Annotated in this window: 89 protein-coding genes and 6 tRNA genes (1 of these 95 running past the window's edge); 59 read left to right on the top strand and 36 right to left on the bottom strand. The window is 44.9% G+C overall.

Annotated features, from left to right (window positions below; genetic code table 11):
• Positions 1-90 precede the first annotated feature (90 nt).
• A tRNA-Ala gene (locus tag MUY27_RS11510) sits at positions 91-164 on the bottom strand.
• Positions 165-311: 147 nt separating this feature from the next.
• Between MUY27_RS11510 and MUY27_RS11505 the strand changes: the two genes are divergently transcribed.
• From MUY27_RS11505 to MUY27_RS11485, 5 genes are all read left to right on the top strand, one after another.
• Positions 312-803, top strand: coding sequence for a hypothetical protein (locus tag MUY27_RS11505; RefSeq protein ID WP_245130170.1), 492 nt, complete (start codon positions 312-314; stop codon positions 801-803).
• A 291-nt stretch (positions 804-1,094) separates the two neighbouring features.
• The gene (locus MUY27_RS11500) at positions 1,095-2,105 is read left to right on the top strand and encodes a glycosyltransferase family 4 protein (RefSeq protein ID WP_245130169.1); all 1,011 of its coding nucleotides are present in this window, start codon (positions 1,095-1,097) and stop codon (positions 2,103-2,105) included.
• A 40-nt stretch (positions 2,106-2,145) separates the two neighbouring features.
• A complete protein-coding gene (locus tag MUY27_RS11495) occupies positions 2,146-2,868 on the top strand; it encodes an SDR family oxidoreductase (protein WP_245130168.1) in 723 nt (240 codons plus the stop codon).
• Positions 2,869-2,912: 44 nt separating this feature from the next.
• Positions 2,913-4,385 carry a D-glycero-beta-D-manno-heptose 1-phosphate adenylyltransferase gene (rfaE2, locus tag MUY27_RS11490; protein WP_245130167.1) on the top strand — a complete coding sequence of 491 codons (1,473 nt, stop codon included), beginning with the start codon at positions 2,913-2,915 and terminating at the stop codon, positions 4,383-4,385.
• A gap of 27 nt (positions 4,386-4,412) precedes the next feature.
• Positions 4,413-6,284: a glycosyltransferase family 2 protein gene (locus MUY27_RS11485; RefSeq protein ID WP_245130166.1), complete on the top strand. Its 1,872-nt coding sequence runs from the start codon at positions 4,413-4,415 to the stop codon at positions 6,282-6,284.
• A 208-nt stretch (positions 6,285-6,492) separates the two neighbouring features.
• Here the strand turns inward: MUY27_RS11485 and MUY27_RS11480 are convergent, their stop codons facing one another.
• The 6 genes from MUY27_RS11480 to MUY27_RS11455 all read right to left on the bottom strand — a co-directional run bounded on the left by MUY27_RS11480 (position 6,493) and on the right by MUY27_RS11455 (position 13,429).
• A complete protein-coding gene (locus MUY27_RS11480; RefSeq protein ID WP_245130165.1) occupies positions 6,493-7,293 on the bottom strand; it encodes a glycosyltransferase family 2 protein in 801 nt (266 codons plus the stop codon).
• 16 nt (positions 7,294-7,309) lie between these two features.
• Positions 7,310-8,395 carry a glycosyltransferase family 9 protein gene (locus MUY27_RS11475; protein WP_245130164.1) on the bottom strand — a complete coding sequence of 362 codons (1,086 nt, stop codon included), beginning with the start codon at positions 8,393-8,395 and terminating at the stop codon, positions 7,310-7,312.
• 10 nt (positions 8,396-8,405) lie between these two features.
• Positions 8,406-8,858 (bottom strand): YbhB/YbcL family Raf kinase inhibitor-like protein, encoded by a 453-nt coding sequence (locus tag MUY27_RS11470; protein ID WP_245130163.1) that lies wholly within the window; start codon positions 8,856-8,858, stop codon positions 8,406-8,408.
• A 178-nt stretch (positions 8,859-9,036) separates the two neighbouring features.
• Complete coding sequence (locus MUY27_RS11465; RefSeq protein WP_245130162.1) at positions 9,037-11,526, bottom strand: tetratricopeptide repeat protein; 2,490 nt, start codon at positions 11,524-11,526, stop codon at positions 9,037-9,039.
• Between the two features lie 177 nt (positions 11,527-11,703).
• Positions 11,704-12,318, bottom strand: a complete 615-nt coding sequence (locus tag MUY27_RS11460) for a nucleotidyltransferase family protein (RefSeq protein WP_245130161.1) — start codon at positions 12,316-12,318, stop codon at positions 11,704-11,706.
• Positions 12,311-13,429 carry an XdhC family protein gene (locus MUY27_RS11455; RefSeq protein WP_245130160.1) on the bottom strand — a complete coding sequence of 373 codons (1,119 nt, stop codon included), beginning with the start codon at positions 13,427-13,429 and terminating at the stop codon, positions 12,311-12,313. Before MUY27_RS11455 ends, MUY27_RS11460 begins: the two co-directional genes overlap by 8 nt.
• A 181-nt stretch (positions 13,430-13,610) precedes the next feature.
• Here MUY27_RS11455 and MUY27_RS11450 point away from each other — a divergent pair, with 181 nt between their 5' ends.
• From MUY27_RS11450 to MUY27_RS11415, 8 genes are all read left to right on the top strand, one after another.
• Positions 13,611-14,618: an aspartate-semialdehyde dehydrogenase gene (locus MUY27_RS11450; protein WP_245130159.1), complete on the top strand. Its 1,008-nt coding sequence runs from the start codon at positions 13,611-13,613 to the stop codon at positions 14,616-14,618.
• A 419-nt stretch (positions 14,619-15,037) separates the two neighbouring features.
• Positions 15,038-15,937, top strand: a complete 900-nt coding sequence (locus MUY27_RS11445) for a LysR substrate-binding domain-containing protein (RefSeq protein ID WP_245130158.1) — start codon at positions 15,038-15,040, stop codon at positions 15,935-15,937.
• Positions 15,938-16,027: 90 nt separating this feature from the next.
• Complete coding sequence (locus MUY27_RS11440; RefSeq protein WP_245130157.1) at positions 16,028-16,579, top strand: type 1 glutamine amidotransferase domain-containing protein; 552 nt, start codon at positions 16,028-16,030, stop codon at positions 16,577-16,579.
• A 147-nt stretch (positions 16,580-16,726) separates the two neighbouring features.
• The gene (gene gldG / locus MUY27_RS11435) at positions 16,727-19,123 is read left to right on the top strand and encodes a gliding motility-associated ABC transporter substrate-binding protein GldG (RefSeq protein WP_245130156.1); all 2,397 of its coding nucleotides are present in this window, start codon (positions 16,727-16,729) and stop codon (positions 19,121-19,123) included.
• Between the two features lie 34 nt (positions 19,124-19,157).
• On the top strand, positions 19,158-20,282 hold the full coding sequence (gene dnaN, locus MUY27_RS11430; protein WP_245130155.1) for a DNA polymerase III subunit beta: 1,125 nt from the start codon (positions 19,158-19,160) through the stop codon (positions 20,280-20,282).
• Positions 20,283-20,390: 108 nt separating this feature from the next.
• Entirely contained in the window at positions 20,391-21,068 is a 678-nt protein-coding gene (locus MUY27_RS11425) for a DUF4397 domain-containing protein (RefSeq protein ID WP_245130154.1), read from the top strand.
• A gap of 8 nt (positions 21,069-21,076) precedes the next feature.
• Positions 21,077-21,832, top strand: coding sequence for a DUF4397 domain-containing protein (locus tag MUY27_RS11420; protein ID WP_245130153.1), 756 nt, complete (start codon positions 21,077-21,079; stop codon positions 21,830-21,832).
• Between the two features lie 50 nt (positions 21,833-21,882).
• Positions 21,883-22,536, top strand: a complete 654-nt coding sequence (locus tag MUY27_RS11415) for a DedA family protein (protein ID WP_245130152.1) — start codon at positions 21,883-21,885, stop codon at positions 22,534-22,536.
• 148 nt (positions 22,537-22,684) lie between these two features.
• On the opposite strand, the gene MUY27_RS11410 is transcribed toward MUY27_RS11415, so the two are convergent.
• Complete coding sequence (locus MUY27_RS11410; RefSeq protein ID WP_245130151.1) at positions 22,685-23,524, bottom strand: zinc dependent phospholipase C family protein; 840 nt, start codon at positions 23,522-23,524, stop codon at positions 22,685-22,687.
• A gap of 304 nt (positions 23,525-23,828) precedes the next feature.
• On the opposite strand from MUY27_RS11410, the gene MUY27_RS11405 reads away from it, so the two are divergent.
• The 10 genes from MUY27_RS11405 (at position 23,829) to MUY27_RS11360 (ending at position 35,821) form a co-directional block, all read left to right on the top strand.
• Positions 23,829-24,533, top strand: a complete 705-nt coding sequence (locus MUY27_RS11405) for a DUF4397 domain-containing protein (RefSeq protein ID WP_245130150.1) — start codon at positions 23,829-23,831, stop codon at positions 24,531-24,533.
• A 107-nt stretch (positions 24,534-24,640) separates the two neighbouring features.
• On the top strand, positions 24,641-24,895 hold the full coding sequence (gene rpsT, locus MUY27_RS11400; RefSeq protein WP_245130149.1) for a 30S ribosomal protein S20: 255 nt from the start codon (positions 24,641-24,643) through the stop codon (positions 24,893-24,895).
• A gap of 81 nt (positions 24,896-24,976) precedes the next feature.
• Positions 24,977-25,675 (top strand): RadC family protein, encoded by a 699-nt coding sequence (gene radC / locus MUY27_RS11395; RefSeq protein WP_245130148.1) that lies wholly within the window; start codon positions 24,977-24,979, stop codon positions 25,673-25,675.
• 118 nt (positions 25,676-25,793) lie between these two features.
• Positions 25,794-26,138, top strand: a complete 345-nt coding sequence (locus tag MUY27_RS11390; RefSeq protein ID WP_245130147.1) for an LptA/OstA family protein — start codon at positions 25,794-25,796, stop codon at positions 26,136-26,138.
• Positions 26,139-26,693: 555 nt separating this feature from the next.
• Positions 26,694-29,093 (top strand): phenylalanine--tRNA ligase subunit beta, encoded by a 2,400-nt coding sequence (pheT, locus tag MUY27_RS11385; RefSeq protein ID WP_245130146.1) that lies wholly within the window; start codon positions 26,694-26,696, stop codon positions 29,091-29,093.
• Between the two features lie 117 nt (positions 29,094-29,210).
• On the top strand, positions 29,211-29,498 hold the full coding sequence (locus MUY27_RS11380) for a hypothetical protein (RefSeq protein WP_245130145.1): 288 nt from the start codon (positions 29,211-29,213) through the stop codon (positions 29,496-29,498).
• Positions 29,499-29,520: 22 nt separating this feature from the next.
• A complete protein-coding gene (locus MUY27_RS11375; protein ID WP_245130144.1) occupies positions 29,521-29,811 on the top strand; it encodes a cell division protein ZapA in 291 nt (96 codons plus the stop codon).
• A gap of 194 nt (positions 29,812-30,005) precedes the next feature.
• Positions 30,006-31,568 carry a ribonuclease Y gene (gene rny / locus MUY27_RS11370; RefSeq protein WP_245130143.1) on the top strand — a complete coding sequence of 521 codons (1,563 nt, stop codon included), beginning with the start codon at positions 30,006-30,008 and terminating at the stop codon, positions 31,566-31,568.
• 340 nt (positions 31,569-31,908) lie between these two features.
• Complete coding sequence (locus MUY27_RS11365; protein ID WP_245130142.1) at positions 31,909-35,226, top strand: TonB-dependent receptor; 3,318 nt, start codon at positions 31,909-31,911, stop codon at positions 35,224-35,226.
• An 88-nt stretch (positions 35,227-35,314) separates the two neighbouring features.
• The gene (locus MUY27_RS11360; protein ID WP_245130141.1) at positions 35,315-35,821 is read left to right on the top strand and encodes a hypothetical protein; all 507 of its coding nucleotides are present in this window, start codon (positions 35,315-35,317) and stop codon (positions 35,819-35,821) included.
• Positions 35,822-35,892: 71 nt separating this feature from the next.
• On the opposite strand, the gene MUY27_RS11355 is transcribed toward MUY27_RS11360, so the two are convergent.
• Positions 35,893-36,207, bottom strand: coding sequence for a hypothetical protein (locus tag MUY27_RS11355; protein WP_245130140.1), 315 nt, complete (start codon positions 36,205-36,207; stop codon positions 35,893-35,895).
• 147 nt (positions 36,208-36,354) lie between these two features.
• Here MUY27_RS11355 and MUY27_RS11350 point away from each other — a divergent pair, with 147 nt between their 5' ends.
• Positions 36,355-36,768, top strand: a complete 414-nt coding sequence (locus MUY27_RS11350) for a hypothetical protein (protein WP_245130139.1) — start codon at positions 36,355-36,357, stop codon at positions 36,766-36,768.
• Positions 36,769-36,770: 2 nt separating this feature from the next.
• Here MUY27_RS11350 and MUY27_RS11345 read toward each other — a convergent pair whose 3' ends face one another.
• Positions 36,771-38,525: a lysophospholipid acyltransferase family protein gene (locus MUY27_RS11345; RefSeq protein ID WP_245130138.1), complete on the bottom strand. Its 1,755-nt coding sequence runs from the start codon at positions 38,523-38,525 to the stop codon at positions 36,771-36,773.
• Positions 38,526-38,597: 72 nt separating this feature from the next.
• On the opposite strand from MUY27_RS11345, the gene MUY27_RS11340 reads away from it, so the two are divergent.
• The 5 genes from MUY27_RS11340 (at position 38,598) to MUY27_RS11320 (ending at position 44,456) form a co-directional block, all read left to right on the top strand.
• Positions 38,598-39,434 carry a ComEA family DNA-binding protein gene (locus MUY27_RS11340; RefSeq protein WP_245130137.1) on the top strand — a complete coding sequence of 279 codons (837 nt, stop codon included), beginning with the start codon at positions 38,598-38,600 and terminating at the stop codon, positions 39,432-39,434.
• A 35-nt stretch (positions 39,435-39,469) separates the two neighbouring features.
• Positions 39,470-40,489: a toll/interleukin-1 receptor domain-containing protein gene (locus tag MUY27_RS11335; protein ID WP_245130136.1), complete on the top strand. Its 1,020-nt coding sequence runs from the start codon at positions 39,470-39,472 to the stop codon at positions 40,487-40,489.
• Between the two features lie 67 nt (positions 40,490-40,556).
• Positions 40,557-42,086 (top strand): glutamine-hydrolyzing GMP synthase, encoded by a 1,530-nt coding sequence (gene guaA / locus MUY27_RS11330; protein WP_245130135.1) that lies wholly within the window; start codon positions 40,557-40,559, stop codon positions 42,084-42,086.
• Positions 42,043-43,299, top strand: coding sequence for an ABC transporter substrate-binding protein (locus MUY27_RS11325; protein ID WP_245130134.1), 1,257 nt, complete (start codon positions 42,043-42,045; stop codon positions 43,297-43,299). The genes guaA and MUY27_RS11325 overlap by 44 nt, the downstream gene beginning before the upstream one ends.
• Positions 43,296-44,456: an RsmB/NOP family class I SAM-dependent RNA methyltransferase gene (locus MUY27_RS11320; RefSeq protein WP_245130133.1), complete on the top strand. Its 1,161-nt coding sequence runs from the start codon at positions 43,296-43,298 to the stop codon at positions 44,454-44,456. Before MUY27_RS11325 ends, MUY27_RS11320 begins: the two co-directional genes overlap by 4 nt.
• 513 nt (positions 44,457-44,969) lie before the next feature.
• On the opposite strand, the gene MUY27_RS11315 is transcribed toward MUY27_RS11320, so the two are convergent.
• The 6 genes from MUY27_RS11315 to MUY27_RS11290 all read right to left on the bottom strand — a co-directional run bounded on the left by MUY27_RS11315 (position 44,970) and on the right by MUY27_RS11290 (position 51,232).
• Complete coding sequence (locus MUY27_RS11315) at positions 44,970-45,539, bottom strand: MarC family protein (RefSeq protein WP_245130132.1); 570 nt, start codon at positions 45,537-45,539, stop codon at positions 44,970-44,972.
• 4 nt (positions 45,540-45,543) lie between these two features.
• Complete coding sequence (locus MUY27_RS11310; protein WP_245130131.1) at positions 45,544-46,719, bottom strand: MFS transporter; 1,176 nt, start codon at positions 46,717-46,719, stop codon at positions 45,544-45,546.
• 72 nt (positions 46,720-46,791) lie between these two features.
• Entirely contained in the window at positions 46,792-48,324 is a 1,533-nt protein-coding gene (locus MUY27_RS11305; RefSeq protein ID WP_245130130.1) for an amino acid permease, read from the bottom strand.
• 188 nt (positions 48,325-48,512) lie between these two features.
• Positions 48,513-48,716 carry a type II toxin-antitoxin system RelE/ParE family toxin gene (locus tag MUY27_RS11300; protein WP_245130129.1) on the bottom strand — a complete coding sequence of 68 codons (204 nt, stop codon included), beginning with the start codon at positions 48,714-48,716 and terminating at the stop codon, positions 48,513-48,515.
• Positions 48,703-48,924: an addiction module protein gene (locus MUY27_RS11295; protein WP_245130128.1), complete on the bottom strand. Its 222-nt coding sequence runs from the start codon at positions 48,922-48,924 to the stop codon at positions 48,703-48,705. Before MUY27_RS11295 ends, MUY27_RS11300 begins: the two co-directional genes overlap by 14 nt.
• A gap of 67 nt (positions 48,925-48,991) precedes the next feature.
• A complete protein-coding gene (locus MUY27_RS11290; RefSeq protein WP_245130127.1) occupies positions 48,992-51,232 on the bottom strand; it encodes a sodium-translocating pyrophosphatase in 2,241 nt (746 codons plus the stop codon).
• Positions 51,233-51,390: 158 nt separating this feature from the next.
• Between MUY27_RS11290 and MUY27_RS11285 the strand changes: the two genes are divergently transcribed.
• Entirely contained in the window at positions 51,391-52,845 is a 1,455-nt protein-coding gene (locus MUY27_RS11285) for an APC family permease (protein ID WP_245130126.1), read from the top strand.
• Positions 52,829-54,334 carry a D-alanyl-D-alanine carboxypeptidase/D-alanyl-D-alanine endopeptidase gene (gene dacB / locus MUY27_RS11280; protein WP_245130125.1) on the top strand — a complete coding sequence of 502 codons (1,506 nt, stop codon included), beginning with the start codon at positions 52,829-52,831 and terminating at the stop codon, positions 54,332-54,334. The genes MUY27_RS11285 and dacB overlap by 17 nt, the downstream gene beginning before the upstream one ends.
• A 336-nt stretch (positions 54,335-54,670) precedes the next feature.
• Here the strand turns inward: dacB and MUY27_RS11275 are convergent, their stop codons facing one another.
• From MUY27_RS11275 to MUY27_RS11245, 7 genes are all read right to left on the bottom strand, one after another.
• Positions 54,671-55,960 carry a bifunctional folylpolyglutamate synthase/dihydrofolate synthase gene (locus tag MUY27_RS11275; protein WP_245130124.1) on the bottom strand — a complete coding sequence of 430 codons (1,290 nt, stop codon included), beginning with the start codon at positions 55,958-55,960 and terminating at the stop codon, positions 54,671-54,673.
• 459 nt (positions 55,961-56,419) lie between these two features.
• Positions 56,420-57,235, bottom strand: coding sequence for an energy transducer TonB (locus tag MUY27_RS11270; RefSeq protein ID WP_245130123.1), 816 nt, complete (start codon positions 57,233-57,235; stop codon positions 56,420-56,422).
• A gap of 9 nt (positions 57,236-57,244) precedes the next feature.
• On the bottom strand, positions 57,245-57,643 hold the full coding sequence (locus MUY27_RS11265; RefSeq protein ID WP_245130122.1) for an ExbD/TolR family protein: 399 nt from the start codon (positions 57,641-57,643) through the stop codon (positions 57,245-57,247).
• Entirely contained in the window at positions 57,640-58,353 is a 714-nt protein-coding gene (locus MUY27_RS11260) for a MotA/TolQ/ExbB proton channel family protein (RefSeq protein WP_245130121.1), read from the bottom strand. The genes MUY27_RS11265 and MUY27_RS11260 overlap by 4 nt, the downstream gene beginning before the upstream one ends.
• On the bottom strand, positions 58,350-59,717 hold the full coding sequence (locus MUY27_RS11255; protein WP_245130120.1) for an HU domain-containing protein: 1,368 nt from the start codon (positions 59,715-59,717) through the stop codon (positions 58,350-58,352). Before MUY27_RS11255 ends, MUY27_RS11260 begins: the two co-directional genes overlap by 4 nt.
• A 29-nt stretch (positions 59,718-59,746) precedes the next feature.
• Positions 59,747-61,618 carry a TonB-dependent receptor gene (locus tag MUY27_RS11250; protein ID WP_245130119.1) on the bottom strand — a complete coding sequence of 624 codons (1,872 nt, stop codon included), beginning with the start codon at positions 61,616-61,618 and terminating at the stop codon, positions 59,747-59,749.
• Between the two features lie 21 nt (positions 61,619-61,639).
• The gene (locus tag MUY27_RS11245; RefSeq protein ID WP_245130118.1) at positions 61,640-64,738 is read right to left on the bottom strand and encodes a tetratricopeptide repeat protein; all 3,099 of its coding nucleotides are present in this window, start codon (positions 64,736-64,738) and stop codon (positions 61,640-61,642) included.
• Between the two features lie 321 nt (positions 64,739-65,059).
• Here MUY27_RS11245 and MUY27_RS11240 point away from each other — a divergent pair, with 321 nt between their 5' ends.
• Positions 65,060-66,052, top strand: a complete 993-nt coding sequence (locus tag MUY27_RS11240; protein ID WP_245130117.1) for a hypothetical protein — start codon at positions 65,060-65,062, stop codon at positions 66,050-66,052.
• Here the strand turns inward: MUY27_RS11240 and MUY27_RS11235 are convergent.
• A complete protein-coding gene (locus MUY27_RS11235) occupies positions 66,049-66,411 on the bottom strand; it encodes a response regulator transcription factor (protein ID WP_245130116.1) in 363 nt (120 codons plus the stop codon). The genes MUY27_RS11240 and MUY27_RS11235 overlap by 4 nt on opposite strands.
• 144 nt (positions 66,412-66,555) lie before the next feature.
• Between MUY27_RS11235 and MUY27_RS11230 the strand changes: the two genes are divergently transcribed.
• Positions 66,556-67,803, top strand: coding sequence for a glycoside hydrolase family 5 protein (locus MUY27_RS11230; protein ID WP_245130115.1), 1,248 nt, complete (start codon positions 66,556-66,558; stop codon positions 67,801-67,803).
• Here the strand turns inward: MUY27_RS11230 and MUY27_RS11225 are convergent.
• From MUY27_RS11225 to MUY27_RS11200, 6 genes are all read right to left on the bottom strand, one after another.
• Positions 67,790-68,155: a response regulator gene (locus MUY27_RS11225; RefSeq protein WP_245130114.1), complete on the bottom strand. Its 366-nt coding sequence runs from the start codon at positions 68,153-68,155 to the stop codon at positions 67,790-67,792. The genes MUY27_RS11230 and MUY27_RS11225 overlap by 14 nt on opposite strands.
• Positions 68,156-68,676: 521 nt before the next feature.
• Positions 68,677-69,891 (bottom strand): BamA/TamA family outer membrane protein, encoded by a 1,215-nt coding sequence (locus MUY27_RS11220; RefSeq protein ID WP_245130113.1) that lies wholly within the window; start codon positions 69,889-69,891, stop codon positions 68,677-68,679.
• Between the two features lie 194 nt (positions 69,892-70,085).
• A complete protein-coding gene (locus MUY27_RS11215) occupies positions 70,086-70,226 on the bottom strand; it encodes an NUDIX hydrolase (protein WP_245130112.1) in 141 nt (46 codons plus the stop codon).
• Between the two features lie 48 nt (positions 70,227-70,274).
• Positions 70,275-70,559 (bottom strand): NUDIX hydrolase, encoded by a 285-nt coding sequence (locus tag MUY27_RS11210; RefSeq protein ID WP_245130111.1) that lies wholly within the window; start codon positions 70,557-70,559, stop codon positions 70,275-70,277.
• Between the two features lie 64 nt (positions 70,560-70,623).
• Positions 70,624-70,953, bottom strand: a complete 330-nt coding sequence (locus MUY27_RS11205; protein WP_245130110.1) for a YMGG-like glycine zipper-containing protein — start codon at positions 70,951-70,953, stop codon at positions 70,624-70,626.
• Between the two features lie 139 nt (positions 70,954-71,092).
• Entirely contained in the window at positions 71,093-71,896 is an 804-nt protein-coding gene (locus tag MUY27_RS11200) for a TIGR00266 family protein (RefSeq protein ID WP_245130109.1), read from the bottom strand.
• Positions 71,897-72,060: 164 nt separating this feature from the next.
• Here MUY27_RS11200 and MUY27_RS11195 point away from each other — a divergent pair, with 164 nt between their 5' ends.
• A complete protein-coding gene (locus tag MUY27_RS11195; RefSeq protein ID WP_245130108.1) occupies positions 72,061-72,798 on the top strand; it encodes a nucleotidyltransferase in 738 nt (245 codons plus the stop codon).
• Positions 72,799-72,800: 2 nt separating this feature from the next.
• Positions 72,801-73,547 (top strand): metallophosphoesterase family protein, encoded by a 747-nt coding sequence (locus tag MUY27_RS11190; RefSeq protein WP_245130107.1) that lies wholly within the window; start codon positions 72,801-72,803, stop codon positions 73,545-73,547.
• A 275-nt stretch (positions 73,548-73,822) separates the two neighbouring features.
• Here MUY27_RS11190 and MUY27_RS11185 read toward each other — a convergent pair whose 3' ends face one another.
• Both MUY27_RS11185 and MUY27_RS11180 read right to left on the bottom strand, forming a co-directional pair.
• On the bottom strand, positions 73,823-76,231 hold the full coding sequence (locus MUY27_RS11185) for a TonB-dependent receptor (RefSeq protein ID WP_245130106.1): 2,409 nt from the start codon (positions 76,229-76,231) through the stop codon (positions 73,823-73,825).
• Positions 76,232-76,339: 108 nt separating this feature from the next.
• Positions 76,340-76,660, bottom strand: coding sequence for a hypothetical protein (locus MUY27_RS11180; protein ID WP_245130105.1), 321 nt, complete (start codon positions 76,658-76,660; stop codon positions 76,340-76,342).
• Positions 76,661-76,771: 111 nt separating this feature from the next.
• Here MUY27_RS11180 and MUY27_RS11175 point away from each other — a divergent pair, with 111 nt between their 5' ends.
• Complete coding sequence (locus tag MUY27_RS11175) at positions 76,772-77,329, top strand: RNA polymerase sigma factor (protein ID WP_245130104.1); 558 nt, start codon at positions 76,772-76,774, stop codon at positions 77,327-77,329.
• A complete protein-coding gene (locus MUY27_RS11170; RefSeq protein ID WP_245130103.1) occupies positions 77,326-77,733 on the top strand; it encodes a hypothetical protein in 408 nt (135 codons plus the stop codon). The genes MUY27_RS11175 and MUY27_RS11170 overlap by 4 nt, the downstream gene beginning before the upstream one ends.
• 375 nt (positions 77,734-78,108) lie before the next feature.
• Here the strand turns inward: MUY27_RS11170 and MUY27_RS11165 are convergent, their stop codons facing one another.
• The 3 genes from MUY27_RS11165 to MUY27_RS11155 form a co-directional block, all read right to left on the bottom strand.
• Positions 78,109-79,359, bottom strand: a complete 1,251-nt coding sequence (locus MUY27_RS11165; protein ID WP_245130102.1) for a DUF2130 domain-containing protein — start codon at positions 79,357-79,359, stop codon at positions 78,109-78,111.
• 92 nt (positions 79,360-79,451) lie between these two features.
• Positions 79,452-79,838 carry a hypothetical protein gene (locus tag MUY27_RS11160; RefSeq protein WP_245130101.1) on the bottom strand — a complete coding sequence of 129 codons (387 nt, stop codon included), beginning with the start codon at positions 79,836-79,838 and terminating at the stop codon, positions 79,452-79,454.
• 595 nt (positions 79,839-80,433) lie between these two features.
• Complete coding sequence (locus MUY27_RS11155; protein WP_245130100.1) at positions 80,434-80,961, bottom strand: adenine phosphoribosyltransferase; 528 nt, start codon at positions 80,959-80,961, stop codon at positions 80,434-80,436.
• A 130-nt stretch (positions 80,962-81,091) separates the two neighbouring features.
• Between MUY27_RS11155 and MUY27_RS11150 the strand changes: the two genes are divergently transcribed.
• Positions 81,092-82,501, top strand: coding sequence for a sensor histidine kinase (locus tag MUY27_RS11150; protein ID WP_245130099.1), 1,410 nt, complete (start codon positions 81,092-81,094; stop codon positions 82,499-82,501).
• Here MUY27_RS11150 and MUY27_RS11145 read toward each other — a convergent pair.
• On the bottom strand, positions 82,498-83,658 hold the full coding sequence (locus MUY27_RS11145; RefSeq protein ID WP_245130098.1) for a glycoside hydrolase family 26 protein: 1,161 nt from the start codon (positions 83,656-83,658) through the stop codon (positions 82,498-82,500). The two genes, MUY27_RS11150 and MUY27_RS11145, sit on opposite strands and share 4 nt — an antisense overlap.
• A gap of 317 nt (positions 83,659-83,975) precedes the next feature.
• On the opposite strand from MUY27_RS11145, the gene MUY27_RS11140 reads away from it, so the two are divergent.
• From MUY27_RS11140 to rpoB, 21 genes are all read left to right on the top strand, one after another.
• Complete coding sequence (locus tag MUY27_RS11140; protein WP_245130097.1) at positions 83,976-84,785, top strand: MlaE family ABC transporter permease; 810 nt, start codon at positions 83,976-83,978, stop codon at positions 84,783-84,785.
• Position 84,786: 1 nt separating this feature from the next.
• Complete coding sequence (locus MUY27_RS11135; RefSeq protein WP_245130245.1) at positions 84,787-85,560, top strand: ABC transporter ATP-binding protein; 774 nt, start codon at positions 84,787-84,789, stop codon at positions 85,558-85,560.
• Between the two features lies 1 nt (position 85,561).
• Entirely contained in the window at positions 85,562-86,563 is a 1,002-nt protein-coding gene (locus MUY27_RS11130) for an MlaD family protein (protein WP_245130096.1), read from the top strand.
• 8 nt (positions 86,564-86,571) lie between these two features.
• Entirely contained in the window at positions 86,572-87,345 is a 774-nt protein-coding gene (locus MUY27_RS11125) for an MIP/aquaporin family protein (RefSeq protein ID WP_245130095.1), read from the top strand.
• 40 nt (positions 87,346-87,385) lie between these two features.
• Positions 87,386-88,252 (top strand): PfkB family carbohydrate kinase, encoded by an 867-nt coding sequence (locus MUY27_RS11120; RefSeq protein WP_245130094.1) that lies wholly within the window; start codon positions 87,386-87,388, stop codon positions 88,250-88,252.
• A 269-nt stretch (positions 88,253-88,521) separates the two neighbouring features.
• On the top strand, positions 88,522-88,713 hold the full coding sequence (gene rpsU, locus MUY27_RS11115) for a 30S ribosomal protein S21 (RefSeq protein WP_245130093.1): 192 nt from the start codon (positions 88,522-88,524) through the stop codon (positions 88,711-88,713).
• Between the two features lie 80 nt (positions 88,714-88,793).
• Entirely contained in the window at positions 88,794-89,672 is an 879-nt protein-coding gene (locus MUY27_RS11110; RefSeq protein WP_245130092.1) for a tyrosine-type recombinase/integrase, read from the top strand.
• A gap of 13 nt (positions 89,673-89,685) precedes the next feature.
• Positions 89,686-90,039, top strand: coding sequence for a ribosome hibernation-promoting factor, HPF/YfiA family (gene hpf, locus MUY27_RS11105; protein WP_245130091.1), 354 nt, complete (start codon positions 89,686-89,688; stop codon positions 90,037-90,039).
• Between the two features lie 170 nt (positions 90,040-90,209).
• Positions 90,210-90,282, top strand: a tRNA-Thr gene (locus MUY27_RS11100).
• 94 nt (positions 90,283-90,376) lie between these two features.
• A tRNA-Tyr gene (locus tag MUY27_RS11095) sits at positions 90,377-90,459 on the top strand.
• A gap of 82 nt (positions 90,460-90,541) precedes the next feature.
• Positions 90,542-90,614, top strand: a tRNA-Gly gene (locus MUY27_RS11090).
• A 96-nt stretch (positions 90,615-90,710) separates the two neighbouring features.
• Positions 90,711-90,782: transfer RNA gene (locus tag MUY27_RS11085), tRNA-Thr, on the top strand.
• 64 nt (positions 90,783-90,846) lie between these two features.
• Complete coding sequence (gene tuf / locus MUY27_RS11080; RefSeq protein WP_245130090.1) at positions 90,847-92,034, top strand: elongation factor Tu; 1,188 nt, start codon at positions 90,847-90,849, stop codon at positions 92,032-92,034.
• Between the two features lie 124 nt (positions 92,035-92,158).
• Positions 92,159-92,229, top strand: a tRNA-Trp gene (locus MUY27_RS11075).
• Positions 92,230-92,254: 25 nt separating this feature from the next.
• Positions 92,255-92,449 (top strand): preprotein translocase subunit SecE, encoded by a 195-nt coding sequence (gene secE, locus MUY27_RS11070; protein WP_245130089.1) that lies wholly within the window; start codon positions 92,255-92,257, stop codon positions 92,447-92,449.
• A gap of 14 nt (positions 92,450-92,463) precedes the next feature.
• Positions 92,464-93,006 carry a transcription termination/antitermination protein NusG gene (gene nusG / locus MUY27_RS11065; protein WP_245130088.1) on the top strand — a complete coding sequence of 181 codons (543 nt, stop codon included), beginning with the start codon at positions 92,464-92,466 and terminating at the stop codon, positions 93,004-93,006.
• Positions 93,007-93,190: 184 nt separating this feature from the next.
• Positions 93,191-93,634 (top strand): 50S ribosomal protein L11, encoded by a 444-nt coding sequence (gene rplK / locus MUY27_RS11060; RefSeq protein ID WP_245130087.1) that lies wholly within the window; start codon positions 93,191-93,193, stop codon positions 93,632-93,634.
• Positions 93,635-93,659: 25 nt separating this feature from the next.
• Positions 93,660-94,358, top strand: a complete 699-nt coding sequence (rplA, locus tag MUY27_RS11055) for a 50S ribosomal protein L1 (protein WP_245130086.1) — start codon at positions 93,660-93,662, stop codon at positions 94,356-94,358.
• A gap of 2 nt (positions 94,359-94,360) precedes the next feature.
• Positions 94,361-94,882: a 50S ribosomal protein L10 gene (gene rplJ, locus MUY27_RS11050; RefSeq protein ID WP_245130085.1), complete on the top strand. Its 522-nt coding sequence runs from the start codon at positions 94,361-94,363 to the stop codon at positions 94,880-94,882.
• Positions 94,883-94,946: 64 nt separating this feature from the next.
• Complete coding sequence (gene rplL, locus MUY27_RS11045) at positions 94,947-95,327, top strand: 50S ribosomal protein L7/L12 (RefSeq protein WP_245130084.1); 381 nt, start codon at positions 94,947-94,949, stop codon at positions 95,325-95,327.
• A 213-nt stretch (positions 95,328-95,540) separates the two neighbouring features.
• Positions 95,541-99,036 carry the 5' portion of a DNA-directed RNA polymerase subunit beta gene (gene rpoB / locus MUY27_RS11040; RefSeq protein ID WP_245130083.1) on the top strand. 308 nt of this gene lie beyond the right edge of the window, so 3,496 of the gene's 3,804 nt are visible here — the first part of the coding sequence; it begins with the start codon at positions 95,541-95,543; the stop codon falls past the right edge of the window.

Below are 99,036 nucleotides of genomic sequence, written 5' to 3'. Positions count from 1 at the left end.
GATAACGGATTCGAACCGATGACCTCTTTCCCGAAAGCATTCGGGACAAGCAAGCGCTCTACTTTGAGATCAGCCTGCTTAAAATTAGTGTGGAGGATAACGGATTCGAACCGATGACCTCTTGCATGCCATGCAAGCGCTCTAGCCAGCTGAGCTAAACCCCCTTGTGGGTTGCAAATATAGCTGTTGGTAGGGTATTACAAAATGCTTTTTTCGTTTTTTTATTCTTTTCGGCGATAACGTGGTTCGGGCCGGTGCAAACAAAGGTTTCCAGATGCTGGTTAATTCTTAACTTTAAATAATATCTTCTTATGATCTCCAGATTTTTTAGCAGCAGCTCAAAATTAGCGGCAGTTTGTATGCCTGCCTTATTATTCATCGCATGCGAGGGCCATCGGCCAGAATCAAGCACGGGCGACACTACCTCGACAGCAAATTCGGCGAAAGCTGAAGCGCTCAGTGGTAAAATGTGCTTCCAAAAGGTAAGTGGTTTGCAGGGTAACGATACACTGGCGGTCACGTTAAATATTAATGATGGCAAAGTAACCGGTAAAATGGAAAACGTTATTTACGAAAAAGATAGCCGTCGTGGAACTTTAGAGGGAACTTTAAATGGAAACGATATTAATGCTGTGTGGAAGTATATGCAAGAAGGCGCGATAGATACGCTCCATGTTTCTTTTAGGTTAAACGGTGCTGAGTTATGGCAATATCCCATAAAATTCAACTCAAAAACAAATAGAGAGCAGACGGACGTGATGGATACTGCATGGGTAAAACTTCAAAAAGTGGATTGTAAATAAAGAACCAAAGGGTTCTTCATTCGTCAGTCTGATTTTATTCGATAACAGTGAAGCCGCAGCGAATCCGTTGCGGCTTTTTTATGTGTTTATTTGATTTCTTAGAAGTAAAACAAGGTTTCTTAAAACTAAATTTTATTAAAATTGTAGTTATGCTACGGTCGCCTGTAAGTGCTGTCTGTAGTAAACTGCGTGATCATTCAATTCTGATCCTTCTGCAGAACAAGCATTTTTAGAAACGTTGCAACCGGTTTCGTTCAGGCAGCGACATAAAAGGTCAACTAAACTTAAGTAATGATATTCGATACCAATAGTGGCGGTTCTATGTTCGCCAACAGACGTTTGAAAGTATTCACGTGGCATATTCACGGCAGTTACCTGTTCTATCTTTCGCAGGGTAATTATGATTTGTATATCCCTACCAAAGAGGATAAACCGGAAGGGTATTACGGTAAAGGCGAAACCTTTCACTTCGGGCCAAATGTGCATGAGGTACCTGCCGAAGAAGTAAGAAGCCAGGATTTTGATGTGATTCTTTTTCAATCCCGTAAGAATTTCATTACAGATCAGTACGAAATATTATCTGCCGAGCAGCGCGAGTTGCCTAAGATTTACTTGGAGCATGATCCGCCACAAGAGCATCCGACCCTGACCCACCATATCGTCGACGACCCGGATATGCTGCTGGTGCACGTTACAAACTTTAACGAACTGATGTGGGATAATAACCGCACGCCCACTCGTGTGATCGATCACGGGGTTATCGTTCCGCAAAATGTGAGATATACAGGCGAAAAGGAGCGGGGTATTGTGGTGATCAACAATATCCAACGTCGCGGCCGCCGCTTAGGGCTCGACGTGTTTTTAAAAGTGCGTGAGCAGGTTCCGCTAGATCTGGTAGGCATGGGTGCAGAAGAACTTGGCCTGGGCGAAGTAAAACATGGCCAACTGCCCGACTTCATTACCAAGTACCGTTTCTTCTTTAACCCCATCCGTTACACCAGCCTCGGCCTGGCGGTGTGCGAGGCTATGATGATGGGTATGCCTATTGTTGGTTTGGCCACTACAGAAATGGTTACCGCAATAGATAACGGCGTTTCAGGCATTGTACATACTGATATGAATTACCTGATCGACCAAATGCACCGCTTGCTTGCTGACCGCACCGCTGCAGAACAGTTAGGTCGGGAAGCGCAAAAAACAGCGATGGAGCGCTTTAACATTCAGCGTTTTGCCAAGGACTGGGAAGATGCGTTCAACTACATTGTTTTAAAAAGAAAGGCACCTAAAATCATACTCAACTAATACCCGAAGCACAATTCAGTATCAAACCCTACATACATCAATGGAAAACTTGACAAGCAAAGTTATTTTAGTTACAGGTGGCGCCCAGGGCCTGGGTAAGGCAACTTGCCTTGCACTTGCCGAAGCCGGGGCGACCGTTATCGTCGGCGATATACAGGAGGATAAAGCACGCGCCGTAGTAGACCAGATCAACCAAAATGGTAAAGCCGTATTTTATCGCCTCGACCTCACCGATGCCTCTTCGGTAGAACAAACCATTAATACCATCCATAGCGAACAAGGCCGTATAGATGGCCTGGTTAATAACGCAGGTATAGATTTTACCAAGCCAATTACAGAACTGGCGGTTTCTGAATGGGATGCAGCCATGAACGTTAACCTTCGCGGCCCATTCCTTACCTCGAAATTTGTATTGCCTTTAATGGCCGAGCAGAAAGGCGGCCATATTATCAACGTCGTGTCAACCGCTGCTTTACGCGCATGGACAGAGGCTTCCGTATATCACGCTACCAAATGGGGGCTTCGTGGGTTTACCCAGGCTTTATTTACAGAGGCGCGCAAGGTTGGTGTTAAAGTAACCGGCCTGATTGCAGGCGGTATGCGTACTCCATTCCTATTAGACCGTTTCCCTGATATTCCACCACAGAATCTTCAGGACCCCGAAAACGTAGCGGAGAAGATCAGGTACATTCTGGCCGATGAATCGCAAACCATCGTTCCTGAACTGTTGGTGTTGCCACTGATGGAGACTTCATGGCCGTAAATAAATGAGTGAAAGTTAAGTGAGTTTTTAAATCCCTGCATCTTATGAATACAGCATATCATCAAATTATCGACCAATTTAGCCAGGCCAAAGTATTGGTTATCGGCGATGTGATCTTAGACGTTTACCTGAAGGGTGGCAGCACCCGTCTTTCACCTGAAGCGCCTGTACCGGTCGTTAACATTTCCGATCGCAGCTACGTGGTTGGCGGTGCAGCAAACATTGCGGTAAACTTTAAAGCGCTGGAAGCGCAGGTTGCCTTCCTTTCGGCAGTTGGTAATGATGAAGATGCTGCAAAAATATTCAGCATACTGGAAAAGCAAGGGATAGATTCCACGCATATCTTTCAGGAAAATACACGGCAGACCACGGTAAAAACCAGGGTAATGTGCCAATCACAGATATTGGCGAGATATGATTACGGTACCGACCAGGTATTGAACCAGGAAACCGAGCAAAAGATAGTCGATTACCTGGAAGCACATTATGCCGATTTTGATATTATCATGGCAGGGGATTATTACGGAGGGATCCTTACCCCTGCCATTATTAACACCCTTGCCAAGTTGCAGCAGAACTGGCCGAGAATTTTCGCTGTCGACTCTAAAAACCTCACTGCCTTTCGTAAGGTAAAGCCGACGCTGGTGAAACCAAATTATACGGAGGCGGTAAAGTTGCTGGAGTTGAATCATCAGGCTATCGGCAGGGCAGAGCAGATGCACCGCTATGGTGACGAGCTTTATGAAAAAACCGGCGCAAGTATTGTCGCCCTTACGCTTGATGCAGACGGCGCAATGATATTTAATGAAGGGATTTATAAGTACCGATCCTACGCTCACCACTTGCCGGGTGCAAGCGTGGTAGGTGCAGGCGATACTTTCATCAGTACATTAAGCCTCGGGTTATTTTTAGAAGCAGATATCCCTTTGGCTACCGAACTGGCTACCGCAGCGGCTGCTATCGCGGTCAGTAAAGAGGGGACAGTGCCATGTACCTATCCTGAACTGCGCTCGTTCTTCTCGTTACATAACAAGTATGTTTCCCATGTAAACGAATTGAAAAAACTTTGCGAAATCTACGAGGCGCAGGGCAAAAAAATTGTATTCACCAACGGCTGCTTCGACATTTTGCATAGCGGCCACGTCAGCTACCTTAACCGGGCGAAAGAGCTTGGCGATGTCCTGATCGTCGGGATGAATTGCGACGATAGTATCCGCCGTTTAAAAGGGGAGGGCAGGCCGATCAATCCGCTGGAAGACCGCATAGAGGTACTGGCCGGACTAAGTTCTATCGATCATGTTATTTCTTTTGAAGAAGATTCGCCGGTATACCTGATCAGGGCGGCACGGCCGCACATCTACGCCAAAGGCGGCGACTATTCTAAAGAAACTTTACCCGAAGCCAAACTGGTAGAAGACCTGGGTGGGAAAATTGTATTCGTTCCCCTGGTTCCCGATCATTCGACCACGCGTATTATCCGTCGCATTAACAATGGATCAACCTTAAAGATCGCTTAGATCGAACGCTGTTGAATGGTAAAAAATATGACAAAAAGTGCCTTGGTTTCGGTGATCATGCCGGTATACAACCAGGCACATTTTATTAAACGGGCGATAGAGAGCCTGAAGTTGCAACAGTTGCAATCATGGGAATTGATCATTATTAATGATGGATCGAAAGATGATCTGGAAAGGTTTATCCGCCCTTATTTGAACAACCACCGGATCAGGTACTTTTTCAATCAAAGTAATGAAGGCTTAGGTGCTTGCCTAAACAAAGGCTTAGATTTAGCACACGGCCATTTTATAGCCTATCTTCCCGCTGACGACGTTTATTATGCCGGTCACCTGAAAGAGTTGCTGGCCGGTTTTAATGAGCATACCGCCCTTGTTTACTCGGGCGTGAAACACCATTACAATCGCATTGCCGGGGGACAGATAGCCGGTTACAGCCTGCAGTTGGTGCAGGTGATGCACCGCAAAAGCGGGGTGAGATGGATAGAGCGGGACGAATTGGTGACCGATGATCTCGGCCGTATGTATTGGGATAAAATACAGTTTGAAGGTGATTTTGTTAACACCGGAAACATTACCTGCGAATGGGTAGATCATCCGCATCAGCGGCATAAAATTATACGCGAGCCTATCGGTGGCATTAATCCCTACAAGCTTTACTATGGCGTAAAACAACCCCTGCGTTACCATAGCACTATGGGTAATTTCATTGATGAAGTGAGTTATTTCAAGCAGTTTCGGGAAAGGAAAGATACTCCTGCTGCTAAGAGCGGTTTGAAAATCCTACTGGTTGGCGAGCTGGCTTATAACTCTGAAAGGGTGCTGGCGCTGGAAGAACAGGGCCAGCAATTGTACGGGTTATGGATGAAAGACCCGTATTGGTACAATAGTGTTGGTCCGCTGCCGTTCGGGCATGTAGAGGATATTGCCTACGAGGATAGGAAGAAACGTATCGCAGAAATTCAGCCGGATATTATTTACGCGCAGCTAAACTGGCAGGCGGTGCCCTTTGCGCACCAGATACTGATGGAGAACCCAGATGTCCCGTTTGTGTGGCACTTTAAAGAAGGTCCGTTCATTTGCCTGGAAAAGGGCACCTGGAAGGAGCTGCTGGATTTGCATAACCTGTCTGACGGACAGATCTACACCAGCCCGGAAATGCGCGACTGGTTCCTGCAGTTTGTATCTGGTAGTGACGATACCACCCTGATTATGGATGGCGATCTGCCGAAGAAGGAATGGTTTAAAACCGAAAGGCAGTCGCGCATATCCTATACCGATGGCGATATCCATACCGTAGTGCCGGGGCGGCCGATCGGCTTGCACCCCCATACCGTTGCAGAACTGGCCGAGCACAAAATTCACCTGCACTTTTACGGCGATTTTACCCACGGGCAATGGATGGAATGGATCACTAAAACGCAGAAAATGGCGCTGGGATTTTTGCATATCCACGCCAACGTGACGCAGGAGAACTGGGTAAAAGAATTTTCGCAATACGATGCCGGCTGGTTGCATTTTTTCCAAAGCGAGAACAATGGTGAATTAATGCGTGCCAATTGGGACGATCTGAATTATCCCGCCCGTATGGCTACTTTAGGCATAGCCGGTTTGCCCATGTTACAGCGTGATAATACCGGGCATATCGTGGCTACACAAAATCTAATTCAACGACACGATCTCGGAGTTTTTTTTAAAGATATGGCTGATTTAAGCAAGCAGCTACACGATAAAGAACGCATGCAGCAACTGCGGGATAACGTATGGAGCAAACGGATGATGTTCTGCTTTGACGAACAGGTAAAAATGCTGACATCATTCTTCAGGCAGGTGATCAGCCTGAAGGCTTCAGGGAAAAGAAAAGAGGACTTAGTGGAAAGTCACAAGGCCATTGGATATTAGGAAAGGCCAAGGTTGGATTGAAAATTTGATGTTATTTCACCGAACCGTATTTGAAGGAGCATTATCGCGAGGAGAAATCTTCTGGATAACGAGAGTATCTTGCTGATCTGAGAAGATTTCTCTTTCGCGCCGCACATTCCTCACCTTGCTCTTTCGAAATGACATTTTCGGAATGTTGTATTTTTTAAATAAAGTGCCAAAATGCCTGTTAAGAATTGATCAGGTATTCTGGTGCGTTCACCTCGCGGTTAATAATTGTGGTTGGTAATTCTAAATGGTAAGCACCGGAAGGCAATAGGCCGAAGCCGCCGTATTTTTTCATCAGGCGGTGCTGCGCAAAAACATCTTCGCCGCAATGGTTGGGCGGCAGTTCCTCCCAAAAATCAAACCCGCCCGTTTCACGCAGCTTAGCCGTGTTATACAAAATACAGCCGCCCACCCAGGCTACTTTATATTTTTTTTGGTTTTGCGGAGATACACCCAACCGCTGGCCGACATGCAGAATATTAGCGGCGTTGTGTAATGGCCAGCGTTCCCATTCTTCAGAACCGGGCACAACGTTTTCCGGCCCTACGGGGCCGTCCCAGAATTCGATCTGCTGCTGATGCGGGCGAACATCATCCAGGTAGCTTAACCCCACCAGCGCCATGCCGCAAAAGCCAACCGGTTCTTCGTCCAGTGCACGCACCATTCGCTCTATCACGTCAGGCTCCAGTACCACATCATCGTCCATATAAAGCGAATATTCTCCGGAAGCTTCATCCAACAGAAACTGTCGTTGCTGGGCAATGCCTTTTCGCGGCATGTTGTAACGTACTTTTACCGGGTTGCCGTGCAATTCCAATATCCGTACAATGGTTTTAAGCGTTTTATCTTCGCCGATAAACTGGTCGCTCTGGTCAGACACAACAATTTCAAAGTCTTTATACGTTTGGGTGCAAAGCGCTGTTAACGTCGCAACAAGGGCGTTAACCCGGTTGTAAGTCGGTATTAAAACAGAAACTTTCATAAGTGTTATCGGGTTCTCAGGCTGCCGTATCTACTGCTTCTGTTAGCAATAGATCCTGTAAGGCGTTCTTCACTTCGTCTATACTCACTTTTGCCGTAAAAGAGGCTTCGTGCTTGCAATTATCCTTCGGATAATTGGGTTGCACGCAGTCCGTTCCGCATAACGGGCAGTAGGGGTCCCAGGCAATCAGGCTGCGGTTGCGGCTGGTGGTTAGCGCCATGCCGGTAACCGCGTTAATGGTCCAATAGATACCGATTGTCGGTTTTTTTAGCGCGCGGGCCAGGTGTAAAGGTCCGGTATCGTTAGAAACCAGCACGTCTGCCATAGCCAGCAAACCCGTCATGCCGTTAAGGCTAAGGTCAGCGCATAGATTATGGATCTGATCTGGATAGGTAATATGCGTAAACAGGCGTTCGATGTCCGCCCGTTCATATTCGCTGCCTGTGATATACACATGATAACCTTGATCTACCAGGTAGTTAGCAATGGCTGCAAAGTTTTCTGCGGGCCAGCGGCGGCGCATGTCTGAAGCACCGGGGTGAATTACGGCATACCGCTCACCTGCATTATGACGGAAAGCATTTTTAGCTTCTTGCAGATCTTTATTGATGACTTTTACGCTTGGTTCGGGGTCGGCAGTGGATGCACCCAGGTAACGTACCACTTCAATATATCTCAGAATTTCACTGGTGGCGATAATATAAGGTACGTTAATATCCAGTTGTATGGCGTTCGGTGTTTTCAAACCTACGCTTACTTTAGCGCCGAGCCTTTTGGTGAAGGGATTGGAGTAGAATCCGCCGCCGTGCATTTGTATGGCAATATCAAATTGTTCGGCCTGCATTTCTGTGAAAAAAGGCTTCAAGATGTTTTCGTCATTTTCGAAGTTTTCGGCTTCGCCTACACCGCCATAGGGTGGCACCACAGCTACCCGGCTAATGGGCGAGGGCCTATTTTCGAGAAAGGTTTGATGCCAGGCTTTTCCCAGGTATACAATTTCTGCATCCGGGTAGGTATCGCGCAACGCCTGCAGCGCAGGCAATACGAAAATGAAGTCGCCAAGGGCATTTGCTCTTACTACAGCTATTTTCTTCGGGCTCATTTCATCAGTATTATACGTTCTCTGGTGATACACATAGTCCCAGCAATTCGGCCGAATCTAAAATGTGGCCTACCATTGCATTTTGTACATCCTCTGGCTCAGAGGCATCGGGTAAATCTAACGTAGTATCTAGAGCGTATAATCTGAACCAATAATGGTGGGTTCCTTTAAAATATTTCGGGCATGGCCCTTCGTAGCCAAAGGTATGGTTGTTACATAGTCCGGCTACAGCACCTTGCGGCACTTGTCCTTCTTCTACCGTGGTGGTACTTGCAGGAATGTTAAAAACATGCCAGTGCCGCCATGGTTTAGGCGTGGCATCAACATCTTCCAGGATCAGCACCATACTAACTGTTCCTTCGGGAAGTTCTTCAAAATTTAATGGCGGACTGATATTAGGCCCCAGGCAGGTGTACCTGACCGGGATCTCATCGCCATGTTCAAAAACGCTTGTGATTTTCATTCAGTTTGTGACTAAGACTACTTCTTGTTTTCGCTATAGTTAACAGCTGTAATCCCTATTGGTTGAATGAATTTTAATTTTTATTATTATGGTAATTATTTTACTAATAATTAAAAATAAAATAAACGGAGATTGTGCCGAAACTTTTCGAAGTCACGACAACCTGGGGGGCAGGTAATTAATTATTGCAATATTTTCGTATCGCCTCGTAAGCTTCGCGCATACCTAATTCGCCAGCCTTACTTAGATCAAGGCAACCGCCGTTTTTATCACCCATGCGCGTGGTTCGGATGATCCCACGGATGTAATAGGTGTTCCGGTCTTTGGGATCAAGGGCAAGTGCCGCGCTGAAATCTGCCAGGGCGCCTTTAAAGTCTTTCACATAGGCGCGGACTTCACCGCGTTTTAAATAGGCCTTTTTATGGGTAGGGTCTAAGGTAATGGCCGAATTATAATCCAGCAGCGCACCGCGGTAATCTGTCAGCTGAAACTTCAGGTTACCACGATCCACATAGGCATCTGCACTTTGCGAATTAATATCAATCGCGGTATTGTAATCCAGAATAGCGTTGGTAGTATCCTTTAAATTCAGGCGTGCTTCGGCTCTTTTCAGATAGATATCCTCGTTATTCGGCTCCATATCAATAGCCGCCGTAAAATCTTCCATCACTCCGGCCGAATCCGGCATCAGGCTTTTAGCGTATCCTCTTGAGATATAGCCTTTAATGCTTTTAGGAAATTCCTCAATAACCTTTCCGTAGGTTTCCAGTGCGCCCGGGTAATCCTTTAATGCTGCACGGGCATCGCCCATAAAGGTTAGGTTGTCTTCCGTCGTACGGATATGGATCGCCTTATCCAGATCGGCCATTCCACCATCGTAATCTTTTAAAGCCACTTTGGTGTTACCGCGATAAGTGTAGGCCTCGTAAGCGTTTGAATCCAGCGCGATGGCCTTGTTAAAGTCCTGGATGGCCAGCCTGGTATTTTTCATTTTGGCTTCGATGATGCCGCGCTGGGTATACAGGTCGACATTCTTGGAATCGAGCCGTAAGCCTGCATCAATCAGTTTCAATGCTTCAGGATAATTCTTTGAAAGCGTGAGCACATTGGTCAGCTTCACAAAAACATCCTTGTTTTGCGGGTTCATTTGCAATACCTTCTGGTAATCCTGAATCGCACCGGCATAATCGTGCACTTTTATTTTTGCTTCCGCCCTGTTCACATAAGGATCCCAGTTTTGCGGTTTTAGCTCGATGGCTTTATTATAATCAGCAATAGCCCCGCGATAATCACCCAGTTCACGCTTTACATTAGCCCGGGAGGTATAAGCATAATCGCTGCCTGGGTTCATGTCGATGGCCGAAGAAAAATCGCTAAGGGCGCCAACGGTATCTTTCTGGTTAAACTTAGCATTGCCACGAATGATAAATGCCCGATCTGATTTAGGATTGATGCTGATGATGGAATCCGCATCGGCATAAGCGCCTTCGTAATCTTTGTTAGAGATACGGATGTCCGCACGGTTCATGTAGGCTTCCAGGTAACGCGGGTTCATTTCCAGGGCTTTATCAAAATCTGCCAGCGCCCCGGCATTGTCTTTCATGTTGTATTTGGCGATACCCCGGTAGAGGTATAGTTCGGCATTCTGGGGATTAAGTTCTATCGCCTTTGTAAAATCGGCTATAGCGCCCTTGTTATCGGCGATGTTAGTGCGCGCGTTGCCTAAATAGTGATACAATTCGGCCGCGATGTTCGGATTAATAGATTTCGCTTTGTTGTAATCTGCAATTGCGCCATTATAATCGTGCAGGTTGCTTTTGGCATTACCCCGGTAAAAATAGGCTTCAGCACGATTGGGACTCAGGTCGATTGACCGGGTAAAATCAGCAATAGCCCCGGTATGATCGCCTAATGTTTCTTCGGAATTCGCTTTGTAGTAATAAAGATCGGGATTGGTAGGATCTAATTTAATGGCGATATTATAATCGGCGATAGCACCTTTGTTATCATTCGTGTTTGTACGCGCAAGGCCCCGGTATTCGTAAAGCTCGGGATTTTTAGGCGTCAGGGCAATTGCACGGTTAAAGTCGGCAATGGCACCATAGTAATCGCCGGTATTGGTTTTGGCATTCGCACGATAATGGAATAAATCGGCATTCGGCGTTTTCATGTTGATCGCCTTCGAATAATCTTCAATGGCGTTTACATACGCACGGATGTTACTATTGGCGTTACCGCGGTAATAATAAGCGTCGGCGTTCTGGGGCGTAAGCTCTATAGTTTTGGTATAGTCTTTTATGGCGTTCTCGAACTGCTGCGCATTGGTATAGGCATTGCCACGGTAGAAGTAGGCATCGGCGCTTGAAGGGTCGATAGCCAGGGCTTTGGTAAAATCTTCTATTGCACCTTTATAATCGCGCCCGTTGGCTTTGTCGCTGGCGCTTTGCATTAAACTTTGAAACGCTGGATCTACAGGTGCGGCCGGAGGTGCAGGTGCAGGCTTTGCAACCGTACTTTGGGCTTTTTTTACAGGTTTTTGCGAAAAGACGGTAAACGGTGCAGCGAGTATTAAGACGATCAGCAGTAAGGAAAAACGAAAATTAATAGTTGCATCAGCAGTTGAAGCTTTACGATAGGTCTGAGGGGTAATTAATTGCTTGAAATTCAACGTTAATACAAAATTAATAATGTGGTGCGTTTTGACGCGTTAAGTTAAGCATAAAGCGCTTTAATCCAATGCTTACCGGGTTTTACTATGAAAATTTTCATCTGAACGTTCAGATATGTGGATCATGATAGGGTTCAGACAAAAGATTTGCCAAGGCGTAAAAATAAAGCTTATCTGCTAAATGCCCAAATTTAAGCGCTTAAGTAACGTTTGGTAATCTTCAGCGGTATCAACGTCGATAGCCGCTTCTTCGAAAGATAAGGTTTGAACAGACTGGTTTTCCTTTAATACCTTCTTTGCGCCCTCATCACCGCGAAGGGTCAACAACCCGGCAAACATGGTTGCCGGGAAAAGCGCAGGAACGCCCGGCTCGTGGTTGTAGCTGGTGCAGACAGGGGTTACCAGTCCGTTTGCAATAAAGGTTATGATCAGGTTTTCTAAATGTTGCGGAGTGATCAGCGGTTGATCGCAAAGCATAATGAGAGCTCCTTTAATAGCGCTATTCTTTTTTGCAGCCTCCACACCGGCGCGAATAGAGGAAGCAATGCCTTCTTCCCAATCAGGATTTTCAATGATGGTTAACGGGTAATTTGCTAAAACCTTTGCAACCGAAAAATGTGCCGCGCCGGTCACCACGAATAGTTTTTTACAACCGCTGGAAAAGGCAGTTTTAACGGCGTGTTCAATTAAGGTAATCCCCCTGAATGTGAGCAGCTGTTTAGGTTGCCCCAAGCGTTTGGAGGCACCTGCCGCCAAAATAATTACCGCTATCTCTTCTGCTGATTCAATCACTGTTGATGGTGTTGGGTTTTACCTGATGAATAGGGCCGTCCAGGTCTTTTAAAAATCCGGCAGGATGCCCGTTTTTCACGGCGATCAATTCGGCCATAACGGCAATGGCAATTTCTTCCGCAGCTTCTGCGCCGATGTTCAGACCTACAGGCGCATATAAATTATCTTCGATTCCGGAGGTGTCATAGCCCTCGGCCCGGAGATCGTCCAGCAGTCGATCAGCTTTTTTGCGCGGGCCCAGCATGCCGATGTAGGTTATATCCTCATTGTCAATTAAACTTCTAAGGGCCGCCAGATCATACAGATAATTGTGGCTCATCAGCAAAACATAACTTTTAACCCTTGCCTGTACTGCGAAATCTTCAACCTTTATACAAAGCACCTGCTCTGCCATAGGGAAGCGTGCCTGCGTAGTCAGGTTAAAGCGACCATCGATCACGGTTACACGCCAGCCCAAATTCGCGGCCTGCTGTACAACAGGTTGTACATCGTTACCTGCACCAAAAATAGTTAAGGCCGGGGCTGGGTCTATCCGTTCGTGGAAAACGGTGACAGGTTCGTTATGAAGTATATAAACAGAAGTTGCTGCGCCGCCTTGTTCAAAAAGGTCGTCCACATCCTCCGCCATCAGGTCGGCCAGTTCATCAGCTTCAGTGGCGGTAGCAATATGCAGATATCTTTTACCTGCACTAATGCCGATGTTAGCTGTATCTGTTAAAACTGTGCTTAAAACGCAGGGTATATTTTGTCTGCTGGCCAACTGCAGCAAGCTGATCACATCTGCTCCCGGCTGCAGGGGCTCTATCAATACGTGTATCTTACCTTGGCAACCCAATTGCGCGCCAAACTCGAGGTCGTCCTCCAGGTCCATACTGTCATAGACTACGATCTCTGGTTTTCCCCGCTGCATTACCTGTTGCGCACGTCGGCGGGCGTCACCTTCCAGGCAGCCGCCGCTAATGGTGCCTGTAAGCTGCCCTTCTGCGGTAATTAGCATTCTTGCACCCGGCCGCCGGTAGGCAGAACCTTCTACTTTCACCACCGTCGCTAAAGCGCATGTTTCCTGGCTATGCTTTTCGTATGCCGCTAATAATCGCTGTAGTTCGGTCATGAGTCAAAATTAAACAATTTGAGGTACGGGTGTTTGTCTGGAATTAACAACCGTACCTGTTCATTCGTTCAGTGAAAAATGCAATTTTTCTTATAATTATCTACCCTACAGGTAGTTTAATTGCCCCAAAAATCGCATATTTGAAAAATTAACTAATTTTATTAATCATTTAAATTTTCAAATGAAAGTCGCAGTTGTAGGTGCCACAGGCTTGGTAGGCACTAAAATGTTGCAGGTTCTTGAAGAACGCAACTTTCCGGTAACAGAATTAATCCCCGTAGCATCAGCCAAGAGCATTGGTAAGGAAGTTACATTTAAGGGTAAGCCTTATAAGGTGGTTTCTGTTGAGGATGCGATTAAACAAAAGCCTGATATCGCGTTGTTCTCTGCAGGTGGCTCAACTTCATTAGAGCAAGCGCCTTTGTTTGCAGAAGCAGGCGTTACCGTAATTGATAACTCATCTGCATGGCGTATGGACGCAACCAAGAAACTGGTTGTGCCCGAAGTAAACGCCGATGTATTGACAGCAGAAGATAAGATCATTGCAAACCCTAACTGTTCTACTATACAAATGGTGGTGGCTTTAAAACCACTGCATGACCGTTATAAAATTAAAAGGGTAGTAGTTTCTACTTACCAGTCTGTAACCGGTACCGGTGTTAAAGCGGTTGACCAGTTATTTAACGAGCGTAAAGGTATCGACGGACCGAAAGCGTATCCATACCAGATTGACCTGAACGTGTTGCCGCACATTGATGTGTTCACCGAGAACGGTTACACGAAGGAAGAAATGAAAATGATTAAAGAGACCAAAAAAATTATGGGCGACGACAGTATTCGCGTAACTGCGACAACTGTACGTATCCCGGTAATGGGCGGTCACTCTGAATCTGTAAACATCGAGTTTGAAAATGATTTCGACCTGGACGAACTGCGCGATCTGTTAAGCAAAGCGCCTGGTGTTGTAGTGGTTGACGATGTGGCTAACCTGAAATACCCGATGCCGCTGGATGCGCACGAGAAAGACGAGGTTTTTGTAGGCCGACTTCGCCGCGATGAAACGCAGCCGAATACCCTGAACGCCTGGATTGTATCTGATAACCTGCGTAAAGGTGCGGCTACAAACGCCGTGCAAATTGCAGAATACCTGGTAGCTAAAAAACTGGTAGGCGAAGCGGTAGAGGCGTAAGTTGAGATTTCGGAATTCTGATTTTCGATTTCGGATGTAAAATTTACAGAAATGTCACTCAGAGCTTGTTAAAGAGTTGCATATAATATTAAGGGATGGCGAAAGCTGTCCCTTTTTAGTTTAAAGTGTTAGCTTTGCTTAAGTTGTCCTGGGTAATAAAATCCGGGACGTAAAGAACCGGCAAACGCCGAAGAATGTTGTCATTCTGAACGAAGTGACCTGTCCCGAACTTGTTTCGGGAAGAATCTGTACATAAGCTATTTTACAGATCCATCGCTGCGCTCTGGATGACAGGTTTGTGATAAGATGTCATCGGTAACTTGTCCAGGACATCGAAAAAAATTGATAAGTCTGCGAGATGCCAAATACCCTTCGACGAGCTCAGGGTGACATTATTCTGTATCAAGGTTTAAATAGTTATGATCTCTTTCAGTCACCGTGTGTTTTTAGAAGTTGCTGCAAACCTCAGCTTTTCCAAGGCTGCCCAGGTGTTGTTTGTTACGCAACCTGCCATCAGCAAGCACATCAAGACCATGGAAGATCAGTACAAAGTCCCGCTGTTCGAACGTAAGGGTAACAGTATCATCCTTACAGACGCTGGTAAGAAGCTGTACGAGTACTTGTTGCAGGCTACTGAAATAGAACGGAAAATTGAATACGACCTTTCTATCCTGAGTAACCTCTCACATGCGGCAGGCCACTTAAGATTAGGTGCCAGTACCACCATCGCGCTTTACATTTTACCACCTATCCTTTCAGGCTTTCAGCGCGAGTACACCAATGTAGATGTGCAACTGGTGAACCGTAATTCAGAATATGTACTTAACGCACTGTTGACCCACGAGGTGGATCTGGGCATCATCGAGGTGGATAATAAATTAACCACGGTATCTTACCATCCTTTTATGAATGACGAGGTGATTCCGGTTTGTTCGGCTAAAAGTCCGCTGGCCGGAAAAAAACTCACCTTAAAACAATTGTTGAAAACACCCATTGCCCTGCGCGAAAGGGGCTCTGGCACGCTGAATGCACTATTAAAAGCTTTGGCAGAGCATCATATTTCACCGTCTGATCTTTCTGTGAAAATCCGCCTGGGCGGGACAGAAGCATTAAAGAATTTCTTACTGGCTGATACCTGTCTGGGCTTTATGCCCCGGCCATCTATTGTACGCCAACTTGCCGAAGGCGACCTGGTAGAGGTGCCGGTTGAAGGCCTGCACATCACCCGCGATTTCTATTTTATCCGCCGTAAGGGGAATGAAGATTACGGCCTCACCAGTAATTTTATCAATTACGCACTGCATTCCCAGCAGGGTTAAAAAAGCTAAAACTTTAATAAAATGTGGCTGTAGTTAGGTTATATGCTTTTGCCCGAGGGCAAAAGCAATCATTAACCAAACAAGATAATTATGGCCAGATTAGAAGGAAAAAAAGTAGCAATACTTACAGAAGAAGGATTTGAGCAGGTAGAACTAACCAGCCCTAAGCAGGCACTGGAAGAAGCCGGTGCAACAGTGCATATTATTTCACCGCAAAGCGGTAAGATCAAAGCATGGGATAAAGACAAATGGGGGATAGAGGTAGAGGTTGACCGTGAACTGACCGGAACCAACCCCGAAGACTATGACGCCCTGGTGCTTCCAGGTGGTGTATTGAATCCCGACAAGCTTCGCCAGAATAAAGAAGCGGTAGATTTTGTAGCCGCCTTTTTAGAAGAAGGTAAACCGCTGGCTGCTATTTGCCATGGCCCACAGATGCTGATTGAAACCGGCATGATCAGCGGCCGCAGGCTGACATCATACCCTTCATTGCAAACCGACCTGAAAAATGCCGGGGCAGAATGGGTGGACGAAGAAGTGGTAACAGATAACGGATTGGTCACCAGCCGTACCCCGGCCGATCTGGAAGCGTTTAACAAAAAGGCAATAGAAGAGATTGCAGAAGGCGTTCATCAGGATTGATAAACGTTTTTTATCACTATACATTTACCAATGGTTCTCAGAGTATATCTGCAGAACCATTGGTGTTTATAAGCCACAAATTTTCTTGAAAAGATAATCCTGCTCAGGGATTGCTTCGTTACTTGTAATCACGCACCTTTGTAACGTATGTTTGCTATCCTGCGAAAAGAAATTGTTCTGTACTTAAGCTCTATGGTAGCTTACGTTACCATTAGCGTGTTCCTGGTGGTATTGGGTTTGTTCCTTTGGGTATTTCCGGATACCAGTATCCTCGACTATGGCTATGCCACACTCGAGAGTCTTTTCAATACCATTCCGTATTTGTTCATGTTTCTGATCCCGGCGATCACGATGCGTTCGCTGGCAGAAGAACGCCGCGAGGGCACTTTTGAGCTGCTGGCTACAAGGCCGTTAACCTTCGGGCAGATCATCCTGGGGAAATATTTTGCTTGTGTATTACTGGTGCTTTTTGCGCTGTTGCCAACAGTGGTTTATTATTATTCGGTAAGCGTGTTGGGCAATCCGCAGGGGAATATCGATACCGGTGCCGTTATTGGGTCATACATAGGTTTGTTTTTATTGGGCGCCGCCTTTGTGGCTATCGGGCTTTTTGCTTCGGCTATTACCCGCAACCAGATCATCGCCTTTACTATTGCCGTATTCCTATCCTTTTTTGTTTACAGCGGTTTTGATTCGCTGAGCCATTTGCTCTCGCTGCAAGACTTTGGGTTGGAGCAGATGGGTATAGCAACTCACTATGATTCGGTGAGCCGGGGTGTATTGGATACCCGCGATTTGTTCTACTTTATTGCGCTTTCCGCCTTCTTTATCCTGCTGGCGCTGGTTGCCTTAAAACAGCAGATGCAGCGTAAGTTGTTGCAAACAGATACCTACACTTATGCCGCGGTAGTGGTATTAGCTATCATTGCCTCATTGATAGGATTTACCCGGATAGACTTTACCAAAGAAAAGCGTTTTACGTTGTCTGAAGTGAGCCGCAGCCTGATGGATGGTTTGGAAAAGCCGGTAAAGGTAACGGTATACCTGCAAGGCGATAACCTGCCGGGTGGGTTTAAGCGCCTACAGCGTGCTACACGCGATATGCTAAGCGACTTGCAAGCCTACAGCCACCGCAAGCTGCAATTTCAGTTTGTTGATCCTTTGAAAGGGCTAAACCAGCAGCAACAACAGCAAAGCATTAAGAACATGATGGAGGGGGGCATAGAGCCGACCAACCTTTCTGTGAAAACAGAAGATGGATTGGTGCAGAAACTGATTGTACCTGCAGCCATGATCGCTGTAGGTGACGCGGAAATCCCTGTCAACTTATTGCAACGACGCATCGGGCTATCTGACGACGAAGTGCTGAACAATTCGATCCAAAACCTGGAATATGCTTTTTCATCAGCCATTCAGAAAGCCGTAACCGGTGGCCGCCAGCAGATCGGGATTACCGAAGGTCATCACGAACTGGATAACCTGCAGTTGAACGATGCCATCCAGACGTTATCAGGAAGTTTCCTGGTTGGACGCGTCGACCTGAACAAGATCGCTATGAAGGATCTGGATAAAGTAAAACTGCTGGTGATTGCCAAACCAGATAAGCCTTTTTCAGAAGCCGAAAAGTTTAAGATCGATCAATACATCATGAACGGTGGCAGCGTGCTATGGACCATCGACCAGGTGAGCGCCGAGTTGGATAGCCTTCGAGGGCATGGTGGCGAACAACTGGCCTTTCCAAAACAATTGAACCTGGATGATCAGCTATTCCGTTATGGCGTACGCATCAACTACGATCTGATCGCTGATATCAACAGCACGCAGATACCTGTAGCGACTGGGAGCGTAGGCGGGCAGCCGCAAATACAAATGGTGCCGTGGTTATTCTACCCACTGCTGATGCCTTTAACCAAGCACCCGCTGGTGAAAAACCTGGATGGCATCGCTACAGAATTCATCAGCACCATAGATACCCTGCCGGTAAAAGGCGTTAAGAAGACTGTGCTGCTAACCACTTCGCCATATAACAACAAGGTGAACGCGCCACACATGTTATCTTTAGCTGCGATAGAGCAGGAACCAGACCCTAAAGCGTTTCGCAGTTCGCCTAAGACAGTAGCCGTATTATTAGAAGGTAAGTTTACTTCTGATTTTAAGAACCGCCCGGTTCCGGAAGGCGTAGGGCCAACGGGCGAAATGTTGACAGAAAGTAAACCGGCCAAGATGATCGTGATCAGTGACGGTGATGTGCTAAAGAACCAGGTTGGGGCAGACGGATCGCCTTATCCTTTGGGATATGATCATTATTCGCAGCAAACTTACGGTAATAAAAACCTGTTGCTGAATATGGTAGATTACCTCACCGGCGACACCCGTCTGATTGCGCTGCGTAACAAAGAGTTAGTCATCAGGGTGTTGAACAGGGCACGCGTACGTAACGAAAAAATGTTCTGGCAACTGGTCAATAATATCGTGCCTCCGGCGTTAGTGTTGATATTCGCTATTTTTCAACATTATATCAGAAGGCGCAGGTATGCCCATTAATTTTGTTATTTTTGAGTGATTAAAACCCTCGGGAATGAGATTTATTGTTTCTACAACTACTTTATTAAAACAATTACAGTCGGTAAGCGGCGCGCTTAGCAGCAGCACTGTTCTGCCGATACTGGAAAACTTTTTGTTCGAGATAAAAGAAGGAACCCTTACCATATCTGCAACAGATCTGCAAACCAGCATGACCACCTCTTTAAGCGTCGAAGCAAAAGAGAACGGCCGTATTGCTATTCCTTCTCGCATTTTATTAGATACGCTGAAATCACTACCAGAACAGCCTGTTGCATTTTCTGTAGATGATAAAACCTTCGCTATTGAAATCAACGCAGGTGACGGTAAATACAAATTAAGCGGCGAGAACGGTGAAGACTTCCCCAAGATCCCGGTAGTTGAAAACGCATCTCAGGTTAACCTGCCTGCGTCTGTTTTAGCAGAAGCGATCAACAAAACCATTTTTGCGGTAAGTAATGATGAACTTCGCCCGGCGATGACAGGGGTATACGTTCAGCTGACCAGCAATTCGCTAACCTTTGTAGCTACCGATGCGCATAAACTTGTACGTTACCGCCGCAAGGATGCCAAAGCGCCAAGTACCGCATCTTTCATCCTTCCAAAAAAAGCTTTAAACCTGCTGAAATCTTCACTTCCTTCAGAAGATGTGAATGTTTCTATAGAATACAACACCACCAGCGCTTTCTTCAAGTTTGGTAATATCAATTTGGTTTGTCGCCTGATTGACGAGCGTTACCCTGATTACGAAGCGGTGATCCCTCAGAATAACCCTAACAAGCTGTCGATTGATCGTCAGGCTTTCTTAGGTTCATTGAACCGTGTGGCTATCTACGCCAATAAAACTACCCACCAGGTAAGATTAAAGATCAGCGGTAGCGAATTAAATATCTCTTCAGAGGATATCGATTTTTCTAACGAAGCTCACGAACGTTTAACCTGCCAGTATGAAGGTGAGGACCTGGAGATCGGCTTTAATGCCCGCTTCCTGATCGAGATGCTGAAAAACCTGGGTTGCGAAGAGGTTTCGCTTGAAATGTCTACGCCAAACCGTGCAGGTTTACTATTACCTGTTGGTGGCGATGAAAATGAAGATGTGCTGATGCTGGTGATGCCGGTAATGTTGAATAGCTACGCATAAGCGTACTTTAAATGAATAATTAATAGGTCCGGAAGTAAACAGCCGGACTTTTTTGTTAATTGATACTAAATACGCCGAGATTTAGTTAATAGAGGGGCGTAAACACCGATGAAAAACCGTTATAGCATTAGTTGTCTGTTATTATGTTTTGCCGTGATATTTTCGTGCAAAAAGCAATACGATGTACCGCCTAATAGCGATGCTACTTCTACTTATTTAAACGTGGTGAACGGGACAACAGATACGCTTAACTTTTACCTGAACGGTACACGGCAGAATAACACCACTGATATTTACCCGGGTGGTTCAACAGGTTACCTAACGGTACCTGCCGGGCAGAATGATTATCAGGTTAAGCGGCGTTTGCAATCCCAGGTGTACTTTACAAAAAATCTTAATTTAATAGATAGCACTAATTATTCGGTTTTTATAGGTGGAGGCTCTGCCGATCAGACGTTCCTGGTTAAAGACAGCCTTACCAAAGTAAGCGCAACAGATAGTGCTACTGTTCGCTTCGTGCACACCTCTGCCAATGCACCGGCACTGGATGTGGTTGTGTCGGGCAGTAAGGGTTTTAGTAACTATGCCTTTAAAAGCGCCAGTCCGTTTAAGCATTTTGTATCCGGGCTTACTACCGTGAAGGTATACCTTGCCGGTACGCAGACATTAAAGGCCTCGCAGCAGTTTACCTTAAATAACGGAAGCATTTATACACTTTACATTAAGGGTGTGCCCGATGGGACAGGCAGATCTGCTTTAACCATAAATTTATTTACCAACCAATAAGTAAGGCAATGATTGAAAGAAGCAGCAGATATTTTATCCGGTTAATGGCAGGCGTGCTGCTTGCTGTTTTTGCTATTCCCTTGCTTAACTCTTGCGGAAAATCTACAGATGCATCAAGCCCTAATACCAATAATACCAGGGTAGTAGTTGCCAACCTTAGTCCCGACGCGCTGCCCGTAAGTGTTTACATTAATAATCGGATACAGGCTACTTCTACTACAAGTGCCGGTGCTATTTTCAGGTATCCGGTAAGCGGCTCGACCTTAAATTCCCTGAGTTATTTTTATATAAGTGATGTGAATTATCCTGTGCAGTTCCGTTCTACCGGGGGGACAAAGGTAACTTTAGCCACTGTCGACAGCCTTCCACAAAAGAACGGGAAATACTCGATTTTTCTTACCGGATTTTTAACCAACAGTACGTTAAAAACGATCTTTTTAACAGATACAGATGCAGTACCCGCAGTCGGCAGGGGTAAGGTTCGGTTCTTGAATGCTTCTCCGGGTTCAACTTCGCTGGATGTGTATGCTAACGGGCAGAAACTTTTTGATGATATTAAGTATTTAAGCAATTCGAAATTTGTTGAACTGCCTGCTGGTAATTATGATATGAAGATATTTATTCATGGCGACCAGAATACCATCCAGGCACGTGTAAACCCGGTCACCGTAGCAGACGGACGGTTTTATACGCTTACAGGGTTTGGGGTATTGGGGCGTACGGATACCGCCCAGTTTACAGCGGGTTTAATTACCAATAAATAATAAGTATAAGTTTACCGAGATTGTTATTTTTGCCCAAACTCTAAAACGCGTTGGAATACATACAGCACATCATCCACTTTATCCTGCATATCGATAAAGAGCTTGGCGCAATTATCCAGGACTATCAGGGCCTTACCTATTTAATTTTATTCGCCATTATTTTTGCCGAAACCGGCTTTGTAGTTACCCCATTCCTTCCGGGCGACTCATTGCTTTTTGCCGCAGGGGCATTAATCGCAGCCGGGCATACTGGCTTAAATATCGAACTGCTGGCATTGATACTCGTTGTGGCTGCCTTTGCGGGTAATACCGTGAATTATTTTTTAGGCAGGTTCTTAGGTAAAAAAGTGTTCAAGCCAGAGAACAAGATATTAAAGCTGGAGTATTACCAGAAAACAGAAGCTTTTTTTGAGAAACATGGTGGTATTGCGGTTATTTTAAGTCGCTTCATTCCCATCATTCGTACTGTAGCGCCTTTTGTTGCGGGTGTTGGCTGCATGCCGATACTGCGTTACAGCCTTTACAATATTATTGGCGGCGCTGCATGGATTTTGATCTTCTTGTTTGCAGGATATCTTTTCGGAAACCTTCCTTTCTTCAAGAACCATTTTTCAATCATTACACTGGGTATTATTGTAGTTTCTTTAGTGCCGGTTATTGTGGGCATTATCAAGAGCAGAAGAAAGCCTGCAGAGGTACGATAGGAACGGTCGTTGCCGTCTTAATAAAATCATGTCGTTTCGACTCGCTGCAAGCGGGAGAAATATTCTTCAAAATGCCTGTCTAAGAAGATCTCTCTCCGCCAACTGACGGATCGAGATGACAAAATGTTCTGTTGCTACTTTGTTTTTTTTAATGCTTTCTAATGGCTACCACCTGTTTAAACTTTGCTTCTTCTGCATCAAGCCTTGCTTTTTGACCGGGAGTTAACGGAGCAGCAATCAACTTATTTAAATCCGGCTGGCCGGCATCCACCCAGGCCGAGTACCAGAAACTACCCACCATTAATATTGCCGTACGCATACGGCGTTCTACCATGCCTTTCAGCAACTGATGGTATGCTTTGCAATAGGCAGGGGAGTAGTCGGTAACTTTCCTTTCGCCGCGCTGTTGCACGCTGTATTTCTGATCTGCCGGGAAATTCTTGCTTAACTGCTTCTCTAAGTGCACAACGGAGTCGACGCTTTTAAAAGAGCTTCGGCAAATAATAAAAGCCGTTGAAAGTGGGTTATCGATATATCTGGCCTTGCCCGTATATAAATGGTAGCTATCTGCAAATTGCTCGGGCAGGCGGCTCTCCCATAAGGCATGCAATCCTTTCTGGTTGGTCAGTTGCCCGTCGTAGTTCGTGGTCAGGTGCAGGGGGACGCAAGCGTCAGAAATGTAATGCCCAAGGTCTGCCGAGGTATGAAGTATGCCGGTGGTGTCGTGCTCTTTAAAAGCCCGTACCAGTTTATAATATTGGTATTGGATGGTCCACGGAACAGTGCCGTATTTTACCAGTGTATCTGCACAATATTTGTCTGCTGCTTGCTGCCATTTGTGCGGCACGGTTTTAAAGGGGGTTTTTCCGTAAAAGTCGGCATCAAAGAAATGCCGCGGCGCTTCGGTGCTATCCGTATATCGCCGTTTATCTGCGGTTATCGCGTGTGCTGTCAGGTAATCGATGTTGCTTTTGTAAAATGCAGCCATGCCTTTAGGAAGCGTATAAACAGCAAGCCGGTGTATTTTATAATGAGCGTAAAAACCCCATGAACAGCAAATGAAGAGCAGAAGGATGGCAAGACAAAGCCGTAGGATTGATTTCACTGTTTAAAGATACAAACAGGTGCCCGGCCTCAAAATTATTTTCATTTTATCGCCCTGCCTTCCAATAGGTTGAGTTGTTGCTTGCGGTGTAATAGAGTGTCGTTGGAAATAAAAAACTTTCCCTTTCGTTAAATCACGAGTTTGTTACATCTAAAACCATTAATTCAAATCAACTAACTCATTTCTTATGAAAAACAAGTTTTCCTTCTCTACAAAGTATCTTTTTATCGCATTATTAGCGTTAGTCGCGGGGTTTAGCTCGTGCAAAAAAGACAATCAGTATGATTTTAAGGGTACTGCCTCAGCCCAGGTGAATCTGATCAATGCCAGCCCGGACGCGGGGAATGTCAGCTTGTATGTGGCGGGTACGCTTCGTACGCCATCGCCTGTAGGTTTCAGCGCTGCTTCTGGCTACTACAAAACGTATATCGGCGAACAATCCCTGGAGGTTAAAAACTCGGCTGGTACAACCATTGCCAGCGGGACGCATCAGCTTGATGCCAGCGTAGCGTACACCGGTTACCTGGTGGGGCCTAACAATGCATTGGCTTTAGTGCTTGCGAAAGACGACGGTACTGCACCGTCTGCAGGCAAAGCGCGCATTCGTTTTGTGCATGCAGCCCCTAATCTCTCGAATGTGGATGTTGCGGTTAATAGTACAGTAACATTTTCTTCGCAGGCTTACCGCTCTGCAACTGGTTTTACAGAAGTAAACCCGGGAAGCGTAAGTGTAAGAGTGTTAGGATCACTGTTGAATTTAAGCGGTAATTACACGGTTGAAGCCGGAAAAACCTACACCGTTTTGGTGAAGGGGGTTAGCGGCGGAAGCGGTAACAGCGCTTTAAGCCTTGCTTTTATTGCCCATGGCCAACAGCAAAGCGTTAACGACTAAGCAGATAAATAGGAATGTGGATTAAAATTTTTCAAAAGGAGTTTGAAAATTAAATATAATCATCCTATATTTGCAGTCCGAAAATAATAAAGAATACTTAGCTAAAAATGGCAAATCATAAATCAGCAATTAAAAGAATCAGGGCTAACGCTGCGAAGCGTCTGCGTAACAGATATCAGGCTAAAACTACAAGAACTGCTATTAAGAAATTAAGAGCGGCTACAACCAAGGCAGAAGCAACTACGCTTTTACCGAAAGTTATTTCTATGCTTGACCGTTTAGCTAAGAAAAACGTAATCCACAAAAACAAAGCTTCTAACAACAAATCTAAGTTAACCAAATTCGTTAACGGTTTAGCATAAGCTTCGTTTAAGTAATATTTTAGAAAGGGATAGCCAGTGCTATCCCTTTTTTGTTGCGGTATATTTTTCTATTTTACTCCCGTGGAAGCATACGAAAACAAGATCAGCATTAAGGCCTGGGCCGAGGAAGACCGTCCGCGCGAAAAATTAAATGTTCAGGGGCGAAGAGCACTGAGCGATGCTGAACTGATTGCTATCCTGATCGGGTCGGGTAACCGCGACGAAAGCGCGGTAGAGCTGAGCAAGCGTATACTGCATCATTACGGAAACGATCTGAATAAGCTGGGGAAGGTCTCCGTAAACGAGCTGTCTAAATTTAAAGGTATAGGCGAAGCCAAGGCCATTTCCATTATCGCGGCGCTTGAACTTGGCCGCCGTAGAAACGAAACGGAAACCAAAACGCCGGACCATGTGGTGAGTAGCCACTCAGCATGGCAAATCCTTCGACGACACCTGGTAGATATCAACCACGAAGAATTCTGGATATTGTTGCTTAGTCGCAGCAATAAAGTAATAGCCAGGGAACTGATCAGCAAGGGCGGGTTATCCGGCACCGTTGCCGATCCTAAAATAATTTTCGGGTTAGCCCTTCAGCATCAGGCTTCTGGTATTGTGCTTTGCCACAACCACCCTTCGGGTAACCTGAAACCCAGCCAGCAAGACATCGACCTTACCAAGAAATTGTACCAGGCCGGGAAGATCCTGGATATTAAAATAATCGACCATCTGATCCTGACTGACGATGCTTACCTGAGCTTTGCTGATGAAGGGTTGTTGTAGGGTCTCGATGAGCAAATGAGTAGATGTGAGGATGTGCAGATGGGGGGATGTGTAGATGAGTAGATGTGCAAGTTTTGAAATAGTTTGCCTATATTTATAGGAAACTAACCTTAATGCCATGCTTAACAGACTTTCTTCGGTAAAATTCCCGCTGTCGGCTTATGTGCTATCACTTGCAATACTTAGTTTAACTTCTTTTAAAAATTCGCATTCGGCTCCTGAGTTCGAAATAGGCCAGCTTAAAGCAACCGCTAAAGACTCCTCGTATTTCGATGAAAAACAACACATGATTAAGCTTTACGGTAACGCTTCTATAAGCAATGGTAACAAAACCATCATGGCTGATTATATAGAATTTAACGGGCAAAGTAAAACAGGCAAGGCAGAAGGTAATATTAAGATTTATAGTTCCGGTGATACTGTTTCGATTGGAAACTTGTCTATACCTTTCAGTTTTAAATAAAAAGATTGTCGTAAAATCTTAAAGTACGCATCCTAACGCTGCATCTGTCGGCGGACCTCTCCCTAACCCTCTCCAAAAGGAGAGGTAATTCAAAGTTCTCCTGCAAGTTGGTGGAGTGGGATAGTATGCAATTTTGCATTCGATACGACCACTTAAGACGCTTACGTTCTGTTCGTCGCTAAAGTTTTTTGTTTCTAACGCCGGCAACCGACTTTTGGAAAGAAGCAAGACAGAACAGTAGGCCTGAAGCGCTGGCAAGCGACCTTATAGCTGTTACCTGAAGCGAAGGTCTATTGCGAACGATGTAGGGGTAACAGCTATCGTTGTCGGTGGTTCTGGATTGCTTGAGCGAAAGAAGTGTGCGGCAGAAAAAGCATATTGCCGGCTAGGCACTTTGGCTACTTTGCTGCTATGGCAAAGTAGCTTGAAGAAATCCTACCTAAAAAACACTTGCATCCACTGTTCTACATTAGTGAAATCGAATTTTCTAAATCTCACATCCCAAACCCGACATCCGACTAAAATCTTATCTTTGCCGATTATTCCCCATTACGGATGAAGATTTCTTATAACTGGTTAAAAGAGTTCATACAAACAGATAAAACGCCTTCAGAGCTTTCGCATATCCTTACCGGTATCGGTTTAGAGGTAGAGAGCCTGGAGAAGGTGCAGGCTATCCCAGGCGGATTGGAAGGGTTGGTGATCGGCTATGTAAAAGAAGCTGTTCAGCATCCCAATGCAGACCGTCTGCGGGTAACTAAGGTGGATGTTGGCGGCGCGGAAGACTTGCAGATCGTTTGCGGCGCACCCAATGTGGCCGCAGGTCAGAAAGTCGTGGTAGCAACCGTAGGCACAACGGTTTACCCTACGCAAGGCGAGCCTTTCAAGATCAATAAGTCAAAAATACGCGGGGAAGTTTCTGAGGGAATGATCTGCGCAGATGACGAGATCGGCTTAGGCACTTCGCACGAAGGGATTATGGTATTGCCTGATACCGCTGAAGTTGGCACCCTGGCAAAAGAATATTTCAACCTGAATGATGATTACCTGTATGAGATCGGCTTGACGCCAAATCGTGCAGATGCGGCTTCCCACTTAGGTACCGCACGCGATATAGCTGCCTTTCTACGTACGCATATCCAAAAGCCGGATGTTTCTGCTTTTGCTGTCGAGAACGAAAGTCGCACCATCCCTGTAACTATCGAAAGCAAGGCTTGCCCGCGTTATACCAGTGTTACCATTACCGGTGTTACCGTGCAGGAATCGCCCAAATGGTTAAAAGAACGTTTGGCGGTGATAGGTGTTCGCGCCATTAACAACGTGGTAGATATTACCAATTACGTATTGCACGAATTAGGGCAGCCATTACATGCCTTTGATGCGGATGCGATTACCGGCAACCAGGTGCTTGTTAAAACCTGTGCTGAAGGTACTCCATTTGTAACGCTGGATGGTGTAGAGCGCAAGTTAAGCGCGGACGACCTGATGATCTGTAATGCTGTAGAGCCCATGTGTATTGCCGGGGTATTTGGCGGGGCAACCTCGGGCGTAAGTGAAAAAACAACTGCGGTGTTTTTAGAAAGCGCTTACTTTAACCCGGTTTCTGTTCGTAAAACCTCTAAACGTCACGGCTTAAAAACGGATGCTTCTTTCCGTTTCGAGCGTGGCACCGATCCGGATATTACACTGTTTGCGCTAAAGCGCGCGGCCCTGCTGATCAAAGAAATCGCAGGTGGTACCATCTCGTCAGAAGTTTCGGATATCTACCCTGCTAAGGTTGAACCTTTCCAGGTACAGTTCAATTATGCTAATGCCATCCGTTTAATCGGTAAGCAAATTGCGGCAGAGGAAATGAAAGAGATTATCCAATCGCTGGATATCGCCATCGAGGAAGAGAATGAAGAAGGCTTACTGCTATCCGTTCCGCCGTATCGTGTAGATGTTACCCGTGAGGTGGACGTGATCGAAGAAGTGCTGCGTATTTATGGCTACAACAATATTGAAATTCCTACGCAGATCCGTGCATCGCTGAATACTTCTGTTAAACCGGAGCGCGATACCGTTCAGCGTATTATTTCTGAACTGCTGACAGCTAATGGCTTTAATGAGATCCTGACCAACTCGCTGACGGCTTCTGCCTACGCGACAGACCCCGATCATGCTGTAAAGATCTTAAATCCGCTGAGCAGTGATCTGGACATCATGCGCCAGACCTTGCTGTATTCGGGTTTGGAGGCTATTGCATACAACCAGAATCGTAAGAATGCTGATCTGAAGTTTTACGAGTTTGGTAAGGTATACAGCGTAAAAGACGAAAAGTATACCGAGCTGCGGCAGGTATCTTTATTTCTGACCGGCAATACTGCAGCAGAGCATTGGGGTACAAAACCGGTAGCGCTTTCATTCTATCACCTGAAGGGTATTGTAGATGAGCTGGTAGACCGCCTGAATGTAAAGGATTATGCCATTGAGGATACCACCAGCGAAGAATTTGCTTACGGCTTACAATACAGCTACCGCGGAACTAAACCATTGGTGAAGTTTGGTGCTGTTCAGCAGGCAGCTTTGAAGAAGGCAGATGTAGAGAAGGAAGTATTTTTCGCCTTGTTTGATGCCGATCTGATCCTGCAACTGGCGCAGAAAAATAAGATCGTTTACCAGGAGGTTTCGAAGTTCCCGGCCGTACGCCGCGATCTGTCTATGTTGGTTGATAAAGCGGTGACTTTTAATCAGCTAAAGCAGATTGCGCAGAAAACAGAACGCAAGCTGTTAAAAGAAGTAGGCGTTTTTGACGTTTATGAAGGGGACAAATTACCTGCGGGTAAAAAATCCTATGCACTAAGCTTTATATTGCAGGATGAAGAAAAAACCCTGACAGACAAGGCGATAGATAGCATAATGCAAAAATTAATTTATAATTTAGGCAAAGAAGCAGGAGCGGAGATAAGGAAATAAGAGAGGGAGTGACTTAGATGTGCTGATGTGTAGATAGGCAGATGTGCAATGAAATGTCACCCTGAGCCTGTCGAAGGGTAAATTGAAAATCCGAAGTCCGAAATTCGAAATCAAAACATGACTTTAGCAGAACAGTTAACAGCGGTAACAAAGAAAACAGAGCGTTTAATTGCGCTTTGCGACGCTTTACAGCAGGAAAACGCACTGCTTAAGCAGCAGCAAGAGCTTTTAAATACCTCTATTTCAGATAGTAACGGCAAGATTGCAGAGCTTGAAGAGAAGGTTCGTGTACTGAAGTTAGCAAAGTCTGTTGCAGACACTGGCGAAAAAACTCTTGACATCAAGCAAAAAATTAACGAATTTGTGCGTGAAATTGATAAGTGTATTGTGTTATTGAAAAAATAACACCGATAAGTGAACAAGCTCAATGGGAGAAATCTCCATAAAAATAAATATTGCTGACCGCGTTTACCCTTTAAAGGTAAGCATGGAAGAAGAGGAAATTATACGCCGCGCATCCAAACTGATTAACGACCGATTGAAAGAATATCAGGAAAATTATGCAGTTAGGGATAAGCAGGATCTCCTTTCAATGGCTGTATTGCATTACGCAACGGAGTCGTTAAGGGTAGAACGTAAAGTTACCGTAGAAGATACGGAAGTAGCAGACGGTGTTTACCGTCTGGACCAGTTATTAACCGATTTTCTTTCAAAGTAATAACGTTCTTTATATAAACAGAGCAAAGATTTAACCGCAGTTAAATTTTAAGTTTCACTATCAGAAAGTTGTTGGCTTTTGATAAGCACACCGCGGCAGGTGCCAATGCCGTAAGGATGTTTATTAAAGCAGCGCTCGTCTGTATGCAGATCACTTAAAAATTAATTGCGGTTTTTTTATACATACATAACAACATGAACATACTTTATATTATCATCGGGCTTTTGGTAGGTGCCATCATTGGCATTATCATCGGTCGTTACCTGCTTCGCCAGCTCTTTAAAGAGCAGGAAGTTGCGGCACAGAACAAGGTTAAGAAAATACTGAAGGACGCTGAGAACAACGCGGAAATACTAAAAAAGAACAAACTGCTGGAGGCGAAGGAAAAATTCCTTCAGATGAAAGCCGAACACGAGCAGGAGGTAAATTCTAAGAATAATGCATTAAATCAGCGCGAAAACTCTATTAAACAAAAAGAGCAATCGCTTAACCAAAAGTTGGAGAACGCAAACCGTAAGGAGCACGAACTGGAGAATACCCGTAAAAACCTGGAGCGCCAGACCGAAGTTGCCGTTAAAAAACAGGAAGAGGTTGAATTGCTGAAACAACAGCACGTGCAGCAACTGGAAACCATCGCCGGTCTTACTGCCGAAGAAGCGAAGAACCAGCTGGTGGATACCTTGCGCGAAGAAGCACGCAGCAAGGCCATGATGCAGATTAAAGATATTGTGGACGAGGCGAAGCTTACTGCAACTAAAGAGGCTAAAAAGGTAGTGATCCAAACTATACAGCGTACCGCTACAGAAAGCGCTATCGAGAATACCGTTTCTATCTTTAATATCGAGAACGACGAGATCAAGGGCCGTATCATCGGTCGTGAAGGTCGTAACATCCGTGCGCTGGAAGCAGCAACTGGTATCGAGATCATTGTAGACGATACACCGGAAGCTATTATCCTTTCAGGCTTCGATCCGGTTCGTCGCGAGATTGCCCGTTTGGCAATGCACCGCCTGGTAACAGACGGACGTATCCACCCGGCACGTATCGAAGAGGTAGTTGCCAAAACCAAGAAACAGATTGAAGAAGAGATCGTGGAGATTGGCGAGCGTACCGTGATTGATTTAGGTATCCATGGCTTGCACCCCGAACTGATCCGGATGGTGGGCCGTATGCGCTACCGTTCATCTTACGGGCAAAACCTGCTGCAACACTCGCGCGAGGTAGCTAACTTCTGCGCAACCATGGCTGCAGAGTTGGGCCTGAACGTTAAGTTGGCTAAACGTGCCGGATTACTGCACGATATTGGTAAAGTGCCTGATGATAACCCTGAACTGCCACACGCTATTTTAGGTATGCAACTGGCAGAGAAATATAAAGAACATCCGGAAGTGTGCAACGCTATCGGTGCCCACCACGACGAAATAGAGATGACCTCCATGATCTCGCCAATCGTACAGGCTTGTGATGCTATTTCAGGCGCACGCCCTGGTGCACGCCGCGAAGTGGTAGAAAGCTACATCAAACGCTTGAAAGAGCTGGAAGAATTGGCGCTTTCTTATCCGGGTGTAGAGAAAACTTTCGCAATCCAGGCCGGCCGCGAACTGCGCGTTGTAGTAGAAAGCGAAAAGGTAAGCGATGCGCAGTCTGAAATACTGGCAGCAGATATTTCAAACCGTATTCAAACAGAGATGACCTATCCGGGACAGATCAAGGTTACGGTGATCCGCGAAACCCGCTCTGTATCATTCGCGAAGTAATAATTTCGACCCTAATATTCGGAAAAGGTAGCCATGGTGCTGCCTTTTTTTGTGGCCAAATGTTAAATCTGCCTTAACTTCGGCTGGCTGGTAAAAACCAGTTCGCCACGTCTACCGCATTCGCCGCGGTTACCACTTTTGCCACATTTACCGGCTCAGCCACCCTTTTATAACTTTTAAGACAGTTTTACTGCCGTTTTATTGTCATTTGCTTAATCAGAGTTGCTTATAAGAATATTAATTTAACCTTTATATTGATTAAATATTCGAAGATAACATAACCTTCTCTTAACATATCGTTAATATTATAGGGCAACCTTTGTGTTCAAATAAAACACAAATGAAGAAGCTCTACTTTGTCGTCTTTTTACTCTCAGCCTTTTGCTTTATTCAACAAGCATCAGCGCAGCTTACTACCGCTACGCTTACAGGTAAAGTAATTGATTCAAAAGGTACAAACATGCCAGGTGTTACCATCTCTGTGGTAAACACCGGTACAGGTACCCGTTATGGTACACAAACTAACGCCGAAGGCCGTTACACCCTTCCAAACATTAACCCAGGCGGTCCTTACACTATTACAGCCACTTTTATTGGCTACCGTAAGGAAGAACGCACAGGCCTTACCTTAAGTCTGGGCAGTGCGCAGTTCAACTTCCAACTGGCTGATGAAGCAACTGCCATTAAAGAAGTTACCGTACGTGCTACAGCAGGCGGTACCCGTACAGGTGCAAGCACACGTATTAACCAAAACCAGATCCGCACGTTGCCGTCTATCAACCGTAACTTCCAGGATTTAACCCGTACTACACCTCAAAGCAGCAATAACTCTTTCCAGGGTACCAACTTCCGTTACAACAACGTAACGCTTGACGGTGCCATCAATAACGATGCGATCGGTTTCAGCCCTTCATTAGGTGGCCAAACCAATACATCCGGACAGGTAGGTAGCAGTACCCGTACTAACCCGGTATCTTTAGATGCTATCCAGGACATCCAGGTGTTGGTTGCGCCTTACGATATCAAAATCGGTAACGTATTAGGTGGTTCTATCAACGCGGTTACCCGCAGTGGTACAAATGATGTAAGCGGTTCATTCTACTCTTTTGGCCGTAATGCTACATTTGTTGGCGCTAACAAAGCCGGTGGCGACTTTTCTAAAGAGCCTAAAGAATTCCATGATTACCAGATCGGCGGCCGTTTAGGTTTCCCTATCATCAAAAACAAATTATTCTTCTTCACTAACGAAGAGATCAACCGCAGAAGGGATCCGGTAATTTTAGGTGCCGGTACAGCAAACTCTCCGGTTACCTTAGCTCAGGCACAATCAATTGCCCAGGCGTTCACAAAATATACCGGTTTAGATGCTGGTACTTATGATAACACCACCATCTATTCAAACTCTGATAAGTTCTTTAACCGTTTAGACTGGAATATTGATGATCATAACCAGTTAACCGTTCGTAACAACTACATCCGTTCTGATGCAACCAACCTTGAGCGTGATAACCTGACTTTCCGCTTTAAAGGTATCGACTATGTTTCGCATAACAACTCAAACTCAACAGTTGCAGAATTAAAGTCGAGGTTCTCTAATACACTGAATAACAACTTGCTGTTAGGTTATTCAAACGTTCACGATTACCGCGATCCGCTTTCTAACCCGGGTTTACCACAGATCGAGATCACTAACGGCCCGTCTACCATTTTCCTGGGTACAGACCGTGAGGCTGCGATCTTTGATATGCACCAGAAAACAGCTGAGTTTACCGATAACCTCACCTGGGTTAAAGGCAAACACACCTTTACTTTTGGTACTCACAATGAGTTTTACGACATCACTTATAACTTCGTAAACTCTTGGAACGGCCGTGTAGCTTACAGCAGTATTGCCAACTTCCTGAACAACAACCCAAGTCGTGTCCGTGCCAACTACAACTATACCAACAACTCACGCGATTATATACTTGCTAACCCGTCTGCACAATTTAAGGTTAACCTGTTAAGCTTATACGGACAGGATGAGATCCAGTTAACCGACAACTTTAAACTGACTGCCGGTTTACGTTTCGATTATGCTGACGTGCCTAACAAACAACCGTTAAGTACTAAAACTACCGGTGCTACTGTTGACCCTAACTACGGTACCACTTATACCTACACTAAACCACGTGATATCCAGAATAAATTCCTGGGCAATGTTGATATCAACCCACGTGTGTCTTTCAATTATGACATCAATGGCGATCAAAGCGTAGTATTACGCGGTGGTTCTGGCTTGTTCACCGGTCGCGTTCCATTTGCATGGTTCGGTTATGCCTTCTACAACAACGGTGTAACTTACGGTGCATTTGACCAACGTTCATCAAACAAAGCGTATGTTGCCGGAACTAACCCGGTACAGGCTCCTGCAAACGGTGGTTTAAACTTTGTTAACCAGCAAGGTGCTAATACTTCTGCAACCGGCCCTACCCAGGTTGACATGATCGATAACAACTTCAAAATGCCACGCGTATGGAGAAGCAGTTTAGCTGTTGATTATGCTACAGATAACCAATGGAAATTCACTTTGGAAGGTATTTACACCAAAGTAATGCGCGACTTGAAGTTCCAGCAGGTTAACACCGTGGATAACGTTACTTATTATCCTTATGACGTTAACCACCAACAGCCGATCTACATTGCGGTGCCAAATGCTACCAATACCGGTACTACACAGGCTATCAACTCTTCTTATACCAACGCTTACCTGTTATCAAACACCAATCAGGGTTACCGTTACAGCTTAACAGCACAAATTGCCAAACTATTCATCCTGGATGCGAACAGCAATCTGAACTTTACTGTTGCTTATACCTACGGACACTCTAAAGACGTAACCAACGGTATCCGTAACTCAATGGAGTCTAACTGGCAGTTGAACCAGGCTTTAAGCCCGAACAATCCGCAAGCGGCCAACTCTAACTTCGATATCCGCAACCGCATTGTTTCAACCCTGAACTATATGGTAAACTGGGATGCAGCTAAACGTTACACCGCTAACTTTACCCTGTTCTTCAGCGCACAATCTGGTAACCCATATACTTACGGTTTCGTTCCAAGCCCGGTTAATGGTACCGGTCAGCAGGTTAGCTTAGCTTATATTCCTAAAGTTGGCGAAACCATCAACTTCTTTAACGACATTAATGGTGGTGCTACTGCTGCACAGCAAGCCGCTGCGTTTGATGCCTTTATCGATGGTGATAAATACCTGAAAACCCGTCGTGGCCAGTTTACTGAACGTAACGCTGCATTCACTCCATGGAACAATAACCTTGATTTCCGTTTCGCACAGGATTTCAAATTGGGTGAAGGCAAACACAAACACGTAATTACTTTCACTTACGATATTGTTAACCTTACCAACCTGTTGAACAAAGATTGGGGTCACTATTACTTCTCTCCAAACACTTACAACTCAACATCGTTCATTGGTTTAAGTGCAGTAGCCAATACTACTGCTTCACCTAATAACGTAGCCAGCGCTTCTAACTATGTGAAGAATGGTAACGTTGCTTTCTATCCTAAATACACTTTTGTTACACCGACAACCAAGTACTCTACAGATTACTTCGCTTCTCGCTGGCAAATGCAATTTGGGGTAAGATACACCTTCTAAAATGTAAGAATAGTTTAATAAATACCGGAGGCTCTGTGAAAACAGAGCCTTTTTTTTGCTTAAAATTGCACCGCTGTTAAAACTGTTGATGATGAAAAAAGAAACCCCGGTTCCGCCTGCCGAAAAAAAGTATCAGCTTTTTGAAGGTTTTGCGGTTGGTTCAGAAAGCCGCAAGTTGCAATTATTGCTGATACCGCTGGGACTTTTTGGCCTGATGGGCGTATTGTGGGCGATCCCTTTTCCGCAGCTGAAGTTTTTAGGGGAATACAACGCTTACTTTAACTGGGCTTCGTTTTTCATCGCCGTTATTATTTATGTGCATTTGAAAATGTCGCCGCTGGTATCTTACCTGCTGCTGTTTATGCTATTTGCGTTTTCTTACGGCATTATCCAGTTAGAACAATGGCACGAGCAAGGCGGGCTAAGTGTCGCGCTGGTTGCCGGTATCGTTTTACTGATCTTCCTTTCGGCGGAATGGATTTTATATACGAAGGTGAAGGAAAAATATCAGGCAGCATCTTTTATCACGACTATCGTTAACTCGCCAACCTGGCTAATGGTTGTGCTGGCTAAAAAGTTAAAGATGAATTATTAATCCTGCCGGAAACAAAAAACGGGAACCATAAGGCTCCCGTTTTTTTTATGATGATAACTGGATTAAAAAATTTACCATCTTCTGTGTCCCCAACCGTGGCCTCTGTAATAACCGCGGCCATAACCGCCGCGTACCACTACCACTTCACGCGGGCCATAGTATGGACGACGGTAGTAAACCACCGGGGCAGGCCTGTAATATACCGGTGGCGGCGGTGGGCAATAAGCAGGCTGTTCTACTACCACTACACGGCGGGGAGGAGGTGGCGGAGGGCAATAATATGGTGTGCCAAAGTTTACGCCCACATGTACACCCACCTGGGCTTTAGCAGAATTGACAGTAAAAAGTGCGGTTACCAGAATTGCAATTAATGTTAAACGTTTCATAGTACTTCAGTTTAGTTGTATGCAGTTGCTGCATCGTTTACATGAATAGGACAAAGGCTTTTTTTGATGGTTTAATATTTTGTTAAGAAATTTTTAATGCTGTAGCGAAAAGCCGTATAAATACGTAAGGGTATAAAACAACCTTTTATGAAAAGATTTCTCCTTATCGCGCTGCTCGCACTAACCGCCTGCAAAAAGGATAATGAAACGGTGAGCGACCCCAACCGGCATTATGCCGCCGATGGTGTACACGTTGATTTTGATCTGGTTAAATGGTCGACCACCAGATCTGACACGCGGTTCGGAACAGTTTATGTAACCCTGAAAGGCAGCACAAATGCAGACCAGGTTACCGTAGAAAGCCACGGTGACGGCCTTATAACCACCAATGCAATACCGTTGACGCAGGATGCGAAAAAGCGATTCGACCAAACCGTAGCCATACAATTTACCGCTGCTGCAGATCAGGCCACAACCTTTAAGACCAACACCCTGATTATCGCCACAAAAGGCAGTAAAAGGTTAAGCTTCAGGTTGTATAGCGAGGATTTGAATTATTAGGCTTACAAGTTCTTCCCGAGTTTGTCCAGGATATCCTGCGGAACCTTTTGCAGATCAAGCACCAGGAAACCGTCGAGGCAGTCTGCAAATTTCGGATCGATGTTAAAGCAAATGATCTTTGCATTTAGCGCGATATACTGCCGAAGCAGAACAGGAACTTTGAGGCTGCGGGTTTCAATTTCAGACACCAGGCTGTCAAGGTTTTTAAAGCTATTCTCGCCGTTCATCAGCAGGTCGGCATCGATGCTCGAAAAGTCCAGCTTGAACTTCTTCCTCGGCTTCACATACTGGGCCATTTCCTCGTCGAAATGGTTCCGGGTAATGTAGTCTACGATCAAAGACTTCGAAAACTTCGAGAAACTGTTGCTGATACTTACCGGGCCGATCAGATAGCGGTAGCGCGGGTTATCGATCAGGAATTTCAGGATGCCCTTCCACAGTAAAAACAGCGGCAGGGGTTTTTGCTGGTATTCTTTGCGGATCCAGGAGCGGCCCAGTTCCAGGCTGCGTTTCAGTACCGGTGTAAATTGCGATTTAATCTTGAACAGCTCGGCGGTGTAAAAACCTTTCTTGCCCATGCTGTAAAAAATCTCATCACCCAGGCCCAAACGGTATGCACCAACAATCATCCTGGCTTCAGTATCCCAGATAAACAAATGATGGTAGTAGATATCGTAACCATCCAGGTCGGTACTTTTGTTCGTCCCCTCGCCAATGTCACGGAAGGTGACTTCGCGGAGGCGGCCAATTTCGCGGATCACATTAGGGATGACAGAAGTGGGAACTACAAAAACCTCGTAATTTTTTTCTTCCCAAACGCGGTAACTTTCTCTTAAAGGCGCAATTTCTTTTTCAAGCACTGCGGAATCAGTCTCGGGGGCTATTTCTGCGGCGTCTTTCTTGATCTTGAAAATATTACGGGGGCGAAAGATCTTTTTCTCTTCTTCCAGGCCGGTTCCCAGGGCATAAGTACGTGCGCGCAGGTAGCTTAGCAGCTTGGTTGGGTTATTATATTCCGGAACTTCCAGTACATTAATAGGCTTGCCGATCCGCAGGCGGATGGTCTGGCCTTGTTTGTTAAATAACTCAGAAGGTAGCTTGGCGGTACGCAATGTAGGGTGTATCAGGCTGAGCAGGTTAAACAGCAAGCCATTATTACCGTGGAAGTAAATAGGCACTACCGGAACTTTTGCTTTTGCAATCAGCTTGCCTACCACCGGGTGCCACATACGGTCGGTGATCTGCTGCTTCTCCACCTTGAAGGTAGATACCTCGCCCGCCGGGAAAATACCGATTGGCGTGCCGCTGTTCAACAGTTCCAGCGTGGTTTTTATACCGCTGATACTGGACGAATGCTCTATATTTTCAAAAGGGTTTACGCCTACAAAATAATCGCTCAGGTTTGGTATTTTCTTCAGCAGGAAGTTGGCCATCAGTTTTGAGTCTGGCCGGGCCATGCATAAGATCTTCAGTAACACCATTCCCTCTATACCACCGTAGGGGTGGTTAGCGATGGCAACAAAAGCGCCGTTAGCCGGGATGTTGCGTAGTTCGCGTTCGTCAAACTCCACCTTAACGCCAATGCCTTCTAATATGGCATCCACAAATTCGGGGCCTTGTTTGGGCTGTGCCTGGGCAAATAATTCGTTTACCCGGTTTATCTTCATAATTTCCATTAGAAGAGCAGCCAGGCCGGGCATTTTTAATTTATCCAGTTTAGTGGCTTTTGCAAACTCCTCTGTGGTAATTACTTTCATGTTTTATCAAGTGCTTATTAGCTAATTATAGTCAAAATTATTTACTTTAACGGCTATTAGTATGCCAATCGCATGATCCCCAACCTTAAAAATTATCTCTCGCTCTCAAAAAAAGAGTGGAACGGTTTGGTGGTATTGGTGTCACTAATTATACTAACCATGGCTGCGCCGTCTGTCTACAGCCTGTTTCACAAAGATAAGATAATAAATTTTAGTGAATTTGATAAAGCGGCGGCTTTACTAAAGTATAACAAAGCGGGAGTTACTTCGTCAGCAGGAAACCTCGGGGATACTGTTCATCTTTTTAAGTTCAATCCGAATAAGTTGTCGGTACAAAAATGGTTGCAGCTGGGTTTGAGCGAACGCCAGGCCGGCATGATTACGCACTACCTGGAAAAAGGAGGGCATTTTTATAAGAAGGCCGACTTAAAGAAGATCTATTCCATTTCCGAAGCTGATTATACCCGCCTTGCACCCTATATCGAATTACCGGATGCGGAAGAAGCTATACCGGTGATTGAACTGAACCATGCAGATTCGGCATCGCTTACCCGGCTTAAAGGTATCGGTCCGGGTTTTGCCATGCGGATTATCCGTTACCGGGATAAAATAGGCGGTTTCCATTCAAAACAACAACTGAAAGAGGTGTTCGGGATAGATGAAGAACATTACCTGTTGGTAGAAAAGCAAGTGAAGGTGAACGCATCATTGCTGAAAAAGCTGAATATCAATAAAGCCACGTTTGATGATCTTCGCCGTTACCCTTACCTTACTTACAAACAGGTGAATGCTATTTTACAGTACCGCAATGAGCACGGCGACTATGAAAATTTAGCTGATATGGAAGATGTGGCGATATTGGATAAAGCTACTTTGCAAAAACTGAAGCCTTATTTGGTGTTTAAGTAATATTTTATTGATGTTGCTAAAAAAAATATAGGATAATGATTCCACTGCTTAAAGAATGCGTTGAGAAACTCAAAAGGGAGTTAGAAGTTACAGTTCAAGATAATTTAATTACCACTTTTGCTTATCAAAAGAAACTTCCCAGTAAAAATGGCCAGTATTGGTCTCTTGATCTTTTTATTTTTCACGAAGATGAGTCTAGAGCGCCATTTGACGTGAATATAGGCTATTTTAGAGCAGTTAGCGGTTATGAAAATACGCCTATAGATATTAATAGGTTCTTTGATAATAATGACAATTTAGTTTCGGAGTTTTTTGAATGTTGGGAGATCCATAAGTTTGAAAACTTACTTCCTTTATTGCTTGAAATTGAAGCTATTGATGGTTTAGGTTATAATGCAAGTATAACGATTAAAAGTTTTGTTATCACTAATGTTGTTTGGCTACGCTATGTTTGTGAAGAGACACTTTTAATTATTCATCCTGATGAAAATTACGGTAAGGAAATATATATAGGAGTTCAGCAATCAGAAAGATGGCGATTAGAGGTAAAAGATAGAAGGGGAGTTTTGCATTACCGAGTGCCTTTTGATAAGGTTAAAAACTTTGCAAATGCACAAATATTAGAAGCTGAACAAAATAAGCCAAAATATCAATATGAGATCGCCTTATCATTTGCTGGAGAAGATCGAGATTATGTAAATGAGGTAGCACGAGAGTTGAAGAAGAACAACGTTAAATTATTCTATGACGATTATGAAAAAGTAACGTTATGGGGACGTGATTTATATACCCATCTTGATGATATATATAAAAATAAGAGCATGTATTGTATTATTTTTCTATCTAAATTCTATAAGGAAAAATTGTGGACGAATCACGAGAGGGAGAGTGCACAAGAAAGAGCATTTTTAGCGCATGAACCGTACATATTGCCTGTAAGATTAGATGAAACTTCAATTCCTGGGATAAGAACTACAACGGGTTACTTGGATGGAGTACGTTTATCCCCTAAAGAAATAGCAATGTTAGCCATTGAGAAGTTAAAGAGTATATAAAGGGCATACGCAGTGTTATAATGTGAAATTCTTGAATTAAAACCCCTGCAAATTACTATCTTTGCCCATGCAGGAAAAAATTCTAATCCTCGACTTCGGCTCCCAGTTCACCCAACTGATTGCCCGCCGGGTAAGAGAGCTCAATATCTATTGCGAGATCCATCCATTTAACAATTTCCCGGAAGTAGACAGCACTGTAAAAGGAATCATCCTTTCTGGTAGCCCGTATTCTGTTCGCCAGGCAGATGCCCCCCAGTTTGATTTTGCCCGTCATCACCGCACACTGCCTATTTTAGGGGTTTGTTACGGTGCGCAGTACATTGCACATTACAATGCAGGTGAAGTTTCGCCTTCAAGTACCCGCGAATATGGCCGGGCTAATCTGCAGTACATTGCAGATGGCAACCCATTGTTCAAGGAAATTCCGCAGCATTCGCAGGTGTGGATGTCGCACGCAGACACCATCCAGAACGTACCTGCTGATTTTGAAATTATCGCCAGCACAGACTCTGTTCGCGTAGCGGCTTATCATATTAAAGACACCCAAACCTTTGGTATCCAGTTCCACCCAGAGGTAACCCATAGTATAGACGGCAAGCAACTGCTGCAGAACTTCCTGGTGGATATTTGCGGTTGCGCGCAGGACTGGACGCCGGACTCTTTCATCGAAACCACCATTGCTTCATTGAAAGACAAGCTGGGCGATGACAAGGTAGTATTGGGTTTATCCGGAGGGGTGGATTCATCGGTAGCCGCCGTATTACTGCATCATGCCATCGGCAAAAACCTGTATTGTATTTTTGTAGATAACGGCTTGTTACGTAAGGACGAGTTTGAATCGGTGCTGGAATCATACAAACACATGGGCCTGAACGTGAAAGGTGTAGACGCTAAGCAACGTTTCTATGATGCCTTAGAAGGGTTAAGCGATCCGGAGAAAAAGCGGAAAGCCATCGGCCGCGTGTTTATTGAGGTATTTGACGACGAAGCCCACCAGGTTCAGGATGTAAAATGGCTTGGTCAGGGCACCATTTACCCTGATGTCATCGAATCTGTATCGGTTAAAGGCCCTTCTGCTACCATCAAGTCGCACCATAATGTAGGCGGCCTGCCAGATTTTATGAAGCTGAAGGTTGTGGAGCCGCTGAATACCCTGTTTAAAGACGAAGTGCGTAAAGTGGGTAAAGCTTTAGGTATTGATGCTAATATTTTAGGCCGTCATCCGTTCCCAGGTCCGGGTCTGGCTATCAGGATATTAGGTGAGGTAACACCCGAAAAAGTTCGTATCTTACAAGAGGCGGATGCAATTTATATCAACAATTTACGGTCCGCCGGCGTTTATGACAAAGTTTGGCAGGCCGGAACGATATTTTTGCCTGTCCAGTCGGTAGGGGTAATGGGCGATGAGCGTACCTATGAAAATGTGGTAGCGCTGCGTGCAGTAGAATCTGTAGACGGAATGACTGCAGACTGGTGCCATTTGCCGTACGACCTGCTGGCAAAAATCTCTAACGAGATTATCAATAATGTAAAAGGTATAAACCGGGTAGTTTATGATATCAGCTCGAAACCACCGGCAACTATCGAGTGGGAATAATCCTTTCTGGATATTAGTATTACTGGTTTTGGTAGCTGCCTGTTCGCCTAAGGTGCGCAAGGTGGAACCAAAACCGGTAAATATTCCTGCAAAAACGATAGAGAAGCCGGTAAACAAGCCACTGCAACCGCTTCCGCCTCCTTTAGAGCAGCGGTTCAATACGGTTTCTATGTTATTACCTTTTAATTTGCAGAACCTGGACGCTGGTAAAAGCTACAAAAAGGCCGATCTGCAATCGGCTAATATGGCGGTAGACTATTATCAGGGTTTTAAACTTGCGCTTGATTCACTGACAGCACAGGGGTATAATTACCGTTTACAGGTATTCGATTCTAAAGATCTGCCTGCAGAAACGCGTGCACTGGCGCTTAACCCCAAAGTGCGTAACAGCGATATGGTGGTGGGCCCGGTATTTCCTGACGGGATTAAGGCATTTAGTGCAGTGTCTGCAATTAAGCCCGAACTTTCACCGCTTTCTCCGGCTTCGCCTGCTGAAGCACGTAATCCGATGTTGATTACCGCTATCCCGCCGTTGGAATACCATGCCCGTCGTACAGCGCAGTATGTGCATCAAAACCTGAAAGCAAAAAAGGTATTCATGCTAAAGTCTGGCTTTAGCGCTGATAACAAGTACCTGGTTCCCTTCAAAAAATCGCTGGATACGTTGAGCAAGCTGAAGGTTAAAGCAATACCGTTTACCGTAGTTCGCGGTAGCCTAACTTCCCTGCTGCCCCAGTTATCCAAAACGGAACCCAACGTGTTTGTCATAGGGGCTACCAACCAGGCTTTTCTACAGTTAACACTGCGTTCGCTGGATACCCTGGCGAAACATTACCCAGTTGTTTTGATCGGACACCCCAGTTGGGAACGCATGACATTTTTAAAGGCCGATCTGTTGCAGCGCCTGAAAACGGTGATCACCTCGGCGGATCATGTCAACTATAAAGCCGCAAACACACGTGATTTTATAAAGGCTTTCCGGAAAGCTTATCATGCAGAGCCATCAGAATACGCCATCAAGGCGTTTGACGAAGGATATTATTTCGGCCTTTTGCTGGCTCAGGCTAACGGAAGTACCATTAAGCCGGAAGGTAAAGATTACCAGGGCCTGCATAATAAATTCCATTTTGTAAAAAAAGCAGGTGAAGGTTGGGTGAATACCAATGTAACTCTATTGAAATACGTTAACTTTGAGTTAAAAGCGATCGAATGAAGGCCGTCAACCAGCTCAAAACCTTTCAACGCATTTTAACAGAGTTCCCGGGCGATACCCCGCTTGGCAAGTTCCTGCCCGCTTACTTCAGGCAGAACAAGCAAATGGGCTCTACCGATAGAAAAGTAGCCAGTCGCCTGATCTACAATTATTACCGCTTAGGTAAAGCTTTGCCTCAATTAGCCGCTGAAGACCGTTTGATGGTGGCTGAATTTCTTTGCAATAATCAACTGAATTCCTTTCTGCAGCATTTTAAACCGGAGTGGGCTGCCTGTATTAGTTTCGGGCTTGATGAAAAGCTGGAAATGGTAGCAAACGCATACTCGGAGTTTGCACTCGAAGACGTTTACCCTTGGACGGATCGTTTATCTGAAGGTATTAATCGCGAAGCTTTCCTGAAATCGTTCTTTGTGCAACCAGATCTATTTATTCGTGTTCGTAAAGGGTTTGAGCAACAGGTAAAGGCCGAACTTAAAAAGGCAGATGTTACTTACCGGGACGAAGGCAATAACTGCCTGGCATTACCCAACGGTACACGTTTAGAAAACATATTCCCTAAACAGCATTGGTTTGAAGTGCAGGATGAATCCTCACAGCAAACTGCCCAGTTCTTTCAGCCAAAGCAATGGGACAACTGGTGGGATGCCTGCGCGGCCTCTGGCGGTAAATCATTGCTCTTGCACGAACTTCAGCCAGATATTAAACTAGTGGTTTCAGACATCAGGGAGAGTATCCTGGCTAACCTCGACGAACGTTTTGAACAAGCCGGTATCCGCAAGTACCAGAAAAAGATATTAGACCTGACCCAAAACCCCGACCCGGTGTTGCATGATTATGCTTTCGACGGAATCATCCTTGATGCACCTTGCAGCGGCTCGGGTACGTGGGGACGCACACCTGAAATGATCAGCCAGTTCAACCCCGTCAGGATAGAGTTCTTCCAGCGCTTGCAGCAAAATATCATCCCTAACGTGGTAAAGTATTTGAAACCAGGGAAACCGCTAATCTACATCACCTGCTCTGCCTTCAAAGCAGAAAACGAGGAAGCAATAGACTTTATGACGAGTGAGTTGGGCTTAAAAGTAGAAGACCAACGCGTGCTGAAAGGCTATGAACACAAGGCGGATACCATGTTTGCTGCAAGGTTGATACCGTGAGATTGCCACACTGCGTCGCAGTTCGCAAAGACACCTTTATTTTGTCATCCTGAACAAAGTGAAGGATCTGTACGTATCACAAATAATAGATGCTTCGAGAGCCTCAGCATGATAAAGCGTAGTACAAAAACCATGTCACCCTGAGCTTGTCGAAGGGGACGCTGTTATCAAGAACGAGTTAAAAAAACCGTTCGATTGGCAGAATGCGTTATAAGATTGCCACACTGCGTCGCAGTTCGCAAAGACACCTTTATTTTGTCATCCTGAGCAAGGTGTTTATTTAAAGCTTGTCATTGCGAGGAACGAAGCAATCTCTCAGCTGCTTATGATTAGATTGCCACAGCACTTCGTGCTTGCAATGACACGTTTGTGTGGTCACAAGAATTAGCATGATAAGCGTAGTACAAAAACCATGTCACCCTGAGCTTGTCGAAGGGTATTCTTTTATCAAGAACGCGTTACAAACGCATTCGATTAGTCAAAGTCTTGACTCTTGTACCTTGACTCCTGTTTCTAAAGGTGCGTATTGCTTCTAAATAATTTAATAGCTATAGCCAGCAGGATAATGCCGAAGGCTTTACGAAGAATGTTCAAACCTGTTTTACCGAACAACCGTTCCAGGCGCTTTACATTCTTCAGCACCAGGTAAACAAATAAAGTATTGAGAATGATGCCGATGAGGATATTCTGCGTAGCATATTGTGATTTCAGCGATAGTAAGGTAGTCATGGTACCGGCGCCGGCAATCAGCGGAAAGGCCAACGGAACGATTGATACCGCTTCGGGCATTTCTTCTTTAAAAAAGGTAATCCCAAGGATCATCTCCATGGCGATAATAAAGATCACCAGTGAACCTGCAATGGCAAAAGAGGCAATATCCAAACCAATCACCTTCAACATTTCATCTCCCAGGAACAAAAAACCGATCATCAGCACCAGAACCGCTATCGAAGCTTTCTCAGATTCGATATGCCCGGCTTTCTGCCTTAGCTGGATAATTACCGGGATTGCGCCGAGGATATCGATGATCGCAAAAAGGATCATCGTAACGGATACAATTTGTGCAGGGTTAAAATAGGTCATAACGTTAGCAAGTATTTTGTTTTTCCTTGGATTTTAGTCTAAAGGTCAGTAAAAAGCCTGTCAGAATGAAAAATGCCGACAGAAAAAATACCGCATGTACAGACCACACGGTGATCAGCCCGGCTGCAACGGGGCCTAAAGTTTGCCCGATAGAAGCGTAGGACTGGTTTACTCCTAATATCTCGCCCTGCTTTTTAGGGTCGTTATGGTCGGCAATAATCGAGTTGAGCATCGGGTTACGCAAGCCATTGAATAAGCCATACACAAACAAGCAGATCGCGAACAACAGGAACTGATTGGCGAAACCTGCCGTGAACATCGCCGCGAGGCAGGCAATCGTAGAAAGCAGTAAGATCATCGCTTTGGAAGAAATCACCTTTGTAAAAAACGGTACGCACAACTGCATAATGATCCCAGTTATGCCAAAGCCGGCATAAAACAAACCGATTTTGGTAGGGGTGATCTTCAGCACGTCTACACTAAAAGTTTGAAAACCGATGATCATGGTGAACTGCGCCATGGTAAGTAGAAATCCGGTGAATACCGCTGTACCTATTACCGGTTTCTTCATGGTCGTGAGAAGCGAAACAAAAGTGAAACGGCTTTTATCCCGTTCTGCGCGCTTTTCCGTTGTATAGGTCTCTTTTAACAGGAACATGGTTGCAAGCGTACCTAAAAGGGCAATTCCTGCTGCAAAGAAGAACGGCACCTGCATGCCAAATTTGCTGAGCAGGCCGCCAACTGCCGGGCCCAATACAAACCCAAGCCCGAAGGCAGAGCTCAGATAGCCGAACTTTTTGGCCCTGTCGTCGGCCGTAGAACTGTCTGAGATCATGGCCTGCGCTACGGAGATGTTGCCGCCTGTAATACCATCCAAAATGCGTGCGGCAAACAGCATCACCACATTTTGTGCAGTGGCAAATAACAGAAACGACAGGCACGTGCCTGCCAGGCTGATCGCCAGCACAGGTTTACGGCCAAACTTATCGGATATTGCCCCTAAAAGCGGGGTGACAAAGAACTGGGCAATGGAGAATGAAGCAGTAAGCAGGCCGATGGTCTGCTGGGTGATGCCAAACTTTTTACCGTACGAGTAAATGAGCGGCACGATAATGCCAAAGCCGAGCGAATTTATCACGCACACGCAGATCAATACCCATAAGTTTTTGTCGGCTTTCATTGGTTAGCTTTGGTTGATAACAAAAAAGGTTCTGAAATATCAGAACCTTTTTATGATTAGCCAAAAATAATTTTAATCTACGTAATGCGGGTTCGGTGGGTTGTCTGCCGCATTAGTTACACCGCGGCGAACCGCAGAGTTTTTGATGCCATAGCCAAAATAAACCACAAAGCCTATCAGCAACCATACAATTAAACGTGCCCAGTTTTCCCAGCCTTCGCTGAAGATCATACCTAAACAAACCAGTGCGCCAAGCGGGCAAACGATCATGTAAGCCGGGGTCTTGAACGGACGCTCCATATCCGGGTCTGTTTTGCGCAGAATTAAGATACCGATACAAACGAGAACGAATGCGAACAGTGTACCGATACTAACCATATCACCTACGATGCTATCTGGCACAAAACCCGCAAACAGGGATACAAATACAAAGAATAACCATTGTGATTTGTAGGGGGTGCGGAATTTAGGGTGAAGCTTAGAGAACACTTTAGGCACCAGTCCGTCTGTACTCATGGTGTAGAATACGCGGGTCTGGCCCATCAGCATCACCAGGATCACTGAAGAGAAACCTGCCAGGATAGCTACGGTAACCAGCTTGGCCAGCCATTCGTAACCCGGCATGTGGTGACGGATAGCGTATGAAACAGACGCCTCGCTACCAGAGGTTAAAAACTCTTTATAAGAAGCAATACCGGTTAATACGTGCGAGAACAGGATGTATAATGCCGTACAGATCACCAGGGATACCAGGATACCCAATGGCATATCTTTCTGCGGATTTTTAGCTTCCTGTGCAGCTGTAGATACCGCATCGAAGCCGATGAATGCAAAGAATACGATACTTGCGCCGCGCAAGACCCCAAACCATCCGTGATTCCAGGTGTCGGCGTAGTTATGCACCACACCGGTATTTAACGTTACAGAACCGGCGTCAGCAGGGATAGTATAAGGCGTATGGTTAGCTGCGCTGATAAACTGCCAGCCAAAACCGATGATCAGCAATACGATGGCAACTTTTACCAGTACAATGATGTTGTTTACCACAGCAGATTCTGCCGTACCACGGATCAGAAGCAGTGTCAGTAAAAAGATAATACCAATAGCAGGCAGGTTAACAATACCATGTATACCGGCATCTGAAACCTGGAACGGCGAATGGCTCCATTCGTAAGGTATGGTAAACCCAAAGAAGGTATGCAAGAGATCATTAAGGTACTGCGACCATCCGATGGCGACCGTAGCCGCCCCGAGTGCGTATTCCAGCACCAAGTCCCAACCGATAATCCAGGCGACGAACTCGCCCATGGTTGCGTAAGAGTAAGTGTAGGCAGAACCGGCAATCGGGATCATACTGGCAAACTCGGCATAACATAAACCGGCCAGGGCACAACCAATTGCGGCAATGATAAATGAAATAGTAACTGCAGGACCGGCATTACCACCAGCAGCTGCGGCAGTACGAACAAATAAACCCGCTCCGATAATTGCGCCAATGCCCAGTGCGATAAGTGCCACGGGCCCAAGCGTTCGCTTAAGGCTGCTTTCTGATTCGGCAGACGCCGCCAGGAGCTGCTTAAGAGGTTTTTTAACAAATAACTTCATCTTTAGCTCAGTGTAAATTTTTTATCATGTTTATGCCCAAACCTACTTAATTTAATTGTAAAACGGAAAGGGGGCTTGTAACAATAAAGAAAGTTAAATGTTTAGAATTTTTGGGGATTACGGCTATGATGAAATACGGCAAAAACGAAAATCTTTTTTAATTCGTGATTTGCACGATAAACAATAGCTTAAAGGAACTTTTTAAGCGGCGCAAAACGGTAAGTTTCCGAGAACCGTACCTGAAATTGATCGGGATTTTTCCGGATAGCGTTTAAACACTGATCGATTTCGTTTAAAAAGCGTTTTGCTAAACCCTTTTGTCTACTATCATACCAATCACAAGCATCTTTTAGTTCATTTTCGGCTTCTGATAATACTTCAATGGTAAACATTATCAAAGTCTTTTTTAATGTCGTCCCATGATCTGGTAGTAGTAGTACCGTCTTTTAGTTTTTGTTCCCGCGCGAGAATTTCTTGTTGCTGCTGCGCTGTAAGTTCAACCTCTGGTTGTTCAGATGAGTATTCATAGTTCAGGCTATTTAAAAATGCCAACAAAACTTTCTCTTCTTGCTCATTATGAGGATGCACCACTACTGTCATATAACAAATTTAATAAATAGCGGCGTTTTACAACAAAAAACCCTCCGGTTTTCGGAGGGTTCAACGCTTAAATTCTATTATCGTGTTTGATCGTGTGCGTAATGTATGATTGCTTCTTGATCTCGTTCTGCAAGCGCTTACTGTTATCTACCGCTTTATTCAGATGCGGTGCAATTACCAGCGAAACGATTGACATCAGTTTGATCAGGATGTTCATCGAAGGGCCGGAAGTGTCTTTAAACGGATCACCTACGGTATCGCCGGTTACAGAAGCTTTGTGTGGTTCAGATTTCTTGTAATAGATCTGCCCGTTGATCTCTACGCCTTTTTCGAACGATTTCTTGGCATTATCCCATGCACCACCTGCATTGCTCTGGAACATGCCCATCAGTACACCAGAAACGGTTACACCGGCTAACAAGCCGCCTAATACCTCGGGGCCGAAGGCGAAACCAATAATAATCGGGGTGATTAGCGCGATGGCACCGGGGGCGATCATTTCGCGGATAGAAGCCTGGGTGGAAATTGCTACGCATTTTTCATATTCGGGTTTGGCTTTGTATTCCATAATGCCCGGAATTTCGCGAAACTGGCGACGGACTTCTTCTACCATTGACATTGCGGCCCGACCAACAGCCGAGATAGCTAAGGCCGAGAAAATGAAGGGTATCATGCCGCCAACAAATAGTCCGGCAAGCACGTCGGCCTTGTAAATATCAATATGATCAATCCCTGCTACGCCAACAAAAGCGGCGAATAGTGCTAATGAAGTTAACGCTGCCGATGCAATAGCAAAACCTTTACCGGTAGCAGCGGTAGTGTTACCCACGGCATCCAGGTTGTCTGTCCGATGGCGAACCTCTTCTGGCAGTTGGTTCATTTCTGCAATACCGCCTGCGTTATCAGCAATCGGCCCGAAGGCATCAATCGCCAGCTGCATGGCGGTAGTGGCCATCATGCCTGCGGCAGCTATCGCCACACCGTACAAACCGGCAAAATGGTAAGAACCAAATATGCCGCCGGCTAAAACAATGATCGGCAGTACGGTTGATTCCATACCTACAGCCAAACCGCCAATAATGTTGGTTGCATGGCCGGTGGATGATTGCTTGATAATACTCATTACAGGCCTTTTACCCATGGCCGTGTAGTATTCAGTAATAATAGACATCAGCGTGCCTACAATCAGGCCAACAACTATAGATAGAAAAACGCCTGTCTTATTAAACACCAGCGCCCCTGTTTTCACCTGGTGGGTAATGGGGTCAAGGTCGCGGGTCAGGAAAAGGTCGCCGTCCGGTAATAACCACCTTACCGCAAAAAAAGTAGCAATGGCGGTAAGTATAATCGCCAGCCAGTTGCCCATATTTAAAGCGCTTTGCACGCTGTCAGTCTCGTTTTTTATACGTACGAAAGAGGCGCTGATGATAGAGAAGATCAGGCCCATTCCGGCAATCAGCATCGGTAACAGGATGGGAGCGATACCGCCGAAGTTATCGTGCGATACAATCTCGCGACCTAAGACCATCGTCGCTAAGATAGTCGCCACGTATGACCCAAAAAGGTCGGCGCCCATACCGGCAACGTCCCCTACATTGTCCCCTACGTTATCGGCAATCGTAGCGGGGTTTCGTACATCATCCTCGGGAATACCTGCTTCCACTTTACCTACCAGGTCGGCACCAACGTCAGCCGCTTTGGTATAAATACCACCGCCCACACGCGCAAATAATGCAATAGATTCAGCACCGAGTGAGAAACCTGCCAGTACTTCCAGCGCTTTCTGCATTTCTTCGCCGTTCACGTTTCCGTTCACATTCTTTACATAAATGGTATAGAAGAGAATAAACAGCGACCCTAACCCTAAAACTGCTAAACCGGCAACACCAAGGCCCATCACGGTACCGCCGGTAAAAGAAACTTTAAGTGCTTTCGCTAAACTGGTGCGTGCCGCTTGCGTGGTACGTACGTTAGCTTTTGTGGCGATACGCATGCCCAGGTAACCTGCAAAGGCAGAGAGAAATGCGCCGATGATAAAGGATACAGCGATAACCGGGCTAGAGGTTGAAACCGTTGTGCCCGACCATGCCAGTAGAATAATGGCGATAACGGCAAAGTAGCTGAGTACTTTCCACTCGGCACGTAAGAAAGCCATTGCCCCATCTGCAATGTAGCCCGAAAGCTCTTTCATACCTGCGTCGCCGGCATCTTGTTTAGTTACCCAGGCCGATTTACCGATCATGGTAATAATTCCGATCAGCCCGAATACAGGAATCAGATAAATTAAGTAATCGTTTAAAAAATTCATATAGTTAGGTTAGTAGTTTGGCAACTTAAGTAATTGGTACTTAAAACGAATGTTCGTAAAATAATTAACACTTGCAAGTATTTGATTCTTAATTTGAAGGGTTTATTTACGGGTTAAGCTAATTTTTTAATAGCTTAGGCATATCAACATTACTTTAAATGGAAGGAACTCCCTCTAAGAAGGAATTAAAGCACGAACTGGGCCTGCTTGATGGTACCATGCTGGTTGCCGGGTCAATGATAGGTTCGGGTATTTTTATTGTCAGCGCGGATATTGTCCGGCACGTTGGCTCATCCGGCTGGCTGATTGCCATCTGGGTAATCACAGGTTTTATGACGTTGACCGCTGCTGTAAGTTATGGCGAACTAAGCGCCATGTTCCCTAAAGCCGGTGGCCAATATGTTTACCTGAAAGAAGCCTACAATAAACTGGTTGCCTTTCTTTACGGATGGAGCTTTTTTGCGGTAATCCAAACGGGGACTATTGCCGCGGTGGGGGTAGCTTTTTCTAAGTTTACGGCTTATTTGATTCCTGCGGTTAGCGAAGACAATATTTTATTTCAGATCCCTTTAGGTTCGTACCTGCTTAAAATTAGCGCTGCTCAAATCGTTTCTATTGTGCTGATCATCTTCCTGACCTGGGTAAATACCCGTGGTGTAAAAAGCGGTAAGATCATCCAGACCACCTTCACCCTTGCCAAACTGCTGAGCCTTTTTGGGTTGATTGCTTTCGGCTTTATGGCTTTTAAAACAGACGTGTGGAACGCTAACTGGAGCAACGCCTGGAACATGCACGCATTAAACGCCGATGGCTCTATCACTGCGCTCACTACGGCGGCGGCTATGGGTGCAATAGCTGCTTCTATGGTGGGTTCTATTTTTAGCAGCGATGCCTGGAACAGCGTAACATTTATTGCCGGGGAAATGAAAAACCCGCAACGGAATATCGGCTTAAGCCTTTTCCTCGGAACGCTGATCGTTACTATAATTTACGTTTCTGCCAATTTGGTTTATACCGCAGTATTGCCCTTGCACGAAATCGCGACTGCTGAAAAGGATAGGGTGGCCGTTGCTGCTTCGCACGTGATCTTCGGTAATGTAGGTACGATCATTATCGCGCTGATGATTATGGTTTCAACCTTTGGCTGTAACAATGGCTTGATTTTGGCTGGTTCGCGCGTGTACTACACCATGGCTAAGGATGGCCTGTTTTTCCGTAAAGCCGGAACGTTAAATAAAAATGCAGTGCCGGAGTTTGGCTTATGGATCCAATGTGCCGTAGCTGCCGTGTTATGCCTCAGTGGCCGGTACGGCGATTTGCTCGACATGATCTCTTTCGTGGTGGTGATCTTCTATGTGCTGACCATTATCGGTATATACATCCTTCGCGCCAAACGACCCGATGCGCTGCGGCCTTATAAAGCTTTCGGTTATCCCGTATTGCCTGCTATTTACGTATTGATGGGCCTTGCTTTTTGCGTACTGCTGATTATTTACAAGCCTGAATTTACCTGGCCCGGATTTATTATTGTTTTGATAGGGATACCGATTTATTATATTTCGCAACGTAACGTGAAGGATGATGAGACTGTTGAATATGAGACACCTGCTTAGCGAAGTGCTAGACACCCCACTGTTTAAAATTGCTCCTGTAACAAAACGTACTTCAATTTCCCTCTCGAGAGGGGTAAGCACTGGCATTGCCACTTTGCTTAAACGCACATTGGGGTGTGTATTGTTTGTTATTCTGTTATCTGGAACAGCCTTCGCGCAATCCCTAACGCAAAACCTGCAAAGTGCCTTCACACGTTTGCAGCAAGATGCACAAAGTACTTACGCTTCTGTTTCGCTAACGGTGTTGGATGCCAAAACAGGGGAGGTTGTTTTCACCGCGAATCCGAACATGGGGTTGGCTACGGCTTCCACCATGAAGACCATCACTACCATTACGGCCATGAATATCCTTGGCCCAGACTACCGCTTTAAAACTACCTTGGGCGGAGATGGCTCGCTCGGCGCAGATGGTACTTACAACGGGAATATCATCATCAATGCAGGTAATGATCCCACACTGGCCAGCTTCCGCTGGGAGGAAACCAAAGAAAGCTTTGTACTGAATGAGTTTGTAAATGCGATAAAGAAGGCAGGGATTAAAAAGATCACCGGGAAGATTATTGCAATGGGCATCAACCATGAGCCTGATGGTTGGATATGGGCCGATATGGGCAACTATTACGGCGCTTTCCCAAACAATCTGTGCTGGCGCGAAAACGCATACGATATCTTGCTTCGGCCTACCCAGCCGGGTAAGCCGGTCACTTTTGCAGGTACGGTTCCTGCTATGCCTTACCTGAAGTTTTATAATGAACTGACTACAGGCGCAGCAGGTAGCGGTGATAACGCAAATGCCCATTTGCCTGTAAACAGTAACAACGTGTTTTTGCAAGGTACTTATGCTATAGACGAACAGAAACATAAAATATCGGCAGCCTTGCCAGACCCGCCCTACGAGGCTGCCCGCAGGCTAAAGGATACACTGGAAAAAGCAGGTATAACCGTAAGCGGCGGAGCGATGTCTGAAACCATTAACGTTACGCAAAATAATAACGCAAATATCCACATGGGGCAAACTTTCGTTACGCACCAATCACCGCCGTTAAAAAAAGTAATTTACTGGCTGAACCAGAAAAGTATTAACCTGTATGCCGAGCAACTGATGCTGGCCATGGGCGATTCGCTGAAGACGGATGACTATACCAGTGTGGTGAAAAATTTCTGGAAGGGCAGGGGAATCGATGTGAATTCGTTGAACATGAAAGACGGCAGCGGCCTTTCGCCAGGCAACCGGGTAACCACCATGACGATGGCGAAAATCCTACAGTCGGCACGGAAAGAAACCTGGTTCCCGGACTTTTTTGCGAGCTTGCCCGTTTACAACAACATGCACATGAAAAGCGGATATATTAATAATGTGCTGGCGTACGCAGGCTATCAGACACACCAGGGCCGCGAGCTTTGCTTTTCTATTATCATCAATAATTTTAATGGGTCTACATCAGCTATTCGCCCAAAGTTGTTTAAAGTGCTGGACGAGTTGAAGTGATGGGAGAGAGACAAGAATCAAGAGCCAAGAAACAAGACACAAGAGCTGACCTTTATCGCGCGCGTTTGTAACGCGTGCGTATTATTCCAGACGATTAAATCGTCTTTCTGATAAAATTCTGTGTACAGATCCTTCCCGAAACTAATTCGGGACAGGTCACTTCGTTTAGGATGACAAAATAACGCGTCATTGCGAGCGAAGCGCGGCAATCTCTATAGCAATTTTATCGAGACACGATACCTCGTGTCTCTGTTTGATTTTCCTTAAGGACACACCCTTAACCCTTCTCAAGAGGGGAAGTCTACCTGTAATGACCGTCTCGGCTTTTGATTCTATCTACACTACTTCAGCCACCACAAATGTACTTCCGCCGACGAATACCAGGTCGTCTACACTTGCAGCGGTTTGTGCGGCTTGCAGGGCTGCTTTAACAGAAGGATAAACTTCACCTTTTAACCCGGCTAGGGTAGCCTTTTCCTGAAGCGTTTCGGCCTCTAATCCACGTGGGATATCCGGTTTGCAGAAATAATAGATGGCTTCTTTAGGTAACATTGCCAGAATCTTGCTGATGTCTTTATCGTTTACCACGCCTATTACAAAATGTAATTGCTTGTAGCTTACTTTAGCAATGTTCCTCAGCACCTCGGTAATACCTTCCGGGTTGTGGCCGGTATCGCATATTGTTAGTGGGTGGGTGCTTAATGTCTGCCATCGGCCGGCGAGTCCGGTTAATTTCTGAACTTGTTTTAGTGCATCGGTTACATGCGCATCAGTTATGGTAAAACCTTGCTGGCGTAGTTCGGCAACGGCGGTGAGAACCGTTTTTAAGTTTTTAAGCTGGTACGTTCCGGTTAAGTCGAGCTGGTAATGAACAGTGCCATCGCCTCCGCCTCTTTCCGGCACCACTGTTACGCTAAGTAATTCGCCCTTCCGGTGTTCTTCCACGCCCCACATATCTGATGCAAAAACCAGGTCACTGCCTTGATCACGGGCTTTTTGCTCGAATACTTCGGCAACTTCAGACTGATATTCGCCAATTACAACAGGTACGCCAGGCTTAATGATCCCCGCTTTTTCACCGGCGATTAGTGGTAGTGTATCACCCAGTAAGTTCATATGGTCCCATCCGATATTGGTGATCACCGAAAGCAGCGGCGTGATCACGTTGGTCGAGTCCAGTCTTCCACCCAAACCTACTTCGATCACGGCAACATCTACCTTTTGCTTAGCAAAATGATCGAAAGCCAGTCCCACGGTCATTTCAAAAAAAGAGGGTTCTATACGCTCGAAATCAGGTTGATGTTGCGCTACAAAGTCAACCACATCCTGTTCGCTGATCATCCTGCCATTAACGCGGATCCGCTCGCGAAAGTCGCGCAGGTGAGGGGAGGTGTATAAGCCTGTTTTATAGCCTGCTGTCTGCAGAATGGCGGCCAGCATGTGCGACGTCGAACCTTTACCGTTCGTTCCACCGACATGGATACTTTTAAATTTTTGATGCGGATTATCCAGTACTTCACATAGCGCCAGGGTATTGTCCAGCCCTTTTTTTATCGCTGCTGAACCCACACGCGTAAACATTGGAAGCTGGTTGTAAAGGTAGTCGAGGGTTTGCTTGTAGTCCATTCCGCTACAAAGAAACAGCATTGCTAGGAACGAAGCAATTTTAAGTAAAGAGTGGCAATGGAAATAGCAGCGGACCAATGATCAAACTGTCGTCCCGAACGAATGTGAGGGATCTTCTAAAGCAGAAAATTTCTCCTCGCTTAGGGGAGATTGAAGTAACAAGCTGTTGTAAAAATCTCGAGGCGTCATTGCGAGGGACGAAGCAATCCTAATTTGATTGAGGAGATTGCTTTGTCGCACTGATGTGCTCCGCGCAATGACGTATGAATGCGGAGATTATAATAAGAGCGTCTGCAAGGCAGATTGCCACGCTTCGCTCGCAATGACAACTATTTTACATAAACCTCCTTGTCATCGCGAACGACGAAGGAGTGTGGCGATCTCATAATAGTGTCAATGCAAGGCAGATTGCCACGCTACACCAGCAATGACTAAGATTTTTTGTACATCAGGGTGAATCTACTGCGCTTTAAGCTTATAGACGATTGTTCCGCGTTGCTGGTCCGGGGCGGTGTCTGAAGCATTTACACGAACACGTTTTGCGGCATCGATACAGCTTTGGATCACATCCGGGTCTGATACGGTAGTACCACGACCCACCGCCGCATAGGTAATGTTGCCCTCTTTATCTGCAATAATATCGATCACTACTGTGCCGGTTACAGTTTTACTGATGCTGGGCTGCGGGCGACTGATAAAGTTACGCTGACCCATATTCAGATTACCACCATTGCCAGAGCCCGTGCCATTATAGTTATTGGTCAGCGTAGTCCCAGTAGGTTTACCCTGGTTGCCCGGTTTATCACCGGTGCCATCCCCAGCGCCTGTGCCGTTATTCGTAGCGCCTTTATACAGCGCATTCTGGTTAACGGTGGGTTTGGCGGTAGTTTTGGTTACTTCCTGCTGCGCCTTTACATTTTCTGTCGGCTTCTTGCTGCTGGCTACCGCAGGTGCATCTTCATTGTCCTGGGTAACTACCTGTTTGCTGTTGTTGTCGTCCGGGGTAGGTTGCTCCGTCGGTGGCGCTTTGGTTACCTTATCAGGTCGTACATGGTTAGCTTTTTCGGCTACAGACGGTTCTTCCATACTGGTATAATCGTTGCCCATACCTTCGTCTACCGTACCGTAATTTACCAGGATACCCCCGGTGCCCTGCTCTTCTTTGGGCGGCATTTTAAAGACGATGAAATAACTTAAAGCAATTACCACTGCCAGGATAATACCTGTTGCAGCAAATGCTTTGGGATAGTTATTTTCCTCTTTACGATAATCCATCCTGATGGTTTATTTAGGCTCTGTAGCCAGTACTAATTTAATGTTCAATTTCTGCGCGGTATCCATTACCTGTACTACATTCTGGATAGCTACCGAACGGTCTACATACAATACGATGGTCAAATCTGTTGCCAGGTTTTTATAGCTTCCAAGCGTTGCAGGCAGATCTGTCTCTTTTACTTCTTTCTTATCTACGTAATAACGCAGATCCTTGGTAACCGATACCGTTATGGTTTTTTTTGAAACCGACTGCCCGGAGGATGACTTCGGCAGCATCAGCTTAATCACGTTGGGGTTGGTTACGGTAGAAGCGATCAGGAAGAACAGCAGCAAAAAGAACATGATATCATTCATAGCCGAGGTATGCACCTCTGCCGACGCACGACTGTTTCTTTTTCTCAGGTTCATTTGCTTGGCTCTTCTAACAGGTCAATAAATTCAATGGCATCGGTCTCCAGTTTCAGGATCACTTTATCCACCATCATGTTCAGGATGTGGTAGCAAACATAGGCCACAATACCTACAAACAAACCGGCTGCAGAGGTTACCATCTTTACGTACAAACCGCCCGAGATTACCCCCATGCTGATATTATCTGTTTTAGAAATATCATAGAAGATCTTGATTACACCGGCAATGGTACCCAGGAACCCGAACATAGGGGCGATACCTGCTACGATGCCGATAATACCGATATTCTTTTCAAGTTTGGCTACTTCCAGTTTACCAACGTTTTCAATAGCGCCTTCAATTTCTTTTATCGGGCGGCCAATGCGTAACAAACCTTTTTGCAGCATACGGCCAAGCGGGGTATTGCTGTTTTTGCAAATGGCAACAGCCGATTCCAGCCTGCCGTTTAAAATATTTTCTCGAACCTGAACCATCAGGTTAGATTCGTTTTTACCAGCCTTGCGAATGGTAAAGTAACGTTCAAAAAATATCACCAATCCCAGTACTGCCAGAATACCGATGGGGATCATCACCCAGCCACCCTTTACTAACAGGTCGCCAAAGCGAAGATCGTCCTGTTGGGGTAAAGCAGCTGTTTGCGCCGCCGCGCGATTCACTGTATCTGCCACCTGCTTAGCGGTATCTGCAATCTGCACTAAAAGCATCATTTCTGTTTCTGTTTATATTGTAGTACGTATATCAATTCGGGTTTAATCTTATGCTCGTTCAATATTTCATTGACCGCAACAACCGCCTCGTGGCGGGTTTTCCTGTAGCCGAATACAATCTGGTAAATGTAGTATTCGGTATGTTTTACTGAATCGATCAGCCTGGCCTGCTTATAGCCGTAGTTACGGTATTTCTCAAGCGTCTTTACCGCGTTATCGTAATTCTTGAAATGGCCACCCAATACAAGCCAGCTTCCTTTAGGCAGGTCTTTAACAGGCGGATAAGGTGCGGCAGAGGTTACAGGCTGCGCTTCGGGCGCCACTGCGGGAGTAGCTGCCATGTTTTGATCTGCCGTATTTGCATTCGTAGCTGTCGCCGGGTTAGCTTGTAGGCTATCTGATTTTACGGGTGCTTTGTTGAGTGCGTTAGCCGTATCTGCCGGTCGTGTTGCGGTGTCAAATTTAGCTGTTGTTGCTGCCGGGGTAGTTGCAGGCTTGGGCACCGTTGTTGCCGGTTGTGCCGTTTTTTTATTGAATGCGGCTATACCAAAACGATATTTATAATACCAGATCAGTCCGCCCGTTGCTAAAATAACTACAAGGCTCAGGATAACCCAGAAGCGCATGTTGCTGCTGGTATAGCTGCCTTCGTCGTTCTCGTCAACGGTAGTTTCATCTGCCGGATAGCTGCTTTCTTCCCAACTTTCCGTTTCTACAGTTTCTTTTACATTGGTAACCAGTACCGGGCCCTGCTCGTCAATAGTTTCCCGTTTAGCCTTTTCGGTTGGATGTTGTATTGCAGGTTCCGACGTTTCAGTTGGCTGATATGTATCATCCTGCTCGCTGAGTGTTTCCGCGGTTGCCTCTTCTGCTACAGGCTCTTCTTCCAGCGGGATAGAAATTGGCTCGACAGCAGGGCGCGGTTTTACAGGCAGCCCCAGGTCTTTTATTTTTTGTAATTGTACAGGCTGATAGCCGAACAAAGACGCGTTCTGCCGCATTTCTATCTGCGACGGACGGAAAGCGAGCTTCGCCTGCGCATCTAAATAAAAGTAGCCTAAGTCTGCAAAAGCCACCTCTTCTGTTTCGGCCTGCAGCTTAATTTTGCTGATGTACTTATCTAAAAAATAGCTGGCAGATGCCAGTGAAATATTTTTACGCTCTGTAATGTACGCAGCCATCGTGGTATCATTAACATCACGACGGAACGGATCAAACGTAATTTCAAAATAAGGAGGATAGATGGTGCCTGTTTCGGCATCATAATAAGCGCTCCTGCGTACGTGAGCAAAATAGCCAAGCCCCGGCACAATAAGTGCGCCGTGCTGCTTAATCAGTTCACTTGCATAATTCGCTAAATCCATCCTCTTTACTAAGTGGTTAAACTGTAAGCTTAAAACCCTACAGCCAGACCGCCAAAGATATTAAATCCGTAGTTACGATAGAACATCCATTGCCTATAATTAGTATTTAGCAGGTTATTAGCCTGAATAAATACCGAAAACTGCCTGTTGATCTGGTATGATGCGCCTGCACTTACATCGGCAAATGACTTTACAATGTAAGGTGTAGCGTTGCGCTGATCGTTTAATGAAAGTACAGAACTTTGGTTATACGGCAGATCTTTTGCCTGTCCGCGGATCAACAGCGAACCATTCAGGCGAAGCTTATCAGTGATATTAATAATCGTTCCGGCAGTCAGGTTAAAGTCCGGCATGTTCCAGGCTTCCAGTTGCGAGTTCATTTTGTAATCGCGGAAGTCTACCTTACCAAACAGGTCAAACGTTTCTGATGCTTTAAAGTCCAGTTCGCCGCGGAACCCATTGATGGTAGCGGTGCCATTATCATACAATACCAGGAAACGGTTGTTGTTCTGCGCATCGAAATTGCTTACAAACAAAGGCATATCTTTTACCTTATTGCTGTAAATGGCTGCTTTGAACCCTAATCCAGGTGCGAGGGTTCCTTTTAAACCTGCGGCAATATCCAGCTTATCCACACTGTTCTTTATCGCGATATTCTGGTCAAGGAAAGGGTTGTCTTCTGTAAGGCTGCGGATAGAGGTTTTATTGACATCGCCCTTAACCTCTGCAAAGAAGCGGATATATTTCGGGATCAGGGATAATTCGAGTTTTGCCGCAGGGAATAAAGATAAGCGCGATTTCATGCCGAATTCGGACACGAAGTTTACACCTGCGTCAATCTTATAATTATCACCCTGAAACTTCAGGTAAGGGTTCAACCGAACCAGGCTGTTGTTTAAACTATAGTTTACATCTTTTTGCGAAGTAAGGTCTACCGTTCCGCTTAAGCCAGCATAGAATTGACGAATAGTTTGATTGATGAAACCGGTAAGCAGTACGTTATTTTCGCGCGCTTTAAACGCGTTGCTGAAAAGGTAACCTTTTGCTTTAAGCGCATAATCGAAAACACGGTCGGTGTCGCGGTAGTTTTTAGCTAGTTCGCCTTCGGCGCTTAACGTATTGAAATGTTGTTTAGCCGGATTAAGATCGGGAACAGGCGTGGTGGTGAACGGCGCGTAACCATAGAAATAATTGTTTCTGCGGTTATAACTGATGCGTCCGCTCAGGGTATTATCTGTACCGATAGCTTTGCCAAATACACCAACTTCCTGGCTGCTTTGATTTTGTTTGTAAGCATCGCTGCCAGACTGGCCAAAGTGTTTTACCCAGGCGCCCACTTGTAAGGCATTATCACGGCCATTGCTGAAATAGCCTTCGCCGAAGGTCGATTTCAGGTTACCCACACCCAGCTTCACATAATTGTTGTATAGCATGGAATCGCGCTCGGCTGGCAGCTTCATGGCTTCCAACTGCTTGATGTTGGTGTTCTGCTCTAAGCGCTTATCTAAAAGATTGTATGTTAACGGCGCCTTGAATGGTGTTTTATCTTCCAGGTCGGGGTTGCGGCGGATCTTTACCGCATCTGCCAGCACCGGTTTGTAGTTGGTAGTAACCACTACCTCTTCTGAAAGGGTAGAAGTATTATTCGGATTGGCAGGGGTGTTGGCACCGCCTTTTTTTGTGGTATCCTTTGCGGCAGATTTAGCCGCTAAGTCGCCCAGTTTCTGAGCGGTAGTTTTTGGCTTTGCTGCCTGTTTAACGGCAGCAGGTTTAACTGTCGCCTGTTTCTTTGCAGTGGTAGTAGTTTTCTTGGGCTGTTGCTTAGTAGTTTGTGCATCAGCAGGAGAAAGATAAACTACTGAGCCTAAAGCAAGCACGCTGAATATATAGTTGAATTTCATTTCGATGTTCTAATGCCTGTGTTAATCCTGTTTTTTCTCTTGCTGCGTAGCAGTACTGTCTGTATTCACGGTATTTGCTTTTCCGTCCGGGATAGGCGGTGCTAATTTTTGCAAACGTTCGCGTGCGGCAGGTAACACATCGTCGTCACCTTTATAATTCTGAATTACGCTTTGCAGGGTAGCTTTCGCCTGGAAGTTATCTTTCAACGCCACGTAATTATCGGCCAGCAAAATGAAGGTTTTGGCTAACCAGTAATCGTAGTTCGGCATTTTGTTGATCAGGTCGAAACATGTTTTCTGCGAAGCCTTGTATTGCCCGCGGTCATATTCAACAGAAGCGATGGTGTACTTCGCTTCTGCAGCGGCAACCGTTTTGGTATTGTTAATGGTATAGTTTAACTCTTTTAAAGCTGCTGTTGTATCTGCATTCAGTAAATAGGCTTTACCTGCAAACAGACCTGTACGGAATTTGTCTTCAGCCGATGATTTCTCATTCTCGCGAACCAGCTTTACATATTTCAGCACATCATCTGCCGATTCCATTTCTGAATAGGACAGCAACAGGTTATTGATGGCGTAGGTGTAATCAGCTTTATATTCCGAGTTGGTCTCCAAGCGTTTCAGGAACACTACCGCTTCGTTATATTTCTTCTGTTTCAGGTAATAGTTCGCCATGCTGATCAGCGACTTCTCGGTGTATGCACTGGTCCAGTCGTTCAGGATCACGTTATAATCTTGCACGGCTTCGTCACCACGGTTCAGGTTAACCAAACTCTGCGCGCGGATAAAACGCATTTGTTTCTCGTAGATCGGTTTCGGGAACTTATCATAGTAAGCGTTTACTGCCGATACCGTTCCCTGCCAGTCGCCTTTCAAGTAAAGGTTATTAGCCGCAGTAGACATGATTTCTTCCTGCTGCGCGGTAGTATAATTTCCGATTGGGGTAGTGGTGGCGTAGTTGATGAAGGTTTGCGCATCACCCTTATCGGTATAGATCTTCTCGATCTGTTTCAGGGATTGTTTTGCTTCATCAGTCTGCGGGTATTGCTGGATCACCTGTTTGAAGGATGCAACGGCATCGTCGTCCCGGTTGGCATTATAATCTACCAAGCCGATAGTCACCAGCGCACGTGGCACATAACTGCTATGCGGGTACTTGCTGATCATGGCTTGCAGGCGTGTTTTTGCCTCGTCGCCATTGTTTTTCAGGAAGTAGGTGTAAGCGATTTCGAAAACCGCATCGTCAGCAAAATCTGAGTTCGGGTATTTGCTGATCACATCATTCAGCGTGGCGATCTTGGTATCCAATTGCCCCTGCAAACCCTGGATCATGCCGCGTTGAAACAGCGCATAATCCTGTCCCGGGCTTTGTTGGGTAATAATACGGTTGTAATAATTAAGCGCCTGCGGATAGCTTTTTAATACAAAGTAACAGTCGCCCAAACGGGTAACGGCATCGTTGATGGTATTGCGGTCTTTTTCTTCGCCGCTTAAAAAGCGCTCAAAGTAATTTGCTGCTGTCTTATAGTTTTCGTCGCCGAATGCAGCGTAAGCTAAAGCATAGTTGGCATAGTTATATACATCGGTTTCTTTAGCGGCTGGCATCTCCATAAAGTCCTTGAACTTTTGGACAGACTCGGCATATTTCCGCACCTCGTACATGGCTTCTGCCTGCCAGTAAGTGGTAAGGGCGGTCACTTTATCGTCCATCGGATATTTCAGCGAACGGATAAAAATACCGATAGCATTCTCGAATGCCCGTTCGTTGATAAACTCCAACCCGCGATAGTAAGTCACTTTCTGGTAAGCCGTTTTAGCCGAAGCCGAAGTATTGGCAATGGGTTCAAGGATCTCTACAGCCTCGCGGTAGTTGCGCGAGTTCAATAGTTCTTCGCCCAATAAGATCTTCACCTCATCCAACCGGCGGCTGCGCGGATAATTGCGCAGATACAATCGGGTAGCTTCTAAGGCCTGGGTATTGAAATCCAATTCGTAAGAAAGCTTGGCATACTGGTACAAAGCGTCTTCCTGTAACTGGCGGTCGAAGTTTAATTTAGACGCTACGAAGTAGGCATTACGTGCACTTTGCTTGTTGCCCAGTTTCAGGAATACATCGCCGAGGGTGTAATTACCATTCTGGCTATATACGTCGTTACCGTCAACCAGTTTCTCCAGTTCTACAGCTGCACGTTGGTAATTGCCTGTTTTATACAAAGCGTAACCCATCTGGTAGCTGTCCTGCGTGTTCTGCGTTTTGCGCATATCCTGGTTCTGGAAGCGGCTATAATATTTTTCCGCGTTAGGATAATCCGCCTTCGCGAAATAAGAAGCGGCTACTATACGCAGCATTTCTGTTTCGTTCTGCTGATGAGTGCTGTTCAGAATGGGAATCGCGTAGCTTAAAACATCATCATAACGTTTATCTAAAAAGTAAACGGCAGAGATGTAATATGGGTAGCTGTTCTCGTATTTTTTAGAGTTTTTTAGCTTCTCGAAGTTAACCAGCGCAATATGGTAATCCTTGTTCAGGTAAGCGATGTAGGCAAAGTAGTAAGTCGCATCTTCGGTATACGGCGAGCGCGTGTTACGCACATCACCAAACAACTGCTGTGCGTTTTTCATATCGCCGGTAGCGAAATAGGCATAACCCTTCCGGAATTTGTATTCAGTGTTCTCGCGTCCGTTAAGGTCACCGGCTTTTACTTTATCGAACCAGCGCAACGCGTCAGCATAATTGGCGCGTTTAAAGTAAGCACGGCCGATCTGGAAGTAAGCCAGTTTGGTTAAAGGATTTTCGGGATGCTCTTTTATGAAGCGCTGCAGCATGCTTTCTGCATCGTCATTACCTAACTCCAATGCGCAAAACGCTTCGTAATACTGCGCGTTTTCTTTCAGCAGGGTCAATTCAGATTCGAACCGGGACTGCTTAGTGGTCTTATAACCGGTATGTTCTACCTGCCTGAACTGTTCTGCCGCAGCCACATACTCGCCTTTGTCGAGCAGCTCGGTTGCGGTATGGTAAGTTTTGTAAATCTGGAATGAAGGATTTTGCTGCGACCGCGCGCTCAGCGAAAAACATAGGGGCGCCAGCAAAGCAAGGTGCTTGGGTTTAATCATCATGACTTAATAACAAAGCTGCGTACAGCTATAAAATGCATTTCTAAAGGTATTTGTCCGCAAGCGGCTGAATTTTTCTAATAACGAAGGTATGAAAATGATGGTATAGGTCGAGATAAAAAATCTGCTATTTGTCAAAATGACTTAAATTAGTAATAAGGCACAATTAGACATCGTTTGGCTATTATAAACATGAAGACAATTTTTACAAACACAAGGGGTAGAGCGCTTTGCCTGTTGCTTTTATTGCCATTTGTTGTACTGACAATAGCCTTTAAATCGACGGATAAACCCGTGCAACATTTGCTGCTTCGTAATATACCAATGCGTACAAAAGCTACCGGCTTTTATTTGGCTGGCTTTGCCGACAACCGTAAGGATAAGAAGACAATAGGTCAGCTTGTGCCGTTTTCGCCGGATGCTTTGCAGAAATCTCCTGCTCCCGTTCCTGCCGATCTGGATGGTGGAATTCAAGTATTGGAAGGCTACCTTAAACAGAATGCCCCTTTTGGAAAGGATCTGCACCCGGTGATCATAAAAGTATCGGCACTGAATGTGAATGAAATACCGATCAGTGGTAGTGGTGTAGATGGTAAGGTTGATTTGGTGTTATCCTTCCATTTAAAAACCGGCGATGATCTGTCTGTAAAGCTGGTGGATTATAAGGGTAGTTCGCATTATACCCGGAAGTTTTCGCAACCCGATGCTGCGGAGCCTGTACTAAGAAATGTACTTGAAAATGCCATTGTTTATTTTAATAACTGGCTAACCACCCAGGCCGACACCAACCCACTATTAGCAAAACGGGTAAAACTGCTGTTCACCGATTATAAAGACAAGGTGGAGAATGACACGATTTACTACGACAAGCTTCGGCCATTAAAATGGGATGATTTTCAGGATAAACTAAGACCGGGGAACTATTCGGCGCAGGTGATGCCCGGAATAGGTTACACCGAAAAAACGTGGATAGAAAAAGGCATCATCTATGTGCAGATAGCAGTAAAAACCTTTGTGCCCAAAAGTACCTGTTCTGTAAAACCAGGTTACCAGGATAGCTACAACCTGAACCACGAGCAGCGGCATTTTGATTTAGAGAAGATCATCAGCGAACGCTTCAAGAAAAAGTTGCTTGCAGCGCCATTACCGGTTATGAATTACGATGGGACTATTAACGTAGAGTACCTGGAAACCCTGCACGAGGCCTACCTGTTACAGCAGAAGTACGATAACGAAACCCGGCACGGAGCAGATGGCATGGCGCAGGAAAAGTGGAATAAATATATAGAAGAGGAGCTTATAAAAACAGCCGGCTAAGCAGCCAGCTGTTTTTGTATTTTGCGGAGTAATACGTGTATATCAAACGGTTTGGATATAAAGTCGTCCGGGGCGCATTCCTGTCGTAAAACGTCGTTAAGCTCGTGGCTTGCAGAGATCATAATAACAGGTATTTCGTGCGTATCTTTACCTAACTTAATATAGCGGCAAAGTTCGCGTCCGTCGGCAGGGCCGAGCATTATATCCATCAGGATCAGGTCGGGTGTATGCTCTTTAATTTTATCGAACATCAACCGGTAGTCTGACAAGGTTTCGACTTCGTACCCTGAATCTTCCAGTATCAATTGTATCACTTCCAGGATGTCCTCGTCATCGTCAATGGCTAAAATCCGTCTCATTTTAAATGTGTTTTAATTATAAATTATGCCTGAAAGCTAAGTGATTATAAATAAGCAAGTTTCGTACCAATCACCGGGGCAGTTTAAACACTAAGCGCAGAAATTTGTTATCTGGGTGATTACAATCATCTTAAGTTTATTATCATGAGAAAACTGGCCGCCTTAGCCATTGGGTTTACGCTGGCTGCACTATTTGCCACCGCCCAGCCAAAAAAGTTTGTAACCGTTAAGGGAAAGCAACTATACACGACTGATAATCGCCCGTTACAGATCAGGGGGGTTAATTTAGGAGGATGGCTTGCACCGGAGGGCTATATGCTTAAAATGAAAGAAGTAAGTTCTGCCCGGCAGATAGAAGAATTAGTGAATGAACTGGCCGGACCTGATGATGTGCGCACTTTCTGGAATAGCTACCTCAATAATTTCGTCAGCCAGTTAGATATCCGCTTTATTAAAATGGCGGGTTGTAACGTGGTGCGTGTACCTTTCAACTATCGTTTATTCACTTCAGAAACCTATTTAGGTGCGAATGATCCTAACAGGGGTTTTGCGTTACTTGACCGGCTGATTGGCTGGTGCCGCGAAGAAAAGTTGTTGGTTATTCTGGATATGCATGCCGCCCCCGGTGGACAGACCGGCGACGATATTGACGACAGTTATGGTTATCCGGATCTCTTTACCAGTGTTGCTGCCCGGCAGAAGGCAGTGGAGATATGGGCAAGGATTGCCGCACATTATAGGAATGAACCTGCCGTTTTGGGTTATGATTTGCTGAACGAACCTGTTGCGCATTATTTCGATATCGCCAGCCTGAATACCCGGATAGAGCCCTTATACCGCGAGATAGTAGCTGCCATTAGAAAGACGGATAAAAATCATATTGTAATTATGCAGGGTGCGCAGTGGGGAAGTAACTTCAGGATATTTGGTAAGCCGTTTGATGCCAAAAGTGTTTACAGCTTCCACAAGTCATGGACCGAAGCAGACCAATCTGTTTTAAAAGATTACCTCGATTTCAGCAACCGGTATAATGTTCCTTTAATTTGCGGCGAGATAAGCGAAGGGCGTAACGAGATGCTGCAGGCTTCTGCGAAGATGCTGGATAAAAATGAAATTGGTTACCTGTTCTGGCCCTACAAGAAAATGGAAAGCGAAAGTTGCATGATCAGCTTTGCACGCCCTGCGGGGTATGACGAACTGCTCGCTTACGCAAGTAAGAAAAGGGAAACCATGGAACAACTCCGCAAAGCGGCGCTCAACCGTAATGAGGCTAAAAGTTTACTGATGGCACTGGCCGAAAGCTGCCGATACCCTAATGGCAAAGTGAACAAAGATTATATCTCTGCTACCGGTATCGGAAACAACAGGTATAAAGCGGTTACTGCGCGTTAACCAGGTTGTTTACTTTGTAGATCAGCTCTGAAAGGTCAAAAGGTTTGTCTATGGTGTCGTCGCAGCCATAGGCAAACAGTTCCTCGCTTTTGTTTACGTACGCAGTAAATATAATTACTGGCAGGTTTTCAAAGCGGGGCATATTCTTCAGGTTACGGCATATTTCGCCACCTGTAATATTACCTAAACGGTAATCAAGGATCACCAGGTCGGGGTTGAACTCTTCCGCCAGCGCAATAACGTCAGCTCCATTTGATGTTGCCATCACCTCAAATTGTTCATAGGTTAGCGTTTCCTGAACAATCTCCAGGATATCCTGGTTATCATCTACAATCAAAATCTTTTTCGGCATCTCAAATGTCGTGTTATCCATTGAGACCATCTGCTACCTTCACGGAAGTATAAAAGAAATAGTTCTGTATCGGCTCTGAAATAAAAGTTCAGACAGTAATCAATAGCGCAGCAAAGATAATGTAAATGTTTAATATTAAATATTGTGGAAATCTCACATGTTTACCGTTAAAACACGGTAATAATCTTTTCAAATGTGACGTATATTATAAATCTTCCGGGTGAAGCATATGATATAGCTGCATTCATTAACCACTTCGGAAAGGTTGAAAATAAGAAAGGCCACACTTTCGCGTGGCCCTACTCTCTGCACTCACTCACATCCCCTCATTGTGTTTGATATATAACAAACCCTGTGCCCATTTTTCCTTTCGATTAAAAAAGTTAAAATAAATTTAAAATAGGTGTTTTTGACGAAATTTTGAAGGATGGAGAGCAAACGAAAGGGCATAGGTCGGGTGTGTAACTGTACGTTGTACATTTTTTTAGTACAGTTGTATGTCTGTTTGTACAAAAAATCAATCAGAATGCTTCGCCCAGGCCGATAATCACTGTAGAGTTACCTTTACTTACCGCATAGTCAATAGCGATGTTGGTGTTGGACTGCTTGCAGAACTTTAAACGCAAACCACCGCCCCCGGCAGGGTGAAGATATTTTAGCAAGTGGTTGTTTGGCTCGCTTACGGAGGTGGCGTTTGCAAACAACACAAATCCTACTAAGCCATTTCGGGTGATGTCGCGGCGATATTCAGCTTCCAGATATGCAAGGCTTTCGCCACGATACTTATTTTGCTCTATACCGCGGCCAGATCGGTTATAAAAGTCCCAGCCAATACTTGGAAGATCCAGATAAGGAACGCCTTTGTTTAAGGTAGTCCAGTAGTAGCTCCACAAGGCTAACATATTTTTGCCGCCTGTTTTAGACAAAGGAATATATTTCCGTACATCTGCATAAAGCGATTGCCATTGGGTGTTGCTGCCAAAAGTGGGCGAATTATAGCGATACACCAGATTAGAATAACAACCGGGCAGCGGGTTGAGCGCGTTATTTCGGGTATCGTAAAGCAGGTTAAAGGTAATACCAGCAGATAGGGTAGATGCTTTTCCTGTGCCGAAGTTATAACCGGAGAACTGCTTTAATCCTACTTCATCTGTACTGATAGCGGCATGATAATCCAGGTTGTAACCTACACCTGCAAAGAAATAATCGGTTACCCTTCTCAGCAGGCTTTGGTAGAAACGCACATACTTATAGTCGACCATTAGTTTACGGTCGTCGGTAGGGTTGGCATTCACACCCCAGGTGTATTGGGGATATTCCAGGAAACGGGTATCGCCTTGCAGTACCCAATCGTTATGGCTTAGCCATAGCTCAGAGCGCAGCGGCAAGCCGAATCTTCCTTTAAAATTCCAGTAAGGTGCAAAGGTAACGCTTGAAATATTCGTTTCGGTCCGGTCGCCGGCATAAAAAGATGCGGTTGTGGTGGTAATCAGCGCGCGGCCCCCACCGGGAATAGAAGAACTACCAGGCAGAAAGGAGAAATAAACCTCTTTATTAGACTCCTTCATATCGGTGGCAGATTTAGAACTAAAATTAAACCGCGATTTAATCAGGTCTACCAAATCTTTTTTGCCTACGGTGTCTTCTTCGCTGTTAATGCCAAATGGATTATGCTTTTGTGCGAAAAGCATAAAAGGCAATAGCAGTAAAGAAAAGCAGGTGAAAAGTTTCTTCATCCTAATTTGCAGAGTTTACCCTATCGTATCAAATAGTCAGCCAAATGTCATGAAATGCCATTAGCACAAGATAAACAATTTAAAAGCATTTCGTTAAGTTCTTCTCAAAAAATAGTGATGAAGCATTAAAATTGTCTTTACATCATTGAATTCGCCGTTTTGAAGCTTCTTCAACGCATCGGTAACGCTTATTTCTATGTCTCCACCGCTTCCCCTTCCTCTTCCAGCCCGCCGCCTTTAGAAATTCTATGTTGTTGCGAATAGGGGGCAATAAAGAAATGTACCTGTTCTGTTATGGCGCCGACAGAAGTATATCCTGAGGCTATTTTTTCCAAACTGTCCAATTGGTACCCCAATTCTTCCAGAGCTTCTCTTTTTACCGTTTATTCTGGTTGTTGGTTATCGTCTATTAAACCGGCACAAGCCTCTATCACATACCCCGAAGATGTACCATTGAGGCAAGCCACCAACCTGAATTGACGGGTTAGTAAAAACGTTTGTCTTTCTTCGTCGTAAGGTAAAACGGCTACAGCATCGGGACGTATATAAAGCTCGGTTACTTTGTTGGTTGACTGATCACCATCAATAAGTTGATAGCTATATTTTTTTAGCTGATAACGTTCATCAGAAAGCAGGTCTGTATGCTGCAAATTAATGGTTGCATCCATAAGGTTATAAAATAAAGAAGCCCCTGATCATCTCAGGGGCTTGCAGTTATACGATCTATTAAAATTAATAATTTTTCTTAACGGTGGTTTTGTGATAAGCAGCGCGTGTATAGTAACCTTTGCGGTAACCGCGGCGATAAGCTGCTCTTCTTTTTTCTACGTTACGGCGGTGTTCGTTACCAATGATATAACCACCACCGGCACCTATAGCACCACCGATCAGCGCGCCTTTAACACCGTGGCCGATCAGGCCGCCGGCGATTGCACCACCGGCACCACCAATAATGGCGCCTTTAGCCTGTGAGCTCATTTTTTTCTTTTCCTGTGCGTATCCATTCAGATTTGCTACAACTATTCCAAGTATAAGGCAAATACAAACGAGTATCTTTTTCATAAGGTATGTGAATTAAATAATTACTGATTGTTATTATTCATAAACACAATTTTAAGGCCAAGGTTTAAAAATCAGCTAAGATTAGCAAGGGAATGGCTGAAAACTAAGCACATACAGTTGTGCCTAAAAGCCATAAAATTTAAAAGCCGTCGCCGTCTAATAAATTGCCTAAACCACCTAAAATGCTGCCTTCTTCGCGCCGTGGGCCTGTTGCATAGCCTAAAATACGGCTGGCCAACCGGCTAACCGGCAAGGTTTGTATCCATACCCGGCCAGGGCCTCTTAGTGTAGCGAAGAAGAAACCTTCGCCGCCGAACAGTTTGTTACGGATACCACCGATAAACTGTATATCGAAGTCGACACCACGAGTATAGGCAACTAAACACCCGGTGTCAATTTTAATCTGTTCACCAGGTTGCAACACACGCTCAAAAACGTGACCACCGGCGTGCAGGAAGGCCATGCCATCACCTTCTAAGCGCTCCATAATAAATCCCTCGCCACCAAATAAGCCGGTGCCCAGCTTGCGCTGGAATTCGATGTTGATCGCCACACCTTTTGCCGCTGCCAGGAAAGCATCTTTTTGGCAAATTACGGCGTTGCCCATTTGTGCAAGGTCTATCGGGATAATTTTACCAGGATAAGGCGAAGCGAAGCTAACCCTGCGTTTGCCTACACCACCTATGTGGGTAAATGCCGTCATGAACAGGCTTTCGCCAACCAGTAAGCGCTTGCCTGCACTGAAGATTTTGCCCATAATGCCGCCGCCGCCCTGTTGGTTGCTGCCATCGCCGAAGATCGTCTGCATCTGTACGCCTTCGTCCATCATCATAAAAGCACCGGATTCGGCCACGGCCGTTTCCCCCGGGTCGAGTTCTATTTCTACATACTGCATTTCTTCGCCAAAAATGCGGTAGTCTATTTCGTCGTTTCTCATCATCATTTTGCTTTTTCCTATTTAAACTTTGCTTGATTCCGGATGTTACAATCCGCGAAGAAAAAATACGGCTTATAACATATTGCCGCCAAATAAAAACACAAAGCGGCTTAATAAAGTTGTATGAGGAACTTTGCTAACAAACATTTGTAGCATTAATTCTACCTATTATGACCATAAATGACGATAAAGAAGCACACGCATTTTTTAGCAGGGCACTAAGTGCACTTAACGAGTGTGGCGCCGACTATTTATTGGGAGGAGCCTTTGCCGTTTTTCACTATACCGGACTGTTTCGCGATACGAAAGACTTGGACGTTTATTGCAAACACACTGATGCACCGAAAATATTGAAGTACTTTGCCGACCAGGGTTACAAGACAGAATATACCGATGTGCGCTGGTTGGCCAAGATATTCTATGGCGACTATTTTATCGATCTGATCTTCGGTAATGTAAATAACGTTGTGCGTGTTGATGATAGCTGGTTCGAGTACTCGGTATGCAGTACCTTGTTCGGTTGCGATGTGAGGATTATGCCGGTGGAAGAACTTTTCTGGAGCAAGATCTACGTACAGAACCGCGAACGTTACGATGGTGCGGATATGAACCACATCCTGTTAAAAAGCGGGAAAGACTTAAACTGGGAACGCCTTTTTGATAAGCTGGAAGAACACTGGCACCTGCTGCTAAGCCAGGTAATACAATTTCAGTTTGTGTATCCGGCAGACTATCGGGACATCATTCCTAAATGGGTATTTGACGAGTTGATTAAACGTGCACAGGAACAGTATGATTTGCCGCCACCCGTAGTGAAGGTATGCCGCGGGCCGTTGATCGATCAGACGCAGTATGCCGTAGATGTGAAGGAGTGGGACTATAAATCGTATACCATTGTGACTGTTTAGCTATGGAGGAGAAGAAGATTTTTAAGATTGCCGCAGTAGGGGATATCCATGTAAGGGAAAATGATAAAGGGAAGTACGCAGATTATTTCAGGGATATTTCTGCAAACGCCGATGTGCTGCTGATCTGCGGTGATCTGACCGATACCGGCGACGAAGACGAAGCTCAGGTGCTTTCTGATGAGCTGCGCAATTGCACGATCCCCGTGGTTTGCGTGCTGGGTAACCATGATTATGAGAAAGGACGGCACAAGCTGATCCGCCAGGCAATACAGAACCAGAATGTTCATGTGTTGGATGGCGAGGCGATAACGATAGGCAACTTAGGATTTGCAGGTATTAAAGGTTTCGGCGGTGGTTTTGATACTCACATGCTAACCATGTTTGGCGAAGACGCTATGAAAGCTTTCGTTCAGGAAGCGGTCAATGAAGCCTTGCACCTGGAAAGAGCCCTGGTGAAACTGGAAGCCGACCCAATGGTGCAGTTTAAAGTAGCGGTTCTGCATTACGCACCGGTAAAGGCAACGGTAGTGGGCGAGCCGGAAGCGATATTTCCGTTTTTAGGATCATCACGCCTTGCTGAACCGATGTTGCGTAAAGGAGCCAATGTTTGTTTTCACGGGCACGCACACGCCGGAACATTAGAAGGCAGTATCAACGGCAGCGGGATAAAAGTTTTCAATGTGGCTAAGCCTATTTTGACAAAGCTGGGTTATGAAAAGCCTTACTTTATTTACGAAGTCCCTTTGTAGGTTGATTCGCGGTTGATGATTTTCAAACAGCCATGCCGGTGAAAAACACCGGCATGGAGGAAAGTTATGGCACATGCACGCAAATTGTCATTCTGAACGTAGTGAAGAATCTGTACTTAAGTTATGGGCAGATCCCTCGCTTTGCTCCAGATGAAAGGAATAGTTCAGGCTGTTTCCTGTCATCGTTTTGAAATAAATTATGTCATTCTATGCCAAAGGTTGAGTGCCTTCGACAAGCTCAGGCTGACAGCGCCTCGTATTTGTCAATAATTATATTAATTGTCCAGGTCATCATTTTTAATACCTTTTTCAGTTTTACGTATCCGATCTTTTAGCTTTCCGAAGTTATAATTCAGGCTAACGCGCACACTCCGGAAATATTCCTCGCGGGTAGTTGTTTCGGTAAAACCGGGTCCTTCGGTAAACGTCTGCTTGTTGCGCATCTTAGTGAAAGGATTATTTACATAAGCCGATAATGACAGTTTGTTTTTTATCAGGTCTTTACTGGTGCCAACGCTCACGCTGAATAAACGGTTGGTGTGTCCCTGTAACGAGGTTTGATTAGGGCCACTGTATTGCAGGTTTACATATGGCTGAAAGTCATCTTTTATTTTGTAAGCAACCGAACCATAAAAATCTAATGATAATCTTGCGTTTTTGATAAACTGCCCGTTACTGGTGCCCTGCAAACTTACGTAACTGGCATTGCCGTTAAATGAAGTTCTGATGTGGTCGCTTACCGGGTATCTGAGGTTCAGGTTTCCGGTAACACCACCGCCTTTACCCAAATTTTCATAAGTTATCTTAGTGATATTGGTAGTAGGGTCAAACGTCCAAACCTGCAAGGCCAGGTTATTTACAAATATGTAATTCATACCGGCGGTTACGGCCAGCTTGGTTTGGGTATTATATCCAATATTGATGCTGTTGATAGAGGAAGCTTTCAAGTCGGGGTTGCCGCTCGACTCCACATTGGGGTTAGACCTGTCGACAAAAGGATTCAGCCTGTTTATGCCCGGCCTGTTAATCCGCATCGAATAGCCAAAATTAACACTGCTGGTTTTGAAATCTTTGTTAAAAGAAACGTTCGGGACCAGGTTAAAATAATTCTGGTGGATGGTAGTGGCTGTTGAAGTAAAATCAATATCCGTATTGGTGTGTTCAAGGCGAAGTCCGCCACTCACGTTTAATGATTTAGATGAATACCGATAGGTGTTGTACAGGGCAGTTATCGTTTGTTTGTTACTATAACTATCATTCAGCGCATTGTTGCGCACGTAATTGCCACTTTGTGCCTGGAGCGTATCTGTCGTAAAATCACTGGAATTATCCCTGAAAATTGCTTTAGCGCCAGCTTCTATCGTTAGCTTTTTTAAGGGATAAATATAATCAGCCTGTAATGTTTTTTCTTTAGTAGTTCCCTTGTTGTACTGCCGATAATCAGGATTCGTAAACTGGAAACGGTTATCGAACCCAATAGCGTTGTTCTGGCTGTTGTTGTAATTAGAGTACTGAGCTGATAAGGTCAGTAACCGGTTCTTATCTTTCTTCGACCCTAACTGATAATTAAGCGAAATGTCTGCCCCGCTGCCGGTTTGTATCCCATCATTAAACAGATGGTATCCTTGGGTTAAACCGGCGTCCTGGTAAAGTGCAGAGATGCGGTTATCTTTTGTGTGATTATGGTTACCCGAAGTATTAAACTGAAGGGATATTAAATTCAAGCTATCGGCTTCGTAGCTCAACTCCGTACCTAAATACCCGTTGCGGCTATTATTGGCTAACGTTCCGTTCTGGTTCAGGTTGCTTTTGATTGCTCCGGTAGCGTTGCGGTTATAGCTATTGGCTACCTCTGGCGTATTGCTTAATCCTCCGCCAGTGTATAAGGATATGCCAAGTTTACCGGCTTTTACGTTTAACGAGCCGCCAGCGCCTGGTCCCCCGGCAGGGAAGCTTTCATTAATATTAATGCTTCCGTTGTAACCGTCAAAGCGTTTCTTAACAGTAATGATGTTGATGATACCTGAAACCCCTTCTGCATCGTATTTAGAAGATGGATTGGTGATCACTTCAATCCGCTGTATGGTTGAGGCAGGCATGCTTTTAAGCACCGCCACAGGATTGTTCGAAATCATGCCCGAAGGTTTGTTATTAATATAGATCTTATAATCGCTGTTGCCTTTCAGCTTTATCTGCTGGTCTGCGTCCACGGTGATGTAAGGAACTTTCCGCAGCATGTCCAGCACGGTGCTGGCTTTACTTTCCGGGTCTGCCTGTAGATCATAACTGATGCGGTCCGCCTCTTGTTTCACCAGTGGACGGTAAGATTTTACGTTTACCTCTTTCAGTTGTTTTTGATCAGGCACCAGGTCTATCATGCCTAAGTCCTGATCATGCTCAGCGGCATTTATATCGATTGTTTTTTTACGGAAGCCAATGAAAGAGATGGTTAAGTTGTACGATGCCTGGCTTGGGGCAGTTAGTTTAAAAGCGCCATTCGCCAGGGTGTAAGTTGCTTTAACCGGATTGTTATTTTGTGCGATCAGGCTGATGCTGGCATAATCGACAGGCTTGTGCGTAGCGCTATCGCGCACCATGCCTTTAATGGTAACAGTACCCGGGTGTTGTGCAAAACATATGATTGAAATGCAGCTATAGATAAAGGTGATGAGAAAAAGTTTCATGATAATGTGATTGAAAAGTTGAGGCAAAGCGATGCCAGGGCATCAGAAATGCGTGAAAAATTTGAGTGATTGAAATAAATTGTAGGTTAACCTACAGCGGCACGGGGATTATTGCCGCTGTTTAACAGTAATGAAGTAGTAAAGCAGAAAGGCAAAGGCGATGCAAACAGATTCAACTGCAAAGGGGAACGGTGCAGGATAGTAAGGTACATAACCTACGATAAAAAGGCCGATACCACCGAACAGAAAAAGTAATCCCCATTTTAACGCGCTCGACTTAAAATCAAACGCACTCCTTAACAGTTTAACATACTCTTCATCCTTATGGCCTGAGCTTAAGATCCTTAAGCGTAAGATGAAATTTAATATCGCGATGATAACTACTACTACGCTGGCGAAACAGGCGATAGCTACTAATGATTTTTCCATGTTTTAAATGATTAATTTGCTGCAGTAGTCAGCAACAGCATGTTAAAGGTTGCAAAAATTTTAAATAAATTATTTTGCAACATTAATTAATGCCCTACTGTCTAATGGCCAATGTTTGACGAACAAGCGGTAATTGCAAGTATTTTAAAAGGGAATTTGCAAGCTTTTAAGCTATTGGTAAACCAATACGAAAAGCTTGTTTTCTTTGTGATCAGCCGCTTGGTTCGTGAAGAGCAAGATCGTGAAGATATTTGCCAGGAGGTGTTTATTAAGGTGCATAAAAATCTGCACACGTTTAAGCAGGAATCTAAATTATCTACCTGGATTGCGCGCATTGCTTACCTTACTGCAATCAACTTTGTCAGACAGAATAAAAAATATCAACAACGCGATTACCCGGACGATCCGGATAAGTATCATTTTACAACCGAAGACCCCGAGGAGCTGCTAATCAAAAAGAATACGGCGGCTTACGTGAATTACCTGATCGGCAAAATGCCAGAACAATACCGGGTATTATTAACTTTATATCATTTGAATGAATTCTCGTACCAGGAGATTGAGAATATTACGGGTATGCCGGAGGGGACAGTAAAGAATTATTTATTCAGGGCGCGTAAGTTGCTGAAAGAACGGTTACAGGTTTATTTAAAATACAACGAACAATGAACAAGCTAACAGACGAGGAACTGCAAAAGATGCTTGAGGAGGGTTTGAACCAGCCAATGGATGACCACGAAGATCTGATGGTTTACAGTCAGTTGTTTAACGAACTGAAAAAGGAACCTAACGAAGGGTTAAGGATGGGTTTATCGTCGCGGGTAGCGGCGCGCTTAGAGTTAAAGCAGGATTTGCAGTTGAGTTTAAAAAACTACCTGATCGGTTTTGTAGCGGTAGTTGCTTTTATGGCAATTGCCGGTTTAGTTGCCCTGGTGTTCACTAAATCACAAGACGGATCATCAACGCTGCAACTTTTTGACCGCTACAAATGGTACGGGCTTTTAAGTGCCGTATTGCTAATGGCTTTTCACTACATTGACCAGCGCATTAAACTTTCCAAGTTTAAAGTTTAAAGGGGATACCATGCAGGTGACAACACCTGCACGGTGCGAGAGAGCTATTTAAAATGTCATCCCGAGTGTAACGAGGGATCTTCTTCGCTTAGTCAGGCTGAAGAATATTCTTTGCGAAATTAATTCCTTATTCCCGGCTCTTCGCCGTTGTTGGTATTGTCACCAGCAACCAACTAGAATGACGGGGTATGATATACATGCAGGTGACAACACCTGCATGGTGCGAAGTGGTTGATAGTATGGGTGTATTTGCCTTTAAGAACAAGTTTTCGTCATTGCGATACGCCAACGGCGGAGAAGCAACCCCAAATAAAGCTTATCACTTAAAAGATTGCTTCGTTCCTCGCAATGACGTTCATGATTTCCAACGAAAAATTAATCCAGCATCACCAGGTCTTCATCATCGGTGAGGCTTAGCTGGATGTTATCGCTGCCCGCAATACCTTCTATAGAACCTTTAATATGAGCTGCGCTCAACAAAACTTTTTCCAGTTGCTTTTCCCGGGTTTTCCAAAGCTTTTCCATGGCTTCGCGTTCCTTTAGGATAGACATGCGCATGCTCATAAACCCTTCACGGATGGCTTTCCATTGTTCCGAAAATTCGTTACTGGTCAGGAAATCATACAACAGGTGCATTTTATCTCCCTTATTTTCCTGCGAGCGCATTACGGCCGAAAGTTTCAATACCATATCGCGCAGGATGTAGGCAACAGGTTTTACCTCGTCGAAAGAGCAGATCCACACCCCATCGCGTTCGCCAAAGCAATCCATATCTTTAGGGTAGCACTGCGTAACAATTACAGCAATATCGGCGCCGGTGCTGCGCATATCTTTTTTCAATTTCTCTATCCATTCGTTAGAGAATTCTTTAGTGCGTTTGCTTTCGTAGATAATCCGCCCGCATTCCTGGCCAAACTGGTTCCGAACGGTTTGGATACAATCCGCACCACGTACCCCTTTGCCCACTTCGCCAACTAGGTCGAACGGGAAGTGCATGCGTAGCAATTCTTCCAAAATAATCTCCTGCGCTTCGCCCTGTAACTGCATCGACCCCTGCTCGGCACGACGTTTCATTTCTTCGGCCAGTTTCTTTTGCTGGTCTAACTGTAGTTCCAGTTCTTTCAGGCGCATCTGGTGCTCAGATTCTTTCAGATTAAAGCGCTCGCTTTCCTGCTTGCGGATCTGTTCGGCCAGTTCGTTACGCTGCTCCTGCAGTTTTCGTTGTATTTCCAGTTGCAGTTCCTGCTCTTTTTGTACCAGGGCTTGCTCTTTTTGCAGAAACTCTAATTCTTTCTGGCGACTTTGCTTTAGTTTCTCTTCTGCATCGCGGGCGTTGGTTTGTAACAGTTGCAATTGGTTCTCAAAGTCGGCCGCGATGGTTTTGCGCAATGTTTCTTCCATGCTTTGTTGCAACTGTTTTTTTTCTTCGGCTAACTGCTGCTGAAAACGCAACTGTTGTTCTTGCTGGCGGGCGCTGAATTCGTCTTCCTTTTTACGGAACTCATCTTCCTTTTGCCGCTTAAAGGCCTCCATCTTCACACGAAGTTCTTTCTTATACTCTTCGGTCATCACTTCCTCTATAGGGAAGCCATGGCCGCAACTCGGACACTTTACTTCTGTAGCCATTGAAATTTAAATACGCTGGTAACTATAAGGATAAAGGTAAAGATGTTTTGGTAAAAATCTTAGCAATTTTATGAACACAGCGCAGTAACGCCTTACTGTTTTAACGCGGTAACCCTCGACGCATCAGCACCGACGGTTTCAAAAACCATCTTCTTGCCCGTCATGTCCTGGATGTAGAACGGGAACTTACGCTTTTTTCCGTCCGGTAATGCTTCTGTAAACTGGATGTTCTTTCCCTGTAATTCATAGGTGCCGTGCGAAAGTACCTGCCCGCCCCAGATGATCTGTAGCTTGCCATCGGGTTTCAATTCTATGTAAGGTTTCTTATCTTCCAGTTCAGCGCGGGTAACGCTATCCGAAGGGCTATCAGGTTTTTCTACCCTTACATAGTTCCACCGGCCTTGCAGTTGTTCTGGTTTGATACCGGAAATACAACCGACTAAAATAAGGCAGATAATAGAGGCTGTTAAAAGTCGCATATTGGTAAAGGTAGTATTAATTTAGAAAGACAGAATTAAGCAAAATCGGTGATAGTAAAATGGTAGGATCTATTTAAGCTACTTTGCCATAGCAGCAAAGTAGCCAAACTTAGCGAAGCGATCTCATGAACGCCTTTGAGAAATAGACACATGTGAATAACGGCCTAGCCGGCAATATGCTTTTTCTGCCGCACTTGCTTTAGCTCAAGCAATCCAGAACCACCGACAATGATAGCCGTTACCCCTACTATCGTTCGCAATAGGCCTTCGCTTCAGGCAACAGCTATAAGGTCGCTTGCCAGCGCTCCAGGCCTACTGTTCTGTCTTGCTTCTTTCCAAAAGCCGGTTGCCGGCGTTAGGAACAAAAAAACTTTAGTGACGAACAGAACGTAAGCGTCCTTAATTGTCGCATCCAGCGCAGGACCTCTCCCTAACCCTCTCCAAGGGAGAGGGAACAAAAGTCCTCCCTATCGGGGAGGATTTAGGTGGGGTTACATGTGAATAAAGTAGCCATAACTAACACAGATTAAATCACTTTATTCTAATTAATACTGCTTAAGAAATCCTACCAATTATACAATTTCTACCATTTACTTTAATACTCCGCCAATACAATAACGCGGTCCGAAATAGGAGTGATTTTTTCGCGACCTTCTAAAAAGCTCAACCCTACTACAAAACAAAAACCGGCTACTTCGCCGCCCATTTCTTTAATCAATTCGCTGGTGGCGGTAACCGTTCCACCTGTAGCCAGCAGATCGTCATGGACCAATACTTTCTGTCCGGGTTCAAAAGCATCTGTATGCAATTCTATGGTAGCTGTACCATACTCCAGTTCGTAAGCTTTTTGCTTTACAGAATAAGGCAGTTTGCCAGCCTTTCTTACAGGGATAAAAGGTACACCGAGCCTGTTGGCCAGGGTTAGGCCAAACAGAAAACCACGGCTTTCAACACCGGCCACTACGTCTATCTCAATATCTTTCAATTGGTCAATAAAGGCATCTGTAATGGCATCGCAAACTTGCGGGTTTTTTAGAATAGGAGTGATGTCTTTAAAGATAATACCCGGCTTGGGAAAGTCCGGAATGTCGCGGATAACGGATTTAATCTGCTGATCGATCATTTGGAAAGGAAAATTCTTAAAGTATAGATAAAAATGAATATTAATTTTTGCTTAATAGGCACATAGTTTCGGCCTTTTTTTTATTAATATAATTATGTTTTATTTTTGATAGATAGAAACGCCCCTAATTTTGAACCTAAAGCAAATATACCTGACATTAGGTAATAAATTTATTGGTTCGCCAAAAGAGTTTTCTTTAAACGAGCGAATTTATCACCTGTTATGCATAACAGGTTTGTTGGCGCTTGTTTACAATATCCCCTTTAATTATTTCATCGGGTTACCCTTTATCGCGTTGCTTAGCTTTATCATCGCGGTAATTTTCTGGGGAATTTACCTGCTATCGCGGGTTAAGCATCGTACCGGTTTAAGTATCAAATTATTCTCCGCATTTGGTTGTACATTATTTGTCATCAACTTTTTTCTGAATTCTGGCATAGACGGCCCTACAGATGTTTTCTTTCTGCTAATGCTGGCCATGATCTTGTGCGGCGCACCGGATAATCAGTATATCTTTTGGGTGGTAACAAATATCGGGTTGGTGCTTGGCCTGCATGTATTGCAATATTATCATCCCGAATTGATCCCTCATTCTTACCTGTCACGCTCGGATCGTTTTACGGATGTTTCTTCGGCTTACCTGGTTGCTGCCGTGGTGGTCTACATCAGTATTATTTATCTGCGGAGTAATTATACCGATGCAAAGAAGCTTGCTGAAGAAAGAGCGGCATCGTTAGAGTTGCGAAACCGGGAAGTGATGGAGCAAAAGGCAGAGCTGGAAAAGGTTAACGGAGAAAAAAACAGGCTGCTCTCGGTGATCGCCCATGACCTGCGCTCACCCATCGCCAACATACAAAATTACCTGGAACTATTGGCCGAAGGCCTGCTGGAGGAAGAAGAGAAGCGCCCGGTTGAGGAAGAATTACTGCAAACTACCAAAGAAACCATGTTAATGCTGTCCAGTTTGTTGTTATGGTCGAAATCGCAGATGGAAGGTATTACGGTGCAATTAAGCAGCGTGAAAGTGCTTAAGCTACTTTCGCCAACGTTAGAACTGGAAAAATCTATGGCGGCAAAAAAGGGCATTACGCTTTCTTATGATATACCTTCAAACGCTGCTGTTATTGCGGATGCCAATCTGCTACAGATCGTTGTCCGGAATGTGATCAGTAATGCCATTAAATTTACGCCATTTAATGGTCATGTAGAGATTAACGCCACCTTCGAAGATAATCAGTGGATCGTCACGGTAACGGACGACGGGCCGGGTATTCCCGAAGAAAAACAGAAGGATGTATTTTCTATGGGTATCGTATCAGTTACGGGCACGGCTAATGAAAAGGGTGCAGGCCTTGGGCTTTCGCTTTGCAAACAGTTCACCGAATTGCAGAACGGCAACATCTGGTTCTACAGTTCAAATGGTTTAGGCACTACGTTTTATATTGCATTGGCTGCAGACATAGCAGAAGAGATCCCTGTTCCGCCAGCAATGCCAGGTATCCCAATAAATGCAGCGTTGCTACAGCGGGATAAAAATTAGCGATAGTCTTTTCCCGCTGTAAGCGGTTGCAACGCTTTACCGTATACACTCAGGGGGCTAAGCCTGTTTTGAAGGAGGATATGGCTATCGTTTGCAAATCTTTTAAAGTCAGCGGCGCTTTGGTGCCCCGGTATAGGTACAAAATAATGCTCCTGATTCGCATTGCGCCAGGCCATCACGTAGCTCAGCCGGTTATATTTTATTAACTCTGGCAGTAAAATTTTCGTCCACCATTCTGAACTGGGAATTCCCTGATAACCTGTTTCTGCCAGGCAAGCTAATTTTTGATGATCGCCTGCCGCGGTTTGAAGAATTTGCAACTGTTTATCCAGCCTGATCACATAGTCCGGTACGCTTTTATCGCAATACAGATCAAAGCCCATTACATCTACATAATCGTCGCCGGGGTATCTTTCCAGAAATTCTTCTTCGGTATTAAAGTCGGCCGTTGAATATACCACCAGCAGGTTGTGTACCTTTTGTTTCTTACGCAGATAATCGATCGTGAACCGCCAAAGGTCTATCAGCTCTTGCGGCGAAGTAGTTTTGGTTCCCCACCAGAACCATCCGCCGGTAAGTTCGTGAAACGGTCGGAATAAGATAGGGATCGCTTCGCCATCCTTGCCTTTTAGCGATTTTAGGTATTTGGCTACTTTTTCAAGGTATTTCACATATACATCGTGGTAGCTGCCATCGGGCAGAATATCCTTTACAGAATTGGCGGTGGTATCCCATGCTGTTTTGCCGTTTACCGGATTATCTGCATGCCAGCAAAAGGTGTTGATGCCGCCGCGTTGATAGGCTTCTTTAACCAGCCTCCGCTGATCTGCAAAGGCAACCCCATTAATGTCTGCGGTACTATCGTGTTCAATCTTTGCCAGGTCCCAGCCATAAATGGCGGGGTAAGAACCTGAGACACTTTTAACATCTGAGCTATCCGGCTGGTTACGCCAATTGATACCATAAGCCGTATCGTCGTGGTGGCCGAACAGAATAGCGGATCCCATCAGCCTTTGCAGGCTGCTGTATAAACTGCGCGTTTCTTTGGTTGCTTTAACGTCACACGGCTCGGTTAGTTGCTGGGCATTAGCCATTGCAGAAAACGTAAGGGATATTACGAGTATAAACTTGCTGATCAGAACGGTTGTTTTCTTCATTTTTCCAGTGATCCCTTATTTACGAATAAAAAGTGGTTTATGTTTAACATGGTTACCCTTACGCGCGATATCAGGGACATAAAAACGGATAAAATTAAGGGTTGGCAAACATATCTATAGCTTGTATCCATATTTATTTTCAGTAAATTTATCATAAACAGTATTGCCTGTAATTTGTCAAATTGCTGTTTACTAACCTATTCGTCTGGATATATCAGCCGAAAACTCATTATTTTACACCGGTTTCAAAAACAACATGCCTTAGCATTTGTAAAGTACTCAAGGCTAAACGCAACGCATTCAGCCTATCAGTTTTAATGGATACAACAAACAGCACAGTTACCCCAACACCCAAACAGGGCAAAAAAAGGATCAAGCGTGCAGCTGCCTTTTTTCAGGACCTTTATAAAGTAGGCGCTTTTGTCGGGCGTTTCTTTAAAGAGGCTTTTATACCTCCGTACGAGATAAAAGAACTTTTCAGGCAATGTTACGAAGTGGGCGTACGCTCGCTGGCGCTGATCTCGCTTACCGGTTTCATCGTCGGGCTGATCTTCACCAAGCAATCAAGGCCATCGCTTAGCGAATTCGGGGCTACATCGTGGCTGCCATCGCTTACCTCTATTGCAGTGATGCGCGCCCTTGCCCCGTTGGTTACTGCTTTAATTACCGCCGGTAGGGTAGGATCGAGCATTGGTGCAGAGCTGGGCTCTATGCGGGTAACAGAGCAGATTGATGCGATGGAAGTATCAGGCATTAACCCGTTTAAATACCTGGTATGTCTGCGTATTCTGGCTACAACCATCGCGGTTCCGCTGCTGTCATGCTATGCCGCTTTTGTGGCCATGATGGGGGCTTACCTTAACGTGAACCAGAACGAGGGTACCAGCTACAGCACGTTTATTGAGCAGGCGTTCGAACCGTTGAGCTTTATCGATTTTGAATCGTCGCTGATTAAGGCCATTGTGTTTGGCTTTACCATCGGGGTAGTAGGTTGTTATAAGGGTTACTACTCGTCACGCGGTACCGAAGGCGTGGGCAAAGCGGCAAATTCTGCAGTAGTGACCGGTATGTTCCTGGTGTTTATAGAAGAAATATTAATTGTTCAAATTACAGGATGGTTCAGATAGTATGGCAAGACCGGGCGTAAATATAGATTATAACCAGAAGGTGATTACCATTCGGGGGCTCGAGAAGTCTTTCGATGATAATTACGTGCTTCGCGGAGTTGACCTGGATCTTTATCAGGGCGAAAACCTGGTGGTACTGGGCCGCTCGGGTACTGGTAAATCGGTATTGATCAAGATCATCTCTGGCTTACTGAAAGCAGATGCAGGCGAAGTGCTGGTGTTAGGTAAAAACATGGCTTTGCTGGATAGCCGTTCGCTGCGCGAACTGCGGATGAAGGTTGGTTTTTCATTCCAGAACAGCGCCCTTTATGATAGTATGACGGTTCGTAAGAACCTGGAATTTCCCCTGGTGCAGAATCAGCGTAATTTAAGCAGAGGAGAGATCAATAAGCGGGTAGAGTTTGTACTGGATGCGGTCGGACTGATGCAGGCGATCAATCAGATGCCTTCAGAACTTTCAGGCGGGCAGCGTAAGCGGATAGGTATTGCACGTACCCTGATCCTTCAGCCCGAAATTGTATTATATGATGAACCCACTGCCGGATTGGACCCCATCACTTCTATTGATATTAACGAACTGATCAACGAGGTACAGCAGCGCTTTAAAACATCGGCCATTATCATCACGCATGATTTAACCTGTGCCAAAACCACCGGCGACCGTATAGTGATGTTGCTGGACGGAAAATTTGAGCGTCAGGGTAGCTTCGATGAAGTATTTGATACCGACGATGAGCGCGTACGCGCGTTTTACAACTATAACTTTACAGAATAACATGGACAGAGACGAAAATAAAAGAGCGATAACCGTAGGTATTTTTATTGCCCTGGGCGTCGTGATATTTATAGTAGGGGTGCTTACTTATGGCAACCAAAAGAAAAGCTTTAGTAATGGCGTACACATCAGCGCGGTTTTTAGTGATGTGAACGGGTTGATGAAAGGCAATAATATCTGGTTCTCCGGTGTGCGTGTGGGTACCATCAGCGGGTTGAAATTTATCGGTACCGCAAGGGTATTGGTCACCATGAATATTGATAGAACTGCGCAGCCATACATCCACCGCAATTCCAGCGCGCGGATCAGTTCTGAAGGGTTTATCGGTAATAAGCTGATTGTGATTGACGGCGGTACAGCGGACGCTCCTATGATCCAGGAGGGTGATCAGTTAGCTGTTCAAAAACTAATGTCTACCGAAGATATTATGAACACGCTGCAGAAGAACAACCAGAACCTGCTGGCCATTACTTCAGATTTTAAGAAGCTGAGCAGTAATATGGTGCAGGGCAAAGGTTTGGCCGGTCAGCTTTTAGCAGATACGGTAATGGCCCGCCAGTTCAGATCGGTAGTGAATAACCTGGAGCGGACTACGGCAAGCACTGCGCGGATGGCACAACAATTTGGTATTTATGGCGCTAAACTGAACAGCAAAGATGGTTTAGCCAATAAACTGGTAACAGATACCGCCACGTTTAAACAGTTGCAGCAGGCCGTGTCACAATTAAATCAAACCACTACCAAGGCCAATACCTTTGTGGAGAATTTAAACAAAGCCAGCGATAAGTTGAACTCGACGGATAATGCACTCGGTGTATTGTTGAACGATAAGAAAGCTGCTACGCAGGTGCAAAGTACTTTAGGCTATCTGCAGCAGAGTTCGGTAAAGCTGAATGACGACCTGGAAGCTGCGCAACACAACTTCTTGTTGAAGGGCTTTTTCAAAAAGCGGGAAAAGGCGAAAGAAGATTCTATTAAAAGAGCAAACCAAGGTAAACAATAAGCTATCAAGTGCCGGAACCACGTCCGTTATATCAATTGTTTATTTCGGAGTTTGTCGGAACGGCATTATTACTTTCTGTCGGTTTAAGTACCGTTATTTTTAATTGGGGCGAAGGTTCGGTAATGAACCATTACATTCCAGACCCTGCTATCAGGCGTTTATTCGCCGGATTCCTTTTCGGAAGTACTGGTTGTCTGATCACACTTTCGCCCGTTGGCAAAATCAGTGGGGCGCATATCAACCCTGTAGTGAGCATTGCCTTTTGGCTGCGCGGAAAGATGCGCTTCCACGCGATGCTTGGTTTTGTCATTAGCCAGATGCTTGGCGCAGCCGCAGGTAGTTTGCCATTGCTGCTTTGGGGTAACCAGGGGAAAAGTATCGGTTACGGTATTACCTTGCCCGGCGATGGTGGAGTTGCCGGGGCGATATGGGGAGAAGCCATCACAACGGCCGGGCTTATCTTGCTGTTATTTGTAATGGCTGGCACGCGGTATCGTAACTATACACCTTATACCATACCTTTTTTATATAGCGTAATGGTATGGGCAGAAGCGCCGTTTTCTGGCTGCAGCACTAATCCCGCGAGGAGCTTTGGCCCTGCGTTGGTTTCGCAGAATTTTAACGGTTACTGGGTCTACTGGATCGGTCCGCTAATCGGCACCCTATTTATTGTCGGTTGCTTTTGCTGGTCGAACCTGAAACATATCTTTCATTTCAAGGTGGCGCGCCTCAGTTTTCATAACCACCCGACGCACCCCAGCTTAAAAGAAAAGCAGAAATAAATTATAACTCTTACCTTAGCAAACTTATTCTATTTTTTAAATGTACGACATCTGCTGCATTGGCCACATCACTTTAGATAAAATACAAACCCCTGATGCTACCCGTTACCTGCCCGGCGGTACGGCATGGTACTTTTCGCACGCCATTCGTCAAATGGGCGTTAATTACTTATTGGTTACTGCCGTTGCTGAAACAGAATTACCTTCTGTTAAGCAACTGACGGATAAAGGCACAGAAGTAGAGGTTTTACCTACGGCCGCTACGGTTTATTTCGAGAATATTTACGGCGACAACTCAGATGAACGTACACAACGGGTACTGCAGCAGGCTGATCCCTTTACTGTTCCGGACGTGGCAGGCATACAGGCTAAAGTAATTCACCTCGGGCCGCTTCTGGCAGATGATATTTCGCTTGATGTAATTAAAGAACTATCGTCAAAGGCGGTACTCGCGCTGGATGCACAAGGCTATTTAAGAAAGGTAGAAGATCAGCAGGTTTTGGCCGTGAACTGGCCGGAAATGACTAAGGCGCTGCAGCATATTACCATATTAAAGGTGAACGATCACGAGCTGCTGGCGTTGACAGGGATAGCAGACCTGCACGAAGGGGCTAAGTTTGTAGCCAACCTTGGCGTAAAAGAGGTAGTGATTACCCTTGGCAGCAAAGGTTCTGTTATATACAGCGATGGTCAGTTTTTTCAGATCGCACCGTATAAACCAAAGGCCGTAGTGGATGCTACCGGTTGCGGAGATACCTATATGGCAGGTTACCTGGCCAGGCGTATCAAGGGGGATAGCATAGCAGATGCCGGAAAATTTGCATCGGCAATGGCTGCTTTAAAAATTGAGCAGTCCGGCGCGTTTACCGGCAGCGAAGCTGATGTGCTACAGATGATGGAAAAGTAGGGGTTATATAATATAAAGCAAAGACATGGTGCGATTCCTTCCCCATGGGAAGGAGGAGGGAGGGGTATCTGGAAAGCTGACCCCTCCCTAACCCTCCCGTAGGGAGGGAATAATAATTTCGATTAATACCCAGCCTGATATAATAATACCATAAGCCAAAAGCGCTCTTTTTTGGAGGAGATTATTACCAGGTATTCTTCCGAAACCATTTTGATAATCAAATCTTTTGCTTACCTTTGCCATCCCACGAAAGGAGGTATATTAAGGGTATGATCATTGTAAACGTAAAAGACGGCGAATCATTAGATAAAGCATTAAAACGTTTTAAGAAAAAATTCGAGAAAACCGGTGTTCTTCGCGAGCTTCGCAGCCGCCAGGCATTCGAGAAAAAATCTGTAACCCGCCGCAACGTGGTTAAACACGCTGTATATAAGCAAGGTTTAAATCAGGAAACTGTATAACTCTTATCGAGTTACATTTTTCTGCTACAACATATCAAAAACTATTTGTACATTGAATTTACGATGTATAAATAGTTTTTATGTTTTTAGAGCGGTTCATCCAATATATTCAATTCGAAAAGCGCTACTCTGCTCACACCGTAACCGCTTACCGGCATGACCTGGAACAATTCTTTGCATCGCTTGATCCCGAATTAACCGTTCAGGAAATAACACACCACCATATCCGCGCCTGGATGGTTGAACTGATGGACGATGAGAACACCGCCCGTACCGTTAACCGAAAAATAGCCACCCTTCGAAAATATTTTAAATTCCTGGTACAAGAGCAGGTGATCGAGGTTAACCCTGCCACCCGTGTGCAAACTCCGAAAATAGCTAAGCATTTACCCGTAGTGGTAGAAGAGGAGAAGCTGACACGCCTGCTGGACAGCGAGGAAGTTTTCGGTACTGACTTTAAAGGCACTCGCGATAAACTGGTTATAGAGCTCTTGTTCGGTACCGGTATTCGCCTGGCAGAACTGCTAGGGATCAAAGAAACAGACTATAATGAGGCGGAAGGCACCGTGAAGGTGTTAGGCAAGCGTAATAAAGAACGGATTGTGCCTGTAAATACCCAATTGAAGCATCTGATAGCGGAGTACTTGAAATTAAAAAAAAATGAAATTTTTAATAACAAATCATTAACTCTTATCGTTACAAATAAAGGAACAGATGCTTATCCAAAGCTTATTTATTTAATTGTGAATAGATACTTAGCTAACATATCAACCCAATCAAAAAAGAGTCCGCACGTTCTCCGGCATACCTTTGCAACCACCTTGTTAAATAAAGGCGCCGATTTAAATGCGATCAAAGAACTTCTGGGCCACGCAAACTTAAGTGCCACCCAGATTTATACCCACAACTCCGTGGAACGTTTGAAATCTATTTATAAACTAGCCCATCCAAAGGCTTAAATCAGGAGGAATCATGAAAATCACAGTTCAATCAATTCGATTCAACGCAGACAAAAAATTGTTGGAATTCATTCAGAAGAAAGCAAACAAACTCGACCAGTTTTGCGACAAAATTATTAGTGGAGAAGTTTATTTGCGCGTAGAGAATACGGAAGATGAAGCCAATAAAGTGGTAGAAATAAAGTGTATTATTCCTGGTAACCAGCTATTTGTAAAAGAAAAGTGCAAAAGCTTTGAAGAAGCGACAGACCTGGCGGTTGATAGCTTGCGCAAACAAATTGACCGTTACAAGCAGAAAAAGGCTGCTGTTGCAGAAAAAGCTGCAAAAGAGGTACTTACAGAAGCCGAACTCGACAGCGAGTTTTAAAAATCAAAACACATTTTAACGCTATAAATCGACAGGTTTTCCGCCTGTCGATTTTTTTTAGAAAAAAATTTTGTGCAGTTTCAAAAGTGTGTATATTTGCATTCCCTTTCGGAGAGGTACTGTGCAGAACAGGCCGGCAAGAAAGATTGTTCTTTAAAACAAAAATAAAAGCCTCCTTAGCTCAGCTGGTAGAGCAACTGACTTGTAATCAGTAGGTCATTGGTTCGATCCCGATAGGAGGCTCTCTTAATTTCGAATTTCGAAGGTTCGATTTCGGATTTGTTCTCTTTACCGGGTTTAAATTCAGAATTGAAAATCCGGGATCCGAAATCAAGATGGGGAGATTCCAGAGCGGCCAAATGGATCAGACTGTAAATCTGCTGTCTTACGACTTCGGAGGTTCGAATCCTCCTCTCCCCACCGGTAAATGAGTGAATGTTTGAATGATAGAATGCTGCGATTATTCACTCATTCCCCCAATCACACACTCACTCATTCATCTGCGGAAGTAGCTCAGTTGGTAGAGCGATAGCCTTCCAAGCTATAGGTCGCGAGTTCGAACCTCGTCTTCCGCTCTGTGAAGGTTATTAAGTTAGTGGGTTATTGGTTATTAAGTTTTGAAATACAAAATAATCAAAATAACTAAATAACTCAATAACCAAAAATAATTAGCCGACGTAGCTCAGGGGTAGAGCACTTCCTTGGTAAGGAAGAGGCCAAGGGTTCAAATCCCTTCGTTGGCTCGGCGTAATAGAAATATAACGGCATTTTTAATTAGAAAATTAACCTACAAACATTTTATAAATCATGGCAAAAGAAAAGTTTGACCGCAGTAAGCCGCACTTAAATATCGGTACAATCGGTCACGTTGACCACGGTAAAACAACCCTTACCGCAGCTATCACTAAAGTTTTAGCTGATAAAGGTTTATCTGAGGCTCGTTCTTTCGATTCAATCGACTCTGCTCCTGAAGAAAAAGAACGTGGTATTACTATCAATACTGCGCACGTTGAATATTCAACTGCAAACCGTCACTATGCACACGTTGACTGTCCGGGTCACGCTGACTATGTGAAGAACATGGTTACTGGTGCTGCTCAGATGGACGGTGCGATCCTTGTGGTTGCTGCTACTGACGGTCCGATGCCTCAAACCCGTGAGCACATCCTGTTAGCTCGTCAGGTAGGTGTACCTGCGCTTGTTGTTTTCATGAACAAAGTTGACATGGTTGATGATCCGGAATTATTAGAGTTAGTAGAAATGGAAATTCGTGAATTATTATCATTCTACGAATTCCCAGGTGATGATATCCCAGTTATCCAGGGTTCAGCTCTTGGTGGCTTGAACGCAGATGCGAAATGGGTTGAAAAAATCATGGAGTTAATGGACGCTGTAGATAGCTACATTCCAATTCCTCCACGTCTGACTGACCTTCCATTCCTGATGCCAGTTGAGGACGTATTCTCAATCACTGGTCGTGGTACAGTAGCAACTGGCCGTATCGAGCGTGGTGTGATCAACTCAGGTGACCCTGTAGATATCTTAGGTATGGGTGCTGAGAACCTGAAATCAACTGTAACCGGTGTGGAAATGTTCCGCAAGATCCTTGACAGAGGTGAAGCTGGTGACAACGTAGGTTTATTGTTACGTGGTATTGAGAAAACTGATATCCGTCGTGGTATGGTTATCTGTAAACCAGGTTCAGTAACTCCGCACACAGATTTCAAAGCAGAAGTTTACGTATTATCAAAAGCAGAAGGTGGCCGTCACACTCCATTCTTCAACAAATACCGTCCGCAATTCTATTTCCGTACTACTGACGTAACTGGTGAGATTTCACTGGCAGAAGGTGTAGAAATGGTTATGCCTGGTGATAACGTTACCATCACAGTTTCTTTGATCAACGCTATCGCTATGGAAAAAGGCTTACGTTTCGCTATCCGCGAAGGTGGTAGAACCGTAGGTGCTGGTCAGGTAACTGAAATTTTAAAATAATCCCCCTGACACCCCAAAAGGGAATAAGGTAAGGTTAATTTATAGGCAAAGTACATAGCGTTCGCGCTGTGTACTTTGTTTTAAAAAGTAAAGCACATTCTAAATACAAGTTTAGAATTTATACACGGGAATAGTTCAACGGTAGAATAGAGGTCTCCAAAACCTTTGATCAGGGTTCGAATCCTTGTTCCCGTGCTTTAAAACTGAGATAATAACAAAGATGGCTGGCGTAGCTGAATACATTAAAGAATCTTATATAGAGTTAACGCAGAAGGTAACGTGGCCAACCTGGCGTGAACTGCAAAACAGTGCAATCCTGGTGTTGGTTGCTGCCATTATCATCGCTATCATGATCTTTGGTATGGACCAGATCATTGGTTATTTGGTAAAGCAGTTTTATAGTTCACTTACTTAATTTAAACGTCAGGGATGAGTGAAAACTTAAAATGGTATGTAGTAAGGGCCATTAGCGGGAAAGAAAAAAAGGTAAAGCAATATATCGATGCCGAGGTTAACCGCCTGGGCATTTCGCACCTTATACCGCAGGTTCTTATTCCAACCGAGAAATATTATCAGATGCGCGACGGTAAGAAGATTGCCAAAGAACGCAACTTTTTTCCGGGTTATGTTTTAATGGAAGCTGCATTAGACGGCGAGTTAGAACACATTATCAAGAACATTAACAGTGTGATTGGTTTTCTTGGCGATAAAGCCGGTAACGCAATCCCGCTTCGTCAGTCAGAAGTTAACCGCATTTTGGGTAAAGTTGATGAAATGACTTCCCAGGGCGAAACCATGAATGTACCGTATTACGTTGGCGAGAACGTTAAAGTAATGGACGGACCTTTCAACGGCTTCAGCGGTGTGATTGAAGAAGTGAACGAAGAGAAAAAGAAACTGAAAGTAATGGTAAAGATATTCGGTCGCCGCACGCCGCTCGAATTGAATTACATGCAGGTAGAAAAAGAGTAAATTTAGATCTGAGATTTTAGATGTGAGATATGAGACACATCATCAAATCAAAGAGATATCATAAATAGGGTTTAAGTATAAGATGGGAGATCTAAAGTCTCATATCTCAATACTCAAATCTAAAAATCTTAAATGTTACATAGCTTCCACTTACTAACATTAGAGTACAAATAAATTAATTACAATGGCAAAAGAAGTCGGTGCGTTAGTAAAACTACAAGTGAAAGGCGGCGCTGCAAATCCATCTCCACCAATTGGCCCTGCATTGGGTGCAAAAGGTGTGAACATTATGGAGTTTTGCAAGCAGTTCAATGCACGTACCCAGGATCGTCCTGGTAAAGTGCTACCAGTAGTTATTACTGTTTATACAGACAAGTCTTTTGATTTTATCATTAAAACCCCACCGGTTGCGATCCAGCTTTTAGAAGTTTCGGGTATCAAAGGTGGTTCGGCAGAGCCAAACCGTAAAAAGGTTGCCAGTGTAAACTGGGATCAGGTAGAAGCTATTGCTAAAGATAAAATGCCAGACTTAAATGCATTTACAGTAGAATCTGCCATGAAAATGGTAGCTGGTACTGCTCGCAGTATGGGAATTACCGTAAACGGTACTGCGCCCTGGAACAAATAATTAACACACAAATCAGTTTAAGAAAGTGGCTAGATTAACAAAAAATCGTAAAGCAATACTCTCCAAAATTGAGGCGAGCAAATCGTATTCTTTGCAAGATGCGTCTTCTTTGGTAAAAGATATCACTACTACCAAATTTGATGCTTCTGTAGATATCGACGTTCGTTTAGGTGTTGATCCGCGTAAAGCCAATCAAATGGTTCGCGGTATTGCAACATTGCCTCACGGAACCGGTAAAACTGTACGTGTACTGGTACTTTGTACCCCTGACAAAGAGCAGGAAGCAAAGGACGCAGGTGCAGATTACGTAGGTTTGGACGATTATATTGCGAAAATAGAAGGCGGATGGACTGATGTTGACATCATTATTACCATGCCAAGCGTTATGGCTAAAGTAGGCCGCCTGGGTCGTATCCTGGGTCCGCGTAACTTAATGCCTAACCCTAAATCTGGTACAGTTACTGCCGAAGTTGGCAAAGCTGTTAAAGAGGTTAAAGCAGGTAAAATCGACTTTAAAGTTGACAAAACAGGTATCATCCATGCCTCAATAGGTAAAGTATCTTTCCCTGCCGAGCAGATTTATGAGAATGCTTTGGAAGTAATCCAAACCATTTCAAAATTAAAACCATCGGCTGCAAAAGGTACATATTTCAAGAGCATTCACATCTCTTCAACTATGTCGCCCGGAATCGAAGTTGAAACTAAAACTGTAGCGGGGATTTAATCATGAATAAAGAAGAAAAATACGAACTGGTTGAAGCTCTAACCGAGCAGATCAAAGAGTATGGTAATTTCTATATTACTGATACTGCTGACTTAACCGTTGCAAAGGTTAACGATATCCGCCGCAAATGTTTTGGTAGCGACATCGTGATGAAAGTAGTGAAAAACAGCTTGATTAAAAAAGCGTTGGAAGCTGCTGAAGGTGATTACACTCCAATTTTCGATACATTAAAAGGTACCTCAACCATTTTATTCTCTAAATCAGCAAAAGCTCCGGCTAAGTTGATTAAAGATTTGAGAAAAACTGGTGACAAACCACGTTTAAAAGCAGCATATGTGTATTCAGCAGCCTTTGTTGGCGACGAACAGCTGGACGCATTAATGACGCTGAAATCGAAAGAAGAATTGGTAGGCGATATCATCGGCTTACTGCAATCTCCTGCTAAGAATGTACTTTCTGCACTGCAATCAGGCGGAACTACTATCGCAGGTTTAGTAAAAACATTACAAGAAAGAGAAGGTTAATCCGACACCTGGTAAGATCGGACAAAAATTATCATTAACGTATTAAAGTAAAAATTTAAATAAAATGGCAGATTTAAAAGCGTTTGCTGAACAGTTGGTAAACTTAACAGTAAAAGAAGTTAACGAATTAGCTCAGATCTTGAAAGACGAGTACGGTATTGAGCCAGCTGCTGCTGCAGTAGCTGTTGCTGCTCCTGCTGCTGGTGGTGATGCTCCTGCTGCTGCTGCTGAGCAAACTGCATTCGACGTTATCTTAAAAGAAGCTGGCGGTCAGAAGTTAGCTGTTGTTAAGTTAGTAAAAGACTTAACTGGCCTTGGCTTGAAAGAAGCTAAAGATTTAGTTGACGGTGCACCAAAAGAATTAAAAGCTGGTGTTTCTAAAGAAGAAGCTGAATCACTTAAAAAGCAATTAGAAGAAGCCGGCGCAGTTGTTGAGGTTAAGTAATTTAACCAGGCAATAGCCCAAAAGCACCAGACTCCGACCTGAAAACGGTCGGGGTCTATTGCTATTTATATGGTTCTCATTTATGACATGAGAATTAGATATGAGTTGTTAATTTTGCAGGATGTGAGCAGACCAATTACCGGCGCAAGCCCTCAGCACCTGAATCTTTATCCTCAGATCTTTTTTAGTAAATAAATCTAAAATTATAATCCCTTGGCAAACAACAATAATCAAAGAGTAAACTTTGCAACCAGCAGGCACGTAATTGATTACCCTGATTTTCTGGATGTTCAGTTACAATCTTTCAGGGAATTCTTTCAGCTGGAGACAACTTCAGACAACCGTCATAAAGAGGGTTTGTTTAAAGTGTTTGCTGAGAACTTCCCGATCTCAGATTCAAGAAACATCTTCGTTCTGGAGTTTCTTGACTATTTTATTGACCCGCCACGTTATGATATCCAAGAGTGTATCGAACGCGGATTAACCTACAGCGTTCCTCTGAAAGCTAAGCTGCGCTTATCTTGTAACGATGAGGAGCACGAGGATTTTGAAACAATTGTACAGGACGTGTACCTGGGTACTATCCCTTACATGACACCTAAAGGTACATTTGTGATCAACGGTGCCGAGCGTGTAATCGTTTCTCAGTTACACCGTTCTCCTGGTGTGTTCTTTGGCCAAAGCCGCCACACTAACGGTACCAAATTATACTCTGCCCGTGTAATTCCTTTCAAAGGTTCATGGATTGAGTTCGCTACAGACGTAAACAACGTGATGTATGCGTATATCGACCGTAAAAAGAAATTCCCGGTTACAACCTTGCTTCGTGCCATTGGTTACGATTCGGATAAAGACATTCTGGAACTGTTCGAACTGGCAGACGAAGTTAAAGTAAGCAAATCTGGCCTGAAGAAATTTATCGGCCGTAAGCTTGCTGCAAGGGTGCTTAAAAAATGGGTGGAAGACTTTGTGGACGAGGATACCGGTGAAGTGGTATCTATCGACCGTAACGAGATCATCCTTGAGCGCGAAACCGTACTGGAAGACGACCATATTGATATGATCATTGACGCAGGTGTTAAAACCATCATCCTGAATAAGGAAGATGCAGCTACCAGCGGTGATTATACCATTATCTATAATACTTTACAAAAAGATACTTCAAACTCAGAGAAAGAAGCGGTAGAGCATATCTATCGTCAGCTACGTAACGCAGAACCACCAGATGAGGAAACCGCGCGCGGTATCATCGATCGTCTGTTCTTCTCTGATAAAAGATATGACCTGGGTGATGTGGGCCGCTACCGCATCAACCGGAAATTGAAACTGGATACTTCTGGTGATACCAAGGTATTAACCAAGCAAGATATTATTGCAATTGTGAAGTATCTGATCAAGTTGATCAACTCTAAAGCTGAGGTGGATGATATCGACCACTTATCAAACCGTCGTGTACGTACGGTAGGTGAGCAGTTGTACGCGCAATTTGGTGTAGGTCTGGCACGTATGGCTCGTACTATCCGTGAGCGTATGAACATTCGTGACAACGAGGTGTTCACACCGACTGACCTGATCAACGCACGTACGTTATCATCAGTGATCAACTCGTTCTTCGGAACCAACCAGCTTTCTCAGTTCATGGACCAAACCAACCCACTGGCAGAGATCACGCACAAGCGTCGTCTTTCAGCTTTAGGTCCCGGTGGTCTGTCACGCGAGCGTGCCGGTTTCGAGGTTCGTGACGTTCACTACACCCACTACGGTCGTTTGTGTACCATCGAAACTCCTGAAGGTCCGAACATCGGTTTGATCTCTTCTCTTTGCGTTCACGCGAAGATCAATAACCTGGGCTTTATCGAAACGCCGTACAAACGCGTTGATAACGGTAAAGTAGCAGTTGATGAGCCCGTGATCTATTTATCGGCAGAAGATGAGGATGGTAAAACCATTGCTCAGGCTAACGCGATGTATGATGATCAGGGTAACTTTGATACCCCACGTGTTAAAGCACGTTTCGAAGGTGACTTCCCGGTTATAGAGCCAGAGCGTCTGGACTATATGGACGTTGCGCCTAACCAGATCACTTCAATTGCGGCTTCGCTGATTCCGTTCCTTGAACACGATGACGCTAACCGTGCATTGATGGGTTCGAACATGCAACGCCAGGCAGTACCGCTGTTACGTCCGGAAGCTCCGATCGTAGGTACTGGTTTGGAAGGCCGTGTAGCAAAAGACTCTCGTACACTGATCAACGCTGAAGGCGATGGTGTAGTTGAGTACGTTGACGCGAACGAGATCCGTATTAAATATGACCGTACAGAAGATGACCGTTTGGTTTCTTTTGAAGGCGACAGCAAATCATACCGCTTAACCAAATTCAAGAAAACCAACCAGAGCACTACCATTAACCTGAAGCCGATTGTTAAAAAAGGCGAACGGGTACAAAAAGGTCAGGTGCTTTCAGAAGGTTATGCTACCCAGAACGGCGAGCTTGCGCTTGGCCGTAACCTGAAAGTGGCGTTCATGCCTTGGCAAGGTTATAACTTCGAGGATGCGATTGTGATTTCTGAGCGTGTGGTATCTCAGGATATCTTTACCTCTATCCACGTAGAAGAGTTCGAGCTGGAAGTTCGTGACACCAAACGTGGTGAGGAAGAGTTAACTGCTGATATCCCGAACGTATCTGAAGAAGCGACTAAAGACCTTGACGAAGACGGTATCATCCGTGTAGGCGCAGAGGTTAAAGAAGGCGATATCCTGATCGGTAAGATCACCCCTAAAGGTGAATCAGACCCCTCACCAGAAGAAAAACTTTTACGTGCCATCTTCGGTGATAAAGCAGGTGACGTTAAAGATGCTTCATTGAAAACTCCGCCATCTATCAGTGGTGTGGTTATCGATACCAAATTATTCTCCCGTGCTAAAAAGACTTCAAAATCTGAAGAAAAAATGCAGCTGGAGAAATTGGATACCAAGCATGATAAAGCGACAAAAGAGCTGAAGAACCTGTTAATTGATAAACTGTTCGAGATTGTAAACGGCAAAACATCACAAGGTGTATACAATGTTTACAAAGAGCTTCTTGTACCCAAAGGCGTTAAGTTTACCCAGAAAATCCTGGCAGAGCTTAACTACGAGAACATCAACCCAACTAAATGGACCACTGATGACGACAAGAACGATCAGATTAAATTGTTACTGCACAACTATAACATTAAACTGAATGAAGAATTAGGTGCTTACCGTCGTGATAAATTCGCGATCAGTGTAGGTGACGAGCTTCCATCAGGTATTGTGCAGATGGCTAAGGTTTACATCGCGAAGAAACGTAAACTGAAAGTGGGTGATAAGATGGCTGGCCGCCACGGTAACAAAGGTATCGTAGCACGTATTGTACGTGACGAGGATATGCCTTTCTTAGAAGATGGCAGCCCGGTAGATATCGTACTGAACCCGCTTGGTGTACCTTCACGTATGAACTTGGGTCAGATCTACGAAACCGTATTAGGTTGGGCAGGCAGAGAGCTTGGTGTTAAATTCGCTACCCCGATTTTTGATGGTGCAAGCTACCAGGAAGTGGAAGAGTGGATTAAGAAAGCCAACTTACCAGAATCTGGCCGTACCTATTTATACAATGGTTTAACAGGTGAGCGTTTCGATCAGCACACTACTGTAGGTATTATCTACATGCTGAAACTGGGCCACATGG

This window comes from Mucilaginibacter straminoryzae, from assembly GCF_022953055.1.
Classification (GTDB): domain Bacteria; phylum Bacteroidota; class Bacteroidia; order Sphingobacteriales; family Sphingobacteriaceae; genus Mucilaginibacter; species Mucilaginibacter straminoryzae.
This window is presented reverse-complemented; position numbering and strand designations above follow the sequence as displayed.

Bases quoted from the DNA above. Each gene is read 5' to 3' on its own strand.
- dacB (WP_245130125.1), top strand. From the start codon at position 52,829: ATGAGACACCTGCTTAGCGAAGTGCTAGACACCCCACTGTTTAAAATT.
- MUY27_RS11375 (WP_245130144.1), top strand. From the start codon at position 29,521: ATGGGAGAAATCTCCATAAAAATAAATATTGCTGACCGCGTTTACCCT.
- MUY27_RS11260 (WP_245130121.1), bottom strand. From the start codon at position 58,353: ATGATGCTTTTAGTGCAGATTGCAGATACCGCTAAGCAGGTGGCAGAT.
- MUY27_RS11475 (WP_245130164.1), bottom strand. From the start codon at position 8,395: ATGAGCCCGAAGAAAATAGCTGTAGTAAGAGCAAATGCCCTTGGCGAC.
- MUY27_RS11295 (WP_245130128.1), bottom strand. From the start codon at position 48,924: ATGACAGTAGTGGTGCATCCTCATAATGAGCAAGAAGAGAAAGTTTTG.
- MUY27_RS11420 (WP_245130153.1), top strand. From the start codon at position 21,077: ATGATTGAAAGAAGCAGCAGATATTTTATCCGGTTAATGGCAGGCGTG.
- MUY27_RS11195 (WP_245130108.1), top strand. From the start codon at position 72,061: ATGACCATAAATGACGATAAAGAAGCACACGCATTTTTTAGCAGGGCA.
- MUY27_RS11315 (WP_245130132.1), bottom strand. From the start codon at position 45,539: ATGACCTATTTTAACCCTGCACAAATTGTATCCGTTACGATGATCCTT.
- tuf (WP_245130090.1), top strand. From the start codon at position 90,847: ATGGCAAAAGAAAAGTTTGACCGCAGTAAGCCGCACTTAAATATCGGT.
- rny (WP_245130143.1), top strand. From the start codon at position 30,006: ATGAACATACTTTATATTATCATCGGGCTTTTGGTAGGTGCCATCATT.
- MUY27_RS11485 (WP_245130166.1), top strand. From the start codon at position 4,413: ATGACAAAAAGTGCCTTGGTTTCGGTGATCATGCCGGTATACAACCAG.
- MUY27_RS11135 (WP_245130245.1), top strand. From the start codon at position 84,787: ATGGCAAGACCGGGCGTAAATATAGATTATAACCAGAAGGTGATTACC.
- rplL (WP_245130084.1), top strand. From the start codon at position 94,947: ATGGCAGATTTAAAAGCGTTTGCTGAACAGTTGGTAAACTTAACAGTA.
- MUY27_RS11170 (WP_245130103.1), top strand. From the start codon at position 77,326: ATGAACAAGCTAACAGACGAGGAACTGCAAAAGATGCTTGAGGAGGGT.
- rplK (WP_245130087.1), top strand. From the start codon at position 93,191: ATGGCAAAAGAAGTCGGTGCGTTAGTAAAACTACAAGTGAAAGGCGGC.
- MUY27_RS11350 (WP_245130139.1), top strand. From the start codon at position 36,355: ATGAAAAGATTTCTCCTTATCGCGCTGCTCGCACTAACCGCCTGCAAA.
- MUY27_RS11355 (WP_245130140.1), bottom strand. From the start codon at position 36,207: ATGAAACGTTTAACATTAATTGCAATTCTGGTAACCGCACTTTTTACT.
- MUY27_RS11455 (WP_245130160.1), bottom strand. From the start codon at position 13,429: ATGACCGAACTACAGCGATTATTAGCGGCATACGAAAAGCATAGCCAG.
- MUY27_RS11405 (WP_245130150.1), top strand. From the start codon at position 23,829: ATGAAAAACAAGTTTTCCTTCTCTACAAAGTATCTTTTTATCGCATTA.
- guaA (WP_245130135.1), top strand. From the start codon at position 40,557: ATGCAGGAAAAAATTCTAATCCTCGACTTCGGCTCCCAGTTCACCCAA.
- MUY27_RS11425 (WP_245130154.1), top strand. From the start codon at position 20,391: ATGAAAAACCGTTATAGCATTAGTTGTCTGTTATTATGTTTTGCCGTG.
- MUY27_RS11500 (WP_245130169.1), top strand. From the start codon at position 1,095: ATGATATTCGATACCAATAGTGGCGGTTCTATGTTCGCCAACAGACGT.
- hpf (WP_245130091.1), top strand. From the start codon at position 89,686: ATGAAAATCACAGTTCAATCAATTCGATTCAACGCAGACAAAAAATTG.
- MUY27_RS11380 (WP_245130145.1), top strand. From the start codon at position 29,211: ATGACTTTAGCAGAACAGTTAACAGCGGTAACAAAGAAAACAGAGCGT.
- rpsT (WP_245130149.1), top strand. From the start codon at position 24,641: ATGGCAAATCATAAATCAGCAATTAAAAGAATCAGGGCTAACGCTGCG.
- MUY27_RS11495 (WP_245130168.1), top strand. From the start codon at position 2,146: ATGGAAAACTTGACAAGCAAAGTTATTTTAGTTACAGGTGGCGCCCAG.
- nusG (WP_245130088.1), top strand. From the start codon at position 92,464: ATGAGTGAAAACTTAAAATGGTATGTAGTAAGGGCCATTAGCGGGAAA.
- MUY27_RS11240 (WP_245130117.1), top strand. From the start codon at position 65,060: ATGCGTACAAAAGCTACCGGCTTTTATTTGGCTGGCTTTGCCGACAAC.
- gldG (WP_245130156.1), top strand. From the start codon at position 16,727: ATGTTTGCTATCCTGCGAAAAGAAATTGTTCTGTACTTAAGCTCTATG.
- MUY27_RS11120 (WP_245130094.1), top strand. From the start codon at position 87,386: ATGTACGACATCTGCTGCATTGGCCACATCACTTTAGATAAAATACAA.
- MUY27_RS11110 (WP_245130092.1), top strand. From the start codon at position 88,794: ATGTTTTTAGAGCGGTTCATCCAATATATTCAATTCGAAAAGCGCTAC.
- MUY27_RS11255 (WP_245130120.1), bottom strand. From the start codon at position 59,717: ATGGATTTAGCGAATTATGCAAGTGAACTGATTAAGCAGCACGGCGCA.
- MUY27_RS11235 (WP_245130116.1), bottom strand. From the start codon at position 66,411: ATGAGACGGATTTTAGCCATTGACGATGACGAGGACATCCTGGAAGTG.
- MUY27_RS11245 (WP_245130118.1), bottom strand. From the start codon at position 64,738: ATGATGATTAAACCCAAGCACCTTGCTTTGCTGGCGCCCCTATGTTTT.
- MUY27_RS11445 (WP_245130158.1), top strand. From the start codon at position 15,038: ATGATCTCTTTCAGTCACCGTGTGTTTTTAGAAGTTGCTGCAAACCTC.
- MUY27_RS11305 (WP_245130130.1), bottom strand. From the start codon at position 48,324: ATGAAGTTATTTGTTAAAAAACCTCTTAAGCAGCTCCTGGCGGCGTCT.
- MUY27_RS11310 (WP_245130131.1), bottom strand. From the start codon at position 46,719: ATGAAAGCCGACAAAAACTTATGGGTATTGATCTGCGTGTGCGTGATA.
- MUY27_RS11250 (WP_245130119.1), bottom strand. From the start codon at position 61,618: ATGAAATTCAACTATATATTCAGCGTGCTTGCTTTAGGCTCAGTAGTT.
- MUY27_RS11320 (WP_245130133.1), top strand. From the start codon at position 43,296: ATGAAGGCCGTCAACCAGCTCAAAACCTTTCAACGCATTTTAACAGAG.
- MUY27_RS11185 (WP_245130106.1), bottom strand. From the start codon at position 76,231: ATGAAACTTTTTCTCATCACCTTTATCTATAGCTGCATTTCAATCATA.
- MUY27_RS11410 (WP_245130151.1), bottom strand. From the start codon at position 23,524: ATGGCTGCATTTTACAAAAGCAACATCGATTACCTGACAGCACACGCG.
- MUY27_RS11220 (WP_245130113.1), bottom strand. From the start codon at position 69,891: ATGAAGAAACTTTTCACCTGCTTTTCTTTACTGCTATTGCCTTTTATG.
- rplJ (WP_245130085.1), top strand. From the start codon at position 94,361: ATGAATAAAGAAGAAAAATACGAACTGGTTGAAGCTCTAACCGAGCAG.
- MUY27_RS11325 (WP_245130134.1), top strand. From the start codon at position 42,043: ATGATATCAGCTCGAAACCACCGGCAACTATCGAGTGGGAATAATCCT.
- MUY27_RS11230 (WP_245130115.1), top strand. From the start codon at position 66,556: ATGAGAAAACTGGCCGCCTTAGCCATTGGGTTTACGCTGGCTGCACTA.
- MUY27_RS11345 (WP_245130138.1), bottom strand. From the start codon at position 38,525: ATGAAAGTAATTACCACAGAGGAGTTTGCAAAAGCCACTAAACTGGAT.
- MUY27_RS11390 (WP_245130147.1), top strand. From the start codon at position 25,794: ATGCTTAACAGACTTTCTTCGGTAAAATTCCCGCTGTCGGCTTATGTG.
- MUY27_RS11290 (WP_245130127.1), bottom strand. From the start codon at position 51,232: ATGAATTTTTTAAACGATTACTTAATTTATCTGATTCCTGTATTCGGG.
- secE (WP_245130089.1), top strand. From the start codon at position 92,255: ATGGCTGGCGTAGCTGAATACATTAAAGAATCTTATATAGAGTTAACG.
- MUY27_RS11265 (WP_245130122.1), bottom strand. From the start codon at position 57,643: ATGAACCTGAGAAAAAGAAACAGTCGTGCGTCGGCAGAGGTGCATACC.
- rpsU (WP_245130093.1), top strand. From the start codon at position 88,522: ATGATCATTGTAAACGTAAAAGACGGCGAATCATTAGATAAAGCATTA.
- MUY27_RS11210 (WP_245130111.1), bottom strand. From the start codon at position 70,559: ATGGATGCAACCATTAATTTGCAGCATACAGACCTGCTTTCTGATGAA.
- MUY27_RS11470 (WP_245130163.1), bottom strand. From the start codon at position 8,858: ATGAAAATCACAAGCGTTTTTGAACATGGCGATGAGATCCCGGTCAGG.
- MUY27_RS11300 (WP_245130129.1), bottom strand. From the start codon at position 48,716: ATGTTTACCATTGAAGTATTATCAGAAGCCGAAAATGAACTAAAAGAT.
- MUY27_RS11270 (WP_245130123.1), bottom strand. From the start codon at position 57,235: ATGGATTATCGTAAAGAGGAAAATAACTATCCCAAAGCATTTGCTGCA.
- MUY27_RS11200 (WP_245130109.1), bottom strand. From the start codon at position 71,896: ATGATGATGAGAAACGACGAAATAGACTACCGCATTTTTGGCGAAGAA.
- MUY27_RS11480 (WP_245130165.1), bottom strand. From the start codon at position 7,293: ATGAAAGTTTCTGTTTTAATACCGACTTACAACCGGGTTAACGCCCTT.
- MUY27_RS11365 (WP_245130142.1), top strand. From the start codon at position 31,909: ATGAAGAAGCTCTACTTTGTCGTCTTTTTACTCTCAGCCTTTTGCTTT.
- MUY27_RS11505 (WP_245130170.1), top strand. From the start codon at position 312: ATGATCTCCAGATTTTTTAGCAGCAGCTCAAAATTAGCGGCAGTTTGT.
- pheT (WP_245130146.1), top strand. From the start codon at position 26,694: ATGAAGATTTCTTATAACTGGTTAAAAGAGTTCATACAAACAGATAAA.
- MUY27_RS11360 (WP_245130141.1), top strand. From the start codon at position 35,315: ATGATGAAAAAAGAAACCCCGGTTCCGCCTGCCGAAAAAAAGTATCAG.
- rfaE2 (WP_245130167.1), top strand. From the start codon at position 2,913: ATGAATACAGCATATCATCAAATTATCGACCAATTTAGCCAGGCCAAA.
- MUY27_RS11190 (WP_245130107.1), top strand. From the start codon at position 72,801: ATGGAGGAGAAGAAGATTTTTAAGATTGCCGCAGTAGGGGATATCCAT.
- MUY27_RS11225 (WP_245130114.1), bottom strand. From the start codon at position 68,155: ATGCCGAAAAAGATTTTGATTGTAGATGATAACCAGGATATCCTGGAG.
- MUY27_RS11275 (WP_245130124.1), bottom strand. From the start codon at position 55,960: ATGGACTACAAGCAAACCCTCGACTACCTTTACAACCAGCTTCCAATG.
- MUY27_RS11335 (WP_245130136.1), top strand. From the start codon at position 39,470: ATGATTCCACTGCTTAAAGAATGCGTTGAGAAACTCAAAAGGGAGTTA.
- MUY27_RS11160 (WP_245130101.1), bottom strand. From the start codon at position 79,838: ATGCGACTTTTAACAGCCTCTATTATCTGCCTTATTTTAGTCGGTTGT.
- MUY27_RS11285 (WP_245130126.1), top strand. From the start codon at position 51,391: ATGGAAGGAACTCCCTCTAAGAAGGAATTAAAGCACGAACTGGGCCTG.
- MUY27_RS11140 (WP_245130097.1), top strand. From the start codon at position 83,976: ATGGATACAACAAACAGCACAGTTACCCCAACACCCAAACAGGGCAAA.
- MUY27_RS11155 (WP_245130100.1), bottom strand. From the start codon at position 80,961: ATGATCGATCAGCAGATTAAATCCGTTATCCGCGACATTCCGGACTTT.
- MUY27_RS11165 (WP_245130102.1), bottom strand. From the start codon at position 79,359: ATGGCTACAGAAGTAAAGTGTCCGAGTTGCGGCCATGGCTTCCCTATA.
- MUY27_RS11180 (WP_245130105.1), bottom strand. From the start codon at position 76,660: ATGGAAAAATCATTAGTAGCTATCGCCTGTTTCGCCAGCGTAGTAGTA.
- MUY27_RS11340 (WP_245130137.1), top strand. From the start codon at position 38,598: ATGATCCCCAACCTTAAAAATTATCTCTCGCTCTCAAAAAAAGAGTGG.
- MUY27_RS11175 (WP_245130104.1), top strand. From the start codon at position 76,772: ATGTTTGACGAACAAGCGGTAATTGCAAGTATTTTAAAAGGGAATTTG.
- MUY27_RS11145 (WP_245130098.1), bottom strand. From the start codon at position 83,658: ATGAAGAAAACAACCGTTCTGATCAGCAAGTTTATACTCGTAATATCC.
- MUY27_RS11450 (WP_245130159.1), top strand. From the start codon at position 13,611: ATGAAAGTCGCAGTTGTAGGTGCCACAGGCTTGGTAGGCACTAAAATG.
- dnaN (WP_245130155.1), top strand. From the start codon at position 19,158: ATGAGATTTATTGTTTCTACAACTACTTTATTAAAACAATTACAGTCG.
- MUY27_RS11205 (WP_245130110.1), bottom strand. From the start codon at position 70,953: ATGAAAAAGATACTCGTTTGTATTTGCCTTATACTTGGAATAGTTGTA.
- MUY27_RS11130 (WP_245130096.1), top strand. From the start codon at position 85,562: ATGGACAGAGACGAAAATAAAAGAGCGATAACCGTAGGTATTTTTATT.
- MUY27_RS11440 (WP_245130157.1), top strand. From the start codon at position 16,028: ATGGCCAGATTAGAAGGAAAAAAAGTAGCAATACTTACAGAAGAAGGA.